Origin of the sequence: Streptomyces sp. NPDC053560 (genome assembly GCF_044544605.1) — a bacterium.
Lineage (GTDB): Bacteria > Actinomycetota > Actinomycetes > Streptomycetales > Streptomycetaceae > Streptomyces.
On record NZ_JBITXI010000014.1, the window covers coordinates 115,344 to 227,817 of the forward strand.

At 72.1% G+C, this 112,474-nt stretch carries 98 protein-coding genes, 2 pseudogenes and 1 riboswitch (2 of these 101 only partly in view); of the genes and pseudogenes, 53 read left to right on the top strand and 47 right to left on the bottom strand.

Annotation, left to right across the window (positions count from 1 at the left end; genetic code table 11):
- On the bottom strand, positions 1 to 325 hold the 5' portion of the coding sequence (locus ACIGQF_RS30350) for a hypothetical protein (protein WP_399716747.1). The gene continues 5 nt to the left of window position 1, outside the view; the window shows 325 of its 330 coding nt (coding positions 1-325); the start codon lies at positions 323 to 325; its stop codon lies beyond the left edge, outside the window.
- Positions 326 to 554: 229 nt separating this feature from the next.
- Between ACIGQF_RS30350 and rpsF the strand changes: the two genes are divergently transcribed.
- The 4 genes from rpsF (at position 555) to rplI (ending at position 2,338) form a co-directional block, all read left to right on the top strand.
- Positions 555 to 845 carry a 30S ribosomal protein S6 gene (rpsF, locus tag ACIGQF_RS30355; protein ID WP_003978891.1) on the top strand — a complete coding sequence of 97 codons (291 nt, stop codon included), beginning with the start codon at positions 555 to 557 and terminating at the stop codon, positions 843 to 845.
- 78 nt (positions 846 to 923) lie between these two features.
- Positions 924 to 1,514 (top strand): single-stranded DNA-binding protein, encoded by a 591-nt coding sequence (locus ACIGQF_RS30360; RefSeq protein WP_361553290.1) that lies wholly within the window; start codon positions 924 to 926, stop codon positions 1,512 to 1,514.
- Positions 1,515 to 1,636: 122 nt separating this feature from the next.
- Entirely contained in the window at positions 1,637 to 1,873 is a 237-nt protein-coding gene (gene rpsR / locus ACIGQF_RS30365) for a 30S ribosomal protein S18 (protein WP_003978893.1), read from the top strand.
- A gap of 18 nt (positions 1,874 to 1,891) precedes the next feature.
- Positions 1,892 to 2,338 (top strand): 50S ribosomal protein L9, encoded by a 447-nt coding sequence (rplI, locus tag ACIGQF_RS30370; RefSeq protein ID WP_361553287.1) that lies wholly within the window; start codon positions 1,892 to 1,894, stop codon positions 2,336 to 2,338.
- Between the two features lie 149 nt (positions 2,339 to 2,487).
- On the opposite strand, the gene ACIGQF_RS30375 is transcribed toward rplI, so the two are convergent.
- Entirely contained in the window at positions 2,488 to 3,825 is a 1,338-nt protein-coding gene (locus tag ACIGQF_RS30375; RefSeq protein ID WP_399716751.1) for an MATE family efflux transporter, read from the bottom strand.
- A gap of 476 nt (positions 3,826 to 4,301) precedes the next feature.
- Here ACIGQF_RS30375 and dnaB point away from each other — a divergent pair, with 476 nt between their 5' ends.
- Together dnaB and ACIGQF_RS30385 are read left to right on the top strand one after the other, a co-directional pair.
- Complete coding sequence (gene dnaB, locus ACIGQF_RS30380; RefSeq protein WP_399717154.1) at positions 4,302 to 5,756, top strand: replicative DNA helicase; 1,455 nt, start codon at positions 4,302 to 4,304, stop codon at positions 5,754 to 5,756.
- 266 nt (positions 5,757 to 6,022) lie between these two features.
- The gene (locus ACIGQF_RS30385; RefSeq protein ID WP_399716753.1) at positions 6,023 to 6,673 is read left to right on the top strand and encodes a TnsA-like heteromeric transposase endonuclease subunit; all 651 of its coding nucleotides are present in this window, start codon (positions 6,023 to 6,025) and stop codon (positions 6,671 to 6,673) included.
- A 40-nt stretch (positions 6,674 to 6,713) separates the two neighbouring features.
- Here the strand turns inward: ACIGQF_RS30385 and ACIGQF_RS30390 are convergent, their stop codons facing one another.
- The gene (locus tag ACIGQF_RS30390; protein ID WP_399716756.1) at positions 6,714 to 7,094 is read right to left on the bottom strand and encodes a hypothetical protein; all 381 of its coding nucleotides are present in this window, start codon (positions 7,092 to 7,094) and stop codon (positions 6,714 to 6,716) included.
- Between the two features lie 691 nt (positions 7,095 to 7,785).
- Between ACIGQF_RS30390 and ACIGQF_RS30395 the strand changes: the two genes are divergently transcribed.
- Complete coding sequence (locus tag ACIGQF_RS30395) at positions 7,786 to 7,923, top strand: hypothetical protein (protein ID WP_399717157.1); 138 nt, start codon at positions 7,786 to 7,788, stop codon at positions 7,921 to 7,923.
- On the opposite strand, the gene def is transcribed toward ACIGQF_RS30395, so the two are convergent.
- Positions 7,898 to 8,560, bottom strand: a complete 663-nt coding sequence (gene def / locus ACIGQF_RS30400) for a peptide deformylase (protein ID WP_399716759.1) — start codon at positions 8,558 to 8,560, stop codon at positions 7,898 to 7,900. The two genes, ACIGQF_RS30395 and def, sit on opposite strands and share 26 nt — an antisense overlap.
- A 111-nt stretch (positions 8,561 to 8,671) precedes the next feature.
- On the opposite strand from def, the gene ACIGQF_RS30405 reads away from it, so the two are divergent.
- From ACIGQF_RS30405 to ACIGQF_RS30420, 4 genes are all read left to right on the top strand, one after another.
- Positions 8,672 to 9,250 (top strand): winged helix-turn-helix domain-containing protein, encoded by a 579-nt coding sequence (locus ACIGQF_RS30405; RefSeq protein WP_399716761.1) that lies wholly within the window; start codon positions 8,672 to 8,674, stop codon positions 9,248 to 9,250.
- Between the two features lie 266 nt (positions 9,251 to 9,516).
- The gene (locus ACIGQF_RS30410; protein ID WP_399716763.1) at positions 9,517 to 10,950 is read left to right on the top strand and encodes a serine hydrolase domain-containing protein; all 1,434 of its coding nucleotides are present in this window, start codon (positions 9,517 to 9,519) and stop codon (positions 10,948 to 10,950) included.
- Positions 10,951 to 11,115: 165 nt separating this feature from the next.
- Positions 11,116 to 12,264 carry a pyridoxal-phosphate-dependent aminotransferase family protein gene (locus ACIGQF_RS30415; protein WP_399716766.1) on the top strand — a complete coding sequence of 383 codons (1,149 nt, stop codon included), beginning with the start codon at positions 11,116 to 11,118 and terminating at the stop codon, positions 12,262 to 12,264.
- Positions 12,265 to 12,903: 639 nt separating this feature from the next.
- The gene (locus ACIGQF_RS30420; protein ID WP_399716768.1) at positions 12,904 to 13,806 is read left to right on the top strand and encodes a TetR/AcrR family transcriptional regulator; all 903 of its coding nucleotides are present in this window, start codon (positions 12,904 to 12,906) and stop codon (positions 13,804 to 13,806) included.
- A gap of 71 nt (positions 13,807 to 13,877) precedes the next feature.
- Here the strand turns inward: ACIGQF_RS30420 and ACIGQF_RS30425 are convergent, their stop codons facing one another.
- Both ACIGQF_RS30425 and ACIGQF_RS30430 read right to left on the bottom strand, forming a co-directional pair.
- A complete protein-coding gene (locus ACIGQF_RS30425) occupies positions 13,878 to 14,330 on the bottom strand; it encodes a GNAT family N-acetyltransferase (protein WP_399716771.1) in 453 nt (150 codons plus the stop codon).
- A 167-nt stretch (positions 14,331 to 14,497) separates the two neighbouring features.
- Positions 14,498 to 14,977, bottom strand: coding sequence for a MarR family winged helix-turn-helix transcriptional regulator (locus ACIGQF_RS30430; RefSeq protein WP_399716774.1), 480 nt, complete (start codon positions 14,975 to 14,977; stop codon positions 14,498 to 14,500).
- 132 nt (positions 14,978 to 15,109) lie between these two features.
- Between ACIGQF_RS30430 and ACIGQF_RS30435 the strand changes: the two genes are divergently transcribed.
- Together ACIGQF_RS30435 and ACIGQF_RS30440 are read left to right on the top strand one after the other, a co-directional pair.
- Positions 15,110 to 16,468: an MFS transporter gene (locus tag ACIGQF_RS30435; RefSeq protein ID WP_399716777.1), complete on the top strand. Its 1,359-nt coding sequence runs from the start codon at positions 15,110 to 15,112 to the stop codon at positions 16,466 to 16,468.
- Positions 16,469 to 16,609: 141 nt separating this feature from the next.
- Positions 16,610 to 17,047 carry a heme-binding protein gene (locus tag ACIGQF_RS30440; protein ID WP_399716780.1) on the top strand — a complete coding sequence of 146 codons (438 nt, stop codon included), beginning with the start codon at positions 16,610 to 16,612 and terminating at the stop codon, positions 17,045 to 17,047.
- Between the two features lie 51 nt (positions 17,048 to 17,098).
- Here ACIGQF_RS30440 and ACIGQF_RS30445 read toward each other — a convergent pair whose 3' ends face one another.
- The gene (locus ACIGQF_RS30445; RefSeq protein ID WP_399716783.1) at positions 17,099 to 17,710 is read right to left on the bottom strand and encodes a DUF2269 domain-containing protein; all 612 of its coding nucleotides are present in this window, start codon (positions 17,708 to 17,710) and stop codon (positions 17,099 to 17,101) included.
- A 191-nt stretch (positions 17,711 to 17,901) separates the two neighbouring features.
- Between ACIGQF_RS30445 and ACIGQF_RS30450 the strand changes: the two genes are divergently transcribed.
- From ACIGQF_RS30450 to ACIGQF_RS30460, 3 genes are all read left to right on the top strand, one after another.
- Positions 17,902 to 18,537, top strand: a complete 636-nt coding sequence (locus tag ACIGQF_RS30450; protein ID WP_399716786.1) for an HAD family hydrolase — start codon at positions 17,902 to 17,904, stop codon at positions 18,535 to 18,537.
- A 408-nt stretch (positions 18,538 to 18,945) separates the two neighbouring features.
- Entirely contained in the window at positions 18,946 to 20,424 is a 1,479-nt protein-coding gene (locus ACIGQF_RS30455) for a globin domain-containing protein (protein WP_399716789.1), read from the top strand.
- Positions 20,425 to 21,015: 591 nt separating this feature from the next.
- The gene (locus tag ACIGQF_RS30460; RefSeq protein WP_399717159.1) at positions 21,016 to 21,765 is read left to right on the top strand and encodes a pyridoxamine 5'-phosphate oxidase family protein; all 750 of its coding nucleotides are present in this window, start codon (positions 21,016 to 21,018) and stop codon (positions 21,763 to 21,765) included.
- A 200-nt stretch (positions 21,766 to 21,965) separates the two neighbouring features.
- On the opposite strand, the gene ACIGQF_RS30465 is transcribed toward ACIGQF_RS30460, so the two are convergent.
- The 5 genes from ACIGQF_RS30465 to ACIGQF_RS30485 form a co-directional block, all read right to left on the bottom strand.
- Positions 21,966 to 22,445: an NUDIX domain-containing protein gene (locus ACIGQF_RS30465; RefSeq protein WP_399716792.1), complete on the bottom strand. Its 480-nt coding sequence runs from the start codon at positions 22,443 to 22,445 to the stop codon at positions 21,966 to 21,968.
- A gap of 129 nt (positions 22,446 to 22,574) precedes the next feature.
- Positions 22,575 to 23,471 (bottom strand): LysR family transcriptional regulator, encoded by an 897-nt coding sequence (locus ACIGQF_RS30470; RefSeq protein WP_399716794.1) that lies wholly within the window; start codon positions 23,469 to 23,471, stop codon positions 22,575 to 22,577.
- 261 nt (positions 23,472 to 23,732) lie between these two features.
- A complete protein-coding gene (locus ACIGQF_RS30475) occupies positions 23,733 to 24,860 on the bottom strand; it encodes a cystathionine gamma-lyase (protein WP_399716797.1) in 1,128 nt (375 codons plus the stop codon).
- Entirely contained in the window at positions 24,857 to 25,345 is a 489-nt protein-coding gene (locus ACIGQF_RS30480) for a low molecular weight protein-tyrosine-phosphatase (protein ID WP_399717162.1), read from the bottom strand. Before ACIGQF_RS30480 ends, ACIGQF_RS30475 begins: the two co-directional genes overlap by 4 nt.
- A 118-nt stretch (positions 25,346 to 25,463) precedes the next feature.
- The gene (locus ACIGQF_RS30485) at positions 25,464 to 25,841 is read right to left on the bottom strand and encodes a phage holin family protein (RefSeq protein WP_399716800.1); all 378 of its coding nucleotides are present in this window, start codon (positions 25,839 to 25,841) and stop codon (positions 25,464 to 25,466) included.
- Positions 25,842 to 25,890: 49 nt separating this feature from the next.
- On the opposite strand from ACIGQF_RS30485, the gene ACIGQF_RS30490 reads away from it, so the two are divergent.
- The 4 genes from ACIGQF_RS30490 to ACIGQF_RS30505 all read left to right on the top strand — a co-directional run bounded on the left by ACIGQF_RS30490 (position 25,891) and on the right by ACIGQF_RS30505 (position 28,286).
- Entirely contained in the window at positions 25,891 to 26,208 is a 318-nt protein-coding gene (locus ACIGQF_RS30490; protein WP_361553237.1) for a cupin domain-containing protein, read from the top strand.
- A 189-nt stretch (positions 26,209 to 26,397) separates the two neighbouring features.
- Positions 26,398 to 26,619 (top strand): DUF5326 family protein, encoded by a 222-nt coding sequence (locus tag ACIGQF_RS30495; protein ID WP_399716803.1) that lies wholly within the window; start codon positions 26,398 to 26,400, stop codon positions 26,617 to 26,619.
- Between the two features lie 365 nt (positions 26,620 to 26,984).
- On the top strand, positions 26,985 to 27,755 hold the full coding sequence (locus ACIGQF_RS30500) for an IclR family transcriptional regulator (protein ID WP_399717165.1): 771 nt from the start codon (positions 26,985 to 26,987) through the stop codon (positions 27,753 to 27,755).
- 105 nt (positions 27,756 to 27,860) lie between these two features.
- Complete coding sequence (locus ACIGQF_RS30505; RefSeq protein WP_346096119.1) at positions 27,861 to 28,286, top strand: SsgA family sporulation/cell division regulator; 426 nt, start codon at positions 27,861 to 27,863, stop codon at positions 28,284 to 28,286.
- Between the two features lie 17 nt (positions 28,287 to 28,303).
- Here the strand turns inward: ACIGQF_RS30505 and ACIGQF_RS30510 are convergent, their stop codons facing one another.
- On the bottom strand, positions 28,304 to 29,701 hold the full coding sequence (locus ACIGQF_RS30510) for a YibE/F family protein (protein WP_399716807.1): 1,398 nt from the start codon (positions 29,699 to 29,701) through the stop codon (positions 28,304 to 28,306).
- Positions 29,702 to 29,771: 70 nt separating this feature from the next.
- Positions 29,772 to 29,928: riboswitch (TPP riboswitch) on the top strand.
- Between ACIGQF_RS30510 and thiC the strand changes: the two genes are divergently transcribed.
- Positions 29,923 to 31,731: a phosphomethylpyrimidine synthase ThiC gene (thiC, locus tag ACIGQF_RS30515; RefSeq protein WP_399716810.1), complete on the top strand. Its 1,809-nt coding sequence runs from the start codon at positions 29,923 to 29,925 to the stop codon at positions 31,729 to 31,731. (Overlaps the previous riboswitch by 6 nt.)
- 129 nt (positions 31,732 to 31,860) lie before the next feature.
- Here thiC and ACIGQF_RS30520 read toward each other — a convergent pair whose 3' ends face one another.
- From ACIGQF_RS30520 to ACIGQF_RS30530, 3 genes are all read right to left on the bottom strand, one after another.
- On the bottom strand, positions 31,861 to 32,955 hold the full coding sequence (locus tag ACIGQF_RS30520; protein WP_399716813.1) for a hypothetical protein: 1,095 nt from the start codon (positions 32,953 to 32,955) through the stop codon (positions 31,861 to 31,863).
- A gap of 243 nt (positions 32,956 to 33,198) precedes the next feature.
- Complete coding sequence (locus ACIGQF_RS30525) at positions 33,199 to 34,482, bottom strand: metallophosphoesterase (protein WP_399716816.1); 1,284 nt, start codon at positions 34,480 to 34,482, stop codon at positions 33,199 to 33,201.
- A gap of 249 nt (positions 34,483 to 34,731) precedes the next feature.
- Positions 34,732 to 35,832, bottom strand: coding sequence for a LacI family DNA-binding transcriptional regulator (locus tag ACIGQF_RS30530; RefSeq protein WP_399716818.1), 1,101 nt, complete (start codon positions 35,830 to 35,832; stop codon positions 34,732 to 34,734).
- A 415-nt stretch (positions 35,833 to 36,247) separates the two neighbouring features.
- On the opposite strand from ACIGQF_RS30530, the gene hisC reads away from it, so the two are divergent.
- On the top strand, positions 36,248 to 37,327 hold the full coding sequence (hisC, locus tag ACIGQF_RS30535) for a histidinol-phosphate transaminase (protein ID WP_399716822.1): 1,080 nt from the start codon (positions 36,248 to 36,250) through the stop codon (positions 37,325 to 37,327).
- An 83-nt stretch (positions 37,328 to 37,410) separates the two neighbouring features.
- On the opposite strand, the gene ACIGQF_RS30540 is transcribed toward hisC, so the two are convergent.
- Positions 37,411 to 37,779 (bottom strand): cyclophilin-like fold protein, encoded by a 369-nt coding sequence (locus ACIGQF_RS30540; protein ID WP_399716824.1) that lies wholly within the window; start codon positions 37,777 to 37,779, stop codon positions 37,411 to 37,413.
- Positions 37,780 to 38,079: 300 nt separating this feature from the next.
- Here ACIGQF_RS30540 and ACIGQF_RS30545 point away from each other — a divergent pair, with 300 nt between their 5' ends.
- The 5 genes from ACIGQF_RS30545 to ACIGQF_RS30565 all read left to right on the top strand — a co-directional run bounded on the left by ACIGQF_RS30545 (position 38,080) and on the right by ACIGQF_RS30565 (position 47,653).
- Positions 38,080 to 39,591, top strand: a complete 1,512-nt coding sequence (locus tag ACIGQF_RS30545) for a cytochrome ubiquinol oxidase subunit I (RefSeq protein ID WP_399716827.1) — start codon at positions 38,080 to 38,082, stop codon at positions 39,589 to 39,591.
- Between the two features lie 9 nt (positions 39,592 to 39,600).
- Complete coding sequence (cydB, locus tag ACIGQF_RS30550) at positions 39,601 to 40,602, top strand: cytochrome d ubiquinol oxidase subunit II (RefSeq protein ID WP_399716830.1); 1,002 nt, start codon at positions 39,601 to 39,603, stop codon at positions 40,600 to 40,602.
- 28 nt (positions 40,603 to 40,630) lie between these two features.
- Positions 40,631 to 44,275: a thiol reductant ABC exporter subunit CydD gene (cydD, locus tag ACIGQF_RS30555; RefSeq protein ID WP_399716833.1), complete on the top strand. Its 3,645-nt coding sequence runs from the start codon at positions 40,631 to 40,633 to the stop codon at positions 44,273 to 44,275.
- A gap of 230 nt (positions 44,276 to 44,505) precedes the next feature.
- Entirely contained in the window at positions 44,506 to 46,185 is a 1,680-nt protein-coding gene (locus ACIGQF_RS30560; RefSeq protein ID WP_399717168.1) for a GAF domain-containing protein, read from the top strand.
- 124 nt (positions 46,186 to 46,309) lie between these two features.
- On the top strand, positions 46,310 to 47,653 hold the full coding sequence (locus ACIGQF_RS30565) for a M23 family metallopeptidase (RefSeq protein ID WP_399716836.1): 1,344 nt from the start codon (positions 46,310 to 46,312) through the stop codon (positions 47,651 to 47,653).
- Between the two features lie 14 nt (positions 47,654 to 47,667).
- Here the strand turns inward: ACIGQF_RS30565 and ACIGQF_RS30570 are convergent, their stop codons facing one another.
- Entirely contained in the window at positions 47,668 to 48,633 is a 966-nt protein-coding gene (locus ACIGQF_RS30570) for a Cof-type HAD-IIB family hydrolase (RefSeq protein ID WP_399716839.1), read from the bottom strand.
- Positions 48,634 to 48,746: 113 nt separating this feature from the next.
- Between ACIGQF_RS30570 and ACIGQF_RS30575 the strand changes: the two genes are divergently transcribed.
- The 3 genes from ACIGQF_RS30575 to ACIGQF_RS30585 all read left to right on the top strand — a co-directional run bounded on the left by ACIGQF_RS30575 (position 48,747) and on the right by ACIGQF_RS30585 (position 51,303).
- Positions 48,747 to 49,655, top strand: a complete 909-nt coding sequence (locus ACIGQF_RS30575) for an LLM class flavin-dependent oxidoreductase (RefSeq protein ID WP_399716841.1) — start codon at positions 48,747 to 48,749, stop codon at positions 49,653 to 49,655.
- A gap of 129 nt (positions 49,656 to 49,784) precedes the next feature.
- Complete coding sequence (htpX, locus tag ACIGQF_RS30580; RefSeq protein ID WP_399716843.1) at positions 49,785 to 50,684, top strand: zinc metalloprotease HtpX; 900 nt, start codon at positions 49,785 to 49,787, stop codon at positions 50,682 to 50,684.
- 55 nt (positions 50,685 to 50,739) lie between these two features.
- Entirely contained in the window at positions 50,740 to 51,303 is a 564-nt protein-coding gene (locus ACIGQF_RS30585; protein WP_399716846.1) for a hypothetical protein, read from the top strand.
- A gap of 109 nt (positions 51,304 to 51,412) precedes the next feature.
- Here ACIGQF_RS30585 and ACIGQF_RS30590 read toward each other — a convergent pair.
- From ACIGQF_RS30590 to ACIGQF_RS30605, 4 genes and pseudogenes are all read right to left on the bottom strand, one after another.
- A pseudogene (locus tag ACIGQF_RS30590) lies at positions 51,413 to 51,871 on the bottom strand (hypothetical protein).
- Positions 51,872 to 51,883: 12 nt separating this feature from the next.
- On the bottom strand, positions 51,884 to 52,843 hold the full coding sequence (locus ACIGQF_RS30595; protein ID WP_399716849.1) for a MerR family transcriptional regulator: 960 nt from the start codon (positions 52,841 to 52,843) through the stop codon (positions 51,884 to 51,886).
- A gap of 217 nt (positions 52,844 to 53,060) precedes the next feature.
- On the bottom strand, positions 53,061 to 54,824 hold the full coding sequence (locus ACIGQF_RS30600; RefSeq protein WP_399716852.1) for an SDR family oxidoreductase: 1,764 nt from the start codon (positions 54,822 to 54,824) through the stop codon (positions 53,061 to 53,063).
- 32 nt (positions 54,825 to 54,856) lie between these two features.
- Positions 54,857 to 55,741, bottom strand: a complete 885-nt coding sequence (locus ACIGQF_RS30605; RefSeq protein ID WP_399716855.1) for a M24 family metallopeptidase — start codon at positions 55,739 to 55,741, stop codon at positions 54,857 to 54,859.
- A 258-nt stretch (positions 55,742 to 55,999) separates the two neighbouring features.
- On the opposite strand from ACIGQF_RS30605, the gene ACIGQF_RS30610 reads away from it, so the two are divergent.
- From ACIGQF_RS30610 to ACIGQF_RS30625, 4 genes are read left to right on the top strand one after another with little or no spacing between them, the layout of a single operon-like run.
- Complete coding sequence (locus tag ACIGQF_RS30610) at positions 56,000 to 57,031, top strand: ABC transporter ATP-binding protein (protein ID WP_399716857.1); 1,032 nt, start codon at positions 56,000 to 56,002, stop codon at positions 57,029 to 57,031.
- Positions 57,024 to 57,935, top strand: a complete 912-nt coding sequence (locus ACIGQF_RS30615; RefSeq protein ID WP_399716860.1) for an ABC transporter permease subunit — start codon at positions 57,024 to 57,026, stop codon at positions 57,933 to 57,935. Before ACIGQF_RS30610 ends, ACIGQF_RS30615 begins: the two co-directional genes overlap by 8 nt.
- Positions 57,936 to 57,946: 11 nt before the next feature.
- The gene (locus ACIGQF_RS30620) at positions 57,947 to 58,843 is read left to right on the top strand and encodes an ABC transporter ATP-binding protein (RefSeq protein ID WP_399717171.1); all 897 of its coding nucleotides are present in this window, start codon (positions 57,947 to 57,949) and stop codon (positions 58,841 to 58,843) included.
- Between the two features lie 47 nt (positions 58,844 to 58,890).
- Positions 58,891 to 59,619 (top strand): ABC transporter permease subunit, encoded by a 729-nt coding sequence (locus ACIGQF_RS30625; RefSeq protein WP_399716863.1) that lies wholly within the window; start codon positions 58,891 to 58,893, stop codon positions 59,617 to 59,619.
- A 29-nt stretch (positions 59,620 to 59,648) separates the two neighbouring features.
- Here ACIGQF_RS30625 and mltG read toward each other — a convergent pair whose 3' ends face one another.
- Positions 59,649 to 60,518 carry an endolytic transglycosylase MltG gene (gene mltG, locus ACIGQF_RS30630; protein WP_399716866.1) on the bottom strand — a complete coding sequence of 290 codons (870 nt, stop codon included), beginning with the start codon at positions 60,516 to 60,518 and terminating at the stop codon, positions 59,649 to 59,651.
- A gap of 34 nt (positions 60,519 to 60,552) precedes the next feature.
- Here mltG and ACIGQF_RS30635 point away from each other — a divergent pair.
- Positions 60,553 to 61,242, top strand: a pseudogene (locus ACIGQF_RS30635) (adenosylcobinamide amidohydrolase); the annotation flags it as partial.
- Between the two features lie 53 nt (positions 61,243 to 61,295).
- On the opposite strand, the gene ACIGQF_RS30640 reads toward ACIGQF_RS30635, so the two are convergent.
- From ACIGQF_RS30640 to ACIGQF_RS30690, 11 genes are all read right to left on the bottom strand, one after another.
- Positions 61,296 to 62,606 (bottom strand): CynX/NimT family MFS transporter, encoded by a 1,311-nt coding sequence (locus ACIGQF_RS30640; RefSeq protein WP_399716869.1) that lies wholly within the window; start codon positions 62,604 to 62,606, stop codon positions 61,296 to 61,298.
- A 142-nt stretch (positions 62,607 to 62,748) separates the two neighbouring features.
- Positions 62,749 to 63,459: a FadR/GntR family transcriptional regulator gene (locus ACIGQF_RS30645; RefSeq protein ID WP_399716872.1), complete on the bottom strand. Its 711-nt coding sequence runs from the start codon at positions 63,457 to 63,459 to the stop codon at positions 62,749 to 62,751.
- A 139-nt stretch (positions 63,460 to 63,598) separates the two neighbouring features.
- Positions 63,599 to 64,420: an HAD family hydrolase gene (locus ACIGQF_RS30650; protein WP_399716874.1), complete on the bottom strand. Its 822-nt coding sequence runs from the start codon at positions 64,418 to 64,420 to the stop codon at positions 63,599 to 63,601.
- Complete coding sequence (gene serS, locus ACIGQF_RS30655; protein WP_399716877.1) at positions 64,417 to 65,694, bottom strand: serine--tRNA ligase; 1,278 nt, start codon at positions 65,692 to 65,694, stop codon at positions 64,417 to 64,419. Before serS ends, ACIGQF_RS30650 begins: the two co-directional genes overlap by 4 nt.
- Positions 65,695 to 66,326: 632 nt before the next feature.
- A complete protein-coding gene (gene pheA, locus ACIGQF_RS30660) occupies positions 66,327 to 67,253 on the bottom strand; it encodes a prephenate dehydratase (protein WP_399716880.1) in 927 nt (308 codons plus the stop codon).
- Positions 67,254 to 67,401: 148 nt separating this feature from the next.
- The gene (gene efeB, locus ACIGQF_RS30665) at positions 67,402 to 68,706 is read right to left on the bottom strand and encodes an iron uptake transporter deferrochelatase/peroxidase subunit (RefSeq protein ID WP_399716883.1); all 1,305 of its coding nucleotides are present in this window, start codon (positions 68,704 to 68,706) and stop codon (positions 67,402 to 67,404) included.
- Complete coding sequence (locus tag ACIGQF_RS30670) at positions 68,706 to 70,856, bottom strand: copper resistance CopC/CopD family protein (protein ID WP_399716886.1); 2,151 nt, start codon at positions 70,854 to 70,856, stop codon at positions 68,706 to 68,708. Before ACIGQF_RS30670 ends, efeB begins: the two co-directional genes overlap by 1 nt.
- A gap of 13 nt (positions 70,857 to 70,869) precedes the next feature.
- A complete protein-coding gene (locus ACIGQF_RS30675; RefSeq protein ID WP_399716888.1) occupies positions 70,870 to 71,328 on the bottom strand; it encodes a copper chaperone PCu(A)C in 459 nt (152 codons plus the stop codon).
- Positions 71,325 to 71,984, bottom strand: coding sequence for an SCO family protein (locus ACIGQF_RS30680; protein WP_399716891.1), 660 nt, complete (start codon positions 71,982 to 71,984; stop codon positions 71,325 to 71,327). Before ACIGQF_RS30680 ends, ACIGQF_RS30675 begins: the two co-directional genes overlap by 4 nt.
- 130 nt (positions 71,985 to 72,114) lie before the next feature.
- Positions 72,115 to 72,909, bottom strand: a complete 795-nt coding sequence (locus ACIGQF_RS30685; protein WP_399716893.1) for a YcnI family protein — start codon at positions 72,907 to 72,909, stop codon at positions 72,115 to 72,117.
- Between the two features lie 125 nt (positions 72,910 to 73,034).
- Positions 73,035 to 73,961, bottom strand: coding sequence for a hypothetical protein (locus ACIGQF_RS30690; protein ID WP_399716895.1), 927 nt, complete (start codon positions 73,959 to 73,961; stop codon positions 73,035 to 73,037).
- A 646-nt stretch (positions 73,962 to 74,607) separates the two neighbouring features.
- Here ACIGQF_RS30690 and ACIGQF_RS30695 point away from each other — a divergent pair.
- The 3 genes from ACIGQF_RS30695 (at position 74,608) to ACIGQF_RS30705 (ending at position 78,412) form a co-directional block, all read left to right on the top strand.
- Positions 74,608 to 75,093 (top strand): ATP-binding protein, encoded by a 486-nt coding sequence (locus ACIGQF_RS30695; protein ID WP_361553126.1) that lies wholly within the window; start codon positions 74,608 to 74,610, stop codon positions 75,091 to 75,093.
- 188 nt (positions 75,094 to 75,281) lie between these two features.
- A complete protein-coding gene (locus tag ACIGQF_RS30700) occupies positions 75,282 to 77,543 on the top strand; it encodes a tetratricopeptide repeat protein (RefSeq protein WP_399716898.1) in 2,262 nt (753 codons plus the stop codon).
- Between the two features lie 233 nt (positions 77,544 to 77,776).
- The gene (locus ACIGQF_RS30705; protein WP_399716901.1) at positions 77,777 to 78,412 is read left to right on the top strand and encodes a TetR-like C-terminal domain-containing protein; all 636 of its coding nucleotides are present in this window, start codon (positions 77,777 to 77,779) and stop codon (positions 78,410 to 78,412) included.
- A 203-nt stretch (positions 78,413 to 78,615) separates the two neighbouring features.
- Here the strand turns inward: ACIGQF_RS30705 and ACIGQF_RS30710 are convergent, their stop codons facing one another.
- On the bottom strand, positions 78,616 to 80,091 hold the full coding sequence (locus tag ACIGQF_RS30710) for an aminopeptidase P family protein (RefSeq protein ID WP_399716904.1): 1,476 nt from the start codon (positions 80,089 to 80,091) through the stop codon (positions 78,616 to 78,618).
- Between the two features lie 207 nt (positions 80,092 to 80,298).
- Positions 80,299 to 82,170 (bottom strand): SpoIIE family protein phosphatase, encoded by a 1,872-nt coding sequence (locus ACIGQF_RS30715; RefSeq protein ID WP_399716906.1) that lies wholly within the window; start codon positions 82,168 to 82,170, stop codon positions 80,299 to 80,301.
- A 638-nt stretch (positions 82,171 to 82,808) separates the two neighbouring features.
- Here ACIGQF_RS30715 and ACIGQF_RS30720 point away from each other — a divergent pair.
- The gene (locus tag ACIGQF_RS30720; protein WP_399716909.1) at positions 82,809 to 83,537 is read left to right on the top strand and encodes a bifunctional DNA primase/polymerase; all 729 of its coding nucleotides are present in this window, start codon (positions 82,809 to 82,811) and stop codon (positions 83,535 to 83,537) included.
- Positions 83,538 to 84,080: 543 nt separating this feature from the next.
- Positions 84,081 to 84,938, top strand: a complete 858-nt coding sequence (locus ACIGQF_RS30725) for a hypothetical protein (protein ID WP_399716911.1) — start codon at positions 84,081 to 84,083, stop codon at positions 84,936 to 84,938.
- A 184-nt stretch (positions 84,939 to 85,122) separates the two neighbouring features.
- Here the strand turns inward: ACIGQF_RS30725 and ACIGQF_RS30730 are convergent, their stop codons facing one another.
- From ACIGQF_RS30730 to ACIGQF_RS30740, 3 genes are all read right to left on the bottom strand, one after another.
- Positions 85,123 to 86,091 carry a DUF5926 family protein gene (locus ACIGQF_RS30730; RefSeq protein WP_399716913.1) on the bottom strand — a complete coding sequence of 323 codons (969 nt, stop codon included), beginning with the start codon at positions 86,089 to 86,091 and terminating at the stop codon, positions 85,123 to 85,125.
- A gap of 412 nt (positions 86,092 to 86,503) precedes the next feature.
- Entirely contained in the window at positions 86,504 to 87,118 is a 615-nt protein-coding gene (locus ACIGQF_RS30735) for an ATP-binding protein (protein WP_399716915.1), read from the bottom strand.
- Positions 87,119 to 87,228: 110 nt separating this feature from the next.
- A complete protein-coding gene (locus tag ACIGQF_RS30740) occupies positions 87,229 to 88,095 on the bottom strand; it encodes a glycerophosphodiester phosphodiesterase family protein (protein WP_399716917.1) in 867 nt (288 codons plus the stop codon).
- Positions 88,096 to 88,493: 398 nt separating this feature from the next.
- On the opposite strand from ACIGQF_RS30740, the gene ACIGQF_RS30745 reads away from it, so the two are divergent.
- Together ACIGQF_RS30745 and ACIGQF_RS30750 are read left to right on the top strand one after the other, a co-directional pair.
- Positions 88,494 to 90,104 carry a S1C family serine protease gene (locus tag ACIGQF_RS30745; RefSeq protein ID WP_399716919.1) on the top strand — a complete coding sequence of 537 codons (1,611 nt, stop codon included), beginning with the start codon at positions 88,494 to 88,496 and terminating at the stop codon, positions 90,102 to 90,104.
- A 270-nt stretch (positions 90,105 to 90,374) separates the two neighbouring features.
- Positions 90,375 to 91,628 (top strand): acyl-CoA dehydrogenase family protein, encoded by a 1,254-nt coding sequence (locus ACIGQF_RS30750; protein WP_399716921.1) that lies wholly within the window; start codon positions 90,375 to 90,377, stop codon positions 91,626 to 91,628.
- A gap of 38 nt (positions 91,629 to 91,666) precedes the next feature.
- On the opposite strand, the gene ACIGQF_RS30755 is transcribed toward ACIGQF_RS30750, so the two are convergent.
- Positions 91,667 to 92,344 carry a phosphoribosyltransferase gene (locus ACIGQF_RS30755; RefSeq protein WP_399716924.1) on the bottom strand — a complete coding sequence of 226 codons (678 nt, stop codon included), beginning with the start codon at positions 92,342 to 92,344 and terminating at the stop codon, positions 91,667 to 91,669.
- Entirely contained in the window at positions 92,344 to 93,018 is a 675-nt protein-coding gene (locus ACIGQF_RS30760; RefSeq protein ID WP_399716926.1) for a dienelactone hydrolase family protein, read from the bottom strand. The genes ACIGQF_RS30755 and ACIGQF_RS30760 overlap by 1 nt, the downstream gene beginning before the upstream one ends.
- Before the next feature lie 204 nt (positions 93,019 to 93,222).
- Here ACIGQF_RS30760 and ACIGQF_RS30765 point away from each other — a divergent pair, with 204 nt between their 5' ends.
- Positions 93,223 to 94,422 (top strand): lactonase family protein, encoded by a 1,200-nt coding sequence (locus tag ACIGQF_RS30765; RefSeq protein WP_399716929.1) that lies wholly within the window; start codon positions 93,223 to 93,225, stop codon positions 94,420 to 94,422.
- A 47-nt stretch (positions 94,423 to 94,469) separates the two neighbouring features.
- Here ACIGQF_RS30765 and ACIGQF_RS30770 read toward each other — a convergent pair whose 3' ends face one another.
- On the bottom strand, positions 94,470 to 94,703 hold the full coding sequence (locus tag ACIGQF_RS30770) for a hypothetical protein (RefSeq protein ID WP_399716932.1): 234 nt from the start codon (positions 94,701 to 94,703) through the stop codon (positions 94,470 to 94,472).
- 248 nt (positions 94,704 to 94,951) lie between these two features.
- Between ACIGQF_RS30770 and ACIGQF_RS30775 the strand changes: the two genes are divergently transcribed.
- Positions 94,952 to 95,794 carry a triphosphoribosyl-dephospho-CoA synthase gene (locus ACIGQF_RS30775; protein ID WP_399716935.1) on the top strand — a complete coding sequence of 281 codons (843 nt, stop codon included), beginning with the start codon at positions 94,952 to 94,954 and terminating at the stop codon, positions 95,792 to 95,794.
- A 63-nt stretch (positions 95,795 to 95,857) separates the two neighbouring features.
- Here ACIGQF_RS30775 and ACIGQF_RS30780 read toward each other — a convergent pair whose 3' ends face one another.
- Positions 95,858 to 96,595 (bottom strand): PaaX family transcriptional regulator C-terminal domain-containing protein, encoded by a 738-nt coding sequence (locus ACIGQF_RS30780; RefSeq protein ID WP_399716937.1) that lies wholly within the window; start codon positions 96,593 to 96,595, stop codon positions 95,858 to 95,860.
- A 55-nt stretch (positions 96,596 to 96,650) separates the two neighbouring features.
- On the opposite strand from ACIGQF_RS30780, the gene ACIGQF_RS30785 reads away from it, so the two are divergent.
- The 5 genes from ACIGQF_RS30785 (at position 96,651) to ACIGQF_RS30805 (ending at position 101,830) form a co-directional block, all read left to right on the top strand.
- Positions 96,651 to 98,306: an acyl-CoA dehydrogenase family protein gene (locus ACIGQF_RS30785; RefSeq protein ID WP_399716940.1), complete on the top strand. Its 1,656-nt coding sequence runs from the start codon at positions 96,651 to 96,653 to the stop codon at positions 98,304 to 98,306.
- Positions 98,306 to 99,070, top strand: a complete 765-nt coding sequence (locus ACIGQF_RS30790; protein ID WP_399716944.1) for a crotonase/enoyl-CoA hydratase family protein — start codon at positions 98,306 to 98,308, stop codon at positions 99,068 to 99,070. The genes ACIGQF_RS30785 and ACIGQF_RS30790 overlap by 1 nt, the downstream gene beginning before the upstream one ends.
- 108 nt (positions 99,071 to 99,178) lie before the next feature.
- Positions 99,179 to 100,021, top strand: coding sequence for a YndJ family protein (locus tag ACIGQF_RS30795; RefSeq protein ID WP_399716947.1), 843 nt, complete (start codon positions 99,179 to 99,181; stop codon positions 100,019 to 100,021).
- Positions 100,018 to 100,548, top strand: a complete 531-nt coding sequence (locus ACIGQF_RS30800) for a DUF1990 family protein (RefSeq protein ID WP_399716949.1) — start codon at positions 100,018 to 100,020, stop codon at positions 100,546 to 100,548. The genes ACIGQF_RS30795 and ACIGQF_RS30800 overlap by 4 nt, the downstream gene beginning before the upstream one ends.
- 43 nt (positions 100,549 to 100,591) lie before the next feature.
- Positions 100,592 to 101,830 (top strand): metallophosphoesterase, encoded by a 1,239-nt coding sequence (locus tag ACIGQF_RS30805; RefSeq protein WP_399716952.1) that lies wholly within the window; start codon positions 100,592 to 100,594, stop codon positions 101,828 to 101,830.
- A gap of 6 nt (positions 101,831 to 101,836) precedes the next feature.
- Here ACIGQF_RS30805 and ACIGQF_RS30810 read toward each other — a convergent pair whose 3' ends face one another.
- Positions 101,837 to 102,724: a universal stress protein gene (locus ACIGQF_RS30810; protein ID WP_399716955.1), complete on the bottom strand. Its 888-nt coding sequence runs from the start codon at positions 102,722 to 102,724 to the stop codon at positions 101,837 to 101,839.
- Positions 102,725 to 102,891: 167 nt separating this feature from the next.
- Here ACIGQF_RS30810 and ACIGQF_RS30815 point away from each other — a divergent pair, with 167 nt between their 5' ends.
- Entirely contained in the window at positions 102,892 to 105,027 is a 2,136-nt protein-coding gene (locus ACIGQF_RS30815) for a SpoIIE family protein phosphatase (protein ID WP_399716958.1), read from the top strand.
- Between the two features lie 46 nt (positions 105,028 to 105,073).
- On the opposite strand, the gene ACIGQF_RS30820 is transcribed toward ACIGQF_RS30815, so the two are convergent.
- On the bottom strand, positions 105,074 to 106,471 hold the full coding sequence (locus tag ACIGQF_RS30820) for an NADP-dependent succinic semialdehyde dehydrogenase (protein ID WP_399716961.1): 1,398 nt from the start codon (positions 106,469 to 106,471) through the stop codon (positions 105,074 to 105,076).
- Between the two features lie 534 nt (positions 106,472 to 107,005).
- Here ACIGQF_RS30820 and ACIGQF_RS30825 point away from each other — a divergent pair.
- Positions 107,006 to 107,749 (top strand): L,D-transpeptidase, encoded by a 744-nt coding sequence (locus ACIGQF_RS30825; RefSeq protein WP_399716964.1) that lies wholly within the window; start codon positions 107,006 to 107,008, stop codon positions 107,747 to 107,749.
- A gap of 37 nt (positions 107,750 to 107,786) precedes the next feature.
- Here ACIGQF_RS30825 and ACIGQF_RS30830 read toward each other — a convergent pair whose 3' ends face one another.
- Positions 107,787 to 109,061, bottom strand: a complete 1,275-nt coding sequence (locus ACIGQF_RS30830) for an MFS transporter (protein WP_362216085.1) — start codon at positions 109,059 to 109,061, stop codon at positions 107,787 to 107,789.
- A gap of 115 nt (positions 109,062 to 109,176) precedes the next feature.
- The gene (locus ACIGQF_RS30835; protein WP_399716968.1) at positions 109,177 to 111,264 is read right to left on the bottom strand and encodes a SpoIIE family protein phosphatase; all 2,088 of its coding nucleotides are present in this window, start codon (positions 111,262 to 111,264) and stop codon (positions 109,177 to 109,179) included.
- 194 nt (positions 111,265 to 111,458) lie between these two features.
- Here ACIGQF_RS30835 and ACIGQF_RS30840 point away from each other — a divergent pair, with 194 nt between their 5' ends.
- Both ACIGQF_RS30840 and ACIGQF_RS30845 read left to right on the top strand, forming a co-directional pair.
- Complete coding sequence (locus ACIGQF_RS30840; RefSeq protein WP_399716971.1) at positions 111,459 to 112,322, top strand: TetR family transcriptional regulator C-terminal domain-containing protein; 864 nt, start codon at positions 111,459 to 111,461, stop codon at positions 112,320 to 112,322.
- Between the two features lie 135 nt (positions 112,323 to 112,457).
- A protein-coding gene (locus ACIGQF_RS30845; protein WP_399716975.1) for a 3-keto-5-aminohexanoate cleavage protein crosses the window boundary here: on the top strand, positions 112,458 to 112,474 show its 5' portion. 871 nt of this gene lie beyond the right edge of the window; the window shows 17 of its 888 coding nt (coding positions 1-17); the start codon lies at positions 112,458 to 112,460; its stop codon lies off the right edge, out of view.

A 112,474-nucleotide genomic window follows, 5' to 3' on the forward strand; every position in this document is an offset into this window, starting at 1 on the left:
CCAGTACGCCTCCGAAGAGGCCTCCGTGCGCCATGCCGAGGAAGAACCCGAGCGCCGCAGCGCCGAGGCCGATGATCAGCAGGAAGCGTTCTCCGGTGGTCACGGAGATGAACTGTCCCCAGGCGCCCGTGGCGATACCGGCGAGGCCGGCCCAGGAGCTGAGCAGGTGCAGATGGGTGAAGGCGGCGGAGATCACGGCGATGAGCCCCAGCACCAGGGTGACCGCGGCGAGGGTGTTCTCGACCGGATGCGCCTTACCGTCGCTGTTCAGCACGGCGAGCAGACCGTGCTGCTGGGACTTCTGGGGCTGTACTGCATGTGCCATGCGGCACCTCCGTAGACAGGCGGCGCACTGTAACGCCGCTCACACCCGTTGTGTTCCAGATTGAGGGGATCCCCGGCCTGATTTCAACCGGAAGCCTTCCGGCAGGTACTCTGTACGGTCTGCGCCCATGTCTGTCCGCATTCGCTGTACGGGCCGGGCGCGGAACGCATCACGACCCTCCTGCCACGGAACGACCGTGGCCGCTGAGTCCAAAGGAGGTGGGTTCCACATGCGTCACTACGAGGTGATGGTCATCCTCGACCCCGATCTGGAGGAGCGCGCTGTCTCCCCCCTGATCGAGAACTTCCTTTCCGTCGTCCGTGAGGGCAACGGCAAGGTCGAGAAGGTCGACACCTGGGGCCGTCGTCGTCTCTCGTACGAGATCAACAAGAAGCCCGAGGGCATCTACTCGGTCATCGACCTCCAGGCCGAGCCGGCCGTCGTCAAGGAGCTCGACCGTCAGATGAACCTGAACGAGTCGGTCCTCCGGACCAAGGTCCTCCGTCCCGAGACCCACTGACCGCGTAAGCGTTCAGCGGACATCGGGTTCGAGTAGCAACACAGCAGCCAGCAGCACACCCGCCGAGAGGTTCCCCTAATGGCAGGCGAGACCGTCATCACGGTCGTCGGCAATCTTGTCGATGACCCCGAGCTGCGCTTCACCCCGTCCGGTGCGGCGGTCGCGAAGTTCCGCGTCGCGTCCACTCCCCGCACCTTCGACCGTCAGACCAATGAGTGGAAGGACGGCGAGAGCCTGTTCCTGACCTGCTCGGTGTGGCGTCAGGCGGCGGAGAACGTCGCCGAGTCCCTCACGCGGGGTACCCGCGTGATCGTGCAGGGCCGCCTCAAGCAGCGGTCGTACGAGGACCGCGAGGGCGTGAAGCGCACGGTCTACGAGCTCGACGTCGACGAGGTCGGCGCGAGCCTGCGCAATGCCACGGCCAAGGTCACCAAGACCAGCGGCCGGGGTGCCCAGGGCGGCGGCTTCGGCGGCGGCCCGCAGGGCGGCGGCCAGGGTGGCGGCGGCTGGGGCGGTGGCCCCGGCGGCCAGCAGGGCGGCGGGGGCGGGGCTCCCGCCGACGACCCCTGGGCGACCAGTGCTCCTGCAGGCGGTGGCCAGCAGGGTGGCGGCGGTGGCGGCTGGGGCGGCGGCTCCGGCGGCGGCTACTCGGACGAGCCGCCCTTCTAGGCACGTACGTCTGGCACGTACACGCGGGGCTGTTTCACGTGAAACACGGTTTCACGTGAAACGTGGGCCCGGCGGCCTGAGGGCGCCAGCACAAACTTCTTGAAACTCACTGGAGAGAGACAATGGCGAAGCCGCCTGCTCGCAAGCCGAAGAAGAAGGTTTGCGTGTTCTGCAAGGAGAAGATCTCCTACGTCGACTACAAGGACACGAACCTGCTGCGGAAGTTCATTTCCGACCGCGGCAAGATCCGTGCCCGCCGGGTCACCGGCAACTGCACCCAGCACCAGCGTGACGTCGCCACGGCCGTGAAGAACAGCCGTGAGATGGCGCTGCTGCCCTACACCTCCACCGCGCGATAAGGGAAGGGTGACCGAAACATGAAGATCATCCTCACCCACGAGGTCTCCGGCCTCGGCACCGCCGGCGACGTCGTTGACGTCCGTGACGGTTACGCCCGTAACTACCTGGTCCCGCGCGGTTTCGCGATCCGCTGGACCAAGGGCGGCGAGAAGGACGTCGAGCAGATCCGCCGCGGTCGCAAGATCCGCGAGATCGCGTCGGTCGAGCAGGCCAACGAGATCAAGGGTCAGCTCGAGGGCGTCAAGGTGAAGCTGGCCGTCCGCGCCGGCGACGCCGGCCGCCTGTTCGGCTCCGTCACCCAGGCCGACATCGCCTCGGCGATCAAGGCCGCCGGTGGCCCGGACGTGGACAAGCGCCGCGTGGAGGTCGGTTCGCCGATCAAGACCCTGGGCGCGCACCAGGTCTCCGTGCGTCTGCACTCCGAGGTTGTCGCCAACCTCGGCGTCGAGGTCGTCGCTGCCTGAGTGCAGCCCGATCGCACGGCCTGATCACCGGCCGCGGGCAGCAGCCCGCTGACGCGGCACGGTGAGCGAGTCACACAGCAGGGGCCGCATCCTTCCGGGATGCGGCCCCTGCCGCTGTCCGTCGGGCCGGTGGGCCCTGCGGCCCGTCCTCAGCGGGCGGCGCCCGTCACGATCCAGCGGCCGGAGCGGGTACGGATCCACAGAGTCAGCATGCGGACCAGCATCATCAGCGCCATCGACCACCACAGAGCCGTCAGCCCGCCGCCCAGTGCCGGCACGGCCAGGGCCACCGGTGCGAAGACCGCCAGCGTGACGAGCATCGCCCCGGCCAGGTACGGTCCGTCCCCCGCGCCCATCAGCACGCCGTCGAGGACGAAGACGATGCCGGAGACGGGCTGGCTCACCGCCACCACCAGCAGGGCCGGCAGCAGAACGTCCTTCACGGCCGGGTCGGCGGTGAACAGCGGGATGAACAGCGGCCGGGCCAGCGCGACCAGGATGCCCAGCACCACCCCCGCGGCGATCCCCCACTCGACCATGCGGCGGCAGGCGGCCTTGGCTCCGTCCACGTCGCCCGCGCCGAGATGGCGCCCGATGATGGCTTGGCCCGCGATGGCGATCGCATCCAGCGCGAAGGCCAGCAGCGACCACAGGGTCAGGATGATCTGGTGGGCGGCCACATCGGCGTCGCCGAGCCGTGCGGCCACCGCCGTCGCGATCATCAGGACGGCACGCAGCGAGAGGGTGCGCACGAGCAGCGGCACGCCGGCCTGCGCGGAGGCACGGATGCCGGCGGCGTCGGGGCGCAGCGAGGCGCCGTGACGGCGGGCGCCGCGTACGACCACGGTGAGGTAGACGGCCGCCATGCCGCACTGGGCGATCACGGTGCCCCAGGCGGAGCCGGCGATCCCCAGGCCGGCGCCGTAGACGAGGCCGATGTTGAGGACGGCGTTGACCGTGAAGCCGCCGATGGCGACGTAGAGCGGGGTTCTGGTGTCCTGCAGGCCGCGGAGCACGCCGGTGGCGGCGAGCACGACGAGCATCGCGGGGATGCCGAGGGCGCTGATGCGCAGGTACGTGGTGGCGTAGGGGGCCGCGGTGGTGGAGGCGCCGAACGCGTCGACCAGCCAGGGGGCTGTGGGCAGTACGACGGCGATCACTGCGGCGCCGAGGAGGAGGGCGAGCCAGATCCCGTCCATGCCCTGGCGGATCGCCGCGGAGAGATCACCGGCGCCGACGCGGCGGGCGACGGCCGCCGTGGTGGCGTACGCGAGGAAGACGAAGACGGAGACGGCCGTCGTGAGGAGGGCTGCGGCGACGCCTAGCCCGGCCAGTTGCGGGGTGCCGAGGTGGCCGATGACGGCGCTGTCGACCATGACGAAGAGCGGTTCCGCGACGAGCGCGCCGAACGCGGGAAGGGCGAGTGCGATGATCTCGCGGTCGTGCCTGCGGCCGGTGCGCCGGGGCTTCGCGGGAGCCTGTGTCATGCACCCAATCTAATCTTCCACAGGTAAGAGACACAATCGCATAGTGCTCCTTACTTTCCACAGTGCGGAGTACGTGTCTCCACACCGATTGTGGCGATCTTGAACAGGTTGCCGAAGTTTTTCTTCCCCACAGGCTATGGATGAGAAAACCGCAGGTCAGGGGCGGTGGGAAGGGGTGATTGTGTGTTTGTCCACACCGATTTCCCCCGCGCCGTGCACAGGATCCGGGGGGTTCTCCACAGGTTGGGGGCGATCATCCACATGGCCTGTGGATAACCAGATTGGCGGACGGTGCCCACAGGCCTACCGTTATGCGGCGCCCCTTCCCCGTGCCGGTCCCTGGATTCATCCGAACTCGTCGCGCCGTAAGCGGAGTCGGGTGACTCGTTTGTCAGAGCAGTGCCGTAAGAAAGAAGGGCACAGCAAGGTCCGCACCGCGGACGGGAAGAGGTGGCGTGGTGAGCATGCCCGAGGCCATGGAGGACCCCTGGGCCGACTCCGGCCCCGGCGACCGGCTGCCCGCTCCCTCCCGCCGGAACGACGGCAAGGGGCGCGGCCGCGAGGACCGGTTTGACCGCGAGGACGGCGGCGGCGCGTGGGGCGGTGGCTTCGAGCGGGTCCCGCCGCAGGACCTGGACGCCGAGCAGTCCGTACTGGGCGGCATGCTGCTCTCCAAGGACGCGATCGCCGACGTGGTGGAGGTCCTCAAGGGCCACGACTTCTACCGTCCCGCGCACGAGTTGGTCTACCAGGCCGTCCTGGACCTGTACGCCAAGGGCGAGCCCGCCGACCCGATCACCGTCGCCGCCGAGCTGACCAAGCGCGGCGAGATCAGCCGGGTGGGCGGCGCGTCGTACCTGCACACCCTTGTGCAGTCCGTGCCGACCGCGGCCAACGCGGAGTACTACGCCGAGATCGTTCACGAGCGGGCGGTGCTGCGCCGGCTGGTCGAGGCCGGTACGAAGATCACGCAGATGGGATACGCCGCCGACGGCGACGTAGACGAGATCGTCAACAGCGCGCAGGCGGAGATCTACGCCGTCACCGAGCAGCGCACCAGCGAGGACTACCTCCCGCTCGGCGACATCATGGAGGGCGCGCTCGACGAGATCGAGGCGATCGGCTCCCGCCAGGGCCAGATGACCGGCGTCCCCACCGGCTTCTCCGACCTGGACTCCCTGACGAACGGCCTGCACCCCGGCCAGATGATCGTCGTCGCGGCCCGTCCGGCGATGGGTAAGTCCACGCTCGCGCTGGACTTCGCCCGGGCATGTTCGATCAAGCACAACATGCCGAGCGTGATCTTCTCGCTCGAAATGGGCCGCAACGAGATCGCGATGCGTCTGCTGTCCGCCGAGGCGCGGGTGGCGCTGCACCACATGCGTTCCGGTGCGATGACGGACGAGGACTGGACCCGGCTGGCCCGCCGTATGCCCGACGTCTCGGCCGCGCCGCTCTTCATCGACGACTCGCCGAATCTCTCGATGATGGAAATCCGGGCGAAGTGCCGCCGCCTCAAGCAGCGGCAGGACCTCAAGCTCGTGGTCATCGACTATCTGCAGCTGATGCAGTCCGGTGGCTCCAAGCGCGTCGAGAGCCGCCAGCAGGAGGTCTCGGACATGTCCCGTAACCTCAAGCTGCTGGCCAAGGAGCTGGAGCTGCCGGTCATCGCGCTCTCGCAGCTGAACCGTGGTCCCGAGCAGCGGACGGACAAGAAGCCGCAGGTCTCCGACCTCCGAGAGTCCGGATCGATCGAGCAGGACGCCGACATGGTCATCCTGCTGCACCGCGAGGACGCCTACGAGAAGGAGTCCCCCAGAGCCGGCGAGGCGGACATCATCGTCGGCAAGCACCGTAACGGCCCCACCGCCACCATCACCGTCGCCTTCCAGGGCCACTACTCCCGCTTCGTGGACATGGCCCAGACGTGATGCGGTAGCTGTAGGTTCTCAGAATCGGCGCCATATTCTCAGAGCTGACTGCATATCAGGGCCACATATGGTGTTGTGCTGAGACCTGCAGTTCAGCGTACTCACCCTTTCGGCTGATGTGAGTCGCTTCTGCCCGCCCTCCTCGCCAGGGTTGGGCACCGTGGGCGTACAGGGCCTCACCCGGCTGGGGGCACGCCATGGACTGTCCCGCCGTAGTAGTCAGCGTTCGCTTCCGAGACGGCAAGAGCGTCGAGGACCTGCCATGGATGACGGCGTCTATCGACTTGCTGGCGTCGGCGTCTCCATGGCGGACGTTCCGTTGGTATCGCGGGCAGGGGCACTACTCCGGGGCCTACTGGGCGGCGACGATCCGTGACCATGTGATTTATGAGTCGCGGCTGGAGCCGGCGAGGCTTCTCTTTGCTGACTTCGATCCCTCCGTACACCGCATCGTGGCTCAGCCGTTCCTGATGAAGACCGTGGTATCGGACAAGGTCCGCAAACACATCCCGGACTATCCAATGATCAGCGACCAGGGGCCCTTGGTAGTGGACGTCAAGCCACGTCAGCGGCTGACCCGGCCCGAGGTGGCGTCCACCTTCGACTGGACCCGGCGGGCGGTGGAGTCCCGTGGCTGGCGATACGAGGTTTGGAGTGAGCCGCCGGAGGCGGAACTGGAGAACATCCGCTTTCTGGCTGGCTACCGGCGGACCTGGTTGCTCTCAGCCGAAATTTTGGACGAGCTCCGTCGAGCTGACCTTGACGGCGTCTTGCTGGGTGAGGCAGCCCGGTGCCTGCCTGGCTGGCCCGAGCTGCACGTCCGTGCCGCGGTCTATCACCTGCTTTGGGTGCACGATCTTCACAGGGATCTCGGCCAGCCACTCAGCCCATCACGGGTGTTGAGGCAGGCAGCATGAGCGGGGCCGGGGCCCGGGTGGGGGTCGGAACGCGCTTCCGCTACGACGGGCAGACCGTCGAAATGGTCGAGATGGCCGCGACCACTGCGGGCAACGAGGTGGTTCTCAAGGACGGTCGGGGCGGCTTCTGCGTCTGTCGTTGAAGGAACTGCTGTTCTCCGATCGGGCGGCCGTGATTCCCGACCAGCCCGGCCCAGCGGCTGACGACGCTGAGGAGATCGCCTCTGTGGTGCTGGACCAGCTGCAGGAAGGTGAACGCCTTCAGATTCTCGAACGTGCCGCACATGTCCGTGAGGTGCTGACGGGTTTCCGCCCTGGAAGTCCTGAGCGGGTTCGCGACGGGGAACCTCGTCGCGACTATGTGCCCGGCGGGCCGGTGGAGCCCAAGTACGCCGCCAAAGCGGTGGAACTTGGAGTCCATGTCCGTACCGTCAAGCAGTGGGTGGCGGACTTCCGGCGGTACGGCGAGGCCGGACCGGTTGCGAAGAAAAAGCAGCCTGGCGGGTCAGTGACCGGAGCTGATGAGCGTTGTGTGGAGACGGCTTTGGAGGTGATGGTTGAGCACACCGGAGAGTCGAAACCCTCGCGCAAGATGGTGATCGAACGCACCCGAGCACGTGTTATCGCCCGGCATGGCCCTGAGGCGGTCCGTCTGCCGAGCCAGGCGACCGCTTACCGGGTTCTGACGGAGCTGGAACGTCGCCACCCGCTGTTCCGGCTGAGTACGAAGCGGAACCGGGACATCGCCGAACGGCCGGAGGGCCCTTACGGGAAGCTGCGGCCGACGCGGCCGGGCGAGTATTTGCTGTACTCCCGCGGGGAGACCCCGGAAGGCGATGCGTTCTTCTTCCTCGATGAGTTGGAGGCCATGATCTGGGACTCGCATTCGAGTTCTTGCGGACCAAATGGCGCACGGTCCAGCACTACGGTGTCGAGCTCGGCCGACGCCGTTACAGTGGCTCGGGCCTTCCCGAGCCCGGGATCCTGCGTGAGGCTCTCACGAGCCCAAGTGCCTGGCAGCGACTTGAACGCTTCGCTGCCGCCCTGGCTTACCCCACCGTCACCGAAGCGCCCGGGCCCTCGGCATTCACCAAACGACACTCACGAATCAGATCAACCGGCTCGAAAAGGACCTGGGTCGACTCTTGATCGAACGTGCTGAACGGGGCCGCAGAATGCGGCCCACGCCCTTCGGCAGGAAGGTGGCCGCCGCCACCAAGCGCATCATCGGCCCAGGCGAGCGGCCTTGATCGCGCGTTGCGCGAAGACGTCGTCACGCCGGTCGCTCATCTGCCGCAACGCGTCTTTGCGATCCCGCTTGGAAAGCCGGTCAAGATACGTGTGGCCGAAGAGGTGATCGGTCTCATGCTGCAGGCACCGGGCGAAGTAGCCCCTCCCCTCGATGACGAGAGGGTTGCCGTCCTTGTCGAACCCGCGCACGACGGCGCGATCGGTGCGAGGAACCGCCATGGCGGCTCCGGGCACGGACAGGCAGCCCTCGAATTCGTCAACGAGGCGGCGGCTACCCGGATCGGGAAGTTCCAGAACCGGGTTGATGACGTGACCGACATGGCGGACTCCATAGTCGTCCGGGCAGTCGTACACGAACAGCCGCAGATCGACGCCTACCTGGTTGGCTGCCAGGCCGGCACCATCGGCCACATACATCGTCAGGAACATGTCGTCAATCAACGCTGACAGCTCAGGAGTTCCGAACTCCGTCACTGCCCGGCAAGCACGGCTCAGAACTTCCTCACCCACCACCGTGATCCGGCGCATCGATCCCCGTTCCGCCTCCGGCGGCAGAGCCGGATACGAGTTGACGGGTTGGCCCTGCACATGGACTCGCCGGTCTGCGGGACGGGACCGGTCGTGACGAACGGACATCGCTGTCTCCCCTTCTTCACCAGCCATTCACCGCGGACATCGCTGCGATCTGATGACTTCCGAAACAAGAACCGCTTGCCAGAGCCTTTGCAAAGTAGCAGACTTTGCAAAGTGACAGAAGACGACCTCTCTTCCCGGCCCGAGCAGACGCGGAAAACCGGCGACGAACTGCGTGAGCACGAGGTCCGCACAGCCCTCTTGGACCTGCTGGCTGAAGTCGGTGCCGTCACGGCGACCGAAGCGGCCGCCCGGCTGGGCTACAGCTCCGGACTCTGCTCGTTTCACCTCCGGCAGCTCGCACGCCACGGCTACATCGAGGAAGCCCCTCACCGCGGGGGCCGCGCACGACCCTGGCGACTGAGGCAGCACAACCCATCCGCCGATTCACCCGCGGAGCAGCACTTCGGCGACTTGGCCCGCGGACTGGAGGACGAGAGCTGGCAGCGATGGCTCGCCCGACGAGACCAAGCGCCGACCGAATGGCGTCACGACGAGGCATTCAGCGCCGTCGCCTACCTAACGCCCGAAGAGATGAGCCGAGTCGCGGATGCCGTCCGACGGACGCTCGCCCCCTACCAGGACCGCGAGCAACGACCCCTGGCCCGGCCTGATGGCGCCCGGCCGGTGGCGCTCATCACCCGACTGTTCCCCTTGCTTCCCCACGCAACAGACGAGACGGGCAATCCCTGAGCAGTCGAGGGCCGCTCAACGGCTCACGCAAGGAAATGCCACGAACCTGAGACGGTCTGAGAATGCCCAGGTCACAGGATCGGCAGATGACACGAGCTGCGAGATCCTACAGGTAGCGAGCGGGGCGAGGCGCGCCCTGTTGTCCTTTCCTGTCCTCGTCGCCGGCGCGTTGCACGCGTCGGCGGCTCATGTCGTTCATGGGTCCGGGCTCGCCGAATGGCTGTGCTGGCCAGGGGTGTTGCGTGGTGCTCTGCGAGCATGGGGGCATGACGGAGTGGGGTGGCGTGGTGGTGTCCTCGGACGCGGAGCGCGAGGGCGCGGAGCTGTTGGCGGGCACCCGACGGGAGCTGTGGCGGCGGCTGGCCGTGGGGCAGTCCGAGGGGCGTGCCCCGTCGATGGTCGGTGCGGTCGTGCGGGACGGGCGGCCGGCCTGGCTGGGGCTGCGGGGGACCGTCGGCGGCGCGGCGCCGCACGGCGATGTGCAGTACCGCATCGGCTCGATCACCAAGACGTTCGTGGCGGTGCTGGTCATGCGGCTGCGCGATGAGGGGTTGCTCGACCTGGCGGACCCGGTCGGCAAGCACCTCAAGGACACTCCGGTGCCGGACGCGACGGTCGCGCAGCTGCTCGCGCACAGTGCGGGCCTGGCGGCCGAGGCGCGGGGGCCGTGGTGGGAGCGCACTCCGGGCAGGCTGCGGCCGGGCCCTGGTGACCTCTTCGGCGAGCGGCCGCGCCGCCACCCCGCGGGGCGGCGGCACCACTACTCCAACCCCGGGTACGCGCTGCTGGGCGCGCTCGTCGAGCGGCTGCGCGACGGTACGCGCTGGGGTGAGGTGCTGCGGCGTGAGGTGCTGGAGCCGCTGGGGATGACGCGTACGACGCTCGACCCGGTGGCGCCGCACGCGACGGGCTGGGCGGTGCACCCGTGGGCGGACGTGCTGCTGCCCGAACCGGCCGAGGACACCGGCCTGATGGCCCCGGCGGGCCAGCTGTGGTCCACCGCGGCGGACCTGTGCCGGTGGGCGGCGTTCCTGTCCCGCGGCGACGAACGGGTGCTGAGCGCGACGAGCGTCGCCGAGATGCGGACGCCCGCGGTGCCGGCGGAGGGCGACTGGACCACGGGCTACGGCCTGGGCCTGCAGCTGCTGCGGACGGACGACGGCCGGGTGCTGGCCGGGCACACCGGCTCCATGCCGGGCTTTCTGGCGTCCCTGTGGATCGGTGCGGATCCCCGTACGGACGAGGGGCTGGCGGGTCTCGCGCTGGCCAACTGCACGTCGGGCCCGGCGGTGAGCGGCATCGCCGCGGATCTCGTACGGATCGTGGCCGAGCGGGAGCCGCGGGTCCCCGCGCCGTGGCGGCCGCTGGCCGGCCCTCTGGACGAGGAGCTGCTGGCGCTGACCGGCCCCTGGTACTGGGGCGCCAACCCGTTCGTCCTGCGGCTGCGTGCGGACCGGGAGCTGGAGCTGGGGCCGGTGTCGGGCGGGGGCCGAAGCTCGCGGTTCAGGCCGTCGGAGGACGGCACGTGGACGGGGCTGGACGGCTACTACGCGGGGGAGACGCTGCGCGCCGTGCGGGCCGGGGACGGCTCGGTGAGCCACCTGGACCTGGGCACGTTCGTGTTCACCCGCGCCCCGTACGAGCCGGCGACGCCGGTGCCGGGCGGCGTCGACCAGGGCGGCTGGCGCACGGAGGGCTGAGACGCCGGTCGAGGCGTCAACGGGGGCCGGTGGAGGGGCGCCCGTGGACAGCGGGTGTCGGCGAACGGGTGGCGGGGCGGACGTACAGTCGAGCCAGATATCAGGAGTGCCCGGGAGCCGCCGTCGTGCGGGGCCCGCTACCGCTGGAAGGCCACTGTGACTGCCGTGAACGATGCGACCGCGACCGCGACCGCGAACTCCGACTCCCCGGCGCTGCTCGACCTGCCGCCGCTCACCGCGGCGCACTTCGCGCGGATCGAGGACAAGGTCGCCGCACTGATGGGGACCGAAGCGGACGTCGTGACGATGCAGGGCGAGGCGCTGCTGCCGCTGGAGGCATGCATCCGCTCGGCCGTCAGGCCCGGCAGCACCGCGCTGAACATCATCACCGGACCGTACGGCGAGACCTTCGGCGGCTGGCTGCGGTCCTGCGGCGCCGACGTCGTGACGATCAGTGCGCCGTTCACCGGTGCGGTCTCGCCACAGCAGGTGGCGGACGCGCTGCGGGAGAACCGCGCCATCGACTTCGTGAGCCTGGTGCACGCCGAGGCCGCGACCGGCAACACCAACCCCGTGGCCGAGATCGGCGCCGTGGTGCGGGAGCACGGGGCGCTGCTGATGCTGGACGCGGTCGCATCGGTGGGCGCCGAGCCGCTGCGTACCGACGAGTGGGGCGTGGACCTGTGCGTGATCGGTGGGCAGAAGGCGCTGGCGGGTCCTGCCGGGGTTTCGGTGGCTTCGGTGAGCGCCCGTGCCTGGGAGCGGATCGCCGCCAATGAGCAGGCTCCGCGCCGCTCCTACCTCTCGCTGCAGGACTGGAAGGACCGCTGGATCGACGGCGGCCGTAAGGCCCTGCCGCACGCTCCGGCGCAGCTGGAGATGCTGGCCCTGGAGCAGGCCGTGGACCGGGTGGCGGCCGAGGGGCTGGAGGCCGTCATCACCCGTCACCGTGCGGCCGCCGCCGCGACGCGTGCGGGCGTACGGGCCCTGGGCGATCTGACGCCGTACGTGCTCCGCGACGAGGACGCGGCGCCGGCGGCGACGACGCTGCGGGCGCCGGAGGGGCAGGACGCCCGCGAGATCGTGGCCGCTGCGCTGGCCGCCGACGGTGGGGTGCCGCTGCAGGCCGCGGCCGGCGCGCTGGCCACGGAGATGATCCGCCTGAACCACTACGGTCGCGCCGCTGACCGTGGAGTGGTGCTCGCCGCGCTGTCCGCACTGGCCGAAGGGCTGCGCACGCTGGACGCCGAGCCGGACGCGGGCGCCGCCGCGAAGGCTGCCGGAGCCGCGTGGGACGCGGTGATCGGAGGCTGAACCCGGCGCGTAGGGCGCCCGTGAGGGGGTGACTGGCCTAGCCGGGCCGCAACGCCGGCCTGGCTAGGCCAGTTGGGTGACTTCTGGGCCTGTAGGCCGCGATGAGAGCTGAGTGGGGCCGTGTTTCACGTGAAACACGGCCCCACAGTCATGTGTGGGCGACGCGGTCACGTAGGCGGGGGGGAGGAGGCTGACGGTGTCCGCCGGGGGATTTCACGTCCGGGGAGTCGGGTCAGCGGAGAGGTCGACGGGGTCCTGGTCTGGCGACCATCGCGAGCCCCGAGGCGGCCGTTAGGCATCCGTTCACCTGAAAAACGGAATGCTGAACCCTCAACTCTCCTTATTTAACGATCACTTGAGCGGGTAATGGAGCGGCCGGAGGCACCCGGAAGGGGGCAGGTGGCACCCCTTTCTTCTTGAGCCGGCTCGCCCGCTCCTCTCGGGGGCAGCTCAGCAGCTGTCCGATAAACGGAATCGCCAACCCGGTTCGGTGGCGCTCTGCTGGCGTTCTTGCGGCGGCGCGCCGGGCCACGGGTCCACTGGTCGCGCATTTGGTGGTGCTTACAATCGGAACGTCCGGCCCGTTTATCGACGCGGTTTCCGAGACAGTGGTGCAGCCGTTTTCGAGGAGGCCGGGGAATGCCGGAGAAAGAGGTCTCGGCATTGCGTGCCGACGCGCGGCGCAATCGGGCTCTGGTGTTGCAGGCGGCTCGAACTGCGTTTGAGGAACGCGGGTTGGGCGTTCCGCTTGGGGAGATCGCTCGGCGCGCGGGGGTGGGGGCCGGCACCGTTTACCGTCATTTCCCTTCGAAAGACGAGCTGTTCAAGGCGACGGTCGCGGACCGGCTGCGGCTGTTCACCGACACCGCACGGGACTTGGCCGATGTGCCTGACCCGGGCGAGGTGTTTTTCCGCTTCATTTCCTCGGTGGTCAGGCTGGCCGCGCAGAACAAGGCGATGAGCGCCGCGCTGGAAGGTGCGGAAGTGATCCATGCGCGCCCGGTGGAGCCGGGGCTGGAGCAGGAATTCTGGGCGGCATTGGAAGTCCTGCTGCACAGGGCTCAGCGGGACGGTGCGGTGCGCCAGGATGTGGTTCTGGCCGATGTCCGGGTGCTGTTGACCGGCTGCATGGTCATGGAAGTACGCCGTTCGGGTGAAGGCCGCGCAGCGACGGGGGAAACCGGGGCCGGGGCGGAATATCCCCTGGGTGCGGAGCCCGAGGACGGTGCCGTGGGGCGTATGACGGCGCTGATGTGCGACGCGCTGCGCGCCGGGCGAGACGTAACGAAACTACCGTTCGAAGCGGCCGACTGTAACGAAACTCTGTGCGAAGAATGCGGCGTACCTGTACCTTCGGCGCATACCGGCCGGCCCGCCCGCTACTGCGGTGGGGCCTGCCGGCAGAAGGCGCACCGGGCCCGGTCCAGGGTGCGTTCGGGTGACATTGCCGGTTCTCCCGGCCCTGTAGGCGACGGCACGGACGTCGAGGGAGGTGTGGGCGCCGACAGCGTGCACGCCGAGGGCGTGGGCGCCGACGGCTAGGCCCTGTAGGCCCCATAGGTCCCGTAGGGCACATGGAACGCTCGCTACAGCTGCCGCACCAGCCACTCAGGTCACAGCTGGCGTTTGAAGCCCAGGTGGGAGGCCTCGAAGCCGATGCGCTCGTAGAAGCGGTGCGCGTCGACGCGGGTCGCGTCGGAGGTCAGCTGGATCAACTGCACGCCGAGCGCGCGGGACTCCTCCACGGCCCAGTCCATGAGCCGGGTGCCCAGGCCGCTTCCCCGCTCGTCGGAGTGGATGCGCACACCTTCGACGATCGAGCGGGTCGCGCCGCGCCGGGAGAGGCCGGGAACGACGGTGAGCTGGAGGGTGCCCACGACGCGGCCGTCGTGTTCGGCGACCACCAGGTGCTGGTTCGGGTCGTCGGCCAGCCGCTTGTACGCCGTACGGTACGGAGCCGGGTCGTCGGGCGACTCACGGGTGGCGCCCAGTGGGTCGTCGGCCAGCAGCGCCACGATGGCGGGGATGTCCGCCTCGGTCGCCCGGCGGATCTTGAAATCGCTCATGTGCGCGACGATATGCCGTGTGCGGCCCATGTCCCAGGGGTCGGGCGCGTAGCGCACACCACTCTTGATCAGGCAGCGGCCCGGGCCGACTCCGGCCGAGCGGCACGCGCCACGGCGGGCCGGGCGTCGGCCGGTACCGCCCGTGCGGCCATGCCTTCCACAGCGGATCAGGCCTCGGCCGGTACTGCTCCCGTGGCCATGCCCTCCACCGCGGCCACCAGCGGGGCCAGCTCCGGCCGGCGGGCGGCTTCCTGCAGCGCCTCGGCCAGCGCGGCGTCGTGCGTCGGGCGGGCCCGCTCCAGCAGCCGGTGGCCCTGTTCCGTGACATTGGTGTAGATGCCACGACGATCGTCGGGGCACAGGTAGCGCGACAGCAGCCCGCGCTCCTCGAGCCGGGTGACCAGGCGCGTGGTCGCGCTCTGGCTGAGGACGACGGCGTCGGCGACCTGGTGCATGCGCAGGTGGCCGCCCACTCCGTCGTGCTGCTCGCTCAGCACGTTCAGCACGGAGTACTCGCGCACGCTCAGGTCGTGCCCGTCCTGCAGGGCGCGCTCGATGTGCGACTCGATCCGGCCGTGCAGGGCGGAGAGCGCGCACCACCCCTGGGCGAGGCCGGGCGCGCGGACCGTCTGCTGGCACTGCGTCATGAGAACCCTCCTTTGGGTCGTACATCTCAGGGTAGGTCACCCGCGAAATAGCCAGCGTTTGCAAGTAACCCGCGTCTGCAATTATTGTGAACGCATCCAACCTCCCTCTGCAACGTTTTGAAGGGCCCAGTCATGCCTCTCGCACTACTGGCGCTGGCAATCGGCGCCTTCGGAATCGGCACCACCGAGTTCGTGATCATGGGGTTGCTGCCGGAGGTCGCCGCTGACTTCGGCGTCTCCATCCCCACCGCCGGCTTCCTGACCACCGGCTATGCGCTCGGTGTCGTGGTCGGCGCCCCGCTCCTGGCCATCCTCGGCGCCCGCGTCTCGCGCAAGCGGATGCTCATGGTGCTGATGGGGCTGTTCGTCGCGGGCAACCTCGTCTCGGCCGTCGCGCCCGTCTTCGGCGTGATGCTCGCCGGCCGGGTGATCGCCTCGCTCGCGCACGGCGCGTTCTTCGGCATCGGCTCGATCGTGGCCGCGGGCCTGGTCGCGCCGCACAAGAAGGCCGGCGCGATCGCGATGATGTTCACCGGCCTGACCGTCGCCAACGTCGTCGGCGTCCCGGCCGGCACCTTCATCGGCCAGAGCATCGGCTGGCGCGCGACGTTCTTCATCGTGGCCGCGCTCGGCGTCCTCGGGCTGCTGGGCATCGCCGCCCTGGTACCGGCCGACCGGCGCGAACCCGCCCGCGAGGCGGGCTCCGGCACGAACCTCCGGCGCGAGCTGGCCGCCTTCCGCAACCCGCAGGTCCTGCTGGCCATGGCCATGACCGTGCTGGGCTTCGGCGGCGTGTTCGCCGCGATCACCTACATCGCGCCGATGATGACCGAGGCCGCCGGGTACGCCGACTCCTCCGTCACCTGGCTGCTCGTCCTCTTCGGCGTCGGGATGGTGATCGGCAACCTGATCGGCGGGAAGTTCGCCGACCGCGCGCTGATGCCGATGCTGTACGTGGCGCTCACGGCGCTGGCCGTCGTACTGGGCACCTTCACGTTCACCGCGTACGACAAGGTCGCCGCGGCGGTCGCCGTCCCGCTGATCGGCGCATTCGGATTCGCCACCGTGCCGCCGTTGCAGAAGCGGGTGCTGGACCAGACCGCTGACGCGCCCACGCTGGCCTCCGCCGTCAACATCGGCGCCTTCAACCTCGGCAACGCGATCGCCGCCTGGCTCGGCGGGATGGTCATCTCGGCCGGCTTCGGCGTTACGGCCCCGAACTGGGTCGGCGCGCTGCTCGCGGCGTCCGCGCTGGTCCTGGCCTTCTGGTCGGCCGCGCTGGAGCGCCGGGACCGGGGCGCGGGCCGGTCGCACGGCCGGGCGGCCGACGCCGCAACCGACCGGATCGTCGCTACCACGGCCGCGGCCTCGGTGAAGCGTTCGGCGGTGGAGCACGCGGCGACGCAGCGGGCGGCCGAGCAGGCCCTCGCGCAGGACGCCCTGGCAGGCGGCCTGGCGCAGGGCAGCCCGGCGGAGACCACGCGGGCGTAACGGCGCGGCGGGACAGGAGCCGCGGGCCCCGCCGCTGAGGGCTACGAGGCCCCGCGAAACACCCCCCAGCACCACTCGGCCCCACACCGCACAACCCCACAGCCCACACCACACAAACCCACCCCAAGGGAGCACCACCCCATGAGCACCCCCGAGACCATCGCCGCCGTTCGCCCGCTGACCACCGGTGACGCCGACGCCCTCGTCGAGGCCGCGCGGCGGGCCGCCGACGGCGAAGGCGTACGCGGCAGCGTCACCGTCCTGGACGCGGGCGGCCATCTGCTCGCCTTCCGGCGGGACGACGACGCCGTCCTGATCTCCGGCGAGACCAGCACCCGCAAGGCGTACACCGCGCTGCAGCTGGACGCGCCGACCGCGGACCTGGCCGACCTGGTCCGCCCCGACGGCCTCTTCCACTCGCTGCCGACCGCGCTCGACCGGCCGCTGCTGTTCATCGCGGGCGGCGTACCGCTGCACCGCGACGGCCGGCTGATCGGTGCGATCGGCTTCGGCGGCGGCGCGCCCGAGCAGGACCACCGGATCGCGACCGCCGCCCGTGCGGCCGCCGGCCTGGAGTGATCACTCCCCTGCGGTGATCACTGCCCTGTGACGCTCACGCCCTTGCGGTGATCACCCCACGGCCGCCTGGTCCGCCCCCTCCGTCCGGCCCGCCCTCTCCGTCCGCCGCCCGCGCTCTTCGCGCAGGCGGCGGCCGCGTGCTGTCGGCCCCCAGGGCTTCAGCACCGAGACGGCGGTCAGGAAGACGTACAGCGTGAGCGCGACGGCGGGCGCCGCGACGAGGTCGATCTCCGGCGGTACCGGGCGGCCCGCCGTCATCGCGGCCGCCGCGCTGTTGACCTGCGTACGCAGCGCGAACACGGTCGCGGCGACCGCGCCCAGGGTCAGCCAGAACTTGGTGACCACCCACCGGTGCCTGGCCAGCCCCCACGGCGTACCGAGCGACAGGACGAGGCCGGTCACGAGGGTGAGCAGCGCGAGCGGGACGATCAGCCAGTCGACGAAGATCTTCATCGAGCGGTAGGCGGCCTCGGCGAGGTCCACGGCAGCGCTGGACGTCCCCGTGCCGCCGGACGTACCCGCACCGCCGGATGCGCCGTCCCCCACGGCCACCGCCGCGATGCCGAGCGCCAGGAGGCCGAGCGTGAGCCCGAGCCAGGCGACGGAGACGACGACGTGGACGACGAGGGTGGCCCGCCGTGCGGGCCGGCTGAGCTGCTGCATGCCCCCACCGTTCCGCCCGCCGGCCGGCAGCGCGTCTGACAGCGGGAGTATCCGTCCGTACGCGCGGACGAGTACGCCGTACCCGACCCGGCCCAACGGCCCCGACCCGGCGCGACAGCCCCACCCCGAGCGACCCAACTCGACCGACCCGGCCCGGCTGCCCATGGGGGCGACGGCCTACCCTCGCCCCCATGGCCAAGCTGCACCTTTTCGACCTCGACGGGACGCTGCTCTACCGATCGGCCGCCGCCGTGGAGATCGCCCGGCAGCTCGGGCTGGAGCGGGAGACCGGCGAGCTGGAGCGCGCGTTCGCGGCCGGCGAGCTGACGCCGCCGCGCTTTGCCCAGCTGGCCTGTGACCTGTGGACCGAGCTCACGCACGCCGATGTCGCGGCCGCGTTCGAGGCGGCGCCCTGGCTGGCCGGTATTCGCGAGGTGTGGGCGGACATCCGCGCACGCGGTGAGCGCTGCGCGGTGATCTCTCTGTCGCCGTCGTTCTTCGTGGAACGGCTGCTGGACTGGGGCGCGGACGCCGCGCACGGCTCGCGGTGGCCGGCGGTGCCGTTCCGGGAGCGGGTGGATCCGGCGGGCATCCTCTCCGCCGGGGCGAAGGTGCGGATCGCCGACGAGCTCTGCGCGTCGTTCGGGCTGAGCCGGGCCGACTGCGTGGCGTACGGGGATTCCCGGTCCGACACGGAACTGTTCGCGGCCGTTCCGGCGTCCGTGGCGGTGAACGCCGACCACCACGTCAGCGATCTCGCGACCTTCGCGTACGGCGGCCGGGACCTCCGGGAGGCGTACGCGCTGACGCTCGGGAGCGCCGCATAGGGCACGGAGGGCGCATAGGGCATGGAGGGCCGCGCCATCGGCCGCTTCACCGTACGCTCACCAGCGCTTTACCGGGGCGTCGGTGGAGTGCGGGGAAACGGGGCTTGTGGATTCGACCGCTGCCGGTATGGTCGAATCCGGATTCAGTGGACGGACGCGTCGTGGGAGGCCCGACGGACGTCCGGAGCCCGCCAGCCTACCGGCAACGGCCTTGCGGCCACTCGGAGTTCGGGCTGTCCGCCAGGGTGTGCGGGTGCGGGCTGACATGCTGCGAAGGCGTGCGGAGACGGGAACTGCGTTGGATGTCACATCAGTCGGAGGTGCCCCGCTTTCTTGGGTATTGCCCGGCTAGCGGTTTCCGATCAAGATTGCGAAGACGTTCCCCGACCGTTCGAGGCGAGGCAGACCATGGACGCTCCGACCACCGCGTCGGCCGGTAACGGCGCCGACGGTGACAGTGGCGCATGGAGTTGGTTCACCCCCTCTCCCGCCAAATCGCCGGAGAGGCCTGCGGAATCACCGGGGAGATCCGGGGAATCCCCGGAGAGGCCCGCGGAGTCCCCGGCGGGGCATGATCCGGAGCCGCCGCCGGTGACTCCGGCAGCCGGTCCCGCGCCCGCTCACACGGGCGGCGCCCACGGAACGGCCACGCTGCCGCCCCGCCGTGCGGTTCCGCCGGCGGCCGGCCCCGCGCCCGAGTCCGCCCTGGAGGCGTCGCTCCGCACACCGCATCCCGCCGCGCCCGAGGCGTCCGCCGACGCGCTGCTCATCCGGCGGACGATGGCGGAGATCGAACCGGTGGCGGACCAGGTCACCTCGTACTTCTACGCACTGCTCTTCGTCCGGTACCCCGAGCTGCGGCAGCTCTTCCCGGTCTCGATGGACGAGCAGCGCGACCGGCTCTTCAAGGCGCTGCTGACCGCCGCCCAGCGGGTCGACGACGCCGCGTCGCTCACCGAGTTCCTGGCGCACCTCGGCCGTGGCCACCGCAAGTACGGCACGCAGCCCGAGCACTACCCGGCGGTCGGCGAGTGCCTGCTCGGCGCCCTGGCCCGGCACGCGACGTTCAGCTGGGACGACCAGGCCGAGGCCGCCTGGATCCGCGCGTACACCAAGATCTCGCAGACCATGATCGACGCCGCCGCCGAGGACGAGGCCACGGCGCCCGCCTGGTGGGACGCCGAGGTGGTCGCGCACGAGCTGCGCACCTCCGACATCGCGGTCGTGACCGTGCGTCCCGACCAGCCGTACCCGTTCCTCGCCGGGCAGTACACCAGCGTGGAGACGCCCTGGTGGCCACGGGTGTGGCGGCACTACTCCTTCGCGGCGGCGCCGCGCTCGGACGGGCTGCTCTCCTTCCACGTCAAGGCGGTACCGGCGGGCTGGGTGTCCGGTGCGCTGGTGCACCGGGCGCGGCCCGGCGACGTCATCCGGCTCGGTCCTCCGGGCGGTTCGATGACCGTCGACCACACCACCGACAACGGGCTGCTGTGCCTGGGCGGCGGCACGGGCATCGCCCCCATCAAGGCGCTGGTCGAGGATGTCGCCGAGCACGGCCGCCGGCGTCCGATGGAGGTCTTCTACGGTGCGCGCAGCGACCACGACCTCTACGACATCGACACCATGCTGCGGCTGGAGCACGCCCACCCGTGGCTGTCCGTACGCCCGGTGATCTCCAGCGGGCCGACCGGCGGCGCGCTGCGCAGCATCAGCGGTCAACTGCCGGACGCGGTGCGGGAGTACGGGCCGTGGGGTGAGTACGACGCGTACCTGTCGGGGCCGCCCGGCATGATCCGCAACGGTGTGGATGCGCTGGTCGGCGTCGGGGTCCCGTCGGACCGCATCCGGCACGACGCCCTGGAAGAGCTTGTCGCGGCGGGAGAGTAGTTCTTGAGCACCGAAGACAGCAGCCGCTGGGGGTACCCGGCGGAGTACGGCGGCTGGGATCCGGCTGCCGGCCGCCCGGCCCGGCAGCCGGACGAGCGCCCGGGAGGCCATGCCGGCCACTACTCGGACGGGCATGCCGGTCACTACCCGGGCGGGCCCACCGGCGGTTACGCGGACGAAGTCCTTCTCCCCTACCCGGGCGGGCCCGTTCCCCGATATCCGGACGAGCCCGCCCCCTGGTACCCGGAGGAGCAGCCCGTCGGCCGGTACCCGGACGAGCCCGCCCCTTGGTACCCGGAGGAGCAGCCCGTCGGCCGGTACCCGGACGAGCCCGCCCCTTGGTACCCGGAGGAGCAGCCCGTCGGCCGGTACCTGGACGAGGGCCTGCCCGTCGGCCACGATCCCGCCGGTCACCACCCCGACGGGCACCGGAATGCCTCGCCCGGCGATCCCCGGACGAGCGCCCGGGAGACCTCGCCGACCACTCCAGGCGCTCGCCGGCCCGAGAGCCCGGCCCGGTACGTGCACGACGATCGGTACGCGCACGACGAGCGCCCCGGCAGTGACGGTGAGCACGTCGTGCAGCGGGAGATGGGAACGACCGGCCGCGCCGACCGCTTCTACCGGGACCAGGTGCTGGACCACCTCAACGCCCGCATGCAGGAGTTCGTCGGCCGCCAGGAGATGTTCTTCCTGGCCACCGCCGACCGGCACGGCGAATGCGACTCGACCTTCCGGGCCGGCCCGCCCGGCTTCGTCCGGGTGCTGGACGAGCGCACGTTGATCTACCCCGAGTACCGCGGCAACGGCGTCATGGCCTCTCTCGGCAACATCTCCGAGAACCCGCGGCTGGGCATCCTCTTCGTCGACTTCCTGCGTGACCGGATCGGCCTGCACGTCAACGGACGGGCATGGGTCGTCCCGGACGAGGAGATGCGGGTGCGCCACCCCGACCTGCCGGTCGACCCGGTGCCCGGGCGCCGTGCCCAGCTGTGGGTGGCGGTCGAGGTGGAGGAGGCGTACATCCACTGCGCCAAGCACATTCCGCACCTGCAGAAGGTGCCCCGGCAGGAGCGCGGTGAGCGCGACTGGGGGACGGACGACGTCAAGCGCAAGGGCGGCGACTTCTTCGGCTCCGCGGCCGAGGCGGCAGACCGGGCGCCGTTCCGGCGGCGCGAGAACCCGCCTGCGCCCCAGTCTCCGTCGGCCCCCACGCCTCAGCCCGAGCCTGCCGGTGCCGCCTCCCGCTCGGCCTTCCAGGAGGAAGCCGAACGTGTCCTCGCGCTCGTGCAGCAGCGGGCAGTGGCCGACTCACAGGAGTTTCGCGGCTGGTTCGGCTGATTCGGGCCTTCGACTGATCGGTAAAAGCCAGCGCAGCCGGCCGCACGATGTTTCACGTGAAACGCGATGTTTCACGTGAAACGCGTGAAATGGCGAAAGTGTGCGATCGCGGAGAACACGGCAAGCGCGGCGATTTCACGGATTCTGCATGTATCGCGATTACCGCATGTTTCACGTGTTTCACGTGAAACATGCGGGCCTCAGCCCAGATCGGGTGCGTGCAGAGCCCGTACGCCCTCGATGTTGCCGTCGAGATAGTGGCGCAGCGAGAGCGGTACGACCTCGACGGACGCGATCCCGACGCGGGTGAACGGCACCCGCACGATCTCGTACTCGCCGCACGGCTCCTCCACCTCGGGGCCGTGCCGCCGGCTCAGGTCCATGGAGTCGAGCCGGCAGACGAAGAAGTGCTGCACCTTCACGCCGTCCACGCCGCCGTCCGTGACGTGCTCGACCGTGTCGACGAATACGGGGACCACGTCCTTGACCTTGGCGCCCAGCTCTTCGTCCACCTCCCGGTGGAGGGCATCGATGACGGTGGCGTCCTCGGGCTCCACGCCGCCGCCCGGCGTGATCCAGTACGGGGCCCGTTCCGGCTTGGTGCGCTTGATCAGGATGAGATCGTCACCGTCGAGCAGGATCGCGCGGGCGGTGCGTTTGACGACTGGCCGTACGGTCATAGGGGACAGATGCCGCTTTCGACGGCTGATGAAACCCGCGAGTTGCGGGACGCGTGACTTCCGGGCCGCTCGCGCCGGAGCAGCGCAGAAGCCGCGCCGGTCGCTGTCGGAACGCGCTCCTCCGTCCTTTCACCACGCCGCTGCGGCCCGCAGCAGCCATTCATGGGCCCGGGCGATGTGCGGCAGGGCGAGCGTTCCGGTGCGGACGACGAGGAAGTACGTACGTAAGGGCGGCACCGGCGGGTCCAGCAGGGAGACGATTTCGCCGCGGTCCAGCGCCGGCGCGGCGAGGTAGCGGGGTACGACGGCGATTCCGGCGCCGGCCGCCGTGCAGGCCAGCACCGCGCGCAGGTCGCCCGCTATGACGGCGGCGGGCGCGGTCGGCCGGGCGTCGAAGACGGCGGACCAGTAGCGGGTGACCAGCGGCATGGTCTCGTGGACCTCGACCACGGGCACGGGGTCGAGCGCCTTGGGGCCGCGGTCCTGGAGGGCGGCGGGGCCGCCGAGCCGGGCCGCCCAGCGGGGCGCGCCGACCAGGACGTGTTCCTCGTCGCAGAGCGGTGTCGCGGTGAGCAGGCCGCCGCGTGGCCGGGTCGTGGTCACGGCGAGGTCGTGGTGGCCGGCGGCGAGCCCGTTGAGCAGTTCGTCGGCCGAGCCGAAGGAGGTGCGGACGGCGAGGCCGCGGTCGATGAGGGGAGCCAGGGCCGGAAGAGCGCGTTCGGCGGCGAATTCCGGGGGCCCGGCCAGGTGGAGTGTGCGGGTGACGGATTCCTCGTCGAGGCCGGCCTCGGTGATCTCGGTGAGTGCGTCGAGATGCGGGGCGATCTTGTGGGCGAGTTCGTCGCCGACGGTGGTGGGGGTGACCCCGCGCGGCCTGCGCAGGAAGAGCGGGCGGCCGAGCTGGCGCTCCAGGGACCGTATCTGGCTGGTCACCGCGGGCTGGGAGAGGCCGAGGAGAGCGGCGGCGCGAGTGAAGGAGCCGGCCCGGTGCACGGTGACAAAGGTGCGCAACAGCGCCAGATCCATCCATTCCCCCTTCGCCTGGGAGGCCTGCTCGCGGGCCAACTATAAATTTGTCGATAGCACTGTGTCGCTAGCGTGATTGGACACTGACGCTGAGTCAACTAGCCTTGATTGTGCGGTTCGTTGCACATTGAACCGACGGCGGTCCGAGCCAAGAGGGGGGAGGCTCGGACCGTCTGCTGTGCGTACGGCGGGACCCGCCCGGCGCGGCTGTCCGGCATGCCGCCGGGCCCGGGCCGAGTACCCGTGTGCCGCCGGGGCCAATCAGCCCCGGGACGCCCGGTCCAGCGCCCGGAGCACGTCGGCGACCAGGTCATCGGGGTCCTCGACGCCGACGGAGAAGCGGATGAAGCCGTCCGGTACGGCGTCGCCGCCCCAGCGCCCGCGGCGTTCCGCCGTGGACCGTACGCCGCCGAAGCTCGTCGCGTCGTCCACCAGGGTCAGTTCGGCCAGAAAGCGTTCCGCGTGTGCCTTGTCCGGCAGCACGAAGGAGACGACGCAGCCGAAGCGCCCGGGCCGCATCTGGGCCACGGCGCCCTTGTGCGAGGGATCGGTGGGCAGGCCGGGGTGGCGCAGCCCGGTGACCTCGGGACGCTCGCACAGCGCCTCGGCGAGCGCGAGCGCGCCCGCCGCCTGCCGTTCCACACGCAGCGCGAGCGTGGCCAGCGACCGGTGCGCGAGCCAGGCCTCCATCGGCCCGGGGATCGCGCCGACGGTCTTCCGCCACTGCCGCACCGCGTCGGCGAGGGCCTGGTCGCGCGTGGTGACGTAGCCCAGCAGAACATCGCCGTGGCCGGTCAGCGCCTTCGTACCGCTCGCGACGGAGAAGTCGGCGCCTAGGTCGAGCGGCCGCTGGCCGAGCGGCGTGGCGAGGGTGTTGTCGACGGCGACGAGGATGTCCCGGTCGTGCGCCGCCTCGGCGAGCCGTCGGATGTCGCAGACGTCCAGGCCGGGGTTGGACGGCGTCTCGATCCACAGCAGCTTGGCGCCCTCCAGGACATCGAGCTGCGCGTCACCGGCGGTGGGGGCGGTACGTACCACCACGCCGTAGCTCTCCAGGCGCTCCCGCACCGCGGGCATGAGCTGGTAGCAGTCGCTCGGCAGCACGACGACGTCGCCGGTGCGGACCTGGGAGAAGAGGACGGCGGAGATCGCGGCCATGCCGGACGCGAAGACCGCGGTGTGGGCCGGCTCGCCGGGCGACTCCAGCTCGGTAATGGCCTCTTCGAGGAGGGTCCAGGTCGGGTTGGACTCGCGGCCGTAGGCGTACGGCCCGGTCGCGTCGCCCGGCAGGTGGTAGTGGGCCGCGAAGACCGGTCCGGGGAGGGTCGGCCGGTACGCCTCGGGTTCGGGGAGGCCGGCCCGTACGGCCCGGGTGCTGTCGCCTGTCATGCGCTCGTCTCCGCCTTCTCGTCGTGCGTGTCCCGCCCGGCCAGTTCCGCGCGGACCACGGTGAGCAGATCCTCGCTCGCGGCCTCCACCATGGCCAGGCAGTCCTCGAAGCCTGACATGCCGCCGTAGTACGGGTCGGGAACGTCCAGATCCAGGACGGACGTGGCGTACGCCGTGGGATCCGGGTCGGTACAGGCGCGCAGCAGCCGGACCTTGGCCGCGTCCGTCGCCGTGGGAGCCATGCCGCGCAGGTCGGCGAGGTGCCCGGAGTCCAGCGCGATGATCAGGTCCAGCCGCTCGAACCACTCCGGACGGAACTGCCGGGCGCAGTGGTCCGCCGCGTACCCGGCCTCCCGCAGGACGGCCAGGGTGCGCGGATCGGCGCCGTCGCCTTCGTGCCAGCCGCCGGTGCCGGCGCTGTCGACCACGACCCGGCCGTCGAGGCCCGCATCTTCGATACGGGCCCGGAAGACCGCCTCGGCCATCGGGGAGCGGCATATGTTGCCGGTGCAGACGAAGCAGACGCGCAGGGGCGGGGAGAAGGTCACGAAGAGTCCAGAGGCGCGGAGGGACGTGTTCTGCGGGGCGGGCGCGCGGCCCGGGTCAGTCCTCGTCGGGCAGGATCACGTGCAGCGCCCAGGAGACGATCGAGACGATGAAGCCGCCCAGGACCGCGGTCCAGAAGCCCTCGACGTGAAAGGCGAGGTCGAGCTTCCCGGCGAGCCAGGACGTCAGCAACAGCATCAAAGCGTTGATCACGAGCGTGATCAGGCCCAGTGTGAGGATGAAGAGCGGGAACGAGAGCAGCTTCACCACGGGCTTCACGATGACGTTGACCACGCCGAAGATCAGCGCCACCAGGATCAGCGTCCACACCTTGTTGCCGGTGCTGGACCCGGTCAGCGTGATGTCGCTGAGCAGCCAGATGGCCACCGCGAGGGCCGCGGCGTTGGCGATCGTCTTGACCAGAAAATTTCTCATGGTGGGATCGTCGCAGACACGACGGAATGAGTGAGGGGTGCCGCGGGTGATGAAGGCGTTCAGGCTGGAGGAGCTGGAGGCGGAACGGGCCGCGAACGACGGCGCCTATCTGCAGTTCCTACGGGAACGCAATATGTCGGCCGGGCTGTACGCGCTGGATGCCGGCAGCAGTGATCCGCAGTCGCCGCACGCCCAGGACGAGGTCTACCTCGTGGTGAGCGGGCGCGCGTCGATCACGGTGGGGGTGGAGACGACGCAGGTCGCGCGGGGCAGCGTGGTGTACGTACCGGCGGGGGTGCCGCACAAGTTCCACCACATCACCGAGGACCTCCGGGTCATGGTGATCTTCTCGCCGCCGGAGGGCTGAGGCCGCGGGGCCCGCCTCCCCCTGCAAGCCGAGGCGCGCCCTCCGGATCCCGTAGGGGACGGTTCAGGGGACGGCCGGGGACTGCGAGCCCCCATGTGTCCGACGGCCGCCCTAGCATCGGGGGTGCAGGGGAGAGATCGGACAGGTGCCGGGCGGACCGGGCGACGACGAAGAAAGCGGGGCAGAGCAATGGCCGTGAAGAAGATATTCGCGGGACTTCCGTGGTGGGTGAAGTGGGTCGCGGTGCCCGTCATCCTGGTGGTCGTCTTCGGCGGGCTGATCGGCAGCGTGGTGGGTTTCCTCATCGGGCTGCTCTTCAAGATCCTGCTGGCCGTGGCGCTGATCGCCGGAGTCGTCTACCTGGTGCGCCGGTTCACCGGTTCGTCCTCCTCGTCGCGCGACGAGTGGTGAGTTCCGTACGCGGCGGGCGATGAGTGCCGCCGCGCCGAAACGCCGGGTGTCCCGTTCCCTCTGAGGGGAACGGGACACCTTTTCTTTGTCCCTGCGAACAGATGTCCGGGGCGCTCGCGCCGGGCGGGCTTCCGGATCGGTCAAGAAATGCGCCGCCTGAGGTAATTCGCAAGCTAATCGACCTGCCGTCCGCGGGCTCACGTTAGAGTGCGGACGCGGGGCATCTTCCGGATGCCGGCGTTACGGAATGTCCGGCTGTTGCCGGGCGGAACGTACGGGCTTCCGGGGAGCGCACGCGGCACGGGCGCGGGGCCCGGGCCCGGGGCCCCGGCTCCGGCGACCTGTCCTGGGGGTTGGTCTTGGTGATCGCGAACGACGCATCCACGACTCCCCCGACCCTGATCGGCTCCGTGCAGCGGGCGCTCCGTCTGCTGGAGGCGGTGGCCGCGCATCCACGCGGTGCCCCCGCCAAGCAGCTGGCCAGAGAGACCGGTTATCCCCTGCCGACCACGTACCACCTGCTGCGCACGCTGACCCACGAGGGCTATCTCCAGCGGGAGAACGGGGTGTTCGTCCTCGGTGAGGCCGCCGAGCTGATCAGCAGGGCGGGGGCCCGCCGCCGGCGGCACGCCCGGATCTCCGACGCGCTCTCGGACATGGGCCGGGAAGTGGGCGCCGCGGTCTACTTCGCGGTGTACCGAGCGGGCGAGGTGGAGGTCGTGGCGGTGAGCGACGATCCCGACCGGCCGCCGGTGGACGAGTGGGCGGACTTCCGTACGACCGCTCACGCGCACGCGATAGGCCAGTGCCTGCTCGCCCAACTCGACGAGGAGGCGCGGAAAGACCACTTGGCGCGCTATCAAGTCCAGTCGCTCACGCCGCATTCCGTGCGCAGTGAAGATCATCTGCTGCACCGTTTGGATACGGTGCGTAAGTCCCAACTCGCCGTCGAACGGGAGGAATATGCCGTGGGCACCGTCTGTGCGGCAATTCCCATTCACGTCGGTTCGGCGGCGGCCACGGTGGCGATTTCCCTCCCCGCAGGTGAGGGCGATCGACTGTCGTCCGTAACCGAAAAGGTACAGAGGATGGCAGAGTCGACCCTTATGACGCTGGCCTTCTCTATCAGTATCTGAAAAATTACTCCTTGTGATCTGTCGGCAACTGGTCGACGATGGCGTCAATAGCGGTCGGCGGATCATTACCGGCCACTTCGATCAAGTAGTGCGGGGCAGTGGTTGATGAGCCAGACAGTTCAGGCAGAAGTGATGATGAGCTTCATCGTCTCCGAGGAGCTCGCCTTCCGGATCCCGGTGGAGCTGGATTTCGACAGCGCCGATCCCTACGCCGTGCGCTTCACGTTCGATCTCCCCGGCGACACCCCGGTCACCTGGGCGTTCAGCCGGGAACTCCTCCTGGACGGCCTGAGCCGGCCGGCCGGCGAGGGAGACATCCACGTGGCGCCGGTTTCGGGCGCGCACCTCAGCGACGTCTTCGTCAGCCTTCAGGTGGGCGCCGAGCAGGCGCTCTTCCGCGTCGGCGCGGCGCCGATCGTCGCCTTCCTGGACCGTACGGACCGGCTGGTCCCGCTCGGCCAGGAGCAGGTCTGCGGCACGCTCGACGCGGAGCTGGACCGGATCCTCGCGAACGCCCGGCAAGCGGGCTGACCGCCGGTCCGGGCCGGTCAGCGCTTGCGGCGGCGGCCCCGGCCGCCGCGCCTGCTGCCCGGCTGCCCGGGGCCCGGGCCGGCTGCCCGGCCGGACTCCGTCTGCCGCCCGACCGCACCGGTGCGGTCCGCCGAGACCACCAGCACCGCCAGCAGCGTCGTCAGCGGTACGGACGCGACGAGCCCGATGCTGCCCACCAGTGTGCGGACGATCTCCTCGGCCACCACCTCGCTGGTGGCGACCGTACCGACACTGCTCCGCGCGATCGAGAACAGCAGCAGAAGCGGCAGGGCCGCGCCCGCGTACGCCAGCACCAGCGTGTTCACCACCGACGCGATGTGGTCCCGGCCGATGCGCATCGCCGCGCCGTAGATCCGCCGCCGGCTCGCCGTCGGGTCGGCGTCCCGCAGTTCCCACACGGCCGCCGTCTGGGTGACCGTCACATCGTCCAGCACGCCCAGTGAACCGATGATGATCCCCGCCAGCAGCAGACCGCGGATCTCGATGCCGGGGAAGAGGCTGTGCACGAGGCCCGTCTGGTCGTCGGTGTTGCCCGTCAGCTGTCCCCAGCCGATGAAGACCGACCCCAGCAGGCCGATCAGCAGCAGCGACGCGAGCGTGCCGAGCACCGCGACCGATGTCCGTGCGGTCAGCCCGTGGCACAGGTACAGCGCGATGAGCATGATCGCGCTGCCTCCGATCACCGCCACGAGCAACGGATTCGACCCTTGCAGGATGGCGGGCAGGATGAACACCGTGAGCACCGCGAAGCTCGCCGCCAGCGCAATCAGCGCCAGGATTCCGCGCAGTCGGCCGACGACCACCACCGCCAGGGCGAACACCGCTGCCAGTACCCACATCGGGAACGAGCGGTCCACGTCGGTCACGGAGTACTGAAGGTTCCGCGGCGCCTTGGGCGCGTACGCCACCACGACGCCCTGGCCCTCGGTGTAGCGGCGTGAGGCGTCCGGCGTCACCACGGTCTTGAAGCGGTGCCCGGTGTCCTTGCCGCTGGTGACCTCGATGGTCGCCTGCTCACAGCTCTGCGCCTGCTGCTGCCCACCGCCGGACGGGCCCGACGGCTGCTGTTGCTGTTGCATCTGTTGCTGCTGCTGGGCGTTGACGTCCGCGCAGTTCACCTTCGTCAGGCGGACGACACGCGCGGTCTGGGTCTCCTGGTCGAAACCCACCCCGGACGGCTTGTGCGAGGGCGCGCCGCCGGGCCACAGGGCGATCAGCCCCACGCCCACTGCCAGGGCGAACGGGATCAGTACAGCGGCGATGACCTTGCGCAGGTGCCGGGACACGGGGGCCGCGGGGCCGTGGCCGTGTCCATGGCTGTGGCCGTGTCCTTGCGGGGCCCCGGACGCGGGGGAATGGCCGTGCGGCTGGTGCTCGGGCTCGTTGGAGGTCACCGCCCGATCATCCAACAACTCACCGGGCCCCCTGTTCACCACGCGGCATCGGCCGCTACCGTGGTGGCACCTTTGCAATCGCGGGAGCTCGGAGCACCGGGCTGAGAGGGCGCTGATCTCCGTCCCAGCGAGGTTTCACGTGAAACCTCAGCAGACGGAAACCGCTGCGTCGACCGCCGAACCTGTTACCGGGTAATGCCGGCGTAGGGAGTGGGTCTTCAATGACTCTGCAGGATGCACGCACGCCCTCTGTGTCCGATGAACGGGCGAAGCCCGCGGGCGATGCCACCGACGAGGCTGCCGAGACGCAGCAGATCGGCTGGCACAAGGGCTACATCTCCGGTTCGCGCCCCGACCTGCGGGTGCCGGTCCGGAGGGTGCACCTCACCAATGGCGAGCACGTGACGCTCTACGACACGTCAGGGCCGTACACCGACCCCCAGATCGAAACCGACGTCCGCCGTGGCCTCGCGCCGCTGCGGGAGAATTGGATCATCGCCCGCGGCGACACCGAGGAGTACGCGGGCCGGCCGATGCGTCCGGAGGACGACGGCCTCAAGCACACCTCGCCGCGCGGCGGCCTGAAGAACCTCGACGCGGTCTTCCCCGGCCGGCCCCGGCAGCCACGCCGGGCCCGCGACGGCGCCGTCTCGCAGCTCGCGTACGCGCAGCGCGGCGAGATCACCGCGGAGATGGAGTACGTCGCGGTCCGCGAGAACTGCACGCCCGAGTTCGTACGGGACGAAATCGCGGCGGGCCGCGCGGTGTTGCCGGCCAACGTCAACCACCCGGAGATCGAGCCGATGATCATCGGCAAGAACTTCCTGGTGAAGGTCAACGCCAACATCGGCAACTCCGCGGTGACCTCCTCCATCGAGGAGGAGGTGGAGAAGATGACCTGGGCGACCCGCTGGGGCGCCGACACGGTCATGGACCTCTCCACAGGACGCAACATCCACACCACCCGCGAGTGGGTGCTGCGCAACTCCCCCGTCCCGATCGGCACCGTCCCCCTCTACCAGGCACTGGAGAAGGTCGACGGCAAAGCCGAGGACCTGACCTGGGAGATCTACAAGGACACCGTCATCGAGCAGGCCGAACAGGGCGTCGACTACATGACGGTCCATGCCGGCGTGCTGCTGCGGTACGTACCGCTCACCGCCCGCCGCAAGACCGGCATCGTCTCCCGCGGCGGTTCGATCATGGCGGCCTGGTGCCTGGCGCACCACAAGGAGTCGTTCCTCTACGAGAACTTCGAAGAGCTCTGCGACATCCTCTCGTCGTACGACGTGACGTTCTCCCTCGGCGACGGGCTGCGCCCCGGTTCCATCGCGGACGCCAACGACGAGGCGCAGTTCGCCGAGCTGAAGACGCTCGGTGAGCTGAACACGATCGCCAAGGCACACGGCGTGCAGACCATGATCGAGGGCCCGGGACACGTCCCGATGCACAAGATCAAGGAGAACATCGACCTCCAGCAGGAGATCTGCGAGGAGGCGCCGTTCTACACGCTCGGCCCGCTGACCACCGACATCGCGCCCGCGTACGACCACATCACCTCCGGTATCGGCGCCGCGATGATCGCTTGGTGGGGCACGGCGATGCTCTGCTACGTCACGCCCAAGGAGCACCTGGGCCTGCCCGATCGCGACGACGTGAAGACCGGTGTCATCACGTACAAGATCGCGGCACACGCGGCCGACCTGGCGAAGGGCCACCCGGGCGCCCAGGAGTGGGACGACGCCCTCTCCGACGCGCGCTTCGAGTTCCGCTGGGAGGACCAGTTCAACCTGGCCCTCGATCCGGACACCGCCCGCGCGTTCCACGACGAGACGCTCCCCGCCGAGCCGGCCAAGACCGCGCACTTCTGCTCCATGTGCGGCCCGAAGTTCTGCTCGATGAAGATCTCCCAGGACATCCGCCGCGAACACGGCGGTGACCTGGCGATCGACCCCGAAGCGGGCATGGCCGAGAAGTCCAAGGAGTTCGCGGCAGCGGGCAACCGGGTGTACCTGCCGATCGCGGAGTGACCTGAGCGCGGACACCGCGCACCGCCCGTCCGCCGAGGGGCCCCGGCACGTGCCGGGGCCCCTCGGCGCCGTTCTGCCACAGCCGTCGGGTGGCGCGGCAGCACCCGCGCCGTCGGAGCCCGCCGTGGCTCACTCCGGCTGGTGGTCCGGGCCGCCGTAGTCCGGGCTGGTGAAGTCGGGGCTGGTGAAGCGGGGGCGGACGGCGGCGCGGTGATCGCCCTCCGGGCCGGAGAAGCGCGGATGGGTGTAGCCGAGCGGCGGCATGCGGCCGACGTCCGAGGTGCGGTGGACGACGAAGCGGCCGGCGGCTTCGGGCGCCGCGGGCGACGAGGGCGCGGGCGGATTTCTGTCGGTGTCGCCGTCGGCGGGCTCGCCGGCCGGCGAGCCGGGGGCGGCCGTGTCGCCGGGACCGGCCGCCGGGGCCGTACCGGGCGCACGGTCGGCGGCGCCGGCCGGGGCGGCCGGCGTGCCCGGCGGCGGGCTCGCGGGCTTCTCCGCGGAGGAGCCGGGGTGCGGGCCCGGCGGCGCTTCCGGTGCCGTCAGGGCCTCCAGGAGGAACGGACGCAGGCCGCGTTCGAGGAGGGCCTCGCGCCACTTCTCCCGGGCGCGGTCGACCTCCTGGGCGAGCTCGCTCGGGCGGGAGGCGCGCAGGGACGTGGAGCCGTTCCGGACCGCGGTGACGAGCAGGCCCCCCATCGCGATGAGGATCGTCGCCGCGGTCAGGCCGGCGAACGCCCAGCCGACGCTGATCAGCGGCTGCGCCAGCGCCTCGTCGGGGCTGACGGTGTGCAGGGCGTAGCCGATGAGGAGGAAGAGGACCGCGGCGATGCCCGCCAGGACGGGCGCGAGGACCGTGACCATCGCGGCCAGCCCGGCACCCGTGGCCTCGGCGGCCTCGCCCATCGCGGCGAGGTTGACGCCGGCGCCGCCCGCGCCGTTCCCACCGCCCTCGCCCGCTTCGGTACCGGCCGTGGCCGGGCGCGCGGATGCGGGCGAGCGCAACTCCGCGCGCAGCGAGACGTAATGCTGGTATTCGGCCGTCGCGCACGCGGCGATGGCGGTCGTGGCGCTGAGCGCCATGGTGCGCAGCTGCTCAGTGTTGAGGCGCATGCCCGTCGCGGCGAGATCCGGGCGGTCGGCCGCGGCGCGCAGAGCCTCGTCGAGGGCCCGCCGGAATTCCTCGCGGTCCTCGTTCAGCAGGTGCGGAGCGCTGTTCATGTGCATCCCCCGATGCTCCGTAGGGCCGTACGGGCCGGTATGAACCGGGCAGTTGGCGGGAAACGGAGGAGAGCCTGCTACGGATAGACCGATGGTAGAGCGCGCCCTGTCCGGCGTGACAGAGGATTTCGGAAATTCGCTCCGCCCGTGACAAGCCTTCCCCGGCCGCCCCCCGGCCCGTCTACTGTGGCCACGCTCAGCCCCCGCCCGGCCGGTTACCGGCCTGCGGTACCCATGCCCCGATACGAGTCAGGCAGTCAGGGGGAGCTGAACGACCAGCAGCTTTCCGGCCATCGTGACGCCGCCGTCCATGGCGACCGCGAGCCCGTCGGCGTACACGTGCGGCTCCTCGACGGCGACGCCCTCGCCCTCGCCGTCCTCGGTGCCCACCTCGCCGAGGAGGTACGGGATGGGGCTGTGCCCGTGGACGATGCGCTCGCCGCCGTACGTGCCGATCAGCTCCAGCACGGCCTGCGGGCCGGACTCGTCGCGGAACGCGAACCGCTTGGTCAGTTTGCGGAAGAGGTCCCAGACCTCGTTGGCGTCGCTGCGGGTGAGCACGTCGTGGACGGCGTCGTTGACCGCCTCGATGGAGTCGCCGTAGTCGAGGTACGCGGTGGTGTCGGAGTGCACCAGGAGGTGCCCGTCCTCCTGCGTCATGGCGTCCAGCCGGGCCATCCACTGCAGGTGGTGGTCCTGGAGGCGGTCCATGTCGGTCTTCTGGCCGCCGTTGAGCAGCCAGGCGGCCTGGAAGGAGGCGGTGCCGGCGCCGGACAGCACGGGGGTGTCGCCGAACCGCTTGGCGCCGAGCAGCAGCAGTTCGTGGTTGCCCATGAGGGCCTTGCAGTAGCCGCCGGCCGCCGCGGCCTCGGCGGACAGCTGCATGACCAGGTCGATCACGCCGATGCCGTCCGGGCCGCGGTCGGTGAAGTCGCCGAGGAACCACAGCCGGGCGTTGCCCGCCGCCCAGTGGCCCTCGGTGTCGATCAGGCCCTCGGCGAACAGCGCGGCACGCAGCTCGTCGTAGTAGCCGTGCACGTCACCGACGACGTACAGCGGGCCGCCCGCCTCGCCCTCGCCGACCTGCTGGAGGTGGAGGGCGGGGTGGTCGACCAGGGTGTCGGTGTACGTGACGGGGGTGCCGTCCGGCCCGACCACGGGGAGGTCCCGCTCGGTGGGGGTGTAGTCGGCGGGCAGCTGGTCCGGCGGCGTCGGGGCCTGTGCGCCGGTGCCGTAGGTGAGGCGGGCGTACGGCCGCGCCCTGGTGCGCACGCGGACCTCGGGGTCGAGACGCTCCTGAGGTGCTGCCTGCCCGTCCTGGGGAGCCGGTACGGGCTGCGGCGGGACGTACCCGTCCTGAGGGGCCTGGCGGGGGTGCGGCACGTACCCGTCGTGCGGGGCGTACTGCTCCGGCGGCGCGGACCCGTCCTGCGGGGCGTACGCGTCCTGGGGGGCGTACGCCTCCTGCGCGGGGCCGTTCGGTGCGGCCCCCGGTGTTCCAGGAGGAACGGGCGCAGGAGGTTGTGCCGCCATGGTCCGCACCATGGGTCCCAGACCGGCCCCCTGAGTCATCGACCCCTCCACCGTCGCGCCGCCGTGCACCTCGCGGACCTTGCCTGGTCGACGGCGGTCCGTGGTGTCGTGCGCCCATCATAGGAACGCCGCTCGCGGCTTGTGACGCACCAGGGGGTGGTCAATCGTTCTGAGCCCGGCGTTCGCTGCTGTTTTCTCCCGGCTTCGCCCTGTTTTTCCCCTCGCGGCCGTGGCCGTCCGGCGGAATGCTCAGTCGCCGGACGGGCCGCGCGGTGGGCTGACCGTCGTACGTGGGGACCTCCGTTGGGACGAGGTGCGCACGATCAGGTCGGTCGGTATCACCTGCTCGACGGGTCGCCCGCTGTCGAGCCCTTCGATGGCGTCGATGAGGAGCTGGACGACGGCGGTACCGATGCGCCGGGGTTTGAGGGAGAGGGTCGTGATGGGCGGTTCGGTGCTGGCGTAGACGGTGGATTCGCTGCAGCACACGAGCAGGAGGTCGTCCGGGACCCGGAGACCGTAGCGGCGTGCGGCGGCGAGGAGGTCGGTGCCGTTCGGGTCGAAGAGGCCGTAGACCGCGTCCGGGCGGTCCGGGCGGGCCAGCAGTCGGTCGGCGGCGACGGCGCCCGCACACGGGTCGTGCGCGGGATAGGACTCGTAGACCGGGTCCTGGCCGACCCGCTCGCACCACTGGAGGTAGGCGGTGGTGGACAGACGGGTGTAGGTGTCGGTGGTGGTGCCCGTGAGGAGGCCGATGCGGCGGGCGCCGGCGTCGGCGAGGTGGTCGAGGAGGCCGAGGACGGCTGCTTCGTGGTCGTTGTCGACCCAGCCGGTGACGGGGAGGGTGCCGCCCGGACGGCCGTCGGAGACGACGGGGATGCCGTGCCGGACGAGCTCGGTGACGACCGGATCGCCGTCGGCGGGGTCGATGACGACCGTGCCGTCCAGGGCGACGTTGGACCAGACGTCGTGACGGGAGGTCGCGGGCAGGATGACCAGGGCATAGCCACGGGCCAGTGCGGCGGAGGTGGCGGCGCGCGCCATCTCGGCGAAGTACGCGAACTCGGTGAAGGTGAAAGGTTCATCCCCGTACGTCGTGACGGTCAGGCCGATCAGCCCTGACTTGCCTGTACGGAGCGTGCGGGCGGCTGCGGAGGGGCGGTAGCCCAACCGGTCGGCCACCTCGCGGACGTGGCGACGGGTGGCGTCCGGAAGCCGGCCCTTGCCGTTGAGCGCGTCGGAGACAGTCGTGATGGAGACACCGGCTGCGGCGGCCACGTCCCGGATGCCTGCCCGCCCCAACCGGCGTCCGGTCGACCGGCTCACCTGGTGCTTCCCTGCTGCTGTCATGGCGAGCCGATAGTAGGGCTCGGAGGGGGCCATCGCGGGGCTTCCTTATGCGCAGTCGAAAGGCACGTTTCTGCATGCCGAAAGCCCGTCAATCTCCTTTGAATGGAAGGACGTTGGAGGTCAGAGCATGATTCTGCTCGCTGATCGATACCGTTGACCTGCACATTGCGCCAGGTATCGAAGAGGTCTCAAGTCACCTTCACGGGTGATGCGCGCCACGGCGTGAGCCACCGGCGCGTGACAGAGCGGGAGGCGCTCCGCAAAGGCCTTACGCCCTGAGCTGGGCATGTCGCGGGTATATGACGTGCGCATGCCCAGGAGAAGGACCGAGGGCGGAAGCCCCTACGCCGCGCGGCTCAATCCTCATAAGGTGTGCAGTATTGGTGACGAGCGGGACGGTCGAGGAGGACCTGCGGTGAGCGAGAAGACCCCGAAGCTGCGTGCGGCGCTGGACGGCGTTCCCACCTACAAGCCCGGGAAGCCGGCCGCGGCGGACGGCCCGGTGGCGTACAAGCTGTCCTCCAACGAGAACCCCTACCCGCCGCTGCCGGGCGTCCTGGAGAGTGCGGTGGCCGCGGCCGGGGCCTTCAACCGTTACCCGGACATGGCCTGCACCGGCCTGATGGCGGAGCTGGCGGAGCGGTTCGGCGTGCCCGCCGAGCACCTGGCGACCGGCACCGGCTCGGTGGGCGTGGCCCAGCAGCTGATCCAGGCGACGGCCGGGCCGGGCGACGAGGTGATCTACGCCTGGCGCTCCTTCGAGGCGTACCCGATCATCACCCAGGTCTCCGGCGCCACGTCCGTGCAGGTCCCGCTGGACGAGAACGAGGTGCACGACCTCGACGCGATGCTCGCCGCGGTCACCGAGCGGACTCGGCTGATCTTCGTGTGCAACCCGAACAACCCCACCGGCACCGTGGTGCGCCGCGCGGAGCTGGAGCGTTTCCTCGACGCCGTGCCCTCGGACGTGCTGATCGTGCTGGACGAGGCGTACCGCGAGTTCATCCGTGACGCCGACGTGCCGGACGGCATCGACCTGTACCGCGACCGCCCGAACGTCTGCGTGCTGCGGACCTTCTCCAAGGCGTACGGGCTCGCCGGGCTGCGGGTCGGCTTCGCTATCGCGCACGAACCGGTCGCGGCGGCGCTGCGCAAGACGGCGGTGCCGTTCGGCGTGAGCCAGCTCGCGCAGGAGGCGGCGGTGGCCTCGCTGCGGAGCGAGGAGGCGCTGCTGGAGCGGGTGGACGCGCTGGTGGCCGAGCGGACCCGGGTGGCCGGGGCGCTGGCCGAGCAGGGCTGGACAGTGCCCGAGTCGCAGGCGAACTTCGTGTGGCTGCGGCTGGGGGAGCGCACGGTGGACTTCGCGCGCGCCTGTGAGCAGGCGGGCGCCGTGATCCGGCCGTTCGCGGGCGAGGGCGTGCGGGTCTCGATCGGCGAGACCGCGGGCAACGACATCTTCCTGCAGGCGGCGGAGGCCTTCCGCAAGGAGCTGTGAGCCGCGGAAGCGTGTGTGCGGCGGGTGGCCGCGGTCCTCAGGGGCCGCGGCCACCCGCCTTTTCCGTGTCCGGAGGCTGTGTCTCAGACGCGCTCGACCCGGATCGGGTCACCGTCGCGGACCGTGGCGAGCCGGCGCGGGTCGCCGTCGATGCTGCCGAGCAGGTTGCAGGGGGAGGCCAGGCGGCACTCGTCCCCGCGGGAGATGGGTGTCGGCCCGTACGGCAGGGCCAGGGCGTCGCCGTCGGTCCAGAACGCCACCGTGCCGGGGTCGACGACCTGCTGCGCGTCGGCCTCCCGGGCAGGCGAGACGGGGGTCGTGAAGTAGACCTCCTCGCCCCAGGTGTGGGCGGTGGAGCTCAGCGGGAGCGCGTCTTCCAGGGCGGCGGCGGTCGGCGTGTCCGCCAGAGTGGCGGTCAGGTGTCCCGCGGGCCATGAGATGCGTATCTGCATGGCGCCGAATTCAACAATATGTTGAAGAAGAGTGGAAGGGGTGCCGACGGATTTCGGCGTGTACACGTTCACTAACGGCTCCTCCAGGCCGCTACGGTCAGGCCGTATCAGGGATTCCCCGGCCACGGAATACCACGTGACCGTAGTCACGTACCCCCCACGAGAGCTGTCCGAAAGTCATGGGAGATAATTGCTTGTGAATGTGAACGCGTTCACAAGCGCCTCCCCTTATGTCCGCCTTTATGTGGGACAAAAGGTGCAGAGGCGTGGCGAGAACGGCGACCGTAAGGAGACATCGACGTGGAACTGGCGTTGGCGCCAGAGACTCTGGCGCGATGGCAATTCGGCATCACGACCGTCTATCACTTCCTCTTCGTGCCCTTGACGATCTCTCTCGCCGCCTTGGTGGCAGGACTGGAGACGGCGTGGGTCCGCACGGGCAAGGAGCGCTACCTCAAGGCGACCAAGTTCTGGGGCAAGCTCTTCCTGATCAACATCGCGATGGGTGTCGTCACCGGCATCGTCCAGGAGTTCCAGTTCGGCATGAACTGGTCCGACTACTCGCGCTTCGTCGGTGATGTCTTCGGTGCCCCGCTCGCGTTCGAAGCCCTCATCGCGTTCTTCTTCGAGTCCACCTTCATCGGCCTCTGGATCTTCGGCTGGGACAAGCTGCCCAAGAAGATCCACTGCTTCTGCATGTGGATGGTCTCGATCGGCACGATCCTGTCGGCGTACTTCATCCTCGCGGCCAACTCCTGGATGCAGCACCCCACCGGCTACAAGCTCAACAAGGCCACCGGCCGCGCGGAGTTGACCGACTTCTGGAAGGTGCTGACGCAGGACACCACCCTGGTCGTCGTCTTCCACACGCTCACGGCCGCGTTCCTCGCGGGCGGCGCCTTCATCGTCGGCATCGCCGCTTTCCACCTGATGCGCAAGAAGCACATCAAGGTCATGCGGACGTCGCTGCGGCTCGGCCTGGTGACGCTGGTCGTCTCCGGTCTGCTGACCGCCGTCAGCGGCGACCTGCTGGGCAAGGTCATGTTCAAGCAGCAGCCGATGAAGATGGCCTCGGCCGAGGCGCTGTGGGACGGGCAGGCGCCCGCGCCCTTCTCGGTCTTCGCCTACGGAGACGTGGCCAAGGGGCACAACACCGTCGAGGTCGAGATCCCCGGTCTGCTCTCCTTCCTCTCCCACGACGACTTCTCCTCCTACGTGCCCGGCATCAACGACGTGAACAAGGCCGAGCAGGAGAAGTACGGGCCCGGTGACTACCGGCCCAACATTCCGGTCGCCTACTGGGGCTTCCGCTGGATGATCGGCTTCGGCATGGCCTCCTTCGCCCTCGGCGTGGCCGGCCTCTGGCTCACCCGCAAGAAGTTCTGGCTCTCGCAACGGCTGCGGACGGGGGAGGACGAGGTACCGCATCTCGCGCTGACCAAGGACAAGGCGCTCGGGGACGGGCTGGCCAAGTGGGCCTGGCGGCTCGCCGTGGTCACCATCGGCTTCCCGCTGATCGCCAGCTCCTGGGGCTGGATCTTCACCGAGATGGGCCGTCAGCCCTGGGTGGTCTACGGCGTGATGCGCACCTCCGACGCGGTCTCCCCCGGCGTCTCCCAGGGCGAGGTGATCACTTCGATGGCCGTCTTCACCACGCTGTACGCGATCCTCGCCGTCGTCGAGGTCAAGCTGCTCGTCAAGTACGTCAAGGCCGGACCGCAGGAGCTGTCGGAGTCCGACCTCAATCCGCCCACGAAGATCGGCGGCAACGACAGCGACGACGCCGACCGGCCGATGGCCTTCTCGTACTAGGAGGCAGCTGTGCACCTTCACGATCTCTGGTTCGTCCTCATCGCCTTCCTGTGGACCGGGTACTTCTTCCTCGAAGGATTCGACTTCGGGATCGGCGTCCTCACCAAGCTGCTCGCCCGTGACCGGCGCGAGCGGCGGGTCCTCATCAACACCATCGGCCCGGTCTGGGACGGTAACGAGGTCTGGCTGATCTCCGCGGTGGGCGCGACCTTCGCGGCCTTCCCCGAGTGGTACGCCACGCTCTTCTCGGGCTTCTACCTGCTGACGCTGCTGATCCTGCTCTGCCTCATCGTGCGCGGAGTGGCCTTCGAGTACCGCCACAAGCGGGACGAGGAGCGCTGGCAGAACAACTGGGAGAACGCGATCTTCTGGACCTCGCTGCTCCCGCCGGTGCTGTGGGGCGTCATCTTCGGCAACATGGTGGGCGGCGTGAAGATCGACGCCGACAAGAACTACGCCGGGTCCCTGCTCGATCTGCTGAACCCGTACGCGATCCTCGGCGGGCTGGCCATGCTGGCGCTGTTCACTTTCCACGGCGCGGTCTTCGCCTCGCTGAAGACGCTGGGCCCCATCCGGGAGCGGGCACGCGTGACGGCCTCGTTCCTCGGCATGATCGCCATGGGGCTGGCGCTCGTCTTCATGGTCTGGACGCAGATCGACAAGGGCGACGGCAAGAGCCTGGTCGCGCTGATCGTGGCGGCGGTCGCGCTGCTCGCCGCGCTGGTGGCCAACATGTTCGGGCGGGAGGGCTGGTCCTTCGCCTTCTCCGGCGTCAGCATCGCGGCCCTGGTCGCGATGCTGTTCCTGACGCTCTTCCCGAACGTCATGCCGTCCTCGCTGAACGAGAGCTGGAACCTCACGGTCAGCAACGCCGCGTCCAGTCCGTACACCCTGAAGATCATCACCTGGTGCGCAGTCATCGCGGCCCCGCTCGTGATGCTCTACCAGGCCTGGACGTACTGGGTGTTCCGCAAGCGCATCGGTACCCAGCACATCGCCGACGCGCACTGATCCCCTTCCGTTACGCACGTCAGGACGGATGTTTCACGTGAAACCGATCGACCCGCGCCTGCTTCGGTACGCCCGCGCCACCCGTTTCTTCCTTGCCGCGGTAGTGGTGCTCGGGCTTGCCGGGGCCGGCCTGGTCATCGGCCAGGCGATGCTCATCGCCGAGGTCGTCGTCGGGGCGTTCCAGCGCGATCTCCCGCTCGACGACCTGACCACACCGGTCCTGCTGCTCGCGCTGGTCTCGGTCGGCCGGGGGCTCGTCTCCTGGCTGACCGAGCTGGCCGCGCACCGGGCGAGCGCCGCGGTCAAGTCCGAGCTCCGCACCCGGCTGCTGGAGAAGGCCACCGGGCTGGGCCCGTCGTGGCTCGGCACTCAGCGCACGGGCGAGCTCACGACCCTCGCCACCCGCGGCATCGACGCACTCGACGACTACTTCGCGCGGTACCTCCCGCAGCTCGGTCTCGCCGTCGTCGTCCCCGTCGCCGTGCTCGTCCGTATCGTCACCGGTGACTGGATCTCCGCCGCGACCATCGTCGTCACGCTCCCCCTCATCCCGTTGTTCATGGTCCTCATCGGCTGGGCGACTCAATCGCGGATGGACCGGCAGTGGAAGCTGCTGACCCGGCTGTCCGGGCACTTCCTCGACGTCGTCGCGGGCCTCCCCACGCTCAAGGTCTTCGGCCGGGCCAAGGCCCAGGCGGCGGCCATCCGCACCATCACCGGCGAGTACCGCCGGGCCACGCTGCGCACCCTGCGCATCGCCTTCCTGTCCTCCTTCGCCCTGGAGCTCCTCTCCACGATCTCCGTCGCACTGGTCGCGGTCGGCATCGGCTTCCGCCTGGTCAGCGGTGAAATCGACCTCTTCACCGGTCTGATGGTGCTGATCCTGGCGCCCGAGGCGTACCTGCCGCTGCGGCAGGTGGGCGCGCAGTACCACGCGGCGGCCGAGGGCCTGGCGGCCGCCGAGGAGATCTTCGCCGTACTGGAGACCGAAACGACCGGGCAGGACGGGACGCGCGAGGCACCAGACGGCACCGGAATCACCGTGGACGGCCTGGTCGTACGCCACTCCGGGCGCACCGAACCCTCCCTGCCGGAGACCTCGTTCGAGGTGGCGGCAGGGGAGACGGTGGCGCTCACGGGACCGTCCGGCGCCGGCAAGACCACCCTGCTCAATGTCCTGCTCGGCTTCACGACGCCCGCGGCCGGGCGCGTGCTGGTCGACGGCGTGGACCTCGCCACGCTCGCGCCCGACAGCTGGCGCCGCCGCGTCGCCTGGGTCCCGCAGCACCCCTACCTCTTCGCCGGCACCGTCGCCGAGAACGTACGGCTGGCCCGCCCGGACGCGGACGACACGGCGGTACGGGCCGCACTGCGCGACGCCGGTGCGCTCGACTTCGTCGACGCCCTCCCCGACGGCCCGGACACCCGCCTGGGCGAATCCGGCGCAGGCCTCTCCGCCGGCCAGCGCCAACGCCTCGCACTGGCCCGCGCGTTCCTGGCCGACCGCCCGGTACTCCTGCTGGACGAGCCGACGGCAAACCTGGACGGCGAGACGGAGGAATCCGTGGTGGAAGCCGTACGCAGGCTGTCCGAGGGCCGCACAGTCCTCCTCGTAGCCCACCGCCCAGCTCTGCTGCAGGCGGCCGACCGGGTGGTTCACCTGCCCGGCCACCACAACGCACCCGCGGCCGCCCGGACGACGGAGGGGACCGGGGCGCAGGGGGTGGTCGCCGGGCGTAAAGCGAAGCAGTCCGACGACCACCCCCGGAGCCCCGGGCCCGGCACCGACCACGACGCCACGGCGGGGACACGTACCCGGCCTCTGTCCCGACTCCGGGCGCTGGCCAGCCCGCACCGCTCCCGCTTCGCCCTCGCGCTACTGCTGGGCAGTTGCGCACTGGGCAGCGCCGTAGGCCTCATGGCCACCTCCGGCTGGCTGATCTCAAGGGCCTCGCAGCACCCCCCGGTGCTCTACCTGATGGTCGCCGTCACGGCGACCCGCGCGTTCGGCATCGGTCGGGCCGTCTTCCGGTACGCCGAGCGACTGGTCGCGCACGACGCGGTGTTCCGGATGCTGGCGGACGTCCGGGTGGCGGTCTACCGGCGGCTGGAGAAGCTCGCCCCCGCCGGCCTGCGCGACCGCAGCCGTGGCGACCTGCTGTCCCGGCTGGTGGCCGATGTGGACGCCGGGCAGGACTACTTCCTGCGCTGGCTGCTGCCCGTGGGCGCGGCCGTCGTGGTCGGCGCCGGCTCGGCGGGCTTCACCGCCTGGCTGCTGCCGGAGGCCGGTGCGGTGCTCGCCGCCGGCTTGCTGCTGGCGGGCGTCGCCGTGCCGCTGGTCTCCGCCGCGCTGGCCCGGCTGGCCGAACGGCGGCTGGCCCCGGCGCGTGGCGCGCTCGCCGCACGCGTCGTGGACCTCCTCACCGGTACGGCCGAACTGACCGTCGCGGGCGCCCTGCGGGAGCGGCTGGCCGGCACCCGCAGTGCGGACCGCGATCTCACGGCGGTCGCGTCCCGGTCCGCCGCGGCAGCCGGTGCGGGCGCCGGGCTGACCGCGCTGCTGACCGGGCTGACCGCCGCGGCCGCCGCGGTCGTCGGCGTGCAGGCCGTGCACGACGGACGGCTGAGCGGCGTGAGCCTGGCGGTGGTCGTACTGACGCCGCTCGCCGCGTTCGAGGCGGTGGCCGGGCTGCCGCTCGCGGTGCAGTACCGGCAGCGCACCCGCCGCGCCGCCGAGCGGGTCTTCGAGGTGCTGGACGCACCGGCGCCGGTGCGCGAGCCCGACGCGCCCGAGGAGCTGCCGGAGTCGCCGTTCCCGCTGGTCGTGAGCGGGCTGACGGCCCGGCACCCCGGCCAGCACCGGCCGGCGCTCGACGGCGTGGGTTTCACGCTCGCGCCCGGCCGCCGGATCGCGGTGGTCGGCCCGTCCGGCTCGGGCAAGACCACCCTCGCGCAGGTGCTGCTGCGCTTCCTGGACCGCGAGGCCGGTACGTACACGCTGGGCGGGGTCGACGCGCAGCAGGCGGCGGGCGACGAGGTACGGCGGCTGGTCGGGCTGTGCGCGCAGGACGCCCACCTCTTCGACAGCTCGGTGCGCGAGAACCTCCGGCTGGCCCGCACTGCCCGCCCGTCGCGCGACCTTCCCCAAACCCTTAACTCCGTTCGAGCAGGGGAGACCCCACTCCCCTCAACGAGCGCTTCGCGCGCCCCTGCTGATGAGGAAGCCGACCTGTGGGACGCGCTGGAGCGGGCCCGGCTCGCCGACTGGGTACGCGGGCTGCCGGAGGGTCTGGACACGCTGGTCGGCGAGCACGGCGCGCGGCTGTCCGGCGGACAGCGGCAGCGGCTGGCGCTGGCCCGCGCACTGCTCGCCGACTTCCCCGTGCTCGTGCTGGACGAGCCGGCCGAGCATCTGGACCTGGCCACCGCCGACGCGCTGACGGCCGACCTGCTGGACGCGACCAGCGGCCGGACCACGGTGCTGATCACGCACCGGCTCGCGGGCCTGGAGGCGGTCGACCAGATCCTCGTACTCGACGAGGGGCGCGTGGTGCAGCGCGGCCCGTACGAGGAACTGGCAGCGGCCGACGGCCCGTTCCGCAGCATGCGGGATCGGGAGCGGGCGGCGGACGCGCGGTACACCGCGGGGGCGGGCGCCGCGCCCCTCCCGTAGCACCGGCCCCGCACCCCTCCCGTAGCGCCACGCTCCGGCCCGCCCCGTCGCCCACCCCGGATCGCCAATCGCGACTTTCCGCAACAAAAGGTACTTATTAGGCTCGGAGCATGGCAGCCACGGCAGGACCATCGAACGGACCCGGGGCGGCGGAAGGCTCCGTGCCGGAAGCCCCCGTGTCGGAGGACACCGTGCCGGATGACTCCGTGCAGGGGGCCGAAGCCGACACGATGGACGCGGCCACGGAGGCCACCCGCAGCCTCCAGGGGATCTCGCCCGAGATCACCGCCCGGCTGCCGCGTCTGCTGGAGGCCATGCGGACCGTCGGCGCCGGGCTGGACCTGCACGTCACCCTGGACCGCATCGTGGAGACCGCGGCCGAGCTGGCCGACGCCCGGTACGCGGCCATCGGCATCGTCGACCAGGCCCGGGACGGCCTGTCGGACTTCGTGACGTACGGCGTGACCGCCGAGGACCACCGGCGCATCGGCGCGCTCCCCGACGGCCACAAGGGCCTGCTCGGCGCGCTCATCCACGATCCCCGGCCACTGCGCCTGGCCGACCTCACCCAGGACCCGCGCGCGGCCGGCTTCCCGCCCGGGCATCCCCCGATGCGGACGTTCCTCGGGGTGCCGATCCGGGTCCAGGGGGAGATCTTCGGGAACCTCTACCTGACGGAGAAGCGCGGTGGCGGCGAGTTCAGCGAGGGCGACCTGCACACACTGCGGGTCCTCGCGACGGAGGCGGGGCTCGCGATCGGCAACGCCCGGATGTACGCGGCGGCCCGGCAGCGCGAGGCCTGGATCGACGGCGCCGCCGCCGTCACCACCGCGCTGCTCGCCGGGAGCGACGTGGACGAGTCGCTGGCGGTCGTCGCCGAACAGGCTCGGCGGCTGGCGGACTCCGCCGCCGGGATCGTGCTGCTGCCGATGGAGGACGGCGGGCTGGAGATCGTGGCTGCCGCGGCGGACGACCCGGCCCGTCTCATGGGCACGCAGATCCCGCCCGACAGCCCGGTGACCGCCACCCTCCTCGCCGGCGAACCGGTGTTCGTCGAGGACTCGGCGACCGATCCCCGCATGGTCACCGAGGTCGCGCCGTACTTCGGGCCCAGCATGCTGCTGCCCCTGAAGAGCGGCGGCCGTGTCCTCGGCACCCTCGCCACCCCCAGGGCGCGCGGCGCCCGGCAGTTCACCCCAGCGGAACGCACGCTGGCCGCGCAGTTCGCCGCGCAGGCAGCGCTGGCGCTGGTCCTCGCGGACGCGCGGCGCGACCGCGAGCGGCTGGCCGTCTACCAGGACCGCGACCGGATCGCCCGGGACCTGCACGACCTGGTCATCCAGCGGCTGTTCGCCACGGGGATGATGCTGGAGAGCGCGGCCCGCAGGGCCGTGGTGCCCGAGGTGCGGCAGGGCGTGGGCAAGGCCGTGGACGAGCTGGACGTGACGATCCAGGAGATCCGCACCGCCATCTTCGCCCTGCAGCAGGGGCCAGCCGAGGCACCCTCGGGGCTGCGTACTCGGGTACTGCGCGAGATCGGTACGGCGGCGGTGCCGCTGGGCTTCCAGCCGTCGGTGAACTTCGTCGGCCCGGTGGACGCCATGGTCGGTGAGTCGACCGGCAAGAACCTGGTCGCCGCGCTCCGGGAGGCGCTGTCCAACGCCTTCCGGCACGCCCATGCCTCCCGGATCGAAGTCGTCGTGGACGCCACGGCCACGCTGCCGGACGGGCGGGACGCGGTACGGCTGACCGTCGCGGACGACGGCGTGGGCATTCCGGAGGGCGGCCGGCGCAGCGGCCTGAAGAACCTCGCGCGGCGGGCCGAGGCGCTGGGCGGGTCCAGTACGTACGGGCCGGGGCTCGGCAAGGAGGGCGCGGGCACGATGGTGACGTGGGAGGCGCCGCTGTAAGGCGAGGCGCCGGACCGGCGGCTCCCCCAGGTGGCCGGACGGCTGTGCTCCGTTCGGTGGCTTACGGTCCGGGGCCGGAACCGCGCTCCGCGGTCCGGCGTCCTGATCGCGCAACTATCGGCCCATGCATCCAGGTCTGTCGTGCGGTCAGGAGGCCCGCGCGCCGCGACGGGCACCGGCGGCCCGGTCGCGGGCCCGCCGGCGCGGTGCCGTCGTGTGCGCCTTCACGATCATGCTGGGCGGGCTGCTGCCCGGCGGGCTGCCTTCGGGCGGCGAGGCCGTCGGCGCAGCCGCCGCTGCCACCGCGTACGAAGGCCCGGCGGCGCGGCCGGGAGGCGCGGCGCACCGGGCGAACGCGGTACCGGCGGCCGGTGCGGCCCGCCACGAGCGTGGGGCGCGGCGCGGGGCCGTGGCGCCGCAGGGCGGCGGTGCGCGGTACGAGAGCGGCGGGCCCGGTCACGTCGTGGGGCGCGGGCGGTCCGCCCGGCTGGCCAGGGCGCGCCTGGAGGTGCTGCGGCTCGGCGTGGCGGCGGGCAGAGCAGGACGGTCGTACGAGTACGGGCTGCGGGCCGCCAGGGCCGAACGGGTCCGGGCCCGGCAGCTGACCGAGCGGCTGCGCAGGGAGCGCCGCACCGCCGCTGAGCTGCGCCGTACCGCCGGGCTGATCGCGGCCCAGCAGTACCGCACCGGGAGCGGGCTGTCCTTCGCCGTGCGCACGCTGACCTCGGCCGCCCCCGAGGCGGTGCTGCGGGCCCACCGGCTGGCGGAGCACCGGCAGCGCGCCCTGGCGGCCAAGGCGCGTACGGCGCTGCGCGCGAGCCGGGCCCTGGCCGCGGGGAGCGCGGCGGCGGCCGGCCGCACGCGGGCGCTCGACGCCCGGAAGCAGCGGCTGGCCGGGGAGCGGGAACGCATCGGGCGCAGCCTGGACCGGGCGCGCGGCCGGCTGTGGCGGCTGGTGGCGGGCGCGGCGGAGTCCGGTACGGAGGCGGCCGGCAGCTGTGGCGGGCCGTCGGAGGGCGTGTCCTCGGCCGCCGGGGCCCTCGCGGCCGCCGCCCCGTCCGCGCGGGGGTGGACCCGGCCGGTGACGGGGTACGCGCTGTCGGCCTCGTTCGGGGGCGCGGGCGCGCACTGGTCGCACCGGCATACGGGGCAGGACTTCGCGGTGCCTGTAGGCACGCCCGTACGGTCCGTGGGCCGGGGCCGGGTGACCACCGTGGAGTGCGGCGGCCCCTTCGGTATCAACGTCGTGGTGCGGCACGGGGCGCACACGTACACGCAGTACGCGCATCTGTCCGCGGTGCTGGTGCGTCCGGGGCAGCGGGTACGCGCCGGGCAGCCCCTCGCCCTTTCCGGGAACACCGGCAACTCCACAGGGCCGCACCTGCACTTCGAAGTGCGGCGCGGCCCCGGTGTGGACACGGCCGTCGAGCCCCTGCGCTGGCTGCGGAAGCGCGGCGTAGGGGTGTGAGGTTCGGGCGGCGGTCAGCCGCGGGTCCGCTCCCGCAGCAGTCGCTCGATCAAGCGTTCGATGATGGCGGCGACGCCGTCCTCGTTGTTGCCCGCCGTGCGGTGCGTGGTCGCGGCCAGCACGTCCGGGTGCGCGTTGGACATGGCGTACGACGTGCCCGCCCAGGCCAGCATCTCGATGTCGTTCGGCATGTCGCCGAACGCCACCACCTCGTCCGGTGTGATGCCTCGTTCAGCACAGCAGCGGGCGAGCGTACCGGCTTTGCTGACGCCCGCGCCGCTGATCTCCAGGAGCGCGGTGGGGCTGGAACGGGTGAAGGACGCCAGGTGCCCCGCGGCCTCGCGGGCCAGCGCGAGGAACGCGTCCGGGGCCAGCTCGGAGTGGTGCGCGAGGACCTTCAGGACGGGCTCGCCCGCCTTCTCGAACTCCTCGCCGAGCAGCTTCTCCACCGGGGCGATCAGCGCGCCCGGGTCGAGGTGGAACGGCGGGTACTGCGGCTCGTAGTGAATGCCGCCGGTGCGTTCGACGGCGAACGACGTGCCCGGGGCCGCGACGCGCAGCGCCTCCACGACGGCGACCGCCGCCTCCCGCTGCAGCGCGCGCACCTCGACGATGCGGCGGCCGCGGTGCAGGTCGACGACGGCGGCGCCGTTGGCGCAGATCGCCAGGCCGTGGCCGTGCACATGGTCGCTGACCACGTCCATCCAGCGGGCCGGCCGGCCGGTGACGAAGAAGACCTCGATACCGGCCTCCTCGGCGGCGGCGAGCGCGGCGATCGTCCGTTCCGAGACGGTCTTGTCGTCGCGCAGCAGGGTGCCGTCGAGGTCGGTGGCGATCAGCCGGGTGCGGCGGCCGGGCAGCGGTGGCTCCGGGACGGGCCGTGGCTCGGGCGGCCGGGGTGGAGCGGATGGCGGCGGCGCCTCGGATGCCGGCGTCCGCGCGGATGACAACGGCGGCTCGGCGGAGGGATCGTCTGTCACAGGGCCATCAGTCACGAGGCCATCTTCCCGCATATGCGCGCACAGGCGTGCGCTGGGTCGCGCGCATGAGCTTGACAGGGCCGGTCGGCGCGTCCAGCCGTAGGCTCGGAAGCATGCTACTGAGCACCGTGATTCTGCCCGTACGACGCTGGTCCGAAGGCGGGCGGGAGGTGTGGCAGCACGCCGAGGAGCTGGGCTTCCACGCCGCGTACACCTACGACCACCTGTCCTGGCGGGTCCCCTTCCGGGACGGCCCGTGGTTCGGCGCCGTGCCGACGCTGACCGCGGCCGCCGCCGCGACCTCCCGACTGCGCCTGGGCACCCTCGTCACCTCGCCCAACTTCCGGCACCCGGTCACTCTCGCCAAGGAGCTGATCTCGCTGGACGACATCAGCGACGGCCGGATCACGCTCGGCATCGGCGCGGGCGGCAACGGCTTCGACGCGCATGCGCTGCTCGGCAGCGACGAGGAGCCGTGGACGCCGCGCGAACGCGCGGATCACTTCGCCGAATTCGTCGCCCTGCTGGACCGGCTGCTCACCGAGGACGCCGTCACGTACGAGGGCGAGCACTACAAGGCGCACGAGGTGCGCAACGTCCCCGGGTGCGTGCAGCGGCCGCGGCTGCCGTTCGCGGTCGCCGCCACCGGGCCGCGCGGCCTGCGGCTGGCGGCGCGGTACGGCCAGGCGTGGGTCACCACCGGTGACCCCAAGGTGTCCGCTTCGGGCACCCCCGAGCAGTCGCAGGCGGCGATCGCCGGGCAGATCGAGCGGCTGGGCGCGGCCTGCGAAGCGGAGGGACGGGACGCCGGGAAGCTGCCCAAGATCCTTCTGACCGGTTTCACGCCGGACCGGCCGCTGGACTCGGTCGACGCCTTTGTGGACTTCGCCGGCCGCCATGCCGAGCTGGGCATCGACGAGCTCGTTCTGCACTGGCCGATCAAGGGCACGATCTTCGAGGCCGATCAGTCGGTCTTCGAGCGGATCGCGGCGGAGGCACCGGCCCAGCTCGCGGCAGGCTGAGCCCGTTCGCCGTAGGGATCACCGCCCCTTTGCCTCGCCAAGAGGAACCGAACAGGAATCAAGAGGGAGAATCGGGACAGAGGCGTCGTCGTACGGACGGCCGGCTGGGCCGTCCGGCTGGAGGACACCATGGCTCAGACCCGATTCGCCCCGGACCGCGGGCTGACCTCGCGCATGGTCGTGACGATGTTCTTCATCGGCCTGCTGTACGTCGTGGTCGTCGGCGCGCTGGTGGTGCTGCTCAAGGGCGCGTGGCTGATCGTGCTGGTGATCACGGGCGCCCTCTTCATCGCTCAGTTCTGGTTCAGCGACCGCATCGCGGCGTTCGGCATGGGCGCCCGCGAGGTCACCCCCGAGCAGGCGCCCGAGCTGCACGGCGCCGTCGACCGGCTGTGCGCGCTCGCCGACATGCCCAAGCCCAAGGTCTGCATCGCGGACAGTGACATCCCGAACGCCTTCGCCACCGGGCGCAACCAGCGGAATTCCCTGATCTGCGCCACCACCGGACTGCTGCGCCGGCTGGAGCCCGAAGAGCTGGAGGGGGTGCTCGCGCACGAGCTGTCGCACGTGGCACACCGCGACGTGGCGGTGATGACCATCGCCTCGTTCCTGGGAGTGCTGGCCGGGGTCATCACCCGGGCGGCGCTCTGGAGCGGGGTGGGACGCAGCAACCGGGACAACAACGCGGCCATCGCCATCCTGATCGTCACGGCCGTCAGCGCGGTGGTGTACGTCATCAGCTTCCTGCTCACCCGGCTGCTGTCCCGTTACCGCGAGCTGTCCGCCGACCGGGCCGCCGCGCTCCTCACCGGACGGCCGTCCGCACTGGCCGCCGCGCTCACCAAGGTCACCGGGCAGATGGCCCGGATTCCCACCCGTGACCTGCGCCGGGCCGAGCCGTTCAACGCCTTCTACTTCGCCCCGGCCTTCTCCAAGGAGCACGCAGTCCAGCTGCTGTCCTCGCACCCGACGCTGGAGCAGCGCCTGGACCAGCTCGGCCGCCTCTCCGCCCAGCTGGGCCGGCCGTGAACCGGGCCGGAACCCTCGGCTGCCCGCCTCTCCCTCAGCCCCTAGGAGCCACTCGATGGGTTTTCTGGATGTGATCCTCGGCCGCAGCAAGCCGGTACGCCCGGACCTCGACCAGCTCTTCGCGCTGCCCTCCGCCGCGATCACCCTGCAGGCGGCAACGGGGTTCACGCCGACGGGCCGGGGCTCGGTCTGCTTCGCGAGCGTCGAAGGCGGGGCGTTCGCCCGCATCCAGGCCGATGTGCGGCAGCTGCTCGGCCCGCCGGTGGACTACACCCAGGACCAGTACGGGTACACCTGGCTCCTCGCCCAGCACGCCCCCGAGGACACCGCGGGCCTGGTCAACGACCTGCACGCGGTCAATACCTCGCTCCAGGAGGCCGGCTTCGGCCCGCAGCTGCTCTGCTCGCTGATCGGCTTCCGCGACGAGCGCGACCGCTCGCTCGCCCTGGTGTACCTCTACAAACGCGGCACGTTCTATCCCTTCGCGCCGCTCCCCGGCGACGGCGAGAAGCGGGACAACGCCCTAGAACTCCAGATGCGGTCCCTGCTCGCCGACGATCTCACCGTCGAGAAGGACCTGAGCCGCTGGTTCCCGGTGTGGGGCGCGCCGGGGCTGTGACGCGAAGTGTGCTGCTTTGTTTCACGTGAAACACGATGTCCCGTTTCGCGGAAACCTCCTGTTTCACGTGAAACATCGGCCGCGCCTGTCGATCAAGAGCCGCTCGACCTCATGACCGCACACGGGAGCTGAGCCAGGGCGTCAGATCGACCCCCGTGATCAGCTCCTTGTACGTCTCGTCACCGGGGAGCGGCACCACCAGCCATCAGCCGGGCGGGAAGAAACGGCCCTTGACGTGGGCGAGGTCGCCCAGCACCGCGTGCAGAAAGGCCGGGACGGAGTCGCGGGGCAGGTCCTGGAAGGGGATGCCCTCGACGGTGACGGTGGCGTCGTCCTCGGAGAAGACCTCGACCGTGATGCGCGGTCGGCCACCGGTCAGTTCGACGTACGCCTCGTGCGGCAGCGAGCCGTCCGGGTCGGCGACGACGAACGCACCGGCCGAGAGCCGGCGGCCGGAGCGGTCGGCCCCGATGTCGTGGGTCACCTCGATGTCGCGGCCGTACGCACGGGCGGCCTCACGAACGGCGTCGACGACGGCTTCGGTGCTGGGCAGATGCGGACGGTCCATGGGGTGATGTTCTCACCGGGCGGGCCCCGCGCCGCGGTTCTCGTCGGCATCGGGCCCAGCGGGTGCGGCGTCCGCGACCAGCGCGTCCATCCGGCGGGCGCTCACCTCGCGCTCGGTGGCCGCGGTGACGAACGCCGCGACACCCGCCGGGCCGACCAGGTCACGGACGGCCTGCACGGTGGCGGCCGGCAGCGGTACGTGCTCGGCCGAGGTCCGCTCGGGGGGCTCGCTGTGCAGGTGGTGACGGAGGTAGCGGCTCGCCAACGACCGCATGGCGCGGGCCAGTTCGGCGTCCACCGTCTGCTGGGCCAGCGGCCGCAGCCGGCGGACGAGCCCCGCCGCCTCCTCCGCCTCGGCGTCGCTCGGCGGATGGTCGAAGTACTGCTGGAAGACATGCTCGGTGGTGAAGTCCAGGAAGCGGGAAGCTATGTGCTCCACCTGTACCCGCAGCTCCCGCAGGTGCCCCGAGATGGCGGGCAGCGGCACCCCCGCGGAGTGCAGCTCGGCCGCGACCGCGAGCTCCTGCGGGCTGGGCACCAGGAACTCCTCCGCACTGCCCGGCACCGGTTCCAGGACCCCCAGCTCCACCGCGTCCGCCACCGCCGCCTCGTCCGGGGTGCCGCCGAAGGTCGCGTCCAGCTCCTGGCGGGTGATCCGGCCGGTCTCCTCGTCCGTCCAGGGCCCGTCGATCTCGGCGACCAGCCCCAGCACCCCGCTCAGCCCGCGCCCCGAGTCCCAGGCCTCCAGCAGGTCCTTGATGCTGGCCAGGGTGTACCCGCGGTCCAGCAGGTCCGAGATCTGCCGCAGCCGGGCGAGGTGCGTGTCACCGTAGACGTTCGCCCGGCCCCGCCGCTCCGGCTTGGGCAGCAGCCCACGGTCCTGGTACGCGCGGATCGTACGGACCGTGGCGCCGCTCCGGTGCGCCAGCTCCTCGATGCGGTACTCGGCCGCGGGGCGGTGCTGCTCGGTCACTGCGGTGCTCCTCACGAGATGGCCCGCGCCGCCCGGCCCGTTCCCCCGGCGGCCCGGGCGGCGGCGGGGAGTGGGCGAGGTACAGGGCCGTCCTGCGCGGAGCCCGTTCCTGCGAGGGATGGTACGGCCGCCCGCGCCGGCGCGACCAACGCCCGGCGCCGGTCGCGCCACCCCGGCTCACGCCCCGCACGGACCGCCGTACCGTCACGCTCGCCCCCTACAGCGGCTCGATCCTGGCCAGTGCGCGCAGGGCACGGGGCGCGAAGCGGGAGAGGGCGCGCGACCCACGGGCCTCCGGGGTGACGGGCACGACCGCCTGATTGCGCACCACCGCGCGCAGGATGGCGTCCGCGACCTTCTCGGGCGGGTAGTTGCGTATGCCGTACAGCCGGGCGGCCTTGGACTGACGGCGCTTCTCCTCCTCGGGCGAGACCCCGGCGACGTGCGAGGTCGAGGTGATGCTGGTGTTGACCAGGCCGGGGCAGATGGCACTGACCCCGATGCCCCGGCCGGCCAGCTCCGCGCGCAGACACTCGCTGAGCATCAGCACCGCCGCCTTGGAGGTGCTGTACGCCGGCAGGGTCTTGGAGGGCTGATAGGCGGCGGCCGAGGCGGTGTTGACGATGTGGCCGCCCTGGCCGCGCTCGGCCATCTGCCGGCCGAAGATCCGGCAGCCGTGGATGACGCCCCAGAGGTTCACGTCCAGGACCTTCTTCCAGTCCTCGGAGGTGGTTTCCAGGAAGGAGCCGGACAGGCCGATGCCCGCGTTGTTCACCAGGACGTCGACGATGCCGTACTCGGCGGCGACCTTCTCGGCGAGCTTCTCCATCGCCGCCTCGTCACCGACGTCCACCGCCTCCGCCCAGGCGGCGCCGGCCCCGATCAGCCGGGCCATGTCGGCCGTACGGGCCGCGCCCTCGGCGTCCCGGTCCACCGCGACCACCCGCGCGCCGGCCTCGGCGAACGCGAACGCCGTCGCCCGCCCGATGCCGCTCGCCGCGCCCGTCACCAGCACCAGCCGGCCGCCGAACCGGTCCGCGTACCGTCCGCGCGCGGCGACCTCCTTGGCCGGATCGCCCTCCTCCTTGGCCGTGACGAACTCCTCGATCCAGGCGGCCAGCTGGTCCGGGCGGGTGCGCGGCACCCAGTGCTTGCCGGGCAGCGTGCGGCGGGTCAGTTGCGGCACCCACTGCTCCAGCTCGTCGTAGAGCCGCTCCGAGAGGAAGGCGTCACCGGTCGGGGTGATCAGCTGGACCGGGCAGTGCGCGTACGCGTCCGCCCGCGGGCGGCGCAGGCGGGCCCGGACGTTGTCCCGGTACAGCCAGGCGCCGTGCGCCGCGTCGCTGGGCAGCGAGGCGGTGGGGTAGTCCCCGGCCGGGACCTTCTCGACGCGCTCCAGGATCTTCGGCCAGCGCTTCCCCAGCGGGCCCTTCCACGCCAGCTCGGGCAGCGCGGGGGTGTGCAGCATGTAGACGTACCAGGACTTGGCGCCCTGGTTGAGCAGCTGGGCCGCGCGGCGCGGGGTGGGCCGGGCCATGCGCTTCTTGATCCAGTGCCCGAAGTGGTCCAGGGACGGGCCGGACATCGAGGTGAAGGAGGCGATCCGCCCCTGGGTGCGCTGGACCGTCACGAACTCCCAGGACTGCACCGAGCCCCAGTCGTGCCCCACCAGATGGACGGGCCGGCCCGGACTGACGGCGTCGGCCACCGCCAGGAAGTCGTCGGTCAGCTTCTCCAGGGTGTACCCGCCGCGCAGCGGCTGCGGCGCCGTGGACCGCCCGCAGCCACGGACGTCGTACAGCACCACATGGAAGCGCTCCGCCAGCAGCGGCGCCACCCGCGACCAGACCTCCTTGCTGTCCGGATAGCCGTGCACCAGTATCACCGTGGGCCGGGCCGGATCGCCCAGCTCCGCGACGCACAGCTCCACGCCCCCCGTTGCGATCCGACGCTCTCGCGCGCCTTCCAGTGCCGTGCTCACGCTTGCCTCCCCGCTCTCGCCGACCGCCTTGCTCACGCCGCCTTCTCCTCCTGCCAGCGCCGCACGTGCGGCAGATCGTCGTCCAGCCAGAAGGCGCTCTCCTCGGGGTCCCGGGAGTCGGTGACGACCAGGATCTCCTCGAACTTCGCGCCCACGCCCCGGAATCCGAGGTGCGGTTCGACCGCCCACAGGCCGGGCTGCGGCGGGTGGTCGGAGAAGCGGTACGGGCTCCACAGCGGGGACCAGCCCTCGCGGTGGCCGTGCAGCGCGTCGGACGCGAGCCCTTTGAGCGACTGGGTGCCGAACCCGAACAGCGTGGGTGACCAGCGGCGTTGAGGAACCCGGTCGACCTTGTGCGCGATCACGCCGAAGGGATAGGCGCGGTGCCGGTTGGCGTATCCCTGGCGGACCATGAGCCGCTCGACGTCCTCGTAGATCTCGCGCAGCGAACGGCGCTCGCGGACCTCGCGCAGCAGCAGCTCGCGGTGCGCCTCCAGGTCGGCCAGCAGCCGGTCGTGCAGCGGGCTGAGGCCGAGGCAGCCGGAGTATCCGATGTCGGCGGTGTAGCCCCGGTACACGGGGGCCATGTCGAGGATGAAGGGCATCCCCGGCTCCAGCACCCGGTCGGTGGGGAAGAACTGCAGCGGGATGCGGAAGTTCGCGAAGGCCGTACGGTCGCCGAACCAGGCGAAGGGCAGGTGGAACCAGTCGGTCACGCCCCGCGCGCGCAGCCAGCGGCGCTGCATGCGGGCCGCCTCCCGCTCGGTCACCCCCGGCTTCAGCTGGGCGGCGACCGCCTCGGCGCAGGCGTACGCCAGCTGCTGGACCTCCCTGAACCCCCGGAGGCCCGCGCTCGTCGCCGAGACTCCGGGCCTGCTCCTGGTCGCTGCTGTGCTCGCGGTCGCTGCTGTGGTCATCGCCAACCGTTCCGTCGCGGTACGTGCGCGTAACTTGACACTGATGAATGTGACAATGGTCGGCGGCTGCGTCAAGGGTCCGTCACCGGCCTGTGGAAAACTTCCCCGCCGACCACGGACGATCACCACGGCCCGCTGCCGGCCGTTCGCGCCTCGCCTCCCCGCACGACCCCTTACGGGGAGCTACGCCTGGAGTCGGAGAAACATCCAGCCGTCTGGGGTGACGCCCGGTGTGGCGGGCGACACTACCGTCGACGTGTGACTGTGATCGCGACCGAAAGCCTCAGCAAGCGGTACCCGAGGGTGACCGCCCTGGACCGGCTCTCCGTTGACATCGCCCCCGGCGTGACCGGCCTGGTGGGTGCCAACGGCGCCGGAAAGTCCACCCTGATCAAGATCCTGCTGGGCCTGTCGCCCGCCAGTGAGGGCACCGCCGAGGTCCTCGGCCTGGATGTGGCCACCGAGGGCGGCGCCATCCGCGAGCGGGTCGGCTACATGCCCGAGCACGACTGCCTGCCGCCGGACGTCTCGGCGACCGAGTTCGTCGTCCACATGGCGCGGATGTCCGGGCTGCCGCCGACCGCCGCCCGGGAGCGCACCGCCGACACCCTGCGCCACGTCGGCCTCTACGAAGAGCGCTACCGGCCCATCGGCGGCTACTCCACCGGCATGAAGCAGCGGGTGAAGCTCGCCCAGGCGCTCGTCCACGACCCCCAGCTGGTCTTCCTGGACGAGCCCACCAACGGCCTGGACCCGGCGGGCCGCGACGAGATGCTCGGCCTGATCCGTCGTGTCCACCGCGACTTCGGCATCTCCGTGCTCGTCACCTCGCACCTCCTCGGGGAACTGGAGCGCACCTGTGACCACGTCGTCGTCATCGACGGCGGCAAACTGCTGCGCTCCTCGGCCACGGACGAGTTCACCCAGGCCACCACCTCGCTCGCCATCGAGGTCACCGACTCCGACGCGCACCCGGACGGGCTGCGCGCGCTGCGCGAAGCGCTGACCGCAGCGGGCGCGGTGACCGGCCCGGCGCCCGGTCCCGGAGACGGACATCCGGCCGCCACGGGCCGCCTGCTGTACGTCGAGGCCACCGGCGAGGAGACGTACGACCTGGTCCGGGACACGGTCGCCGAACTGGGCCTCGGCCTGGTCCGCATGGAACAGCGCCGGCACCGCATCGCGGAGGTCTTCCGCGACCGCGCCGACGACCGCGACACCGCCGCGGCCCCCAGGGAAGAGCGCCCCGCAGCCCACGAAGCAGCCCCCGCAGGAGCCCCCGATGCCTGAGTCCACCACCGCCCCCGTGGGCGGCCCGGGCCCCGCCGCCTCGATCCACGACATCGGCTACCGCCACTACGACGGCGCCCGGCTGGGCCGTGCGTACGCCCGCCGCTCGCTCTTCGTGCAGAGCCTGCGCGGCGCCTACGGGCTGGGCCGCTCGGCGCGCACGAAGGTGCTGCCGATGATGCTGCTGGCCGTGATGTGCGTACCGGCCGCGATCCTCGTGGCGGTCACCGTCTTCACCAAGGCGCACGACCTCCCGCTGGAGCCCACTCGGTACGCGATCTACCTGCAGGCCGTCATCGGCCTCTTCCTGGCCTCGCAGGCGCCCCAGTCCGTCTCCCGCGACCTGCGCTTCAAGACCGTGCCGCTGTACTTCTCACGGCCGATCGAACGGGCCGACTACGTGGCGGCCAAGTACGCGGCGATGAGCTGCGCGCTGTTCCTTCTCACCGCCCTGCCGCTGCTGATCCTGTACGTGGGCGCGCTGCTGGCGAAGCTCGACTTCGCCGACCAGACCGAGAACTTCGGGCAGGCACTGGTGTCGGTGGCGCTGCTCTCGCTGCTGTACGCCGCGATCGGCCTGGTCATCGCCGCGCTGACGCCGCGCCGCGGCTTCGGCGTCGCCGCCGTCATCGCCGTCCTGACCATCCCGTACGCCGCGGTCACCGCCGTCCGGGGCGTCGCCATCGTCCAGGGCAACACCGACATCGTCGGCTGGCTGGGGCTGTTCTCCCCGATCACGCTGATCGACGGCGTGCAGAGCACCTTCCTCGGCGCGTCCAGCGCGGCGCCCGAAGGGATCGGCCTGTCCACCGCCGCCGGTTCCGTCCACCTCCTCGTCGTGCTGGGCCTCATCGCCGGCTCGCTCGCCCTCCTGATGCGCCGCTACCGGAAGGCCGGACTGTGACCACGATCGACATGCGCAACGTCTCCCGCTGGTTCGGGAACGTGGTGGCCGTGAACGACATCACGATGACCATCGGTCCCGGGGTGACCGGACTGCTCGGCCCGAACGGCGCCGGCAAGTCCACCCTCCTCAACATGATGGGCGGCTTCCTGGCGCCCTCCGGCGGCAGCGTCACCCTCGACGGCCGCCCGACCTGGCGGAACGAGGCCATCTACCGCGACATCGGCATCGTGCCGGAGCGCGAGGCGATGTACGACTTCCTCACCGGGCGCGAGTTCGTGCTCGCCAACGCCGAACTGCACGGCCTGGGCCGCAAGGAGGCGGCCCGCGCGCTGGCCACCGTCGACATGGAGCACGCGCAGGACCGGCGCGTCTCCACGTACAGCAAGGGCATGCGGCAGCGCGTGAAGATGGCGTCGGCGCTCGTGCACGACCCGTCGGTGCTGCTGCTCGACGAGCCGTTCAACGGCATGGACCCGCGTCAGCGGATGCAGCTCATGGAGCTGCTGCGGCAGATGGGCGAGGAAGGCCGCACCGTGCTGTTCTCCTCGCACATCCTCGAAGAGGTCGAGCAGCTCGCGTCCCACATCGAGGTCGTCGTGGCCGGACGGCACGCCGCCTCCGGCGACTTCCGCCGCATCCGGCGCCTGATGACGGACCGGCCGCACCGCTACCTCGTACGGTCCGACGACGACCGGGCACTGGCAGCTGCGCTGATCGCCGACCCCTCCACGTCCGGCATCGAGGTCGACCTCGAGGAGGGCGCGCTGCGCATCCAGGCCGTCGACTTCGGCCGCTTCACCACTCTGCTGCCGCGCGTCGCCCGCGACCACGGCATCCGGCTCCTCGCCGTCTCGCCGTCGGACGAGTCGCTGGAATCGGTCTTCTCCTATCTCGTAGCGGCCTGAAGCCGTACCGAAGCGGTCGCATACGACCTGAAAGGAGCCCTGACGCGATGTCATCGCTCTTCCACCCCACCGTCGCCCGGCTGACCTACCGGGCGCTGCTCGGCCGCCGACGTGCCGCCATCCTCATCGCGCTGCCCGTCATGCTGCTCGTCATCGCCGTCGCGGTACGGACCCTGACCGGCGCCGACGATGCCACCGCCAACACCCTCCTGAGCGGCTTCGCGCTGGCCACGATGGTGCCGCTGGTCGGCGTGATCGCCGGCACCGGCGCGATCGGCCCGGAGATCGACGACGGGTCGGTGGTGTACCTGCTGTCCAAGCCCGTACGGCGGTCGACGGTCATCGTCACCAAGCTGCTCGTCGCGATCGGCGTGACGGTCGCGTTCTCCGCCGTACCCGTACTGATCGCCGGCTTCGTGCTGAACGGCAACAGCCAGCAGATCGCGGTCGCCTACGCGCTCGCCGCCGCGGTCGCCTCCGTCGCCTACAGCGCCCTCTTCCTGTTCCTCGGCACGGTCTCCCGGCACGCCGTCGTCATCGGCCTGGTCTACGCGCTGGTATGGGAAGCGGTCTTCGGCAACCTCGTCCCCGGGGCACGCACCCTGAGCGTCCAGCAGTGGGCACTCGCGCTGGCCCAGAAGGTGGGCGCCGACGGCGCGATCACCTCGGACGTGGGCCTCGTGCCCGCCGTCGTGCTGCTCATCGTGGTCACCGGCGCGGCGACCTGGTACGCGGCCCGCCGCCTCAAGTCGCTTACGCTGGCCGGCGAGGAGTAGGTCCCGCTGCCCCTCAGTGGCAGCACCGCCTATCCGCTGCTCTTCTGGGCCTCGTTGAACTCCCGCACGTTCTTGCGGTGTTCCTCGTAGTCGGCGGTGAAGCGGGTGTCGCCGGGGCGGACGGTGACGAAGTACAGCCAGTCGCCCTTCGGGGGTGAGATCGCGGCCCGCGTCGCGTCCTGCCCCGGATTACCGATCGGCGTCGGCGGCAGCCCCTTGTGCCGGTAGGTGTTGTACGGGCTGTTCGTACGGGTGTCCGCGTGGCTGGTGTTGAGGGTGGAGCGGCCCAGGCCGTAGTTCAGGGTGGAGTCCATCTGGAGCGGCATCCCCTGATCGAGCCGGTTGCGGATGACCCGTGCGACCTTGCCCATGTCGTGCGGGGTGTCCGCCTCGGCCTGCACGACGGAGGCCGCCACGACCGTCTCGTACGCGCTCAGGCCGCCGGGGCGGGCCGTCGGGGGCAGGCCGTCCGCCGCGTACTTCTGGCGCGCTGTGTTCACCATGAAGGACAGCAGGCTCTTCGGGGTGGTGTTCTCGTCGACCGGATACGTGGCCGGGTAGAGGTACCCCTCGGGGTTGCCCTTCGCCTCGGACGGCAGCCGCAGCCGGTTGGCCGGATTCCGGGCCTCGGCGGCCCTCTTGGCCGCCTTCCGGGTGGTCCCCGGGGCGACGCGGAGCGCCTTGTCGATGGCGGCGTACGCCTGGGAGGCCCGCCGGCCCTCGGGGAGGGTCAGCTTCTCGGCCCGTGCGTCCTGCTCGTCGCCCGGCAGGAGGACCAGCAGGAGCACGACACCGATGACGAGGACGGCGGCGCCCGCGGCCAGGAGGAGCCGTCCCCGCCGGGTGATGCGTGCGCGGCGCCGGCCACCGGAGTGCTGCGTATCGTGCACATCGCTCATGAGGGCAAGGTAGGGCAGACCGTAGGGTGCGTGAGTGACCACGCACATACCGCCGCTCCCGGTGCGCACCTTTCGGCACCGCGACACCACCGACGGCCAGGACCTGCCGGCGCTTCTGTGGCGGCCGGGCCCGGAGCACCGGGTGATCTCCAGTGCGGTGCTCGGCGGCGGCATCGGCGAGCGTTCCTGGGTGCTCAACGCGCAGGTCGCGCACGGTTATACGCGCCGTGACCCGCAGGCGCACCTCGCGGAGATCGCCGCGGCGGCCGGGGCGACGGGGCCCGGCGTCGGCATGATGACGGCCGCGGACATCCTGTCCACCCGCGCGTCGGCGTATGACGGGGGCGCACAGGCGCTTGTCACGGCGGGCACCGGCGTGCGCGGGTGGGCCGCGACGGAGGACACGGTGCGGGGCGCGCCGGCGGGCATGGTGCGGGGCGCGCCGGGCTCCCCGTACCGCCCCGGCACGATCAACATCCTCGTGACGCTGCCCGTGGCCCTGGGGGACGCCGCTCTGGTCAACTCGGTGATGACGGCTACGGAGGCGAAGGTGCAGGCGCTGCTCGACCACGGGACGGACGCCTCGGGCACGCCTACGGACGCGGTGTGCGTCGCCGCACGGGTACCGCGGCCGGGCGAGCCCGTGGAGGAGTTCGCCGGGCCGCGCTCCCTCTGGGGCGCGCGGCTGGCACGCGCCGTGCACGAAGCGACGCTGCGCGCGCTCCAACAGGAACGCGGCGGCCCCCGGAAGGAGACCGCCGCGCTGCCCCAGGAAGGTCAGGCGCCGATCCGGCGGTCCCGGCCGGCCCCGAGCCCCAGCAGCACCAGCCCGGCGCAGACCACGAGCAGCAGCACGATCGGCAGCGTCCAGCCGTCCGTCACCTGGTGCACCGCGCCCAGCGCCAACGGGCCGACGGCGGCCAGCAGATAGCCCCAGGTCTGGGACATGCCCGACAGCCGCGCGGCGGTGTGCGGGTCGCCGGCCCGCAGCACCATCATGGTCAGCGCGAGGCCCAGCGCACCGCCCTGCCCGACCCCGAGGAGCGCCGCCCACACCCACGCCCCGGCCACCGGGGCGACGAGCAGGCCCCCGCAGGCGAGCGCCATCAGCAGCGCGACACAGGCAGCCAGGAGTCGCTGCCCCCGCATCCGGCCGGCCAGTACGGGTACCACGAAGGAGCCGGCCATCTGCACCAGCGTGCTGAACGCGAAGACCAGCCCGGCCTGTGCCTTGTCCATCCCGTGGTCGGTGAAGACCGTCGGCAGCCAGGCGATGGTCACGTAGGCGATCAACGACTGCGACCCCATGAAGAGCGTGACCTGCCAGGCCAGCGGCGAACGGCCGAGCTTCGGGCCGGTCTCGACGGTGTGCTTCGGGGTGGCCGCGGCCACCCCGTGCCGCGCGCCGCGCCGGGCGATGACCACCTGGGGGAGCCAGACGCACGCGGCGACCGCGGCCAGCAGCCCCCACGCGACCAGCGAGCCCTGCCAGCCGCCGAGCGCGTTCTCCAGCGGCACGGAGGTGGCGGCGGACACGGTCGCGCCGAGGATCATCGCCGTCGAGTACAGCGCGGTCATGGGTGCGGCCCGGTCGGGGAAGTCGCGCTTGATCAGCCCGGGCATCAGGACGTTGAGCAGGGCTATGGACCCGCCGACCAGCGCGCAGCCCACGAAGAGCGCCACCAGCGGCGGCGCGACGCGGACGACGATGCCGGCGCACAGCAGGAGCAGCGCGCCGAACAGCACGGTCTCGGTGCCCCAGCGCCCGGCCAGCTTCGGTGCCACGTAGGAGCCGAGGCCCATGAAGACCAGCGGGATCACGGTGACCAGGCTGCTGGCGGTGGCATTCAGCCCGAAGTGGTCGCCGATCTCGCCGAGCAGCGGCGACACCCCGGCGAGCGCGGCCCGCATGTTGAGGGACGCGAGGACGATCCCGAGGAGCAGCAGGGCGGGGTGGGCCCGCAGCCGGCGGCGGGCCGTGGCGAGCGGCGGCGCCGGCGTCAGGTCCTCCTCGGCGTCGATCAGCGGCGTGCCGTCGTGCGACGGCGTACCGGCGGCCGGCGGGGCTTCGGGTCGGGTCCCGGGCATGGTCGGGTGACTCTCCTGTCGGTGGGGATGGTTCCGGTGCTCGGCGCGGCCGGAAGGGCGGCGGCCGTCGGGGCTCCTACGGCCGCAGGGACGCCGTACGGCCTCTACGGGCCGCAGGCTGCCGTACGGGCCGCGGCGTGGCTCACCGTTCGGCGAGCAGCGCCTCCACCGCGCGTTTCGGCCGGTCCAGCAGCGTGCGGGCGGCCGCCTCTGCGGCGTCCGGGTCGCCCGAGGCGATCGCCTCCAGGACGGCGTGGTGGTCGCCGTGCCGCGGCTGGGGCACCTCCCGGTCGCCGAGCCCCGAGACCAGCGCCTCGCGCACGGAGCTGCTGAACCACTCGTACGTGGCGCTCAGCGCCGCGTTGTGCGCGGCGCCCACGACGGCCTGGTGGAACGTGATGTCGTGGTCCGCGTAGCGCTCCAGGCTGCCGGCCGCGAGGTGGCCCTCGGCGTCCTCCAGGGCGCGCTGTGCGTCCAGCGCGGCCCGCATCCGCTCCAGGTCCGCCGGCTCGTGCCGCAGGGCCGCCAGCCGGGCGGCCTCCGTCTCCAGCGCGATGCGCACTTCGAGGACGTCACGTACGCCCGACCGCTGTACGCCGCGCATGATAGTGGCGGGGTCGGCGGCGGAGACCACGAACGTGCCCTCGCCCTGGCGGGAGCGGAGCATCCCGGCGTGCACCAGCACTCGTACGGCCTCGCGGACGGTGTTCCGGCCCACTTGGAGCTGCTCGGCGAGCGCGTGCTCGGTGGGGATCCGGTCGCCGATCCGCCACTCGCCGGCGCTCAGCTGCGCCCGCAGCGCGTCGACGACGGTGTCCACCAGCGACTGCCGCCCGGCGGCCTGCAACGTCATGCCCGCTCCTCGCCCTCTCGCACGTATTCACCCGATTGCCCAGTCATCCTACAACTGAGGTCGCGCGGCAGTTTTCCACAGGGGGTGTGGAAAACTGCGGGCGGGGCTGCCCCTCGGTCAGACTGTGACGGGCGAACGGTCAGACGGTGAGGAAGCGCTCCAGCACCACCGCGATGCCGTCGTCCGCGTGGGAGGTGGTGATCTCGTCGGCGACGGCCTTCAGTTCGTCGTGCGCGTTGGCCATGGCCACACCGTGCGCGGCCCAGCCGAACATCGGGATGTCGTTCGGCATGTCACCAAAGGCGATCGTGTCGGCGGCCTTGACGCCCAGCCTGCGGGCCGCGAGCGAGAGACCGGTGGCCTTGCTCAGCCCGAGGGGCAGCAGCTCGACGATGCCGGGCCCGGCCATGGTGACGCCGACCAGGTCGCCGGCCACCTCCCGGGCGGCCGCGGCGAGTGCGTCGTCCGAGAGCTCCGGGTGCTGGATGTAGACCTTGTTGATCGGGTCGGTCCACAGGTCGGCGGCGCTGTCGACCAGGACGTTCGCCAGCGGGCCCTCCTGGACGCGGTAGCCCGGGCCGACCACGACGGAACCGTCCAGGCCGTCCTGGCTGGCCGCCAGGTGCAGTGGGCCCACCTCCGCCTCGACCTTGGCGATCGCCAGGCCGGCCAGCTGCCGGTCCAGCGTCACCGACGTCAGCAGCCGGTGCTCGCCCGCGTGGTAGACCTGCGCGCCCTGCCCGCAGACCGCGAGGCCGTTGTAGCCCAGGTCATCGAGTATGTGCCGGGTCCAGGGCACCGCGCGGCCGGTGACGACGATGTGCGCGGCACCCGCCGCGGTGGCCGCGGCGAGTGCCTCACGGGTGCGCTCCGAGACGGTGTCGTCGGGACGCAGCAGCGTGCCGTCGAGGTCCGTCGCGACGAGCTTGTACGGGAAGGCGGAGGTGGCGGGTGAGGTCACTTGGCGACGGGCTCCAGGACTTCCCGGCCGCCCAGGTACGGACGCAGCATCTCGGGGACGCGCACGGAGCCGTCCGCCAGCTGGTGGTTCTCGAAGAGCGCCACGATGGTGCGCGGCACGGCGCACAGGGTGCCGTTCAGCGTCGCCAGCGGCTGCACCTTCTTGCCGTCGCGCATCCGGACCGAGAGCCGGCGCGCCTGGAACTCGTCGCAGTTCGACGCGGAGGTCAGCTCGCGGTACTTGCCCTGGGTCGGGATCCAGGCCTCGCAGTCGAACTTGCGCGAGGCGGAGGCGCCCAGGTCACCCGTGGCGACGTCGATCACCTGGAAGGGCAGCTCCAGGCCGTTCAGCCACTGCTTCTCCCACTCCAGGAGGCGCTTGTGCTCGTTCTCCGCGTCCTCGGGCGCGACGTACGAGAACATCTCGACCTTGTCGAACTGGTGCACACGGAAGATGCCCCGGGTGTCCTTGCCGTACGTGCCGGCCTCGCGGCGGAAGCACGGCGAGAAGCCCGCGTACCGCATCGGCAGCTTGTCCGCGTCGAGGATCTCGTCCATGTGGTACGCGGCGAGCGGGACCTCGGAGGTGCCGACGAGGTAGTAGTCGTCCTTCTCCAGGTGGTACACGTTCTCCGCGGCCTGGCCGAGGAAGCCCGTGCCCTCCATGGCGTGCGGACGCACCAGGGCCGGGGTCAGCATCGGCGTGAAGCCGGCCTCGGTGGCCTGCGCGATGGCGGCGTTGACCAGCGCGAGCTCCAGGAGCGCGCCGATGCCGGTCAGGTAGTAGAAGCGCGAGCCGGAGACCTTGGCGCCGCGCTCGACGTCGATGGCGGCCAGCGCCTGGCCGATCTCCAGGTGGTCCTTGGGCTCGAAGCCCTCGGCGCCGAAGTCGCGGATCGTGCCGTGCGTCTCCAGGACCGTGAAGTCCTCCTCGCCGCCGACGGGCACGTCGGGGTGGACGAGGTTGCCCAGCTTCAGCAGGAGGGACTGGGTCTCCTCCTTGGCCTGGTCCTGCTCGGCGTCGGCGGCCTTGACGGCGGCGGACAGCTCGCCGGCCTTCTTCAGCAGCTCGGCCTTCTCGTCGCCGGAGGCCTTGGGGATGAGCTTGCCGAGCGACTTCTGCTCGGCACGCAGCTCGTCGAAGCGGACGCTGGAGGTCCTGCGCCGCTCGTCGGCGGAGAGCAGCGCGTCGACGAGCGCGACGTCCTCTCCACGGGCGCGCTGGGACGCGCGCACACGGTCGGGGTCCTCACGGAGCAGGCGAAGGTCAATCACCCCACCAGGCTACCGGGGCCCGGGCAGGGCGCTCGACGCGATATTCGCCGTCGAGGCAATTTGTCCGGTTAAGAGTTGTTTATGTGCTGTTCTGGGAAGGCGGGGAATTGCGGGAAAGAATTCTCCGCCGGAGTCGTCCGTGCGCCTCCGGGGCGGCTGTCGGAAGAGTGGCGCGGGAGTGCTCCGGAGGTTGCCGCGAGGCTTCGGCCAGGTATTCCGTCGGGGCGTCCGGGCCTGCGTGAGCGGGGAGTTGGCGGGCCGTGCACGGCCACTTGTCCACAGCTTCGGGGTACTCCCGAAAAGTTATCCACAGGCTGTGTGTGGTTGCTGTGGAAGTCAGAAAGGGGGAGTCCGTTTCCTGAATCCCGGGCGAAGAAATCCTTGCCGAAACCCGCTTCCGGTACTCTTTCGTGTGGGATTTGCTCGCTCTAAAGGATTGTTCCTGGGAATTATGCTGACGAGCCCCCTGCTGGGCGGCTGTGCCCACCTGTGGACGGGTGTGGGGTCGGTAGGGCGATTTGTCGACTGTGCGACGTGCGGGAATCGACTTGTCCCCAGGTCGAGAACGGGGCCTGTGGATAACTCTGTGGACAGTCCTGTGGGCAACCTGGGGACAACTGCGAGGGGCCCGGTCAGGCCCGCCCGTCCAGGCATCGGGTCAGCCAGTCCGACGCCTCCACGAAGGCGTCGTCGGTGGTCTCGGAACGGACCTCGGCCACGACCTCGTCCGCACGCGGGTAGGAACCGAGGAACCGCACGTCCCGGCAGATCCGCTTCAGCCCCATCAGCACCTCGCCAACCCGCCGGTCGGTGAGGTGCCCCTCGCAGTCCACGGAGAAGCAGTACTGGCCGATGCCGTCACCGGTCGGCCGGGACTCGATGCGCATCATGCTGACCCCGCGGCCGGCGAACTCCTGCAGCAGCTCCAGCAGCGCACCGGGGTGGTTCTCGCGCAGCCACAGCACGACGGAGGTCTTGTCGGCGCCCGTACGGGCAGCGGGCCGCGCGGGCCGGCCGACCAGGACGAACCGGGTCGCCGCGTTCTGCGCGTCGTGAATGTCGGTGACCAGCGGCGTCAGCCCGTACGTGGCGGCCGCGAACTCGCCCGCGAACGCCGCGTCGTACCGGCCCTCCTGGACCAGCCGCGCGCCGTCCGCGTTGGACGCCGCCGACTCCCACACCGACTCCGGCAGGTGCTCGCCGAGCCACTTGCGCACCTGCGCCTGGGCCGCGGGGTGCCCGGTCACGGTCTTCACGTCGGACAGCTCGGTACCGGGGCGGGCCAGCAGCGCGAACGCGATCGGCAGCAGCACCTCGCGGTAGATCATCAAGTGCCCGCCGGCGGCCAGTTCGTCGAGGGTGGTGGTGATGCCGCCCTCCACGGAGTTCTCGATCGGCACCAGCGCGCCGGCCGCCTCGCCCGCGCGGACCGCGTCCAGCGCGGCGGGCACGGACACCATCGGCACCAGCTCGCGCGTCGCCGCCTCGGGCAGGGTGCGCAGGGCTGCCTCGGTGAAGGTGCCCGCGGGCCCGAGATACGTGTAGCGGCTGGCCGACATCCGTTCACTCCTTCTCCGGGGCTCGCTTCTGTCCCGGGCCCTTACCGTACTCGCCCGCCGGAGGCCGTCAGGCGCCACCGACGCCCGCCCGCCGTCGCCGACCGCCCCGTACCGCCCGAAGCGGCCCCGCAGCCCGGCACGCGGCCGCTCAGCCCTCCAGCAGTGGCTGGCCGACGTACCCCGACGGCTCCACCGCCGGTACCGCGTACAACCCGCTCGCCTCGTGCCGGAGGAACGGCGAGAGCGCGTCCCCGCGGTCCAGCTTCCGCTGGATCTGGGTGAAGGCCCGGAGCGGGTCGGCCTGCCAGGCCATGAAGAGCAGCCCGGCGTCCGGGGCGCCGTCGTCGCGGAAGCCGTCGTGGTAAGAGAACGGGCGGCGCAGCATCGCGGCGCCCTGGTTGGACTCGGGTGCCGCGATACGGGCGTGCGCGTCCGCCGGGATGACCGGGGAGCCGTCCCGGCCGGTCTTGTTCAGGTCCATCGGGGTGTGCTCGTCGCCGCCGGACAGCGGGGCGCCGTCGGCCTTGCGGCGGCCGATCACCCGCTCCTGCTCGGACCGCGACTTCTTCTCCCACGAGTCCAGCAGCATCCGGATGCGGCGCAGCACCACGTACGAGCCGCCGCGCATCCACTGCTGGTCCGCGTTGCGCCCCACGAAGACGCGCTCCTCGAAGTCCTCGTCGGACTGCTTGGGGTTGTTCGTGCCGTCGACCTGGCCCATCAGGTTGCGGGTGGTCATCGGCTGCGCAGTGGCCCCGGGACTGCGGTTGAAGCCGTTCATCTGCCACCGCAGCCGCGCGGTGTCCCCGGCCTCCTTCTGCAGCGCGCGCAGCGCGTGGAAGGCGACCAGCGCGTCGTCCGCGCCGATCTGGATCCACAGGTCGCCGTTGCTGCGCTTCGGGTCCAGCGCGTCGGCCGAGAACGGGGGAAGCGGTTCGAGCTGCATCGGGCGCCGCGCGGTCAGCTCCGTACGGCCGAAGAAACTGTGGCCGAAACCGAAGGTGACGGTGAGGGAGGCGGGGCCCGCGTCCAGCGCCACACCGCTGTCGTCGGCGGGCACCTCGCCGGCCATCAGCTTCTCGGCCAGCGCGGACCAGCGGCGCAGCAGACCGGCGGCCGCCTTGCGCCCCGCATTCGGGGCCAGGTCGAACGCGACCAGATGGCAGCGGGCCTGCATCGGGGTGGTGATGCCCGCCTGTGGTGTACGGCGGTCGGCGCGGAACGCGACCTCGGACGCGCCCAGCGTGCTGAGCTTCGGCGCGTCGTCCTGGGCCGCCACGGTGCCGAACGCGCCGCCCGCGCCGCCGACGACGAGCCCGGCGGCCCCGGCGGCGCCGACCGTGCCGAGGAGGCGGCGGCGGGAGAGCGCGCCGGGCGCGGCGTCCGCGCCGGACGCCGCGGAATCACCGGCGGCCTCGGCCGCCCCGGCCGTCTTGGTGGAGTTCTCGGTCATCAGTTGATCTTCACGTTCCTGGTCTCGGTCACCTGATCGATGTCGGAGGTGCGGACTACAAGGGAGAGCTGCCAGGTGCCGGCCGTCGGCAGCTGCACGCCCCGCGCCGTCCAGTGTCCGGTACCGGTGTGTTCGAGCGTGGCCGGGAGCGGTCCGAGCTTCTTGGCCTTCGAGGTGAAGGAGACCCGCACCTCGGGGACGTCGCGCGCGGCACCGTCGGGGCCGGAGATCCGCAGGTGCAGGACGTTGGCCTGGCCGGTGCGCGCCGGGTCCAGGTCGAGCCGCGCGGTGCCCTTGCCCTTGGGGCCCAGCGTGTCGAAGGGCACGGTCACGGAGACCGGCCGGGCGGCCTCGGCGAACTGGCCCGAGTCCCGTACGGCCTGCTCGGTGCGGGCCGGTTCGGTGGAGGTGAGGACGGTGGTCACGGCCAGCAGGACGACGGCGATGCCGGTCTCGGTGAGCACGGAGCGGCGCAGTCCGTACCGCACGGGGTCGGCGTCCCGTACGCGCTTGCGCCGGGCGTCCGCGACGGCGGCCCGCTGCCGGGCGAGCTGCGCGGCGCGCTCGGGGGAGGGGTCGGCCCCCTCGGGAGTGGCCTCCTCGACGGTGGTCTTCCCGGCGGCGGTGGCCTTTCCGACGGCGGTCGCTTCCGCGGTCGCCTTCGCCCCGGCCTGCTCGGCCCCGTCCTGCTCCGTGGCGGCCTCCTCCGCCGTGGCCTGCTCCGCGGCCGACGACGCCACCGCTACGGGCTCGGGAGAGCCGCCCTGGGCCGGGACGGCACCGGTGCCGCCCTCGCCGCCCGGGGCGGCGCCCATGCCGCCCCCGTCGCCCGGTACGGCGGCCGCGGCGGGTTCGGCGAGCCGGCCCGTCCACCGCCGGGACGCCCACGCGACCCCGACGAGCACCACGACCAGGCCGACCTTGATCAGCAGGAGCTGCCCGTACGAGGTGTCCGTCAGCGCCCGCCACGTGCCGACCTGCCGCCAGGACTGGTAGACGCCGGTGACGACGAGGGTCAGTACGGCGGCGAAGGCGAGGCGGGAGAAGCGCCGCACGGCCGCGGCCTCGATGGCCGGGCCCCGGTACAGGGAGACCAGCAGGGCGGTCAGCCCGCCGAGCCACACGGCCACGGCCAGCAGGTGCACCACGTCCACCGGCATCGCGACGGCGGTCTGCAGGCCGGTCGAGGCGTGCTCGGCCATCGCCCAGGTCGCGGCGAGCCCCGCCGCGACGACCGCGCCGCCGACCCCCAGCCCGAAGGCGAGGTCCTTGCGGCGCTTCGTGTCGCCCTCCTCGTCGGCGCGTGCGTACGCGCCGAAGAGCACCGCCATGAAGAGCGCGGCCGCGGCGAGCAGCAGCACCCTGGAGACCAGCGCGCCGCCGGGCTTCGTGGTCAGCACCGCCTTGAGCCCGCCGAGATCGAACACGTCGGCGAGATCGCCGGACCCGGTGTACGGGGCGCGCAGCAGGAGCAGCACGATGGTGGCCACGGTGAGCGTCGCCCAGCTCCACACCACCAGCCGCTGGACGGGGCGGTGGCGCGCCGCCGGCGGCCGGCAGGCCAGCACGAAGCACGCGCCGCCCACGAGGAGCGCGAACGCCGCGTACGCCACGTACCGCGCGATGCCGTACAGCGCGCCGACCAGGCCGCCGCCGGCCTCTTTCTGGGGCACCACGGCGGCGGACTTCGAAGGGGCGCCCACGGAGAACGTGAACGCGCCGGAGACCGGGTGGCTGTCGGCCGACACGGCCTGCCAGGCCACCGTGTACGTGCCGTCGGGAAGGCCGGGCGGCAGCCCCGTGCCGTACTTGACGGTGCTGCCGCTGCACAGATCGAGCAGCTTGCCGCGGTCGATGCGCTTGCCCTTGGGGTCCAGCACCCGGATGGAGTCGTCGCCCATCGAGACGCCTTCGGAGAAGGACAGCGTGACCTGTGGGGGCGCCTTCTGCAGCACCGCTCCCTGCGCCGGCGAGCTGTCCGTCAGCGCGGCGTGCGCGGACGCCGGCGCGGCGCCGCCCAGCAGCACGCCGAGCAGCGCGGCGGCGAGGACCAGGAGGCGCAGCGCCGCGGCGGTCCGGCCGCGGCGCGGTTCGGCACTCGGGCCGGGCCTGCGGGCCCCGGCCGCGGCGCGGGGAACGGTGAGCGTCATGGCGTAACTCCCCCTACTGGTGCCCGGCGTGCTGCGGGTTGTAGTTGGTGGCCTTGACCGGCATCTCGGCCTTGATGGGCTTCGCCTTGTCGAAGTGCAGCTCGACGGAGATCTTGTCGCCGTCCTCGGGCTTCTTCTTCAGCGCCATGAACATCAGGTGGTTGCCGCCGCGGGAGAGCTTCAGCTCGCCGTGCGCGGGGATGTCCAGGGACTTGACCTGCTCCATCTTGGCGCCAACGGTCCGGTGGATCGTCACGTCGTCGGAGAGGTCGCTGGTCACCGAGGTCAGCTTGTCGGCGGTGCCCCCGGTGTTCTTGACGACGAGGAAGCCGCCGGCCATGTCCTTCATGACGGGCTGCGGCATGTACGCGCCGGAGACCTTCAGTTCGGGGGCGCTGTCCCCGCCGCAGCCGGCGAGGGTGAGGGCGGCGGTGGCGGCGAGCGCGGCGGCGCATGCGATACGGCGGTTCACGGGTTCTGCCCCTTGATGATCTTGGGAAGGGCGTGGGCGTAGTCCTCGGCCCCCGCGTCCTTCATGCCGAGCCAGTGGATCCTGTCGTCCTTCGGAGAGGCCATCAGGACCTGCAGCCCGTGGTCGACGATGATGTCGCCGTTCTTCTTCTTGACCGGCTTGGAGACGCCGACGTTCACGGCCGAGGCGGCGCCCTGGATGGTGTCGAAGTCGCCGGTCAGGCCGATGATGTCGCCGCCGAAACCGTTCAGCCAGGACTTCAGCCGCTCCGGGGTGTCCCGGTCCGGGTCGGTCGTCACGAAGACGATCCGCAGCTTCTTCTGCTCCGCCTTCGGCAGCTGCTTGCGCGCCACGTCGATGTTGCCCATCACGGCCGGGCAGGCGTCGGGGCAGTGGGTGTAGCCGAAGTAGATCAGCGTCGGCCGCCCCTTGGTCTCCTCGATCAGGTCGTACTTCTTGCCGTCGCTGTCCTTGAGGACCAGGTCCGGCTTCTCCATCGGCTCGTCGAGCGTGACGACCGGCTTGGACTGGGTGCCGGAGACGCTGGCGGCGGGGCCGCCGGCGCTGTCGCTCCCGCTGTCGCTGCCGCAGGCCGTGAGGGTCAGTGCCGCGGCGGCCACGAGGGCGGCGGCCGCGAGCTTGGGTGTTCTGCGCATTACTGAGTGATATCCCGTATGTCCGTTGGTGGTGCCGACCGGGTGCGCCACCGGCCGGGAATGCCGGGCCGGTGGCGTGCTGTGGCGGCCGGATCGCGGTCCGGCCGCCACAGGTGGTGCGGGGGCCGGTTCAGCTGGTGCGGCGGCGGCCGGCGAGGACGCCGAAGCCGACGCCGACGACGCCGACCACGATGCCGATCACGCCCAGCACGCGGGCGGTGTTGTCGGTGCCGCCCTCGGCCGCTGCCGTGGCGCTCTTGCCTGCGTCCGTGCCGCCCTTGTCGTCCTGGGCGCCCGCGGTGTCCGTGCCGCCGCCCTGCTCCGCCTCGTCGGCGTCGACGAGCTTGAGGACCGGCGCGGGGTTCTCGGGCTCCGGCGCGCCCTCCTTGGCGGGCTCGATCCAGCGCACGACCTCCTTGTTGTCGTACGTCTGGAGCGCCTTGAAGACGAGCTGGTCGGTGTCCTCGGGGAGGGCGCCGAGCGAGACCGGGAACTGCTGGAACTGGCCGGGCTCGATCTTGCCGCCGGACCAGGTGATCTTGGTGACCGCCTCGGTGAGCTTCTCGCCGTGCGACTCGATCGGCTTGTCCAGCTTGGACTTGGTGACCTTCACGTCCCAGCCCGGCACCGGCTGCGGCATCGCGGACGCCAGCGGGTGGTCGGCGGGCAGGTCGACCTCCAGCTTCACGGTCGAGGCGTCGTCCCGCTCGTTGGGGACCTTGAAGTCGACGGTCGCGTAGTCGCCCTTGGCGGCCTGCCCCGGCTGCACGCTGACGTGCGCGAAGGCGGGGCCGGCGAGCAGCAGGACGACGCCCGCCGCGGCACCGCCGACGACGGGGAACCGGCGCAGCGCCGTACGGCGGCGGGCGGGAGCGGTGGCCGGGATGGCGGCCGGGGCGGTGCTCGACAGCGTGGTGTCCGACATGACGGAACACTCCTCAGACAGGAGAGAAGGAAGGCTGATGATGGCGCGCGTGCGGCGACGGCACGTCAGCCCTCCGGACCGTGTCCGGGAACCCGTCCTGCGGGCATGCGTGAGCTGCGTGTGCGTCAGGCCGCGAGGGCGAAGTGGGGCGGTCCCCGCCTGACCACACTGTGCTGCAGCGCGAGCTCTTCGGGCCCGGCTTTGTCATGCTCGTACGAAACGGAGGCGCGCGGAGTAGGGTCCGCGGCGCCCAGCAGCCCGGCGCACAGGGCGTGTACGAGGCGCAGCGCGGTCCGCAGCGCGCTCATCGAAGCGGCGGCCGTGGCCTCCCGCGCGGCGGGCGCGGACAGCCGTACCAGCCGCCACAGCGCGGCCTCGCCGCGGCGCAGCAGCCAGCCGGCGGCCAGCGCAGCGAGCAGGTGCCCGAGCAGCATGGGCAGCGACGGCAGCAGCCCGGTCAGCGAGCCGAGGCCGAGGTGCTGGGCGGCCGCCGACAGCCCGCCGCCCGTACCGGTCGCACCGTGCGCGGCCATGTCGTGTGCGGCCATGCCGCCCTGCCCGGCGGTGCCGTGGGCCATGGCGGCGTGCGCCGTCGAGCCCTGTGCGGCGTGCGCACCTGCGGCTGCTCCCGCGGGGTCGATCCCGGCATCCGCGAGCATCTCCCTGGCCCGCGTACCCGTGAGGCGCGTCGAGCCGAACCCGCAGGTCATCTGGCGGGCGAGCCCGATCGCCGCACGGTCGCTCAGCCCGTTCACGCCGTCGGCCGGCAGCCGTACCGCAAGGCCGCGCTGGCCCAGCATGAAGAGGGCGTGCAGGACGAGCTGCCCGAAGGCGAGCGCCACGGCGATCCCCGGAAGCGAGCGTTCGCGGCCCGCAAGAGGTACGGCGACGGCCAGCACTCCGAGGCAGCCCGCGCCCAGCGTCCACAGAGGGACGGTGGCGCAGGAACCGATCATGTGCCCCGCGGCGGCCAGCGCGACGCAGGCCGCGGTGAACACCGCGGCCCTCAGCAACCGCAGATCGGCCGCGGCGCGCCCCTCGGGGGAAGTCATGACGGCCGCCATCATCCCACTGCACGTACCGGACGCATACGGCAGGGCGGACTGTCCCGGACACGGTGAGGCCGTGCGCGTGGCGGGGCGGGGGCACCCTCTGCGGTGATGGCGCCGTTCCGAGATGGCCGTCGCCGGGAGACGGGTAGGAGGCAAGGGACGGCCGACTGGGAGAGGCGGCGCGGGGCGCCGTCCAGAGGCCGTAGCCGATTCCGGACATTCCGGCGGCCCGCCCGGGGGCGTCCCGAGGGTGGCTACAGATATGCAGACGGCCGAGCTGCCGCGCTTCTCATCCGTACATGCGCAACCGTTCGCACTTCGACAATCAGTAGAAAGATGCAAACGGTCGTAGACGGACAGTAAGCGGTTTCAAACGGTCACTCGACCTGGGCTGCGACCAGGTCGTGACCAGGAGCGTCCGCCCCGGCCCACCCCGGGGTCCCCGCAGATCCGCGGAAGATCGGCCGGAGTGCCGCTACCGCAATTGCAGGGGCGCACGAAGGGGCGCGCCCCTGGGCCTTTTACACCGGTACGCTCAGTGGCCGCGTCCGCCGAATGGGCGGAGTCACGTCAAACCCACGCTTACCGACCATGGAGCGCGGCAATACGTATCGATATGTCGAGCCGCGGCCAGGAGGCTGGAGCGATGAGCATCTGGTGGTCCCTCCATCTTCGGCGGGAGGCAGCGAGCGTGCCGCTCGCGCGCCGTCTGCTGCTGGGGACGATGGAGACCGCGGGCGTCGACCCGGACGTCTGTTACGACCTCTCGCTCGCCCTCACCGAGGCCTGCGCGAACGCCGTCGAGCACGGCGACGGCACGGCCGAGGAGTACCGCGTCACCGCGTTCATCGACGGTGACACGTGCCGTATCGAGGTCACGGACTCCGGGCCGGGCTTCCACGACCGGGCCTCCGGGCCCGGGTCCCCTGAACGTTCCCCCCGGACGGAACCCGCACCGCCCCGCCGACACGCCCCCGCCCCCGCTCAGGCCGAGCACGGACGGGGGCTCTTCTTGATCGAGGCCCTCACCGACCAGGTCCGCTACCGCAACCGCACGGGACGCCGGGGCGCCGTGGTCAGCTTCGACAAGGTCCTCAAATGGCGCGAGGGCGCGCTGCTCCAAATGCCGTGACGTTTCTCCTGGGGCGGGTCCGTGGGGTGGCGGGGGCGCCGCACCGTTCCGCCGTGCGGGCGTCGGCCGGTCGCGCCGTGCGGACGTCGATCCGTCTCGCAGTGCATGCTTCCCCAATGCCCTGACCAGCGTCAGTCTCGTGATCTACGCTGAACTCCCGTGCGGTACACGGCGGGAGGGGGAACGGTGTGAACGGCGGCGATCCCGGTACGGGGGGCGGTACGGGTACGGGCGGTGGCCCCGGGGCGGGAGGTGGACCCGCTGCGGCCGGTGGCCCCGGCACCGGCGGCGGCAATGACGCCAGGGCCCTCGGCCATGGCCGGGTCTACCAGGCGTCCGGCGACCAGCACATCATCGAGCACCATCACCATGGCGCCGGCAGCCCTGGTGACGGTTCCGGCGGTGGTGCGTGGTCCGGCCTGGACTCCGTCCGCTGGCCCTCAGTGGGCCGCGCCCCCTCGGTCCTCCGTGACCGCACCGACCTGATGGACCGCCTCCGCGCCGGCGTCGCGCCGGGCGCCGGCGGCCAGGTGTACGTCCTGCACGGCCTCGGCGGCTGCGGCAAGACGGCCGTCGCGTACACCCTCTTCCAGCACGCGACGTCCCAGGCGGGCCGTGTCGGCCTGTGGGTGAACGCCTCCGACACCGCGTCCCTGCGTACGGGGATGCTCGCGGTGGCGGCCGACCGGGGCGCGGGCGACGGCGAACTGACCGCGGCCCGCAGCGGCCTGCGCGCCGCCGCCGACCTGGTCTGGGACCACCTGGACCGCTCCGACCGCCCCTGGCTCCTGGTCCTGGACAACGCGGATGACCCGGCGGTGCTCCGTGACGGCGGCTGGCTCCGTACCAGCCCCCGCGGCACGGTCCTGGTCACCACCCGCCAGGCGGCCCGCCACTGGTGGCCCGGCGCGGAACTCCTCCAGCTCGGCGTCCTCCCGAAGGCCGACGCGGCCCAGGTCCTCTGCGACCTGGCCCCGGAGGCCGGCACCTTGGCGGAGGCCGAGGCCGTCGCCGAACGCCTGGGCCGCCTCCCCCTGGCCCTGACCCTCGCCGGCGGCTTCCTCGCCCACCAGGTCATCGACCCATGGACGATGACCCAGTACGGCGCCAACCTGGACGGAGGGGAGGGGCTGGACCCGATAGAGCTCCTGGACCAGGGCGCGGCGGCCACCGGGGGCGGCGACTCCCGCCACCTGGTCAGCAGCACATGGCAGTTCTCCCTGAACGCGCTGACCTCACAGGGCCTGCCCGAGTCGGTCACACTCCTCCGCCTCCTGTCCTGCTGGTCGGGCGACCCCCTGCCGCTGTCGGTCCTGTCCGGCCTCGACATCGGCGAAGCCCTCCCGGCCCGCCGCGTCGAAGCGGCCTTACGGGGCCTCCTCGACCAGTCCATGGCGGAGCTGGTCCCGGGGAGCGTGCGATGCCTTCGTAGTCACGGGATATTGCTCGACAGCGTGTTTCGCGGTACCCCCTCCGAGCAGCACGAGGTGCTTGTCACCACGGCGGCCCGGCAGTTGGCGGCCGCGCTCCCGGACGTGTCAGAACCTCGGAGGAACGATCCTCGGACGCCCCTCCTGGTGCCGCATATGGTCGCCCTGCTCAACAGGCTGGCCGGGCGGGCGAACGTGGCACAGCAGACCGCGGTGGCGGTGGCCGAAGCAGCGCTGCGCCTCGTGGTGGCCCTCCACCGCGACAGCGACTACGCCCCCGCACTGACGGTCGTGCAGCGGGCGGTGGGCCTGGGAGAGCTCCATTTGGGAGCGGACCACCCGCTGGTCCTGAGTCTCCGGGAGCGTCTGGGGAGAGTTCTCTTCCGGCTTGGGCGGTACGAAGAGTCCGAGGCGTTGCACAGCCGGGTGCTCGCGCATCGCGAGCGCGTGCTCGGCCACGACGCCCCGGACACTCTGACGAGCTGCCTTGCACTGGTGTACCCGCTACAGCCGCTCGACCGGCTGCCCGAGGCCATGACGCTCATTCGCCGCGCGGTGACGGGACGTACGGTCGCGCTCGGGCCCGCACATCCTCTGACGCTTCAGGCGCGGACATTCCTGCTGGACGTGCCGACCGGTGCGGAGCTGGAAGCGGAGGTCGACGGGGGAGCAACCCTCCTCGAGGACTGCCACCGGGAGCTGGGGCCGGACCATGTGATCACAGTGATCAGTCAGGTCGTCTACGCTCGCGCGCTGTTCTTCGCCGGCCGTCCCGAGGCGGCGCTGAGCGCCTCGCGGGAGGCTGTGGCGTCGTCCGAGCGGCTGCACGGGCCGGACTATCCCCTCTCCCTGAACTCGCGTTCGCTGCTGAGCTCGGTCCTGCACGCGCTCGGTCAAACCGCAGAGGCCATCGAGCAGGGGGCCACCGTTCTGGAAGCGCGCACCCGGACTCTCGGCTCGGCACATCCCTGGACCCTGCACGCCGAGGAGCTGCTCGCAGAGTTCCGAGCCGGGGCGTGACGAAAGAACAAACGCGCCCCGGGCGCACCCCCATGCCGAGTCCCCCGTGCTCGGCGTCCCCCGGTGGGTGCGCCTCAGGGCGCAGGCGCTAACGCGAAGTGACTCGCGTTAGCGATCTGGACAATACTTCGTGTGATCGATCGCTGGCAATCCGGAGTGCCTTCATGAGCACCACGCAGCACCCCCCGGGCAGAACCCGCCCCGGGGGCCGTACCGCGCGTACACGGGAAGCCGTGTTCGCCGCTGTCTTCGACGAGCTCGGCGAGGTGGGGTTCGCGGGACTGTCCATGGAGCGGGTCGCTCAGCGGTCGGGTGTGCACCAGGCGACGATCTACCGCCGCTGGCGCTCCGTGGAGGGCCTGGTCTGCGGGCTGCTGACCCAGCGCAGCGCCGATGTCATCCCCATCCCCGACTCCGGCTCGCTCTGCGGCGACCTGCGCGCGCTGGCCCGCGCCATCGGCGCGTTCTACGAGGACAGGCGCAACCGCGCGATGATAGAGGCCGTCGTGTCGGCGGCCGCCCGCGATCCGCGCGCGGAAGAGGTACTGCGCGACTTCTTCGAGGACCGGCTGGGCGTGGCAGGCGCACTGGTACGACACGCGATCGAACGCGGCGAGCTGCCCCCGGGCACGGACGCGCCGGCGGTGGTCGGCGCCCTGGGGGCGCCGTTCTACTACCGGATGCTGGTGGTGCGTCGCCCGGTGGACCTGGAGCTCGTGGAGTCCGCCACGTTCGCCACGTATGCGGCAGCGAAGGCGGGCGCGTACGTCCGTACGGAGAGCCTCCGCGACGTACCCGTGGCGCGGGAGCGGACGGCGGGAGACGTGCCCCGGCCGCGCACAGGGGAGGCAGGGGAGACCGGGGAGTAGGGGCCTCAGGGAGCTCAGAGGCCCCACGAGGCTCAGGGGACTGATGAGCGGGTCGTACCCCGCTCCGTGGCCCCGCGTCGTGATCGCGCTTCGTGGTCCCGCGTCGTGGCCCCGAACCGTGAAGAACGCCGGACGGCCGGCGCCCCACCGAGAAGGGGGAGCGCCGACCGTCACGAAGGGGGCGTTCGGGAACGCCGGGGGAGTCAGCCCTTCAGGCCGGCCATCCACTCCTCGACCTCGTCGGAGCGGCGCGGCAGCGCCGACGAAAGGTTCCGGTTGCCGTCGGCCGTGACGAGGATGTCGTCCTCGATGCGGACGCCGATGCCCCGGTACTCCTCCGGCACCGTCAGGTCGTCGGCCTGGAAGTACAGGCCGGGCTCGACGGTCAGGACCATGCCCGGCTCCAGCGTGCCGTTCACGTACGACTCGGTGCGGGCGGCCGCGCAGTCGTGGACGTCCAGGCCGAGCATGTGACCCGTGCCGTGCAGGGTCCAGCGGCGCTGGAGCCCCAGCTCCAGTACGCGCTCGACAGGCCCCTCGACCAGGCCCCACTCCACCAGGTGCTCGGTGAGCACGCGCTGCGCCGCGTCGTGGAAGTCGCGGAAGCCGGCGCCCGGCTTCACCGCCGCGATGCCCGCCTCCTGCGCCGCGTACACCGCGTCGTAGATCTTGCGCTGCACCTCGGAGTACCGGCCGTTGATCGGCAGGGTACGGGTGACGTCCGCCGTGTACAGCGAGTTCGTCTCCACGCCCGCGTCCAGCAGGAGCAGGTCGCCGGAGCGGACCGCGCCGTTGTTGCGGACCCAGTGCAGCGTGCAGGCGTGCGGCCCGGCGGCGCAGATCGAGCCGTAGCCGACGTCGTTGCCCTCGACGCGGGCCCGGAGAAAGAACGTTCCCTCGATGTAACGCTCGGACGTCGCCTCGGCCTTGTCCAGGACCTTCACGACGTCCTCGAAGCCGCGCACCGTCGAGTCGACGGCCTTCTGCAGCTCGCCGACCTCGAAGTCGTCCTTCACCAGGCGCGCCTCGGAGAGGTATACGCGCAGCTCTTCGTCGCGCTCGGCGGTGACCTTGTCGGTCAGCGCCGCCTCGATGCCGGCGTCGTGGCCGCGTACGACACGGACCGGCCCGGTGGCCTCCGTCAGCGCGGCGGCCAGCTCGCGCACGTCCTTGCAGGGCATGCCGTACAGCACCTCGGCCTCGGTGAGGCTGTGCCGGCGGCCGACCCACAGCTCGCCCATGCCGTTCAGCCAGAACTCGCCGTTCTCGCGGTTGGAGCGGGGCAGGCGGTACAGCGTCGCGTCGTGGCCCCCGGCGCTCCCGGCGCCGCCGTCGCGCGGTTCCAGGACCAGGACGCTGTCGTCGGTCTGGTCGCCGGTGAGGTAGACGTACTCGGTCGCGGCGCGGAAGGAGTACTCGGTGTCGTTGGAGCGGGTCTTGAGGTTGCCCGCGGGAATCACCAGACGCTCGCCGGGGAACCGGCGGGAGAGCGCGGCGCGCCGCTCGGCGGCGTTGGGAGCCTGCTCGACAGGCTGGAGGTCGCGCAGTTCCGTGTCGGCCCAGCCGGACGTCATGTTGTCGGCGAGCTCGTCGGATACGCCCGGGTAAAGGCCGTTCTTGCGCTGCTTGATCGGCTGCTCGTCCTCGTCCGGGGTCTCCGGAGTGAGCTCGTCGGCCACGGTGCCTCCTCGTCGTTATTGGACGCTTTCCATCGTATGTGCGGATGGAAAGCGGTCCAGAGGGAGGAAGCTGTGACTTGTCAGGCACTCTGTCCTTGGGACGGATGGCCTTCGGTCCGCGTCGGGTTTGGCAGCTTTTGTGTGGATTTACTTGTTTCCCTGGTTCTCAAGCTGCCGCACGCCCGCCAGTCCCCGGCCCCCTTGAGGTCAGGCCTCGAAGCGGGCCGCCAGCAGGACGACGTCCTCGGGTGAGGTCTCGTCCGTGAGGCCCTGCGGCAGCATCGCGCGTACGAGGTGGTCGACGAGGGCCTCCGGGTCCTCCCGTACGGAGCGGGGCAGGCTGGCCGCCGCGGCGTGCAGCCGCGCGAAGGCCCGGTCCACGGGCTCGCCCGAGCGGTGCAGCAGCCCGTCGCTGTAGAGGAGAAGGGTTTCTCCGGGCGCCGGCTCCAGCTCCACGCTCGGCGCCTCCCAGCACGAGAGCATGCCCAGCGGCGCGGACAGCGTGGTCTCCACGAACTCCGTACGGTGCTCGCCGACGATCAGTGGCGGGCAATGCCCTGCGCCGGCCAGCACGATCTTCCGGGCCGGCGGCCCGCCGAGCGGATCGGTCACCGGCGGCTCGGCGAACGCGAACAGCGCGGTCGCGCTGCGCGCCGGCTCGGTCAGCCGCAGCAGGAGTTCGAGGTCGGAGAGGACCGCGACGGGGTCCTCGCCCTCCATGACGGCGTACGCGCGCAGCGCGGCCCGCAGCCGTCCCATGGCACCCACCGCACTCGGCCCGGAGCCGGTGACGGAGCCGACGGACAGGCTCAGCGCGCCGTCCGGGAGCGGCAGCGCGTCGTACCAGTCGCCGCCGCCCTTCGGGCCCGTCGAGTGCCGTACGGCGAGCCGGACGTCGGGTACTCGGGGGAGCCGGGCGGGCAGCAGTTCCGCGTGCAGGGCCCGCTCCGAACGGCGTCGGCGGTCCAGCTCGATCAGACGGGAGAGGTGCGCGGCGGCGTACGAGCGGTACAGGGCGAGGAGCCGGCGCCCGCGTTCGGTGGGCTCGGCGGGCCGGTCGTAGAGCCAGACGGCGACGCCGAGGGGGCGGACATGAGCCGCATCTGCTGCTGAGGGGCGGCGCTGCCCGGGGGCGAGGGGATGCGCGCCTTCGTGGGGCGTCACCCCCAGGGCTTCTGCAGGCTCTGCACCGGAGGCGCCTACGGAGAGGGCGTCTGCTGCGCCCTTCTCGGGGAGCGGTTCGACGAGCAGCGGTACGGCGTAGCTCGCGGCGTAACCGAGGCGGGCGGCGACTTCCCGCAACCGGGGGTCGAGGCCGGGCTCGGCGGAGAGATCGGGCTGGGAGAGCTCGCAGAGCCCGAAGGAGGCGGCGGCAGGAGGGCCAGGAGGGGCCGGACGAGCGGCAGGGGGATCGGGAGGGCCGGGAGGGCTGAGAGGGGCCTGGGTGGGGGCAGGTGGCCCCGTAGCCGAATTCGCGGGGGCGTCCGCCGAGGGGCCGGCCGAGCCCGTTCCGTGGGCGGTCGCTCCGGTCGGCCTCGCCACATGCACGGTCGACGCGGGCGATGCCCCTGACCCACCGCTGCCCGCCCCGGCCGTCCCCGTCCCCCCGCTGCTCGTGCCGTCCCCCGGTACCGCTGCATTCGGTAGCGCTGCGTTCGGCACCGCCGCGTTCGGCACCCACGCCTCGTGGCCGTCGAGCAGGCGACCTACCGGTGTCGCGCGGCGCGGCACCGTCTCCAGGTGTCCGAGGTCGGCGGGGCCGAGGCCCAGGCCGACGGTGGTGTCGGCGCCGAGGCCGTCCGGCGGTTCGAGGGTGACCAGGCCCCGGCGCGCGCCGACGAGGAAGGCGCCGGCCCGGAGGAACTCGTCGAGCGCGCTGTCGAGGGTGTCCGTACGAGCCAGCCGCTCGGTGAGGTCGTGGAGGGTGGTGAGGTCGGCGAGCCAGGCGGTCAGCCGTTCGTGAACGGCGGCCGGTTGAGTGGCGGAAGAAGTTTCCGGGGCTGTGGGGGCCGCAGTGTGCGCCGGGCCGGTAAACGTAGGCTCGATTCCGGCCACTTTCGGAGCGTGGGGGGATGTCATGGCCTGCGGCTTACGTCAGTCTGGGCGTCGTCCCAGGTGAGGCCGTCGGCCAGGAGGGCTCGCAGTAGGGGAATGCGGGCAATTGTCGTATTTGCCCGCCAGTTGGTTTCGCTCAATAGCATCGCAAACCCCCATGTCATGCTGCTCCGCTATCAATGGGTCCACATGTACACGCAGCGATGTTGCGTGTCCAGCACTGTCCTGGTGAGGATTATGGTGTCAGTGTGGCCAAGAGATTGGCCGAAAAATAGCCCCTTGAAGGTCAATTTGCGGTCGACTGACGGCGATCAACAGCGCGTCATCTCCACCATGGGGGTACGTACTCGGATAGGTGCGGGGCCAGTTGGGGCCGTACCGGAACTCTCCGACGGGCGCGGGCGTCTTACGCGGTGACGACCGGGCCGCACCCCCACGTGGCGGGATTGCACCACAGGACAGCAAGCGCCCTGCGCGCGCCACCCCCCGCCATGTTCCACGCTCGGCGTACGGCGTGATGCGCTGCCTTGTACGCGCAGTGACGAATGATCCACGTGGTGTGATCCGCGCTCGGTGCGGCGGCGCGCACCGCACAGCGGCATGAACCTGCATGTAGTGCGATGGACATGACCCTCGGCGTTTACGGAAAGGAACGAGCGCTCATGCGCGAGATCCTCGGAAGGCGACGCAAGTTCCAGCTCCGGCGCGGTGGAAGGTCGGCACTGCTCGACGCGGCGCTCCAGTGCGCCACCGAGTGGCACTGGCCCGTCCTCCCCGGCGTCGGCCTCCGCTCGGGCGGCAGGACCGCCAAGGGGGCGCAGCCTGCCCTCAGGGGGGCGCGGCAGACGCGGCCCTGCGGCTGTCCCGACCCGGACTGCGCCGTGCCCGGTGCGCACCCCTTCGACCCCGGCCTGCTGGCCGCCACGACCGACGCCCGGATGGTGCGCTGGTGGTGGACGAATCGCCCGGACGCGCCGGTCGTGCTGGCCACGGGCGGCAAGGCGCCGTGCGCGGTGAGCCTGCCGGCCGTGGCGGGTGCCCAGGCACTCGCCGAGCTGGACCGCACAGGCGTCGCGGTCGGCCCGGTCGTGGCCACCCCCACCCGCTGGACGCTGCTGGTCGCGCCGTACTCCCTGCCCGAGCTGGGCGAATTGCTGTACGCGCAGGACCTGGTGCCCAGCTCGCTGCGGTTCCACGGCGAGGGCGGCTACGTCGTACTGCCACCGTCGGAGACCGGCGCGGGCAAGGTGCGCTGGGAGCGCCCGCCGGCTGCGCGCGTCTCCGCGAAGCGCTCCGGCGCGCCCTGGCTGCCGGACGTCGCCACGGTGGTGGACGCACTGGTCGAGGCGAGCGCCGGAGCCCCGGGCGGCGGCAGCCGACTCGCGTTCTGACCCCCCCTCCTCGGCTCCTTCGGGCTCCTCGATCCTCGGCTCTCTCGGGCGCCTCGGCTCCCCCAGGCTCCTCGACTCCCTCGGGGCAGCACCCCCCACGGTCAGGGCCCGTGTTGCCGTGAGGGCTCTGCGGCTCTGCCGCTCTGGCAGTTCTGCGTCTGCGGCTTCGCGGCTCCCCGGCTCCCCGGCTTCAGCGCCGTCCGCGTCGCCGCTCCTCTCCCTCACCCCCTCCTCAGCGACACGGCGCGCCGGAGATTCACTCGTACGGGTGTGAGGCAAGCGTCCATCCATGGGAAACGGGTGCGCAGCCCCCGAGAGGGCGCCCCTTCCCCGATATGTTCGGCCCACCGTCAAGCCGTTCGGGGTGCCCGGCGGCTCTCCGTATTCGTGGCGGAGACCCACCGGGCACCCCGAAGGCATAGTCAGAGCCCGTGAGCGGTCCCGTACTCCGGTCCCCGTTCCCCGTTCCGCTGGGCCCCGCCCCCGGGGCCCCGGACGCCGGTCACAGTGACCGCCGCGGACTCTCAACCGCAGGTGGTCGCCATGGTTCGCGAGTCGAACGTCCGCATGATCGCGCTCGCGAGCACCATCGCGCTCGCCCTCACCCTGCCGCTGGCCGCCGCCATTGCCGGCCCGTCCGGGCCCGGCGACCCGGCGCCCGCTGCGAAGCCCTCCGTGTCGCCGCAGCTCCGCGGAGACGGGGCCGAACAGGCCGCCACCACGAGGGACGGTGACCAGCCGCCCGGCACCCCGCGAGGAACCGCCCAGGACGCCCCGCTGCCCGGCCGTCCCGGCCCCGAGGGAGCGGGGGCGGGGGCGGGAAGCAGCGAGGTGCGGGCGGGCGACCGGCTCGGCGCCCCTGGCGGTGACCGGCCCGGCGACCTGCTCACCGGCCTCGGCCTCGGCGAGGGCGGCCACGATGACGGCCGTACCGCCGTCTGCGGACCCGAAGTCGGCTCGCCGCACGGCATCAAGGCACAGACCTGCGTACTGACCATGAGAGGCGGCGCCGGGGACGGCACGAAGGACGGCGTCGAAGGGCGCACGGAGGGCAGCGCCGAGGGCCGTACGGAGGAGGGCAGTGCCGGAGGCCGTACGGGGGGCGGCGGCGCGCGGCGCACCGAAGGGCATACCAAGGCCGTCCTGTACTACCGCAACACCTCGGGCGCCCCCTTGCGCGCCGTACTGACCCTGATGCGGCCCGACGGCCGGACCGTACAGATGCACTGCACGCTGCCGGCCACGGGTGAGCCGGGGAGCTGTGGGACGCCATCCGCGGCGACGGTACGGGGGGACGCGCCGTACTCGGCGGTCGCGGAGATCGCGGACGTACGGGGTGACCGGCTGCTGCTGAGGGCGGGGAGCAACTCCGCGCCGCCCGGGGCGGGTTCGGGCCGCTGAGCGCATCCGGACATGGAAGCGCCCGGTCGCTGGCGACGGGGGATGCACCAGCGACCGGGCTCCTAGAACGGTAACAAGAGATCGGCCGTTCGCAAATTCGATCGCGGAATTCCGGACGCTTATTTACCGGTGGGTACGGCCGGTGTGACAGGAGTCACGGAAAACGTTTCCGGCGTGGTTACTGTCAGCTCAGCGTCACCTGACGGTTGGTGAGCCCGCCGCGCGCACGGCGCTCGGCCGGCGTGAGCGGCGCGTTCGCTGCGAGTGCCTCCGCCAGCCGCTCGCCGAACTCCGTGGCCGGCTTGGTGATCTCCTCGGCCGTCAGATCCGTCGGCAGGTCCCACACCGGTACCACCAGGCCGTGCGCACGGAACGAACCGACCAGCCGGGTTCCCTCGCCCAGCGAGGAGGCGTCCGCGGCGTGCAGCCGGGCGAGCGCGTCCAGCAGCTGCTCCTCGGGGTGGTCCATCACCCAGCGCAGGTGGTTCTTCTCGCCCGCGTCGCACCAGTACGCGCCGGCCAGGCCCGCCAGGCGGGCGGTCGGGATGGCGGCCGCGTTGGCCCGCTCCAGAGAGGCGGCGACCTCGCCGGTGGCGTTCTCGGCGTCCTCGATCCAGAACTCGAAGCCGCTGTGCACGGTGGGCTCGAAGGACGCGGCCGGATCCAGCAGATCCTGCAGGCGCGGACCGTCGGCGGGCGCCCGGCCCGCGGCGACCGGCGTACCCGGGTCGGCGGCCAGCGCGCGCTGCAGCGTGTCGGCGAGGTCGCGGCTGAGGTCACCGGAGGCGGTGTCGTTCTGCAGGCCGAGCAGGATCGAACCGTCGTCGCGGCGCAGCGCGGGCCAGGCCATCGGCAGTACGGTCGCCAGCGTCACCGAGGGCACGTCCTCGGGCAGCCCGCCCTTCAGGGACAGCTCGACGGTGGCGGCGGGCACCAGTTCGCGCAGCGCCACCCAGTCGCACTCGCCCGGCAGGCCTTCGAAGGGGCGCTGCACCAGCTCGGTCACGGCGTGCGCCGCGGCCCGCCCGTGACAGGCCTTGTAACGACGGCCCGACCCGCAGGGGCAGGGCTCGCGGGCGCCGACGACCGGCACCTCTCCGTCCGTGATCTGCGGGGTGACGGCCTTGGTCTGGGGACGGCGCTTCTTGCCCATGCGAGGGGTTCTCCTGGTCGTTCCGAGTCATTCCGACGCGTGTCGGCGCGAGCCTAGGGCATGCGCCGCGCCAACGCCCGGCCTCGAAGCCGCGGCGGGCGGGGGCGCCTCTATGGGGGCGTCTACGGCCGTACCTACGGGGGCTGGCCCGCGGCGACTCCGAGGAGTCGGCGGTGAGTCGACGGGAACGGGCAGCAGCCCGGCGGAGGCTCGGCGAGGTGAACCGGCGGCGACGCCCCGGGGATCGGCGGGGTTGGCAATGAACCCGGCCCCGGGGGTTGGCGATGATCCCGGAAACGCCGGGCGGCGCGTCGGGCAGTCGGCAAGCCGGGGCAAGTAATGCCAACACCCGCTTCGCGCGCGCCGACTCGTCCAACCAGTCAGCTCAAGCTGTCCGGCCAGGCCGGCCCGGCTAAGCCGGCTCGTCCAGATCCGCCAGGGCGTCCCTCAGTTCGGCCGGGAGGCCGGCCGCCAGGTCCATGCGGGTCGCGAACGCTTCGTGCAGGGAGAGCGTCGCCCAGACCGTGACCTCGCCGTGCCCGTCCCGTACGCCCCAGTCCTTGGCGAGCGAACGGATGATGGCCAGCCCGCGGCCGCCGCGCGCGGTGACCGAGGGAGTGGCTGGAAGTGGTCGGGTCGGACCCCCGCCGTCAGTGACCGAAACGGTCAACTGGCCACGCGCGTCAATGCGCCAGGCGGCCCGCACCGAATCGGCGTCGCCGTCCGGGCGCCCCTCCGTGCACAGGGGACGTGCGTGTCTGCAGGAATTGCTGAGCAATTCGGAAACAATGAGTACGGCATCGTCGACGACCGTGTCCTGAACGCCACTTGTCAGCAGCTCATCTCGCATACGCCGCCTGGCCGAACCCACGCCCGCAGGGCCATGAGGTACGGCCATGGTCGACGACGTCGGCACCTCCTGTGCCACCACCAACGCCACCCCCGAGACCTCCTTTGCCCCACGCCACGGGATGAATGCCCCATCGCGATGGACCGGAAACCGGCCAATCCGTATGCGGTGACGCACTCGGTTCGATCAGATACGGGCTGAATGCGCCGGTGCACTCCCTGTGAGGAAAGGGGTTCCGCTGTGGTCATCCGGGCGCCTTCCGGCTTCGCTTTGCTGCTCCTCACCCCTTAAGTCGACTTAAGCCAATTCCTTACCTGCTTGGGCCGGTTCGTAATGATTGCTTCCACGCCCAGCTCGCGACAGAGGTCCACGTCCGCCTCCTCGTTCACGGTCCACACGTGCACCTCGTGCCCCGCACTGTGCGCCTTGGCCACGTAGTCCGGATGCGCGCGCACTATCCGGATGCTCGGCCCCGCGATCCGTACGCCCGGCGGCAGGCGCCCCTCCCGGTGCCGCGGGGTGATGAACTGCATGAGGTACACGGCGGGCACGGCCGGCGCCGCGGCCCGCACACGCTGCAGCGAGCGGGCCGAGAAGCTCATGACGCGTACGGCGGACGGCGTGCCGGGCGGCGGCTTGGTGTGCCCGAAGCGCTCCAGCAGCTCGACCAGGCGCTGCTCGACCTGGCCCGCCCACCGGGTCGGGTGCTTGGTCTCGATGGCCAGCTCCACCCGGCGGTCCGCGTCGGCGACCAGCTCCAGCAGCCGCTCCAGCGTCAGTACGGACGTACGTTCGGTGTCGCCCGCCGTCTCGTGGGCGCTGCCCAGCTCCGGGTGGCGGCCGTCGGGCGCCTCGCCGGCCGCGTCGTCCTTCCAGGAGCCGAAGTCCAGCGTGGCCAGATCGGACAGCTCCAGGTTGGAGACGGCGCCGCGCCCGTTGGAGGTCCGGTTGATCCGGCGGTCGTGCACGCACACCAGGTGGCCGTCGGCGGTCAGCCGGACGTCGCACTCCAGGGCGTCCGCGCCGTCCTCGATGGCCTTCCGGTACGCGGCCAGAGTGTGCTCGGGAGCGTCCTCGGACGCCCCGCGGTGCGCTACGACGGAGATGGCGGATGGTTCGGGACGGAAACCTGGTGCCGGGCGCGCAGTGGTCACCGAGTTATCGTGCCATCGCGCGGTGGCGGCCGGTCCTCATACGGGGAGCGAGGGACGGTACGGCCGGCTGGCGGCACGAGCGGCCGACGACCGAAGGCCGGCGTCGACCGCCGCGGCCCGGACCGTGGCGGCCTGGTGATCGGTTTCTTTCTTGCCGACGTCGACATCTGAAGCATTAGCAGCGGATGCGCGGCAAATGTCCGGGATAAAGGATGAAGGCAAGGTCACAGCCTCGGCTTACGGTGCCCTGACGGCTCGTGGGAAAGGCTTGAACCGGACACTCCCGTATAACGTCACGCCGACATGTCACCGTCAAGTCGATTCGATACGCCATGCACCGCTCGAACATGCCGGCCCCGACATCGGGCCGACATGGCCAGGAAGCTGAGGAGAGAGCTGTGAGCACCGAGAACGAGGGCGCCGCCGTCCCGCCGGAGGCGGAGCCGCAGGCGCCCGCCGGGGCCCAGGGGTCGGCCGCGCCCGCGTCCGGCGCGCAGACTCCGACCACCCCCGAGCCCGCACCGCCCCGCCCGCCCTTCGCTCCCTCGGCGGGCTCCACGGACGGTCCGCAGCAACGCCAGGCGGCCGCCGAGCCCCAGGGAAGCCCCGCCCCCGCGGCCCCCGGAGCGCAGCCTCCCGCCGCCCCTCAGGGCGGCACCGGCTCGGACCCCGGATCCGGCCCCGGCTGGTCGCAGGACCCGCAGCACACCGCGGCCTTCCCCACCGTCCCGCCCGGCGGCGGCAATCCGCACGGCGGTGCTCCGTACGGAGGTGGCGCTCCGCACGGTGGCGGCGCCGGCGGCTGGGGCGGCCCGCCGCAGCCCCCGTACGGCGGTGGCGGCTGGGGAGCCCCGGCCGGTCCGCCCGCCGACAAGCCGCGCCGTCGCGGCGGCCTGATCGCCGCCGTACTGGTCGCCGCGCTGGTGGCGGGTGGCGTCGGTGGCGGCATCGGCTTCTGGGCGGCGGGTCAGGACGACACGTCCTCCACGACCGTCTCCGCCTCCGGCGACCCCCAGGCGCTGAACCGCAAGCCGACCTCGGTGTCCGGGATCGCCCAGCGCGCGCTGCCCAGCGTCGTGACCATAGATGCGCAGGGCGCGGGCGGCGAGGGCGGGACAGGCACCGGCTTCGTGTACGACAAACAGGGCCACATCCTCACCAACAACCACGTCGTCGCGAGTGCGGCGGACGGCGGCAAGCTGAGCGTGACGTTCTCCAACGGCAAGAAGTACGACGCCGAGGTCGTGGGCCGTGCCCAGGGCTACGACGTCGCCGTCATAAAGCTCAAGAACGCCTCCGACGCCAAGCTCACCCCGCTCCCGCTGGGCAAGTCCGCGAACGTGGCCGTCGGCGACGCGACGATCGCCATCGGCGCCCCGTACGGTCTGTCCGGCACGGTCACCACCGGCATCATCAGCGCCAAGGACCGCCCGGTGGCGTCCAGCGACGGAGGTGGCACGAACGCCTCGTACATGTCCGCGCTGCAGACGGACGCGTCGATCAACCCCGGCAACTCCGGCGGTCCCCTCATGGACGCCTCCGGCAACGTGATCGGCATCAACTCCGCGATCCAGTCGGCGGGCGGCAGCGGCGGCAGCGACCCGTTCGGCGGCGAGGGGCAGTCCGGCAGCATCGGCCTGGGCTTCGCCATCCCGATCGACCAGGCCAAGCGGGTCGCCGACGACCTGATCCGTACGGGCAAGCCGGTCTACCCGCAGATCGGCGTCCAGGTCGGGATGCGGGAGACCAGCAACGGCGCGACGATCGCCCAGCGCGGCAACGGCGGCACGGACGCCGTCACCCGGAACGGCCCGGCCGACAAGGCCGGCCTCAAGCCCGGCGACAAGATCACCAAGCTGGACGACACGGCCATCGACAGCGGCCCGACCCTGATCAGCGAGATCTGGCAGCACCGCCCCGGCGACAAGGTCACCCTCACCTACGAACGCAACGGCAACGAACACACCACAGAGGTAACCCTCGGCCAACGAGTGGGCGACAGCAACTGACCCGGAGCAGGTCACCTATAGCCGACGGGGGGGGCCCCCCCCCCACCCGCGCGGGGGGCCCCGGGGGGTCGGGCGCCCCGGGGGGCACAGGCGGGCGGGGGGCCGGGTGCACGCGGGGCAGCGGCCCGGGTACGGGGGGGGGGCGGGGGGGCGGCCGCGCGCGCGGGGGGCGGCCGCCCCCGCCCCCCCCCCCCCCCCCCCCCCCCCCCCCCCCCCCCCCCCCCCCCCCGCCCCCCCCCCCCCACCCCGCAACCCTCCCGGAGGTATCGCGTGTCCCTCGACACCCCTTGTCCGGCGCCCGCCGGGCAGCCGGCCGACGGCGGGCCCTGGCCGCGCACCGTACGGGAACTCGCCGATGACCTCGCCGTGGACGCGAGCGCCCGCGACCGGGCGGGCAAGCCGCCCTACGAGGAGGTCTCCCGGCTGCGCGAGGCAGGTCTGCCGGCCTTTCTCGCGCCGCCGGGCCCGGACCGCGGCACGGACTGGCGCTCCGCCTGCGCCGCCGTACGGGAGATCGCGACGGCCGACAGTTCCCTCGCGGAGCTCCTCGCCCACCATCACGTGACGTCCTGGGGCCCGCGGCTCTTCGGCACCCCGGAGCACGCCGCGCGGCTCGAACTCCGGGCCGCGCGCGGGCGGTGGCTCTGGGCGGGGCGCACCGACGCGCCGGAGAGCCCGGACGGCAGCGGCCTGTGGCTCGCGCCGCACGGCAGGAAGTACGTGCTGAACGGAGTACGCGCGCTGGCCGCCGGCGCGAGCACGGCCGACCGGTTCCTCCTCTCGGCCCACCGGCTCGACACGGGAGAGCCGGTGGTCGTCGCGGTGGACCCGGCGCGGACGACCGTGACCCCCGACGCGCCGGAGGAGCGGCTCGGGCAGCGGCTCACCGGCGCGGCCACCGTCGGCTGCGACGACGTACCGGTGACGGCCGCTCAGATCCTGGGCACGGTCCCGGGGGACGAGCACACCGTCCTCCCGTACACCGCGCTCGCCCCGCTCGCGCTCCGCCTGATCCTGCTCCACGTGGGCCTGGGCAACGCCGAGGGCGCGCTGGCGGAGGCCCGTGACGTGAGCCGGGTGTCGCCGGGCGTCCATCCGTTCACCGACACCGGCAGCGGCGAGTACGCCGCGGCGCCCGGCGAGGACCCGTATCTGCTCCTCGCCTACGGCGAGCTGGCGACCGCGGCGCACAGCGCTTCATCGGTCGTCGACCGCGCCACGGACGCGATGGCGCAGGGGCTGCTGACGGGTCCCGCGCTCGGGCCGGACGAGCGCGCCGAGATCGCGTTCCTCGTCTCCGCCGCCGAGGCCGTCACCGCCGACGCGGCGCTGCACATCACCACGCGGATCCTCGAACTCACCGCGGGGGCACCGGGCCTCTCCCCCGCCACCGACCCCGGCTTCGACCGCTTCTGGCGCAACGCCCGTACCCTCACCGCCCGCAGCTCTGCCACGCACCGGCTCCGCGACATCGGCGCCCACTACCTCAACGGCGCCCGGCCGTCCCTCACTCTGCACGCCTGAGCCCACGGGGGCGGCGGAGGCCGGATCGCGCGGCGGTGTTAACGGCCCGCGGCCGTCCGGTGCAGTGCGTCGATGACGTCCTCGTCGGAGACCTGGGTGAAGTCGTCGTACCACTCGCCCACCGCGCGGAAGTCCGGTGGGCGGCTGAGGCAGAGCACGTCGTCGGCCTCCCGCGCCAGCGCGGCGGCCGTGGTCGGGGAGGCGACCGGTACGGCGAGGAGGACGATGGCGGGGCCGTGGCGGCGGAGGGCGCGCAGGGCGGCCCGGGCCGTCATGCCGGTGGCCAGGCCGTCGTCGACGAGGACGACCGTACGGCCGGTCAGCTCGGGCGGGGGGCGCCGGCCGCGATAAAGGCCCTCGCGGCGGCGCAGTTCGGTGCGCTCGCGGGCGACGTCGGCCGCGAGCCCCTCCTCGGTGAGGCCGAGGAACTCCAGGGCGCGGGCGTCGAAGAGCGGCCGGTCCTCGCCGGCGAGGGCGCCGATGGCCAGTTCCGGCTGGCCGGGGGCGCCGATCTTGCGGGCGACGAGGACGTCCAGCGGCGCGCCCAGGTCGCGGGCGATCTCGGCGGCCACCGGAACGCCGCCGCGCGGCAGTGCCAGGACGACGGGTCCGTCGGGCGGGTGCCCGCCGATCAGGTCGGGCCGGGTCGCCTCGAGGTGTTCCCGTACCCGCCGCGCGAGCTGCCGGCCGGCGTCTCTGCGGTCCGTGAAACGCATCACCGGGGGCCGCCCTCACGGTGCGGCGGCTTCCCCGGCGCGAAGAACCAGTCACGAGCCGCGATCGCTACTTGGTCCAGGGCGCCGGACTCGGGGAAGAGGTGGGTGGCGCCGGGGATCACGTGGAGTGCGCAGCGGGCCGGCAGCCGGTCGGCGGCCTGCCGGTTCAGCTCCAGTACCTCCGTGTCGCGGCCGCCCACGATCAGCAGGACGGGGGCGCGTACCCGGCTCAGCGCGTCACCGGCGAGGTCGGGTCGCCCGCCGCGGGAGACGACGGAGCTCACCTGATCGGCGCGTTCGGCGGCGGCCACCAGCGCGGCGGCGGAGCCGGTACTGGCGCCGAAGAGGTGCGGGCGCAGCCCCGCGGTGGCCGGATGCGTGCGGAGCAGGTCGACGGCCGCCACGACCCGTTCGCCGAGCAGGCCGATGTCGAAGCGGTGCTCCCGGGTCACCTCGTCGACCCGGTCCTCGTCCTCGGTCAGCAGGTCCAGCAGAAGGGTGGCGAGGTCGTTGGCGTGCAGGTACTCGGCGACCCCGCGGTTGCGCGGGCTGTGCCGGGAGCTGCCGCTGCCGTGCGCGAAGACGACCACGCCGCTGGGGTGCTCGGGGACGCGCAGGTCGCCCGCCAGGGAGACGTCACCGGCCGGTACGGACACTGTTTCGTCGAAGGTCATCGGACTCGCTCCCGCTCTGTTCGCCGGCGGTATGTCGCTCACCGATACGGGTAACCCCGCACGCAAGATCGTACTCTTCCGCGCAAAGCGGGCAAAGGTGGCTGCGGCGGGCCGGGGGCGCACGGGGCCTTGTCAGCTTCGTTGGTATGGACCACTCTGGCTGCCGACCGACGCCGATCATGCCGATGGATGCCGAGGTGTGCCATGAACGACCGATCGTCAGCGCGCGGACCCTCCGGGCGGCTCGGCCGCCGCGGCTTCCTCGGCGCGCTGGCCGCGGGCGCCTCGGCCGCCGGCCTGGCGACCGCGGGCGCGGCACCGGCCACCGCTGCGGGGCGCGACGGGCACCGGGGACCCAAGGGACTGCGGCCGCTGTTCCTGGGGACCTACACCTCGATGCCGGGCGGCGGCAGCGGCATCGGGCTGGCGGCGTACGACCCGGCGACGGGCCGGATCACCGGCAACGGCGAGCTCCCCGGCGTCGCCGACCCGTCCTTCCTCACCCTCTCCCCCGACGGCGGGACGCTGTACGCGGTCGACGAGAGCACGGACGGCGCTGTCACCGCCGTGGCGCTCGCCGCCGACGGCGCGCACCGCGTGCTGGGCAGCCGGCCGACGGGCGGCGCCGGCCCCTGCCACCTCTCCGTCCACCCCTCCGGCCGCTGGCTGCTGAGCGCCAACTACACCTCCGGCAGCGTCGCCGTGCACCCCGTCGACCCCGCGACGGGCGCCCTCGGCGAACGCACCGACCTGGTGCCGCACTCCGCGCCGCCGCCGGGCCCCGGCCAGGACGGCCCGCACGCGCACCAGATCGTCACCACGCCCGACGGCGGTCACGTCCTCGCCGTGGACCTGGGCACCGACACGGTCTACACGTACCGCCTGGACGCGTCGGCCGGCACCCTCCACCAGGTGTCGACGGCGGCGCTGCGCCCCGGAGCGGGCCCGCGCCACCTGACCTTCCACCCCGGGGGCCGGTACGCCTATCTCGCCAACGAGGTCGACAACACGGCGGTGGTCTGTGCGTACGACCCCGCCACCGGCCGGCTCACGCCCGGCGCCCCGCAGTCCACCGGGACCGGGCCCGGCACCAGCTACCCGGCGCAATTCCTGGTGACCCCCGACGGGCGGTTCGCGTACCTCGCCAACCGCGGCCACAACAGCCTGACCCGGTACGCCGTGGAGGAGGACGGCGCCCGGCTGCGGCTGCTGGACACCGTGCCGGTGGGCGGCGACTTCCCGCGGCACATCACGTTCTCGCCGGACCACCGGCTGCTGTTCGCGGGGAATCAGCGGTCGAACACGGTCACCGTCTTCGCCGTCGACCCGGACTCGGGAGACCTGCGGCCCACCGGGACGCCGTTCGAGGCACCGATGCCGGTGTGCGTGCTGCCGCTGCCGTGACGAGCGCCGGGCGGCTCTCCCGTGAGAACCGCCCGGCGCCCCTGCCCTCAGCTGCTCAGCCGGCTGCCCAGCAGCTGCTTGCCCAGCTCGGCGCCCTTGCGGCTGTCGGCCTGGGCCTTGCGGAACAGCTCCGCCAGCTCGGTGTCCTTCTCCCGCTCCGCGTCCTGGATGTACGACTCCATCCGCAGGGCGTTGTCCAGGCACGTCTGCGTGTACCAGAGCAGGTTGTAGTTCTTGTCCTTCGTCCCGGTGACCTCACCGGACTCGTGCGTGCTGGCCATGTGACCGACCTCCACGTCGTGGACTGGGACGTTGCGGGTGTCCGCCGCCCGACGGCCCAAACGCCGGGCCGCGGACCCGGCCGGTTCCCGTCGGTCCCCGGGGAAGGCGCGTGGAAGCGAGGACCTACGGTCCGGACATACGGGACGAAGGTCCCGCTTGCCGGGGTGGTGCGGGCGGCATCACAGGCTCGGAGCGCCGTTCCGCGTGCTCCGAGGTCCGACCCGTACGACAGAAGGAAGGCACCGCCATGCTCCGGCCTGCGCCGACCTCGCCCGCCCACCTCGCTCCCCCGGTCACCCCGGCTCTCCTCGCGGATCTCGCGGTGGCCGCCTGCACCGCACGCGCCCGGCTGCCGCGCATCCCCGACATGACCGCGCCGCACGACGCCGACAGCACCGCCGAGCTGCGCTCCATAGAAGCGCTGCGCCCCACGTTCGCAGCCCTCGCGGAGGCCGCCGACGGCCGCGCCCCGGACCGCGGACTCCGCGCCGAACTGGGCAGGCTCGGCGGCCACGCCGCGGACGGGACCGCCGCCCACCGGGGCGAGCTGTGGTCCGTCGGGCTGCTCGTGGCGGGCGCGGCGGCCACCGGCTGCCGGTCGGCGTACACGGCCTGCGCGGCGGCGGCGACGCTGGCCCGGCTGCCGTACGACGGCACGCCCGGCCCCGCCGACACACCGGGCGGCCGGGCCCGGCTGCACTTCCACGTGCCCGGCGCGACCGGCCAGGCCCACTCCGGTTTCCCGCACGTACGGCGGGTCGCGCTGCCCGCGCTGCGCGAGTCCCGGGCGCACGGCAGGCCCGAGACCGCCGCGCGGATGGACGCGCTGCTGACCTTGATGGCGACGCTGGACGACACCTCGCTGCTGCACGAGGGCGGGCCCGCTGCGCTGCTCTCGGTGCAGATGGACGCCCGGGACGTGGTGCGGGCCGGCGGTTACGACAGCCCCGGGGGCCGCGCCGCACTGGACCGGCTGCACGCCCGGATGCGCGACTCCGGGCTGACACCCCGCGGCAGCCACGCGGTGCTGTCCGCCGCCCTCTTCCTGGACTTCACGTTCGGCCCGGAGAGCCCGGCACCGGGCGCATAAAAGCCGGCGGGGCAGGCCCTCCCGAGGCTCCTGGCCTGCCTCGCCCTACTCTTTTCCGCCCCCTCACCCCTCCGCGTAGCGCCGGAGCAGGGCGCTCAGCTCCGCCTCGAACCCGCCGTATCTGGCGCGGAGTTCCGCTCCCGGCCAGTCCTCGGGGAGCAGTGGGTCCGGGAGGAGGGGGTCGGTGAGGAGGTGGCGGAGGATCGCAGCGGAGACGGTGAAACGGCCGGCCGGGCCGGCGGCCTCGTCGAGGGCCGTGAGGAGGGCACGGGCCCGTGCCGCCCAGCCGGTCAGGTCCCACAGGCGGCCGGCGAGGGCGCGCGGGTCGCCGTCCGGCGTCCCGGTCAGCCAGGTGCACTGCGCGGTGGCGACTGCGGGGCGCGGCCGGTCGAGGTTGGCGGGGCGCAGCCAGCTGCCCTCGCGCAGTTCGCCGAGGCGCAGGGCCGCCATCGCCTGGCGGAGCGCGGCACGCTCCGTGGCGGTCCGCGGCTCGACGCCGCTGACCAGGGCGATCTCCCACTCCCCCGACCAGGGCACGGTGCGCGGCGTGCGGCTCTCGTCCTGCCGGGCCTGACGGTCCAGGAGCCGTGCGGTGAGTCCGTAGGCGCCGTCGCGCTGCCGCAGGTCTCCGGCCGCGACCATCCGGGAGAGGGCGACCCGGACGGTGCCCTCGGCTATGCCGAACAGCTCGCCGACCCGGACCAGGGCGCGGGCGGGCAGCCGGGGCGGGTGGTGACCGAGGAGGGTGCTGAGCACGACGGAGCGTGCGGTGAGCGGCCGCAGACCGAGGCGTGGTTCCATGACAGGCATCATTACAGCCTTCCGCCACATACACGAAAACTGTAACGTCGGCCCTATGACGGTCACCCATGAAGTCGTGAATCAGGCCCCGCCGCTCACCGGATTCAGTGCGGCGGACGACCCGGCCCTGCTGGAGGCGCTGCGCCGCGAGGACGCCGGGTGGGGCGAGCGCGAGGTGCAGGTGCTGGGCGCGCTGGCCGGCTCGGAGGAGGTCCAGGAGCTGGCCCGGATGGCGGAGGAGCAGCCGCCGAAGCTGCACACCCACGACCGGTACGGCCACCGGGTGGACGAGGTGGAGTTCCACCCGGCCTGGCATCAGCTGATGACCGTGGCGGTGGAGCAGGGGCTGCACGCGGCGCCGTGGGCGGAGAACCGGCCGGGCGGCCATCTGGTCCGCGCCGCCAAGTTCTACGTGTGGTCGCAGGCCGAGCCGGGGCACGGCTGCCCGATCTCCATGACGTACGCGGCGGTCCCGGCGCTGCGCGCGTCGCCCGAGCTGGCCGCCGAGTACGAGCCGCTGCTCGCGGCCCGTACGTACGACTTCGGGCTGCGGCCGCCGCTGGGCAAGAGCGGGCTGATCGCCGGTATGTCGATGACGGAGAAGCAGGGCGGCTCGGACGTCCGGGCCAACACGACGCGGGCGGTGCCGGCGGGCGACGGCACGTACCGGATCACCGGCCACAAGTGGTTCACCTCCGCGCCGATGAGCGACGTCTTCCTGACGCTGGCGCAGACCGAGGAGGGGCTGACCTGCTTCCTGCTCCCGCGCGTGCTGCCCGACGGCAGCCGCAACCGCTTCCACCTGATGCGGCTCAAGGACAAGCTCGGCAACCGCTCCAACGCCTCCTCCGAGGTCGAGTACGACGAGGCGGTGGCCTGGCCGGTGGGCGAGCCGGGGCGCGGCGTGCGGACCATCGTGGAGATGGTCAACATGACCCGGCTGGACTGCGTGCTGGGATCGGCGGCGGGGATGCGGGCCGGGCTGCGGCAGGCACTGCACCACACCGCACACCGGCGCGCCTTCGGCCGCGAGCTGGCGGACCAGCCGCTGATGCGCGCGGTGCTGGCGGACCTCGCGGTCGAGTCGGAGGCGGCGACCACGCTGGGCATGCGGCTGGCGGCCGCGGTGGACCGGTCGCAGGCCGGGGAGGCCGCGGAGGGGGCGCTGCGCCGCCTCGCGCTGGCGGCCGGCAAGTACTGGGTCTGCAAGCGGGGCGCGACGCACGCGGCGGAGGCGCTGGAGTGCCTGGGCGGCAACGGGTACGTCGAGGAGTCCGGGATGCCCCGGCTGTACCGGGAGGCCCCGCTGCTCTCCATCTGGGAGGGCTCCGGCAATGTCGCGGCGCTGGACGTGCTGCGCGCGCTGGCCAAGGAACCGGCGGCGCTGGACGCGTACTTCGCCGAGGTGGAGGGGGCGGCGGGGGCCGATCCCCGGCTGGACGCGGCGGTGGCGCGGCTGAAGGCGATGCTGCCCGAACTGGCCGATCCGGAGCGGGCGCAGCTGCTGGCCCGTACGCTCGCGGAGCGGCTGACGCTGGTCCTGCAGGGTTCGCTGCTCGTCCGGCACAGCCACCCGGCGGTCGCGGACGCCTTCTGCGCCTCACGGCTGGACGGCGACTGGGGCAACGCCTTCGGCACCCTGCCGGCCGGCGTGGACCTGGGCGCGATCCTGGCCCGTGCCCGCAGCAAGTCGCCCGACGAGGCGCGCTGATGAGCACGGTACGGGTCGAGCGGCAGGGACCGGTCACCACGGTCGTGCTGCATCGGCCCGTGGTCAGGAACGCCGTCGACCGTGCGACCGCACGGCAACTTGCCGACGCCTTCCGGGAGTTCGAGCGCGACGACGACGCCTCGGTGGCGGTGCTGTGGGGCGAGGGCGGCACGTTCTGCGCGGGCGCCGACCTCAAGGCGATCGGCACGCCGCGTGGCAACAGGGTCGAGCCGGACGGCGACGGGCCGATGGGGCCGACCCGGCTGCGGCTGTCCAAGCCGGTGATTGCGGCGGTCAGCGGGTACGCGGTGGCGGGCGGCCTGGAGCTGGCGCTCTGGTGCGACCTGCGGGTGGCCGAGGAGGACGCGGTCTTCGGGGTCTACTGCCGCCGCTGGGGCGTGCCGCTGATCGACGGCGGCACGGTCCGGCTGCCGCGGCTGATCGGCGAGAGCCGGGCGATGGACCTGATCCTCACCGGCCGCCCGGTGCCGGCCGCCGAAGCGCTGGACATCGGGCTGGCCAACCGGGTGGTGCCGAAGGGCCGGGCCAGGGCCGAGGCCGAGGCGCTGGCGGCGGAGATCGCCCGGTTCCCGCAGGGCTGCCTGCGGGGCGACCGGGCATCGGTGCGCGAGCAGGCAGGGCGCACCGAGGAGGACGCGATGGACATCGAACTCCGATACGGACAGGAGTCGTTGGCGCAGGCGGCGGAGGGCGCGGCGCGGTTCGCCGCGGGTGCGGGGCGGCACGGAGCGAAGGAGGCCTGAGCCACCCCACGGGGCACACGACACCACCCCCGTCTTGAACGTGTTCAAGAAAGCGCGTACGGTCTGCCGTGCACGCAACTTGAACACGTTCAAGAGTACGGGGGAAGCATGGATGCGCTCGTCCGCCTCATCGTCGCACTGGGCATGCTGGTGGTGATACCGACGGGGCTCACGCTGGTCGACGAGCCCGGCGCGGCGCGGCTGCGGAGGATCTGGTGGCTGCCCGCTACGCTCGGCGCGGTGAGCCTGTGGCTGTCCCGCGGTCCCGCCGCCACCGCACTCGCCGCCTGCTACGCCGCGGCCACCCTCGCCCTCGCCCTGCTCGCGCCCCGGCGACTGCTGCGCACCCGGTCGCTCGCACCGCGCGAGATCGCCGTACTCACCGCGCTGGCCACCCCGGCGGTCGCCGGCCTGGCACTGACCGCCGAGCGGCAGGGCACCGAGCTGTTCGGCTTCTCCCTGCGCATGCTGTCGCTGACCGTGCCGCACTTCCACTTCGCGGGGTTCGCCGCCGCGCTGGTGGCGGGGCTGGCCTGCCGGGCCGCCGACACCGCGGCCGCCCGGTGCGCCGCACTCGGCGTCCCCGCCGGCACGCTTCTCGTACTGGCCGGGTACTTCACCGGCGAGTGGGTGGAGTTCGCGGGCGCCGCGGTGCTCAGCTGCGGGATGTGGCTGGTGGGCCTGGCCACCCTGCGCGGCGCGCGCACCACCGCCGACCGCACCACCCGCACCCTGCTCGCCGTGTCGGCCGCGACGCTCGCGGCGACCATGCTCCTGGCGCTCAGCTGGGCGCTGGGCGAGGCGAGCGGCCTGCCCCACCCGACCCTGACCTGGATGGCGGCGACCCACGGCGTGGGCAACGCGCTGGGCTTCGCCCTGTGCGCCCTGCTCGCCGCGCGCCGCCTGCAGCACGCAGCCCTTCCCGCCACCCGTACCGAGGAGCGTTCATGACCGCCGCACTCAGCTACCCCGAACACGGCGCCACCCAGCACGGCCCGCTGCCCGCCGGGTACCACCACCTGCGGGTGGAGGTCCTCGTCGGCCACGGCCGGGAGGTAATCGAAAGGGCGGGCGAGGCGATCACGACCTTCCGGATGCACCGGGCTGCCGGCGTCCGCATCCGGGCGGGCGCGGCGAGCGCCGACCCGGGCGTCCCGGTGGAGGCCGGGCTCGGCATCGGCCCGCTGCGCATCGCCGCGCCCTGCCGGGTGGTGTGGAGCACGTACGACAGCGACCGCATCGGCTTCGGTTACGGGACAGTCGACGGGCACCCCGAGCGAGGCGAGGAGTCCTTCGTCGCTGAGCTGCGCCCCGACGGCTCCGTGTGGTTCACCGTCACCGCCTTCAGCCTGCCGGCGCGGTGGTACACCCGGCTGGCGGGGCCGCTGGTGCCGGTTTTCCAGCGGGCCTACGCGCGGCACTGCGGACGCACCCTGCGACGGCTCGTCGGCCCCAGTACGTCCACTCCATGTTCATGACATCTTCACCAACTGACCAGTAGGTCATGAGACAACTCCTGGCATGTGTGAGCTGATTCCGCCGCAGGCGGACATGACCGAGGACCGGTGGCTGCGGAGCGGCACCGTCCCCGGCGGGGACCCGACCAGCCCCGCCGACACCCGCCCCGCTCCCCTGCTGAACCGGCGCACGCTCCTCGGCGGCGCCGTCGCCGGTGCCGCGCTCGCCGCGCTGCCCTACGGTGCCGTCGGCAACGCAACGGCCCGGGACCGGGCGGCGGACGGGAAGTACCCCTTCCCCACCACGGCCGACAGCAACGGGGAGTTCGCCGTGCTGGTGACCGGCGACGCCGGGACCGGCGAGGAGGGGCAGTACGCGGTAGCAGCGGCCGCCCGCGACCTGATGCGCACCGAACGGATCGGGCTGGCCGTCGGGCTGGGCGACAACATCTACGAGAACGGGCCGGAATCCGCCCACGACTCCGAGTTCCAGGACAAGTTCGAGAAGCCCAACACCGGCATGGACGTGCCATGGCTGATGATCCTGGGCAACCACGACTGCTCGGGGCTGATACCCGGCAGCGGCGGCGATCCCTCGCGCGGGGACCGGGAGGTGGCCTACGCGACGACCTCGAAGCGGTGGTACATGCCCAGCCGCTACTACAGCGTGGCGCTGCCCGCCGGTTCGGGCACCGAGGGCTCCGCGGGCGGCGACCCGCTCGTGGAGTTCTTCGCCCTGGACACCACCCCCGTCTCCTCCTACGTCGTCCAGACCGATCCCTACTTCCACTGGGACGGCCGCTACATGCGCGAGCAGCGGGCCTGGCTGGAGGGCGCGCTGAAGGCGTCGCGGGCGCGCTGGAAGATCGTGCTTGGCCACCACCCGTACCTCAACAACGGCAAGCACGGCAGCGCCGGTTCCTACGACGGCTTCACCATCGGGCACTACACCAGCGGCATCCACCTCAAGGAACTGTACGAGGAGGTGGTGTGCGGCCGCGCCGACCTGATCCTGTCCGGCCACGACCACACCCTGCAGATCCTGGAGCCGTCCGCGCGCACCGGCGGCACGCGCCAGGTCGTCTGCGGCGCCGCGTCCAAGACCGGCGACGGAAAGGCCCATTTCGGCAATCCGGCGGCGTGGCAGGACTTCGCGAGCCACGGCTTCATGGTCCTGAAGGTCTCCGCGAAGGGCCTGACGATCGACGCGTACACGGTGGACGTGGCCACCCGTACGGCGAAGCTGGCGCACCGCACGCGGACCGGCACGCCGGTGCACGCGCCGGCCGCCGTGGGGAGCTGAGCCGGCTCACCGTACGGGGATCACCGCCGTCGGGCAGTGCCCGTGCAGCAGGACCGCGTTGGCGACGGAGCCCATCAGGCCACCCTCGCGCAGCCGGCGGCGGTGCCGGCCGACCACCACCAGGTCGGCGGCGCGGGACGCGGCGACCAGCCGGCCCGCCACGTCGCCCTGCGCGACCACCTGGTCCACCGCCACCTTGGGGTAGTGGCGCTCGGTGAAGGGACGCAGCCGCTCGTCCTGGCGGGCGCCGGCATGGGCCTCCTTCTCGCCCGAGGTGCGGTGGCCGGGCGGCAGGCTCTCGGGGTCCACGAGCAGGGGGTACGGGCTCGGGTAAGCGGTGACCACCCGCAGCTCGGCGGACCTGCGCTCGGCCGCGGCGAAGGCGAAGTCCAGCGCCTCGTCGGAGGTCTCCTCGGGGTGCAGACCGAGCACTACCCGGCCCTGCGTCCCGGCGCCCGGGTCGGCGCGCCGCTCGTCGGGCACGACCACGACCGGGCAGGCGGCCCGCATGGCGGCGGCGCGGCCCGCCGAGCCGAGCAGCAGGCTGGTGAAGCCGCCGCGGCCGCGCGAGCCGAGGACCAGCAGCCGGGCCTGCGCGCTCAGCCGGATCAGCGTCGAGGTGGACGCGCCGTGCGCGGCGAGATACCGGGTCTCCGGAACGTCGGCGCGGTCGGCCAGATGCTCCTGGGCCTCACGCAGCACGGGATCGGCAGGGTCGGGGGCCGGGTGCGGATGGGCGTCGCCCAGCGCGCGCGGCATGGGGGTGATGGGCCAGACGTGCACCACGTGCAGCCGGGCCCCGGTGAGCCGGGCCGCCTCGGCCGCCCAGTCCAGCGCCCGGAGGCTGTTCGGCGAGCCGTCGACGCCGGCGATGACGGGCAGGGTGCTGTTCACGGTCTCCTCGATCCGTCGGTCGGGCACCGTCTCCGGTACCCCGATGTCCTGGGGCCTGTCGTGGGCGGTGGGGCGCGGGCACGCGGGGTGACGGCGCCGCGCACGGTCCGGGACACCCCGCCGTCCTCGGTTCTCATCCCTACCCGATATGACCGTAAGATCACGATATGGAGCGGAGCTGGGACGGGCCCGAGGCGGCGGACGGTGCGCGGGAGCCGCGCCGGAGCCGCCGCAGCCTTCTCGGGACCGGCCGGGAACGGCCCCACCGGCCGGGCATCGCCCTGCCGGACCTGCTCGCGCTCAACCGGATGGGCTCCTTCGACTGGAACCTGGACAGCGGCGCCTTCGACCTGGACCCGGGCGGCCTGGCCGTCTTCGACCTGCGCCCGGAGGAGTTCGACGGGACACGGCTCTCGCTGCTCCCCCGCGTGCCGCAGGAGGAGGGCTACCGGCTGGACAGCATCATCGTGCAGGCGATCCAGCAGGGCCGTGGGTCCTGCGCCGCGTACTTCCGCATCCGCTGCCGGGACGGCACGCCGCGCTGGACGCACGCCCAGGGCCGGATCCTGCGCAACGGCAGCGGACGGCCGTACCGGATGGCCGGGATCGTCCGCGAGGCCACCGCCGAGCTGGCCGACTCCGCGCTGCTGAACATCTCCGACGAGGAGCGCGAGCGGCAGACCAGGCTGGTGCAGTGGACCACCGCCGCACTGTCGCGGGCACTGTCGGTCGAGGACGTCACCGATGTGCTCACCGCGCCCGGCGGCCCGCTGCGGCTGGGCGCCGACGCGCTGGTCCTCGGCCTGGTCGAGAACGGCGTGTTCGACGTCATCGCGGCCACCCCGCCGCTGGACGACGTGCCGGAGCTGCTGCACATGCCGCTGGACCGGACGCTGCCGCTGTCCGACGCGGCCCTCACCCGGGAGCCGTCCTACGTCGCCTCCCACGAGGAGCTGTTGCAGCGCTACCCGCGGCTCCGCCCGTACGTGCGGCACATCAGCATCCGCAGCGCCGCCTTCCTGCCGCTGGTCGCGCAGGACAAGGTGATCGGCGCGCTCGCGCTGGTCAACACCGAGGCCAAGGTCTACACGGCGGAGGACCGCAACCTGGCGCTGGCGCTGGCCGGCGTCATCGCGCAGTCCCTCCAGCGGGCCACCCTCTTCGACCAGGAGCGGGAGATCGCGACCGGACTGCAGGCCTCGATGCTGCCGCGCCGGATCCCCGCCATCACCGGCGGCGACGTCGCGGTCCGCTACCACGCGGCGCGCACCGGCCGGGACGTCGGCGGCGACTGGTACGACGTCGTACCGCTGCCGCAGGGCCGTACGGGGGTGGTGATCGGCGACGTGCAGGGGCACGATACGCACGCGGCGGCCGTCATGGGCCAGCTGCGGATCGCGCTGCGCGCCTTCGCCGGTGAGGGCCATCCGCCGCAGACGGTGCTGGGGCGGGCCTCCCGCTTCCTGGCCGAGCTGGAGACCGAACGGTTCGCGACGTGCACGTACGTCCAGGCGGATCTCGCCTCGGGGGTGCTGCACGTGGCGCGGGCCGGGCACCTGGAGCCGCTGCTCGTGGACGCGGAGCGGCACGTGCACTGGCCGACCGTGCGCGGCGGGCTGCCGCTGGGGCTCGCCACCGTCTTCGGCGAGGACCACTACCCGGAGACGCAGCTGTCCCTGGAGCCGGGCTCCACGCTGCTGCTGTGCACCGACGGCCTGGTCGAGCAGCCGGGCTCGGACATCCTGGCGGGGCTCGACGCGCTGACCGGCGCCGTGCGGGACGGGCCCGGCGAGCTGGACGAGCTGGCCGACCACCTCTCGGACCTGCTGTGGGAGCGGCCCGGATCGCCGGACGACATGGCGCTGTTGCTGCTGCGGCGACTCGCCGATCCGGGCGGCCCGGCGACCCCGCGCATCCGGCTCCACGTCCACCAGGCCGACCCCACGGGCCCGGCCGAGGTCCGCGCCGAGCTGCGGCGGATGCTGGACCAGTGGCGGGCGGGTGAGGTGGCGGCCGACCTCGAACTGGTGGCCACCGAGCTGATCACCAACGCGCTGCGGCACACCGACAGCGGGGCGCTGGTCTCGCTGGAGCTGCGTTCCGGCCCGCCGGACCGGGTGCGGCTGGAGGTCGAGGACCGGTCCAGCCGCTGGCCGCGGCGGCGCAGCCCGGGCGAGACCGCGACCACCGGCCGCGGCCTGCTGCTGGTCGAGGCGCTGTCGGACCGGTGGGGCGCGGAGGCCCGGGGCGCGGGCAAGGCGCTGTGGTGCGAGTTCACCGTACCCGGCCCCGAGGGCCCGTGATCCGTGCCCGGCCCCGAGCGCCCCTGAGGTGGCGGTCATCCAGGGCTCAGCCCTTGGCGCCGTACCAGACCGTGGTGATGTTGCAGAACTCCCGGATGCCGTGGTCGCCGAGCTCCCGGCCGTAGCCGGAGCGCTTGGCGCCGCCGAACGGCATGCCCGGGTGCGAGGCGGTCATCCCGTTGAAGAAGACGCCGCCCGCCTGGATGTCGCGCACCAGCCGGTCCTGTTCGGCCGGGTCCTCGGTCCAGGCGTTGGAACTGAGGCCGAAGGGCGTGTCGTTGGCGATGGCGATCGCCTCGTCCAGGTCCGCGGCCCGGAAGAGCGTGGCGACCGGGCCGAACGCCTCCTCGTAGTAGATCTTCATGTCCTTGGTGATGCCGGTGAGCACGGTCGGCCGGTAGAACCAGCCCTGGTCCATGCCCTCGGGCCGGCCGCCGCCGCACAGCACCGAGGCGCCGTGCATCGTGGCGTCGTCGACCAGCTGCTCCAGGTCGGCGCGGCCCTGCTCGCTGGAGAGCGGGCCGACATCGGTCCCGTCCGCCATCGGGTCGCCGACCTCCAGCGCCGCCATCTTCTCGGCGAAGAGAGCGGCGAACTCGTCGTAGACGTCGGTGTGGACGATGAAGCGCTTGGCGGCGATGCAGGACTGGCCGTTGTTCTGCACCCGGGCGGTGACGGCGGTGGCCGCCGCCTTCTCCAGGTCGGCCGAGGGCAGCACGATGTACGGGTCGCTGCCGCCCAGTTCGAGCACCGTCTTCTTGATCTCGTCGGCGGCGATGGCGGCGACGGAGCGGCCGGCGGGCTCACTGCCGGTCAGCGTCGCGGCGGCCACCCGGGGGTCGCGCAGGATCATCTCGACCGAGCCGGACCCGATGAGCAGCGTCTGGAAGACGCCTTCGGGGAAGCCCGCGCGGCGGAAGAGCTCTTCGATGTACAGCGCGGTCTGCGGGACGTTCGAGGCGTGCTTGAGCAGGCCGACGTTGCCCGCCATCAGCGCGGGCGCGGCGAAGCGGATCACCTGCCAGAGCGGGAAGTTCCACGGCATCACCGCGAGCACCGGGCCCAGCGGGCGGTAGCGCACGTAGGCGCGGGCCGCGCCGGAGTCCTTGATGTCCGCGGCCCGCGGGTGCTCGTCGGCGAGCAGCGCCTCGGCGTGGTCGGCGTACCAGCGCATGGTCTTCACGCACTTGGCGGCCTCCGCACGGGCCTGGGCCAGCGGCTTGCCCATCTCGGTGGTCATGGTGCGGGCGACGTCGTCGGCGTCGGCCTCCAGCAGGTCGGCCGCCTTGCGCAGCAGGGTGGCGCGCCGGTCGAAGCGGGTGGTGCGGTACTCCTGCCAGGCCTGGTCGGCGCGGACCAGGCGGTCCTCGATCTCGCCTTCGTTGAGCGCGTCGTACGTCTTGAGGGTCTCGCCGGTGGCCGGATTCACCGTGGCGATGGCCATGGGAAGCACCTCTCCTTCTGTCTTTCCGGTGGTGCGGGCGCGGGTGCGGGCGGCCACAGGGCCGTACGGGGGTGCGTACGGCCGCGGGGGCCGTACGCACGGGTTCCCGTTACGGCCGGGTCAATCCCGCCGGGTCAGCCCAGCGGGCTCGGCTGCGGCGACGGCTCCGGTACCGGGTCGGGGCTCGGGCCGGGCGGCCGCGGCACCGGGGACGGTTCGGGGGTGGGCGGTACGGGATCGGGCGGGCCGGGCACGGGGTCCGGGACCGGTCCCGGACCCGGGTTGGGCGGTGTCGGGCCGCCGGGGTCGTGAGCGCGCGCGAGGTGCGGCTGCCGTTCCACGGAAGACCTCCTGGATCTCACGGTGCGGTGCGTACCGCGGGTGATCCGCCCGCGGTAGGTGGTTCTCCTCGCCCCCGTACCCGAGTCTGGCCCGGCTATCGCTGCGGCGCGCGGCGGAATCGAATGGGCGGCGGGCGCGGAAAGACCCGTGCGCGGGGGCGCGGGCGGGGCGGCCGCGCCCTACAGTGCCGTCATGAAGCCTTCGTTCCTGGCACTGGCGGCCGGTGCGGCCGCGCTCGCGCTGGCCGCCACGGCCGGCTCAGGACCGGCCGCCGCGGCTCCCGGGCCCCCGGCGGCGGAGCGGACCGGGGTGCCGCTGCCCGCCCGGATGGCGGACACCGGCGGCGGCAGTCAGCTGATCACGGCGGTGGCGCCGAAGACGTCCGCCACCCACGGCCGGCTGGTCTGGTGGGAGAAGCGGCACGGCCACTGGGAGCGGGCGGGCTCGGCGCCGGCCCGGTTCGGCGCGAAGGGCATGACCGAGGGCAGCACCCGCGAGCAGGGCACGAACACTACTCCCACGGGCCTGTACGACCTGCCCTACGGCTTCGGGATCAGCGCGGCCCCGCCCGGTACCAAGGTCGACTACCGCCCGGTGCACGACGACTCCTGGTGGTGCGAGGACAACGCATCCACCGCGTACAACCGCTGGGCCGAGCCGCTCCCCGCCGACTGCGCGGCGAAGGAGTCGGAGCGGCTGGCGGACTACCCGACGCAGTACGACCGGGCGCTGGTCATCGGCTTCAACTACGACGAGCCGGTGCGCGGCCGGGGCGCCGGGATCTTCCTGCACGTGAACGGGAAGGGTGCGACGGCGGGCTGCGTCTCGGTGCCGGCCGACGCCATGGCCCGCATCGTGGCCTGGGCGGATCCGGACCGGCGGCCGCACATCGCGATCGGGACGAAGTCCGGGGACACCGCGATCACCCGGTACTGAGCGGCCGCGCGTCGGGCGGGAGGCGGGGCCCGGCGCGTCAGGGCTGCGGGTCCCGGGCGTCGTAGCGGGCGAAGGCGGGGCGGCCCAGGCCGAGCAGCGTCACCACGACGACGCAGGCCAGGCCGCCGCCGACCACGGCCACGGCCGGGGTGGCGAGGTCGGCGGCTGAGCCGGCGAGGAAGTCGCCGAGCCGCGGGCCGCCCGCGACCACGACGATGAAGACGCCCTGGAGCCGGCCGCGCATCTGATCGGGGGTGGCGGCCTGCAGCATCGTGGAGCGGAAGACCATCGAGACGGTGTCGGCGCAGCCCGCGATCGCGAGGAAGACCAGGCCGAGCCAGAGGTTGCGGGTGAGGCCGAAGACGGCGACGGCGGCGCCCCAGGCGGCCACGGAGAGCAGGATCGCCAGGCCGTGCCGCCGGATCACACCGAGCCAGCCGGAGAACAGCCCGCCCAGGACGGCGCCGACGGCGGGCGCGGCGACCAGCAGCCCGACGGTCTTGGCGTCGCCGCCGAACCAGAGCGCGGCGACGGCCGGGAAGAGGGCGCGCGGCTGGGCCAGCACCATCGCTGCCATGTCGGCGAAGAAGGTCATCCGCAGGTTGGGGCGGGTGGCCAGGAACCGCAGGCCGTCCAGGACGGAGGCCCGCTTCGGCCGGGTGCCGTCCGGGCCCGCCTCGTGGTCCGGGCGCATCGAAGGCAGCCGCCACATGGCGTACAGGGAGGCGGTGAAGGCGACGACGTCGATGAGGTACGCGGCCTGGTAGCCCCACCAGCCGACGATGAGACCGCCCAGCATCGGGCCGCCCATCAGGCCGAGGTTGCTGGTGAGGGAGTTCAGCGCGTTGGCGGCCGGCAGCTGTTCGGTGGGCAGCAGGCGGGGGATCATCGACGCACGGGCCGGCGAGTTCATCGCGAAACAGACGGCCTGGAGGGCGACGACGGCGTAGAGCAGCCAGACCTGCCGGACGTGGAAGAGGGCGGCGCCGGCCAGCACGACGGACATCGTGGTGGCGCCGAGGGCGCTGAACAGCCCCAGTGTGCGGCGGTCGACGGTGTCGGCGATGGCGCCGCCGTACAGGCCGAAGACGACCAGCGGGACGAGCGAGCAGAGGCCGACCAGCCCGACGGAGAACGTCGAGTGCGTGATGTCGTAGACCTGGAGCGAGACCGCGAGCGCGGTCATCTGCTGCCCCACCCAGGAGACGGTGTTCCCGGTCCACAGGCGGCGGTAGTGGACGGAGGTGCGCAGCGGGGTGAGGTCGGCGAATATGCGCGAGCGCAGGCCGGTGGGAGCGGTCTCAGTGGGCACGCGGCAGTAAAGCACGCGGAGCGCGGCATGTATGTGGCGGGGGCCACCTTCACGCCTTACAGGCTGTAGACGGCAGCCATTCGTCCGTACCACTGCCCGGCCCGGGGCCCTGGCGTCACGGGCACAGGAACTCGCACCACACGCTCTTGCCGTTGCCCCGTGGCGTCACGCCCCAGACGTCCGCCAGCCGGTCGACCAGCAGCAGGCCGCGCCCGTGCACCCGGCTGTCGGCCGGCTCCTCGCGGTGCGGCAGCACGCTGGAGCGGTCGGCGACCTCCAGCCGGAGCCGCCGCTCCCCGTTCCTGGGCAGCACGAGCGAGACCAGGGCGGCCCCGTCGGTGTGCAGCAGCGCGTTGGTGATCAGCTCGTCGGCGACCAGCTCGATCTCCTCGGCACGCGCGTGCGCGCCCCAGCCGCGGACCGCGTCCCGGATCATGTGCCGGGCCTCGGCGAGCGCGTCGGCATCCCCGGGGGCGACCTGCCGGCGGACCGTGCCGTGGTGGTCCGGCGGGGTCGTGCCGCTGCGGCGGAGCAGCAGCAGCGCCATGTCGTCCTCGCCGTCACCGCTGAGGGAGAGCGTGCACAGCAGGTCGGCGAGCTGCTGGACGTCCTGCGGCCCGGTACGCACCGCCCGGGCCAGCCGGGCCATCCCGTCGTCCAGGTCGGCGCCGGGCCGCTCGACCAGGCCGTCGGTGCACAGCACCAGCGTCTCGCCGGGCGCGAGGTGCACGGTGGTGACGGGGTAGTCCAGCTGCCCGAACTCGGCGGACAGGCCGAGCGGCAGCCCGCCGGGCACGGACAGCCGGCGGCAGATCCCCTCGGCGTGCCGGACCAGTGGGTCGACATGGCCGGCCCGGACGATCTGCAGCGCGCCGGTGGTCAGGTCGATGTCGGCGTAGGTGCAGGTGGCGAAGCGTTCGGGGTCCAGTTCGTGCAGGAAGGCGGAGGCGCGGGCCATGACGGTGGCGGGCGCGTGCCCCTCGGCGGCGTACGCGCGCAGCACGATGCGGAGCTGGCCCATGAGGGTGGCGGCCTGGGTGTCGTGCCCCTGAACGTCCCCGATGACGACGGCGACCCTGCCCCCTCCGGAGGGCGGGCCCCCGGGCAGCTGGATGACGTCGTACCAGTCGCCGCCGATGTCCTGGCCCAGCTGCGCCGTGCGGTACCGCACGGCGATGCGGGCGCCGCGGACGCCGGGGATGCGGCGCGGCAGCATGGCGCGCTGGAGCGCCTCGGCGAGGTCGTGCTCCTGGTCGAAGAGCATCGCGCGGGCCAGGCTCTGCGCGATGCTGCTGCCGAGCGCCACGAGGATGCTGCGTTCGTGCGTGCTGAACTCGCACTCCTCCCGGTAGAAGAGGCCGATGACGCCGATGGGGCGGGCCTGCGCGATCAGCGGGAGGTAGGCGGCCGAGCCGATGTTCAGGGGCTGAACGTGCGGCCAGAGCCGCGGGTAGCAGGAGGCGAATTCCGCGCGGGAGCGGACGAAGCGCGGCGTGAGGGTGCGCACGACCTCACTCATCGGGAACTCGTCCGCCACTCGGGTGAACCGGTGCTCCGGGACGAAGCTGCCGGCCTGCCCCTCGGAGACGAGCTGGATGCGGCCGGCCTCCACCAGCCCCAGGATCACGTTCTCCACGCCCAGCCGGCTCAGTCCCTGGTCGTCGCCGAGGACCGCGATGACGTCGCGGACGCTCCGTGCGTGCGCGAGGGCCGCGGTGGTGCGCTCCACGACGGAGGTGTGCCCGCGGCGCCGGTCGCCCGGGGTCACCGGGCTCGCGGTGCGGGAGAGCTCCAGCTCCTGGCGGGCGTCGCGGACGATGCCGACGATGCGGTGCGGCCGTCCGCTGTCGTCCCGGTAGATCGTGCCGTGGGTGTGGATCCAGCGCAGCGTGCCGTCGTGGCGCCGGACGCGGAAATAGGCGCCGTACGACTCGCTGCCGTCCTTGATGGCCTGCGCGACCAGGGAGTCCAGCCGGGCGGCCTCGGCGGGCGGGACCCGGCGGGCGAGCGAGGTGGGGCGGCCGTCGTACTCGTCGGCGCGCAGGTCGAAGATCCGCAGCGCGGCGGCGTCCATGTGCAGCCGGCCGCGCTCCAGGTCCCAGTCGAAGCCGCCCATCCCGTTCAGCGCCAGGATGCGGTCCGGCGGGGCGGGCCACTCCTCCGGCGGCGACACGGGAGGGGACTGCGCGCCCCGTTCGGCCATGTCGTCACTTTCCCACATTTCTACCCCTTACGGGATGTCTGCGGCCCCGGCATGACCCACCGGACACCGAATCTGACTTTCTCATCAGTCAGCCCTCAACACGCGCCTATTTCCCGGCCAGAACCTAGGGTTTTCTCGGGAATCGACGCATCAGGCGTTGCGGTGATCTCATCACGCTGCTACGGTCCCGGACCATGCAGGAAGACCCCGGCACCCGGCTCGCCGACGAGAACGGCGACCTCACGGACCGCGTCAAAAAGGTGATCGACGGCATCGGCTGCAGCCACCGTGAGTTCGCCCGGCGCATCGTGATGGACCCCTCGAAGCTCTCCCGGTCCCTCGGTGGGACCCGCCGCTTCACCATCGCCGAGATCGTCCGCATCGCCGAGATCGGCGGCGTGGACACGGGCTGGCTGCTGGGCTCCCGGGCCGGGACGCCCGCGCCGCCGGAGGACGGGGCGGCACCCGCCCTCCCCGAAGGCGGCCGGCCGCTGCAGATCGTCCGCGAGACGGTGCGCCTGATCGCCGAGCACGGCTTCCATTCCGTACGCGTCGCCGACATCGCGGCGGCCTGCGGGACGAGCACCGCCGCGATCCACTACCACTTCCCCGGCCGGGACGACCTCCTGGAGGCCGCCGTCCGCTGGTGCATGGACGAGGACACCGCGCGCCGCGCGCAGGGCCTGGCCGGAGCCGCCGACGCCCGCGAGGAGATGCTGCACCTCATCGCGCTGCAGACCCCGCGCACGGAACAGCAGCGCCGGCAGTGGCTGGTCTGGCTGGACATGTGGGCCCAGGCGGCCCGCTCCACCGAGGTCGGGCGGCTGCACGACCACTACTACCGGCAGTGGCGGACCACCGTCGCCGACGTCGTGCGGCGCGGCGTCGAGCAGGGCGTCTTCCGCCCCGTCGACGTGGAGTTCACCGCGCTGCGGCTGACCGCGCTGATCGACGGCCTGGCCACCCAGGTACTGGCCACAGCGCCCGGCAGCACCACCCCCGACCAGATGCACGCCGCACTGACCGCCTTCGTGGACGACGAACTGACCGCCTCGTAAGGCACCCCGGACGACCGTCCGCCCACGATCGTGCGCGGGCAGGCGTGGCCGACGCCTGCCCGCGCACCCCCTCTCCTTCCCTGCCGTCACACCTGACGGTTCGTCATACACCCACCCGCAGAAGGGACTCCCGTCATGAACGACGAGGTCAT

Bases quoted from the DNA above. Each gene is read 5' to 3' on its own strand.
- ACIGQF_RS30840 (WP_399716971.1), top strand. From the start codon at position 111,459: ATGCAGGAAGACCCCGGCACCCGGCTCGCCGACGAGAACGGCGACCTC.
- ACIGQF_RS30385 (WP_399716753.1), top strand. From the start codon at position 6,023: ATGACGGCGTCTATCGACTTGCTGGCGTCGGCGTCTCCATGGCGGACG.
- ACIGQF_RS30790 (WP_399716944.1), top strand. From the start codon at position 98,306: ATGAGCACGGTACGGGTCGAGCGGCAGGGACCGGTCACCACGGTCGTG.
- ACIGQF_RS30390 (WP_399716756.1), bottom strand. From the start codon at position 7,094: ATGGACTCCAAGTTCCACCGCTTTGGCGGCGTACTTGGGCTCCACCGG.
- ACIGQF_RS30690 (WP_399716895.1), bottom strand. From the start codon at position 73,961: ATGACTTCCCCCGAGGGGCGCGCCGCGGCCGATCTGCGGTTGCTGAGG.
- ACIGQF_RS30485 (WP_399716800.1), bottom strand. From the start codon at position 25,841: ATGAGAAATTTTCTGGTCAAGACGATCGCCAACGCCGCGGCCCTCGCG.
- ACIGQF_RS30460 (WP_399717159.1), top strand. From the start codon at position 21,016: ATGGGAACGACCGGCCGCGCCGACCGCTTCTACCGGGACCAGGTGCTG.
- ACIGQF_RS30465 (WP_399716792.1), bottom strand. From the start codon at position 22,445: ATGACCGTACGGCCAGTCGTCAAACGCACCGCCCGCGCGATCCTGCTC.
- ACIGQF_RS30795 (WP_399716947.1), top strand. From the start codon at position 99,179: ATGGATGCGCTCGTCCGCCTCATCGTCGCACTGGGCATGCTGGTGGTG.
- ACIGQF_RS30435 (WP_399716777.1), top strand. From the start codon at position 15,110: ATGCCTCTCGCACTACTGGCGCTGGCAATCGGCGCCTTCGGAATCGGC.
- ACIGQF_RS30805 (WP_399716952.1), top strand. From the start codon at position 100,592: ATGTGTGAGCTGATTCCGCCGCAGGCGGACATGACCGAGGACCGGTGG.
- pheA (WP_399716880.1), bottom strand. From the start codon at position 67,253: ATGTCGGCCAGCCGCTACACGTATCTCGGGCCCGCGGGCACCTTCACC.
- ACIGQF_RS30445 (WP_399716783.1), bottom strand. From the start codon at position 17,710: ATGCAGCAGCTCAGCCGGCCCGCACGGCGGGCCACCCTCGTCGTCCAC.
- ACIGQF_RS30520 (WP_399716813.1), bottom strand. From the start codon at position 32,955: ATGCACATGAACAGCGCTCCGCACCTGCTGAACGAGGACCGCGAGGAA.
- ACIGQF_RS30410 (WP_399716763.1), top strand. From the start codon at position 9,517: ATGACGGAGTGGGGTGGCGTGGTGGTGTCCTCGGACGCGGAGCGCGAG.
- ACIGQF_RS30825 (WP_399716964.1), top strand. From the start codon at position 107,006: ATGAAGCCTTCGTTCCTGGCACTGGCGGCCGGTGCGGCCGCGCTCGCG.
- mltG (WP_399716866.1), bottom strand. From the start codon at position 60,518: ATGAGCGATGTGCACGATACGCAGCACTCCGGTGGCCGGCGCCGCGCA.
- ACIGQF_RS30440 (WP_399716780.1), top strand. From the start codon at position 16,610: ATGAGCACCCCCGAGACCATCGCCGCCGTTCGCCCGCTGACCACCGGT.
- ACIGQF_RS30585 (WP_399716846.1), top strand. From the start codon at position 50,740: ATGGGTTTTCTGGATGTGATCCTCGGCCGCAGCAAGCCGGTACGCCCG.
- ACIGQF_RS30475 (WP_399716797.1), bottom strand. From the start codon at position 24,860: ATGACAGGCGACAGCACCCGGGCCGTACGGGCCGGCCTCCCCGAACCC.
- ACIGQF_RS30820 (WP_399716961.1), bottom strand. From the start codon at position 106,471: ATGGCCATCGCCACGGTGAATCCGGCCACCGGCGAGACCCTCAAGACG.
- ACIGQF_RS30565 (WP_399716836.1), top strand. From the start codon at position 46,310: ATGCATCCAGGTCTGTCGTGCGGTCAGGAGGCCCGCGCGCCGCGACGG.
- ACIGQF_RS30420 (WP_399716768.1), top strand. From the start codon at position 12,904: ATGCCGGAGAAAGAGGTCTCGGCATTGCGTGCCGACGCGCGGCGCAAT.
- ACIGQF_RS30680 (WP_399716891.1), bottom strand. From the start codon at position 71,984: ATGCGCAGAACACCCAAGCTCGCGGCCGCCGCCCTCGTGGCCGCCGCG.
- ACIGQF_RS30785 (WP_399716940.1), top strand. From the start codon at position 96,651: ATGACGGTCACCCATGAAGTCGTGAATCAGGCCCCGCCGCTCACCGGA.
- ACIGQF_RS30765 (WP_399716929.1), top strand. From the start codon at position 93,223: ATGAACGACCGATCGTCAGCGCGCGGACCCTCCGGGCGGCTCGGCCGC.
- ACIGQF_RS30755 (WP_399716924.1), bottom strand. From the start codon at position 92,344: ATGCGTTTCACGGACCGCAGAGACGCCGGCCGGCAGCTCGCGCGGCGG.
- ACIGQF_RS30770 (WP_399716932.1), bottom strand. From the start codon at position 94,703: ATGGCCAGCACGCACGAGTCCGGTGAGGTCACCGGGACGAAGGACAAG.
- ACIGQF_RS30360 (WP_361553290.1), top strand. From the start codon at position 924: ATGGCAGGCGAGACCGTCATCACGGTCGTCGGCAATCTTGTCGATGAC.
- ACIGQF_RS30375 (WP_399716751.1), bottom strand. From the start codon at position 3,825: ATGACACAGGCTCCCGCGAAGCCCCGGCGCACCGGCCGCAGGCACGAC.
- efeB (WP_399716883.1), bottom strand. From the start codon at position 68,706: ATGACCGAGAACTCCACCAAGACGGCCGGGGCGGCCGAGGCCGCCGGT.
- ACIGQF_RS30695 (WP_361553126.1), top strand. From the start codon at position 74,608: ATGAGCATCTGGTGGTCCCTCCATCTTCGGCGGGAGGCAGCGAGCGTG.
- rpsF (WP_003978891.1), top strand. From the start codon at position 555: ATGCGTCACTACGAGGTGATGGTCATCCTCGACCCCGATCTGGAGGAG.
- ACIGQF_RS30720 (WP_399716909.1), top strand. From the start codon at position 82,809: ATGCGCGAGATCCTCGGAAGGCGACGCAAGTTCCAGCTCCGGCGCGGT.
- ACIGQF_RS30495 (WP_399716803.1), top strand. From the start codon at position 26,398: ATGGCCGTGAAGAAGATATTCGCGGGACTTCCGTGGTGGGTGAAGTGG.
- ACIGQF_RS30815 (WP_399716958.1), top strand. From the start codon at position 102,892: ATGGAGCGGAGCTGGGACGGGCCCGAGGCGGCGGACGGTGCGCGGGAG.
- ACIGQF_RS30775 (WP_399716935.1), top strand. From the start codon at position 94,952: ATGCTCCGGCCTGCGCCGACCTCGCCCGCCCACCTCGCTCCCCCGGTC.
- def (WP_399716759.1), bottom strand. From the start codon at position 8,560: ATGTCCGTTCGTCACGACCGGTCCCGTCCCGCAGACCGGCGAGTCCAT.
- ACIGQF_RS30625 (WP_399716863.1), top strand. From the start codon at position 58,891: ATGTCATCGCTCTTCCACCCCACCGTCGCCCGGCTGACCTACCGGGCG.
- ACIGQF_RS30780 (WP_399716937.1), bottom strand. From the start codon at position 96,595: ATGGAACCACGCCTCGGTCTGCGGCCGCTCACCGCACGCTCCGTCGTG.
- ACIGQF_RS30430 (WP_399716774.1), bottom strand. From the start codon at position 14,977: ATGACGCAGTGCCAGCAGACGGTCCGCGCGCCCGGCCTCGCCCAGGGG.
- ACIGQF_RS30505 (WP_346096119.1), top strand. From the start codon at position 27,861: ATGAGCCAGACAGTTCAGGCAGAAGTGATGATGAGCTTCATCGTCTCC.
- ACIGQF_RS30715 (WP_399716906.1), bottom strand. From the start codon at position 82,170: ATGACATCCCCCCACGCTCCGAAAGTGGCCGGAATCGAGCCTACGTTT.
- ACIGQF_RS30725 (WP_399716911.1), top strand. From the start codon at position 84,081: ATGGTTCGCGAGTCGAACGTCCGCATGATCGCGCTCGCGAGCACCATC.
- ACIGQF_RS30835 (WP_399716968.1), bottom strand. From the start codon at position 111,264: ATGGCCGAACGGGGCGCGCAGTCCCCTCCCGTGTCGCCGCCGGAGGAG.
- ACIGQF_RS30645 (WP_399716872.1), bottom strand. From the start codon at position 63,459: ATGACGTTGCAGGCCGCCGGGCGGCAGTCGCTGGTGGACACCGTCGTC.
- ACIGQF_RS30620 (WP_399717171.1), top strand. From the start codon at position 57,947: ATGCGCAACGTCTCCCGCTGGTTCGGGAACGTGGTGGCCGTGAACGAC.
- ACIGQF_RS30760 (WP_399716926.1), bottom strand. From the start codon at position 93,018: ATGACCTTCGACGAAACAGTGTCCGTACCGGCCGGTGACGTCTCCCTG.
- thiC (WP_399716810.1), top strand. From the start codon at position 29,923: ATGACTCTGCAGGATGCACGCACGCCCTCTGTGTCCGATGAACGGGCG.
- ACIGQF_RS30455 (WP_399716789.1), top strand. From the start codon at position 18,946: ATGGACGCTCCGACCACCGCGTCGGCCGGTAACGGCGCCGACGGTGAC.
- htpX (WP_399716843.1), top strand. From the start codon at position 49,785: ATGGCTCAGACCCGATTCGCCCCGGACCGCGGGCTGACCTCGCGCATG.
- ACIGQF_RS30480 (WP_399717162.1), bottom strand. From the start codon at position 25,345: ATGGCCGAGGCGGTCTTCCGGGCCCGTATCGAAGATGCGGGCCTCGAC.
- ACIGQF_RS30470 (WP_399716794.1), bottom strand. From the start codon at position 23,471: ATGGATCTGGCGCTGTTGCGCACCTTTGTCACCGTGCACCGGGCCGGC.
- cydD (WP_399716833.1), top strand. From the start codon at position 40,631: ATGTTTCACGTGAAACCGATCGACCCGCGCCTGCTTCGGTACGCCCGC.
- ACIGQF_RS30605 (WP_399716855.1), bottom strand. From the start codon at position 55,741: ATGACCACAGCAGCGACCGCGAGCACAGCAGCGACCAGGAGCAGGCCC.
- ACIGQF_RS30640 (WP_399716869.1), bottom strand. From the start codon at position 62,606: ATGCCCGGGACCCGACCCGAAGCCCCGCCGGCCGCCGGTACGCCGTCG.
- ACIGQF_RS30575 (WP_399716841.1), top strand. From the start codon at position 48,747: ATGCTACTGAGCACCGTGATTCTGCCCGTACGACGCTGGTCCGAAGGC.
- ACIGQF_RS30560 (WP_399717168.1), top strand. From the start codon at position 44,506: ATGGACGCGGCCACGGAGGCCACCCGCAGCCTCCAGGGGATCTCGCCC.
- ACIGQF_RS30530 (WP_399716818.1), bottom strand. From the start codon at position 35,832: ATGACAGCAGCAGGGAAGCACCAGGTGAGCCGGTCGACCGGACGCCGG.
- ACIGQF_RS30670 (WP_399716886.1), bottom strand. From the start codon at position 70,856: ATGACGCTCACCGTTCCCCGCGCCGCGGCCGGGGCCCGCAGGCCCGGC.
- ACIGQF_RS30685 (WP_399716893.1), bottom strand. From the start codon at position 72,909: ATGTCGGACACCACGCTGTCGAGCACCGCCCCGGCCGCCATCCCGGCC.
- ACIGQF_RS30540 (WP_399716824.1), bottom strand. From the start codon at position 37,779: ATGCAGATACGCATCTCATGGCCCGCGGGACACCTGACCGCCACTCTG.
- dnaB (WP_399717154.1), top strand. From the start codon at position 4,302: ATGGAGGACCCCTGGGCCGACTCCGGCCCCGGCGACCGGCTGCCCGCT.
- rplI (WP_361553287.1), top strand. From the start codon at position 1,892: ATGAAGATCATCCTCACCCACGAGGTCTCCGGCCTCGGCACCGCCGGC.
- ACIGQF_RS30450 (WP_399716786.1), top strand. From the start codon at position 17,902: ATGGCCAAGCTGCACCTTTTCGACCTCGACGGGACGCTGCTCTACCGA.
- ACIGQF_RS30490 (WP_361553237.1), top strand. From the start codon at position 25,891: ATGAAGGCGTTCAGGCTGGAGGAGCTGGAGGCGGAACGGGCCGCGAAC.
- ACIGQF_RS30730 (WP_399716913.1), bottom strand. From the start codon at position 86,091: ATGGGCAAGAAGCGCCGTCCCCAGACCAAGGCCGTCACCCCGCAGATC.
- ACIGQF_RS30425 (WP_399716771.1), bottom strand. From the start codon at position 14,330: ATGAGCGATTTCAAGATCCGCCGGGCGACCGAGGCGGACATCCCCGCC.
- ACIGQF_RS30800 (WP_399716949.1), top strand. From the start codon at position 100,018: ATGACCGCCGCACTCAGCTACCCCGAACACGGCGCCACCCAGCACGGC.
- rpsR (WP_003978893.1), top strand. From the start codon at position 1,637: ATGGCGAAGCCGCCTGCTCGCAAGCCGAAGAAGAAGGTTTGCGTGTTC.
- ACIGQF_RS30615 (WP_399716860.1), top strand. From the start codon at position 57,024: ATGCCTGAGTCCACCACCGCCCCCGTGGGCGGCCCGGGCCCCGCCGCC.
- ACIGQF_RS30525 (WP_399716816.1), bottom strand. From the start codon at position 34,482: ATGGCGGCACAACCTCCTGCGCCCGTTCCTCCTGGAACACCGGGGGCC.